The sequence below is a fragment of the Gammaproteobacteria bacterium genome, assembly GCA_015709615.1.
Taxonomy (GTDB): domain Bacteria; phylum Pseudomonadota; class Gammaproteobacteria; order Burkholderiales; family Nitrosomonadaceae; genus Nitrosomonas.
In genome coordinates this window covers 2411427-2526769 of sequence record CP054179.1, presented here as the reverse complement: position 1 = coordinate 2526769, position 115343 = coordinate 2411427, and the positions used below count along the sequence as shown (strand labels likewise).

Annotated in this window: 89 protein-coding genes and 1 pseudogene (2 of these 90 cut by a window edge); 31 read left to right on the top strand and 59 right to left on the bottom strand. The window is 51.5% G+C overall.

The genetic code is table 11. From position 1 onward, the window contains the following. On the bottom strand, positions 1 to 209 hold the 5' portion of the coding sequence (locus tag HRU77_11990; protein ID QOJ21343.1) for a Spy/CpxP family protein refolding chaperone. The gene continues 400 nt to the left of window position 1, outside the view; only the first 209 of its 609 coding nucleotides appear in the window; the start codon lies at positions 207 to 209; the stop codon falls past the left edge of the window. Positions 210 to 605: 396 nt separating this feature from the next. On the opposite strand from HRU77_11990, the gene HRU77_11985 reads away from it, so the two are divergent. Beyond that, positions 606 to 1664 (top strand): cytochrome-c peroxidase, encoded by a 1059-nt coding sequence (locus HRU77_11985; protein ID QOJ21342.1) that lies wholly within the window; start codon positions 606 to 608, stop codon positions 1662 to 1664. 55 nt (positions 1665 to 1719) lie between these two features. Here the strand turns inward: HRU77_11985 and HRU77_11980 are convergent, their stop codons facing one another. Then, complete coding sequence (locus HRU77_11980) at positions 1720 to 2271, bottom strand: cytochrome c oxidase assembly protein (GenBank protein QOJ21341.1); 552 nt, start codon at positions 2269 to 2271, stop codon at positions 1720 to 1722. Between the two features lie 856 nt (positions 2272 to 3127). Between HRU77_11980 and HRU77_11975 the strand changes: the two genes are divergently transcribed. From HRU77_11975 to HRU77_11960, 4 genes are all read left to right on the top strand, one after another. After that, the gene (locus HRU77_11975) at positions 3128 to 3559 is read left to right on the top strand and encodes a hypothetical protein (protein ID QOJ21340.1); all 432 of its coding nucleotides are present in this window, start codon (positions 3128 to 3130) and stop codon (positions 3557 to 3559) included. A gap of 413 nt (positions 3560 to 3972) precedes the next feature. Next, the gene (locus HRU77_11970; GenBank protein QOJ21339.1) at positions 3973 to 4203 is read left to right on the top strand and encodes a hypothetical protein; all 231 of its coding nucleotides are present in this window, start codon (positions 3973 to 3975) and stop codon (positions 4201 to 4203) included. A 226-nt stretch (positions 4204 to 4429) separates the two neighbouring features. Continuing rightward, the gene (locus HRU77_11965) at positions 4430 to 5026 is read left to right on the top strand and encodes an NUDIX domain-containing protein (GenBank protein ID QOJ21338.1); all 597 of its coding nucleotides are present in this window, start codon (positions 4430 to 4432) and stop codon (positions 5024 to 5026) included. A 143-nt stretch (positions 5027 to 5169) separates the two neighbouring features. Beyond that, positions 5170 to 5376 (top strand): hypothetical protein, encoded by a 207-nt coding sequence (locus HRU77_11960; GenBank protein QOJ21337.1) that lies wholly within the window; start codon positions 5170 to 5172, stop codon positions 5374 to 5376. A 79-nt stretch (positions 5377 to 5455) separates the two neighbouring features. Here HRU77_11960 and HRU77_11955 read toward each other — a convergent pair whose 3' ends face one another. Both HRU77_11955 and HRU77_11950 read right to left on the bottom strand, forming a co-directional pair. After that, on the bottom strand, positions 5456 to 7159 hold the full coding sequence (locus HRU77_11955) for a GGDEF domain-containing protein (GenBank protein ID QOJ21336.1): 1704 nt from the start codon (positions 7157 to 7159) through the stop codon (positions 5456 to 5458). A 40-nt stretch (positions 7160 to 7199) separates the two neighbouring features. Continuing rightward, positions 7200 to 7382: a hypothetical protein gene (locus tag HRU77_11950; GenBank protein QOJ21335.1), complete on the bottom strand. Its 183-nt coding sequence runs from the start codon at positions 7380 to 7382 to the stop codon at positions 7200 to 7202. Between the two features lie 46 nt (positions 7383 to 7428). On the opposite strand from HRU77_11950, the gene HRU77_11945 reads away from it, so the two are divergent. Continuing rightward, positions 7429 to 8685, top strand: coding sequence for a putative Na+/H+ antiporter (locus tag HRU77_11945; protein QOJ21334.1), 1257 nt, complete (start codon positions 7429 to 7431; stop codon positions 8683 to 8685). Between the two features lie 142 nt (positions 8686 to 8827). Here HRU77_11945 and HRU77_11940 read toward each other — a convergent pair whose 3' ends face one another. From HRU77_11940 to HRU77_11930, 3 genes are read right to left on the bottom strand one after another with little or no spacing between them, the layout of a single operon-like run. Beyond that, positions 8828 to 12010 (bottom strand): efflux RND transporter permease subunit, encoded by a 3183-nt coding sequence (locus HRU77_11940; GenBank protein QOJ21333.1) that lies wholly within the window; start codon positions 12008 to 12010, stop codon positions 8828 to 8830. Between the two features lie 2 nt (positions 12011 to 12012). Continuing rightward, positions 12013 to 13185 (bottom strand): efflux RND transporter periplasmic adaptor subunit, encoded by a 1173-nt coding sequence (locus HRU77_11935; protein QOJ21332.1) that lies wholly within the window; start codon positions 13183 to 13185, stop codon positions 12013 to 12015. Next, entirely contained in the window at positions 13182 to 14450 is a 1269-nt protein-coding gene (locus HRU77_11930) for a TolC family protein (GenBank protein ID QOJ21331.1), read from the bottom strand. The genes HRU77_11935 and HRU77_11930 overlap by 4 nt, the downstream gene beginning before the upstream one ends. Positions 14451 to 14694: 244 nt before the next feature. Between HRU77_11930 and HRU77_11925 the strand changes: the two genes are divergently transcribed. Next, positions 14695 to 16770 (top strand): ribonuclease E, encoded by a 2076-nt coding sequence (locus tag HRU77_11925; GenBank protein ID QOJ21330.1) that lies wholly within the window; start codon positions 14695 to 14697, stop codon positions 16768 to 16770. Between the two features lie 57 nt (positions 16771 to 16827). On the opposite strand, the gene HRU77_11920 is transcribed toward HRU77_11925, so the two are convergent. Continuing rightward, positions 16828 to 17178 carry a DUF3579 domain-containing protein gene (locus HRU77_11920; protein ID QOJ21329.1) on the bottom strand — a complete coding sequence of 117 codons (351 nt, stop codon included), beginning with the start codon at positions 17176 to 17178 and terminating at the stop codon, positions 16828 to 16830. Between the two features lie 315 nt (positions 17179 to 17493). On the opposite strand from HRU77_11920, the gene HRU77_11915 reads away from it, so the two are divergent. Next, entirely contained in the window at positions 17494 to 18579 is a 1086-nt protein-coding gene (locus HRU77_11915) for an aminopeptidase (GenBank protein ID QOJ21328.1), read from the top strand. A 36-nt stretch (positions 18580 to 18615) separates the two neighbouring features. Next, positions 18616 to 19968: a chromate efflux transporter gene (gene chrA / locus HRU77_11910; protein ID QOJ21327.1), complete on the top strand. Its 1353-nt coding sequence runs from the start codon at positions 18616 to 18618 to the stop codon at positions 19966 to 19968. On the opposite strand, the gene HRU77_11905 is transcribed toward chrA, so the two are convergent. Continuing rightward, on the bottom strand, positions 19961 to 20620 hold the full coding sequence (locus tag HRU77_11905; protein ID QOJ21326.1) for a hypothetical protein: 660 nt from the start codon (positions 20618 to 20620) through the stop codon (positions 19961 to 19963). The two genes, chrA and HRU77_11905, sit on opposite strands and share 8 nt — an antisense overlap. Positions 20621 to 20795: 175 nt before the next feature. Here HRU77_11905 and HRU77_11900 point away from each other — a divergent pair, with 175 nt between their 5' ends. The 3 genes from HRU77_11900 (at position 20796) to HRU77_11890 (ending at position 25724) form a co-directional block, all read left to right on the top strand. After that, entirely contained in the window at positions 20796 to 22073 is a 1278-nt protein-coding gene (locus HRU77_11900) for a DUF2130 domain-containing protein (GenBank protein QOJ21325.1), read from the top strand. A 114-nt stretch (positions 22074 to 22187) separates the two neighbouring features. Beyond that, the gene (locus HRU77_11895; GenBank protein ID QOJ21324.1) at positions 22188 to 23909 is read left to right on the top strand and encodes a flagellinolysin; all 1722 of its coding nucleotides are present in this window, start codon (positions 22188 to 22190) and stop codon (positions 23907 to 23909) included. 198 nt (positions 23910 to 24107) lie between these two features. After that, positions 24108 to 25724: a multicopper oxidase domain-containing protein gene (locus HRU77_11890; GenBank protein ID QOJ21323.1), complete on the top strand. Its 1617-nt coding sequence runs from the start codon at positions 24108 to 24110 to the stop codon at positions 25722 to 25724. Between the two features lie 100 nt (positions 25725 to 25824). On the opposite strand, the gene HRU77_11885 is transcribed toward HRU77_11890, so the two are convergent. Together HRU77_11885 and HRU77_11880 are read right to left on the bottom strand one after the other, a co-directional pair. Further along, on the bottom strand, positions 25825 to 28134 hold the full coding sequence (locus tag HRU77_11885) for a PAS domain S-box protein (protein ID QOJ21322.1): 2310 nt from the start codon (positions 28132 to 28134) through the stop codon (positions 25825 to 25827). Positions 28135 to 28533: 399 nt separating this feature from the next. Further along, positions 28534 to 28914 (bottom strand): multidrug ABC transporter permease, encoded by a 381-nt coding sequence (locus HRU77_11880; GenBank protein QOJ21321.1) that lies wholly within the window; start codon positions 28912 to 28914, stop codon positions 28534 to 28536. 93 nt (positions 28915 to 29007) lie between these two features. Here HRU77_11880 and HRU77_11875 point away from each other — a divergent pair, with 93 nt between their 5' ends. The 6 genes from HRU77_11875 (at position 29008) to HRU77_11850 (ending at position 34526) form a co-directional block, all read left to right on the top strand. Beyond that, positions 29008 to 30180, top strand: a complete 1173-nt coding sequence (locus HRU77_11875) for a DUF839 domain-containing protein (protein QOJ21320.1) — start codon at positions 29008 to 29010, stop codon at positions 30178 to 30180. A gap of 298 nt (positions 30181 to 30478) precedes the next feature. Beyond that, positions 30479 to 31423 carry a DnaJ domain-containing protein gene (locus HRU77_11870; protein QOJ21319.1) on the top strand — a complete coding sequence of 315 codons (945 nt, stop codon included), beginning with the start codon at positions 30479 to 30481 and terminating at the stop codon, positions 31421 to 31423. A 3-nt stretch (positions 31424 to 31426) separates the two neighbouring features. Further along, a complete protein-coding gene (locus HRU77_11865) occupies positions 31427 to 31744 on the top strand; it encodes a MerR family transcriptional regulator (protein QOJ21318.1) in 318 nt (105 codons plus the stop codon). A gap of 34 nt (positions 31745 to 31778) precedes the next feature. After that, the gene (gene trxC, locus HRU77_11860) at positions 31779 to 32219 is read left to right on the top strand and encodes a thioredoxin TrxC (protein QOJ22163.1); all 441 of its coding nucleotides are present in this window, start codon (positions 31779 to 31781) and stop codon (positions 32217 to 32219) included. A gap of 30 nt (positions 32220 to 32249) precedes the next feature. Next, on the top strand, positions 32250 to 33407 hold the full coding sequence (locus HRU77_11855) for a trypsin-like peptidase domain-containing protein (protein QOJ21317.1): 1158 nt from the start codon (positions 32250 to 32252) through the stop codon (positions 33405 to 33407). Positions 33408 to 33866: 459 nt separating this feature from the next. Next, positions 33867 to 34526: a PEP-CTERM sorting domain-containing protein gene (locus HRU77_11850; protein QOJ22162.1), complete on the top strand. Its 660-nt coding sequence runs from the start codon at positions 33867 to 33869 to the stop codon at positions 34524 to 34526. Between the two features lie 115 nt (positions 34527 to 34641). Here the strand turns inward: HRU77_11850 and HRU77_11845 are convergent, their stop codons facing one another. Then, positions 34642 to 36192 (bottom strand): adenylyltransferase/cytidyltransferase family protein, encoded by a 1551-nt coding sequence (locus HRU77_11845; protein ID QOJ21316.1) that lies wholly within the window; start codon positions 36190 to 36192, stop codon positions 34642 to 34644. A gap of 187 nt (positions 36193 to 36379) precedes the next feature. Between HRU77_11845 and HRU77_11840 the strand changes: the two genes are divergently transcribed. Next, positions 36380 to 36982 carry a hemolysin expression modulating protein gene (locus HRU77_11840; GenBank protein ID QOJ21315.1) on the top strand — a complete coding sequence of 201 codons (603 nt, stop codon included), beginning with the start codon at positions 36380 to 36382 and terminating at the stop codon, positions 36980 to 36982. A 203-nt stretch (positions 36983 to 37185) separates the two neighbouring features. Here HRU77_11840 and HRU77_11835 read toward each other — a convergent pair whose 3' ends face one another. From HRU77_11835 to HRU77_11815, 5 genes are all read right to left on the bottom strand, one after another. Then, a complete protein-coding gene (locus HRU77_11835; GenBank protein ID QOJ22161.1) occupies positions 37186 to 38610 on the bottom strand; it encodes a hypothetical protein in 1425 nt (474 codons plus the stop codon). Between the two features lie 196 nt (positions 38611 to 38806). Continuing rightward, on the bottom strand, positions 38807 to 39880 hold the full coding sequence (locus HRU77_11830) for a multicopper oxidase domain-containing protein (protein ID QOJ21314.1): 1074 nt from the start codon (positions 39878 to 39880) through the stop codon (positions 38807 to 38809). Positions 39881 to 40124: 244 nt separating this feature from the next. Continuing rightward, a complete protein-coding gene (locus tag HRU77_11825) occupies positions 40125 to 42377 on the bottom strand; it encodes a hypothetical protein (protein ID QOJ21313.1) in 2253 nt (750 codons plus the stop codon). 89 nt (positions 42378 to 42466) lie between these two features. Next, complete coding sequence (locus HRU77_11820; GenBank protein ID QOJ21312.1) at positions 42467 to 44863, bottom strand: TonB-dependent siderophore receptor; 2397 nt, start codon at positions 44861 to 44863, stop codon at positions 42467 to 42469. A 196-nt stretch (positions 44864 to 45059) separates the two neighbouring features. Then, positions 45060 to 45284 carry a (2Fe-2S)-binding protein gene (locus HRU77_11815; protein ID QOJ21311.1) on the bottom strand — a complete coding sequence of 75 codons (225 nt, stop codon included), beginning with the start codon at positions 45282 to 45284 and terminating at the stop codon, positions 45060 to 45062. A 304-nt stretch (positions 45285 to 45588) separates the two neighbouring features. On the opposite strand from HRU77_11815, the gene HRU77_11810 reads away from it, so the two are divergent. Then, a complete protein-coding gene (locus HRU77_11810) occupies positions 45589 to 46968 on the top strand; it encodes an L-serine ammonia-lyase (protein QOJ21310.1) in 1380 nt (459 codons plus the stop codon). 21 nt (positions 46969 to 46989) lie between these two features. Here HRU77_11810 and HRU77_11805 read toward each other — a convergent pair whose 3' ends face one another. Further along, positions 46990 to 48345: a DUF3422 domain-containing protein gene (locus tag HRU77_11805; protein QOJ21309.1), complete on the bottom strand. Its 1356-nt coding sequence runs from the start codon at positions 48343 to 48345 to the stop codon at positions 46990 to 46992. Between the two features lie 647 nt (positions 48346 to 48992). Here HRU77_11805 and HRU77_11800 point away from each other — a divergent pair. Next, positions 48993 to 49415: a hypothetical protein gene (locus tag HRU77_11800; protein ID QOJ21308.1), complete on the top strand. Its 423-nt coding sequence runs from the start codon at positions 48993 to 48995 to the stop codon at positions 49413 to 49415. 118 nt (positions 49416 to 49533) lie between these two features. Here the strand turns inward: HRU77_11800 and HRU77_11795 are convergent, their stop codons facing one another. From HRU77_11795 to HRU77_11720, 16 genes are all read right to left on the bottom strand, one after another. Beyond that, positions 49534 to 50010: a hotdog fold thioesterase gene (locus HRU77_11795; GenBank protein ID QOJ21307.1), complete on the bottom strand. Its 477-nt coding sequence runs from the start codon at positions 50008 to 50010 to the stop codon at positions 49534 to 49536. A 122-nt stretch (positions 50011 to 50132) separates the two neighbouring features. Next, positions 50133 to 51557, bottom strand: a complete 1425-nt coding sequence (locus tag HRU77_11790) for an HDOD domain-containing protein (GenBank protein ID QOJ21306.1) — start codon at positions 51555 to 51557, stop codon at positions 50133 to 50135. 329 nt (positions 51558 to 51886) lie between these two features. Next, positions 51887 to 53317: an HDOD domain-containing protein gene (locus HRU77_11785; protein ID QOJ21305.1), complete on the bottom strand. Its 1431-nt coding sequence runs from the start codon at positions 53315 to 53317 to the stop codon at positions 51887 to 51889. Next, a complete protein-coding gene (locus tag HRU77_11780; GenBank protein ID QOJ21304.1) occupies positions 53314 to 54954 on the bottom strand; it encodes a GGDEF domain-containing protein in 1641 nt (546 codons plus the stop codon). The genes HRU77_11785 and HRU77_11780 overlap by 4 nt, the downstream gene beginning before the upstream one ends. Positions 54955 to 55477: 523 nt before the next feature. After that, positions 55478 to 56677 (bottom strand): acetyl-CoA C-acyltransferase, encoded by a 1200-nt coding sequence (locus tag HRU77_11775; GenBank protein QOJ21303.1) that lies wholly within the window; start codon positions 56675 to 56677, stop codon positions 55478 to 55480. 23 nt (positions 56678 to 56700) lie between these two features. Further along, positions 56701 to 59238, bottom strand: a complete 2538-nt coding sequence (locus HRU77_11770; protein QOJ21302.1) for a 3-hydroxyacyl-CoA dehydrogenase/enoyl-CoA hydratase family protein — start codon at positions 59236 to 59238, stop codon at positions 56701 to 56703. Between the two features lie 174 nt (positions 59239 to 59412). Next, entirely contained in the window at positions 59413 to 59766 is a 354-nt protein-coding gene (locus HRU77_11765; protein QOJ21301.1) for an arsenate reductase family protein, read from the bottom strand. A 6-nt stretch (positions 59767 to 59772) separates the two neighbouring features. Further along, the gene (locus HRU77_11760) at positions 59773 to 60132 is read right to left on the bottom strand and encodes a cupin domain-containing protein (GenBank protein QOJ21300.1); all 360 of its coding nucleotides are present in this window, start codon (positions 60130 to 60132) and stop codon (positions 59773 to 59775) included. A 218-nt stretch (positions 60133 to 60350) separates the two neighbouring features. After that, positions 60351 to 60608 (bottom strand): ketohydroxyglutarate aldolase, encoded by a 258-nt coding sequence (locus HRU77_11755; GenBank protein ID QOJ21299.1) that lies wholly within the window; start codon positions 60606 to 60608, stop codon positions 60351 to 60353. Between the two features lie 77 nt (positions 60609 to 60685). Beyond that, a complete protein-coding gene (locus HRU77_11750; protein QOJ21298.1) occupies positions 60686 to 61987 on the bottom strand; it encodes a S8 family serine peptidase in 1302 nt (433 codons plus the stop codon). A gap of 255 nt (positions 61988 to 62242) precedes the next feature. After that, positions 62243 to 62533 (bottom strand): hypothetical protein, encoded by a 291-nt coding sequence (locus HRU77_11745; GenBank protein QOJ21297.1) that lies wholly within the window; start codon positions 62531 to 62533, stop codon positions 62243 to 62245. A 285-nt stretch (positions 62534 to 62818) separates the two neighbouring features. Beyond that, entirely contained in the window at positions 62819 to 63718 is a 900-nt protein-coding gene (locus HRU77_11740) for a hypothetical protein (GenBank protein QOJ21296.1), read from the bottom strand. 336 nt (positions 63719 to 64054) lie between these two features. Next, on the bottom strand, positions 64055 to 65257 hold the full coding sequence (locus HRU77_11735; GenBank protein ID QOJ21295.1) for an alpha/beta fold hydrolase: 1203 nt from the start codon (positions 65255 to 65257) through the stop codon (positions 64055 to 64057). Positions 65258 to 65301: 44 nt separating this feature from the next. Next, entirely contained in the window at positions 65302 to 65748 is a 447-nt protein-coding gene (locus HRU77_11730) for an SRPBCC family protein (GenBank protein ID QOJ21294.1), read from the bottom strand. 30 nt (positions 65749 to 65778) lie between these two features. Further along, positions 65779 to 66114 carry a type II toxin-antitoxin system PemK/MazF family toxin gene (locus HRU77_11725; GenBank protein QOJ21293.1) on the bottom strand — a complete coding sequence of 112 codons (336 nt, stop codon included), beginning with the start codon at positions 66112 to 66114 and terminating at the stop codon, positions 65779 to 65781. Continuing rightward, positions 66102 to 66356: an AbrB/MazE/SpoVT family DNA-binding domain-containing protein gene (locus tag HRU77_11720; protein ID QOJ21292.1), complete on the bottom strand. Its 255-nt coding sequence runs from the start codon at positions 66354 to 66356 to the stop codon at positions 66102 to 66104. Before HRU77_11720 ends, HRU77_11725 begins: the two co-directional genes overlap by 13 nt. Before the next feature lie 132 nt (positions 66357 to 66488). On the opposite strand from HRU77_11720, the gene HRU77_11715 reads away from it, so the two are divergent. Further along, positions 66489 to 66938, top strand: a complete 450-nt coding sequence (locus tag HRU77_11715) for a helix-turn-helix transcriptional regulator (GenBank protein ID QOJ21291.1) — start codon at positions 66489 to 66491, stop codon at positions 66936 to 66938. A gap of 122 nt (positions 66939 to 67060) precedes the next feature. Here HRU77_11715 and HRU77_11710 read toward each other — a convergent pair whose 3' ends face one another. Further along, complete coding sequence (locus tag HRU77_11710; GenBank protein QOJ21290.1) at positions 67061 to 67315, bottom strand: acyl carrier protein; 255 nt, start codon at positions 67313 to 67315, stop codon at positions 67061 to 67063. An 18-nt stretch (positions 67316 to 67333) separates the two neighbouring features. Then, a complete protein-coding gene (gene fabF / locus HRU77_11705) occupies positions 67334 to 68551 on the bottom strand; it encodes a beta-ketoacyl-ACP synthase II (protein ID QOJ21289.1) in 1218 nt (405 codons plus the stop codon). A gap of 202 nt (positions 68552 to 68753) precedes the next feature. Between fabF and HRU77_11700 the strand changes: the two genes are divergently transcribed. Further along, positions 68754 to 69656: a hypothetical protein gene (locus HRU77_11700; GenBank protein QOJ21288.1), complete on the top strand. Its 903-nt coding sequence runs from the start codon at positions 68754 to 68756 to the stop codon at positions 69654 to 69656. 42 nt (positions 69657 to 69698) lie between these two features. Here HRU77_11700 and HRU77_11695 read toward each other — a convergent pair whose 3' ends face one another. The 4 genes from HRU77_11695 to HRU77_11680 form a co-directional block, all read right to left on the bottom strand. Further along, entirely contained in the window at positions 69699 to 70490 is a 792-nt protein-coding gene (locus HRU77_11695; protein QOJ22160.1) for a hypothetical protein, read from the bottom strand. Between the two features lie 68 nt (positions 70491 to 70558). Next, positions 70559 to 72016, bottom strand: a complete 1458-nt coding sequence (locus HRU77_11690) for a hypothetical protein (protein QOJ21287.1) — start codon at positions 72014 to 72016, stop codon at positions 70559 to 70561. Positions 72017 to 72045: 29 nt separating this feature from the next. Further along, positions 72046 to 72639: an AAA family ATPase gene (locus tag HRU77_11685; GenBank protein QOJ21286.1), complete on the bottom strand. Its 594-nt coding sequence runs from the start codon at positions 72637 to 72639 to the stop codon at positions 72046 to 72048. Beyond that, positions 72636 to 73052, bottom strand: a complete 417-nt coding sequence (locus HRU77_11680) for a hypothetical protein (GenBank protein ID QOJ21285.1) — start codon at positions 73050 to 73052, stop codon at positions 72636 to 72638. Before HRU77_11680 ends, HRU77_11685 begins: the two co-directional genes overlap by 4 nt. A gap of 197 nt (positions 73053 to 73249) precedes the next feature. Between HRU77_11680 and HRU77_11675 the strand changes: the two genes are divergently transcribed. The 3 genes from HRU77_11675 to ppk1 all read left to right on the top strand — a co-directional run bounded on the left by HRU77_11675 (position 73250) and on the right by ppk1 (position 78708). Continuing rightward, on the top strand, positions 73250 to 75319 hold the full coding sequence (locus HRU77_11675) for a TonB-dependent receptor (GenBank protein ID QOJ22159.1): 2070 nt from the start codon (positions 73250 to 73252) through the stop codon (positions 75317 to 75319). 75 nt (positions 75320 to 75394) lie between these two features. Next, positions 75395 to 76507, top strand: coding sequence for a PQQ-dependent sugar dehydrogenase (locus HRU77_11670; GenBank protein ID QOJ21284.1), 1113 nt, complete (start codon positions 75395 to 75397; stop codon positions 76505 to 76507). A 116-nt stretch (positions 76508 to 76623) separates the two neighbouring features. Further along, the gene (gene ppk1 / locus HRU77_11665; GenBank protein ID QOJ21283.1) at positions 76624 to 78708 is read left to right on the top strand and encodes a polyphosphate kinase 1; all 2085 of its coding nucleotides are present in this window, start codon (positions 76624 to 76626) and stop codon (positions 78706 to 78708) included. On the opposite strand, the gene HRU77_11660 is transcribed toward ppk1, so the two are convergent. From HRU77_11660 to ppx, 3 genes are all read right to left on the bottom strand, one after another. Then, complete coding sequence (locus HRU77_11660; protein QOJ21282.1) at positions 78690 to 81536, bottom strand: EAL domain-containing protein; 2847 nt, start codon at positions 81534 to 81536, stop codon at positions 78690 to 78692. The two genes, ppk1 and HRU77_11660, sit on opposite strands and share 19 nt — an antisense overlap. Further along, positions 81533 to 83182: a FecR domain-containing protein gene (locus HRU77_11655; GenBank protein ID QOJ21281.1), complete on the bottom strand. Its 1650-nt coding sequence runs from the start codon at positions 83180 to 83182 to the stop codon at positions 81533 to 81535. The genes HRU77_11660 and HRU77_11655 overlap by 4 nt, the downstream gene beginning before the upstream one ends. 162 nt (positions 83183 to 83344) lie before the next feature. Further along, positions 83345 to 84829, bottom strand: a complete 1485-nt coding sequence (gene ppx, locus HRU77_11650) for an exopolyphosphatase (protein QOJ21280.1) — start codon at positions 84827 to 84829, stop codon at positions 83345 to 83347. A 59-nt stretch (positions 84830 to 84888) separates the two neighbouring features. On the opposite strand from ppx, the gene sixA reads away from it, so the two are divergent. Then, positions 84889 to 85401, top strand: a complete 513-nt coding sequence (gene sixA, locus HRU77_11645; protein QOJ21279.1) for a phosphohistidine phosphatase SixA — start codon at positions 84889 to 84891, stop codon at positions 85399 to 85401. On the opposite strand, the gene HRU77_11640 is transcribed toward sixA, so the two are convergent. From HRU77_11640 to HRU77_11625, 4 genes are all read right to left on the bottom strand, one after another. Next, entirely contained in the window at positions 85396 to 85821 is a 426-nt protein-coding gene (locus HRU77_11640; protein QOJ21278.1) for a helix-hairpin-helix domain-containing protein, read from the bottom strand. The genes sixA and HRU77_11640 overlap by 6 nt on opposite strands. A 99-nt stretch (positions 85822 to 85920) precedes the next feature. Next, on the bottom strand, positions 85921 to 86280 hold the full coding sequence (locus tag HRU77_11635; protein QOJ21277.1) for an HNH nuclease family protein: 360 nt from the start codon (positions 86278 to 86280) through the stop codon (positions 85921 to 85923). Positions 86281 to 86292: 12 nt separating this feature from the next. Beyond that, positions 86293 to 88125, bottom strand: coding sequence for a long-chain fatty acid--CoA ligase (locus HRU77_11630; GenBank protein ID QOJ21276.1), 1833 nt, complete (start codon positions 88123 to 88125; stop codon positions 86293 to 86295). Positions 88126 to 88180: 55 nt separating this feature from the next. Then, positions 88181 to 90673, bottom strand: a complete 2493-nt coding sequence (locus tag HRU77_11625) for an acyl-CoA dehydrogenase (GenBank protein ID QOJ21275.1) — start codon at positions 90671 to 90673, stop codon at positions 88181 to 88183. Positions 90674 to 90914: 241 nt separating this feature from the next. On the opposite strand from HRU77_11625, the gene dapE reads away from it, so the two are divergent. Next, positions 90915 to 92117, top strand: coding sequence for a succinyl-diaminopimelate desuccinylase (gene dapE / locus HRU77_11620; GenBank protein ID QOJ21274.1), 1203 nt, complete (start codon positions 90915 to 90917; stop codon positions 92115 to 92117). Positions 92118 to 92517: 400 nt separating this feature from the next. Here dapE and HRU77_11615 read toward each other — a convergent pair whose 3' ends face one another. Continuing rightward, positions 92518 to 92997, bottom strand: a complete 480-nt coding sequence (locus HRU77_11615) for a hypothetical protein (GenBank protein ID QOJ21273.1) — start codon at positions 92995 to 92997, stop codon at positions 92518 to 92520. A gap of 98 nt (positions 92998 to 93095) precedes the next feature. On the opposite strand from HRU77_11615, the gene HRU77_11610 reads away from it, so the two are divergent. After that, positions 93096 to 93908 (top strand): transposase family protein, encoded by an 813-nt coding sequence (locus tag HRU77_11610; protein ID QOJ21272.1) that lies wholly within the window; start codon positions 93096 to 93098, stop codon positions 93906 to 93908. Between the two features lie 622 nt (positions 93909 to 94530). Here HRU77_11610 and HRU77_11605 read toward each other — a convergent pair. Further along, entirely contained in the window at positions 94531 to 95133 is a 603-nt protein-coding gene (locus HRU77_11605; protein QOJ22158.1) for a DsbA family protein, read from the bottom strand. Between the two features lie 980 nt (positions 95134 to 96113). On the opposite strand from HRU77_11605, the gene HRU77_11600 reads away from it, so the two are divergent. After that, positions 96114 to 96572, top strand: a complete 459-nt coding sequence (locus tag HRU77_11600) for a hypothetical protein (protein ID QOJ21271.1) — start codon at positions 96114 to 96116, stop codon at positions 96570 to 96572. A gap of 162 nt (positions 96573 to 96734) precedes the next feature. Here HRU77_11600 and HRU77_11595 read toward each other — a convergent pair whose 3' ends face one another. Next, the gene (locus HRU77_11595; GenBank protein ID QOJ22157.1) at positions 96735 to 97358 is read right to left on the bottom strand and encodes a DsbA family protein; all 624 of its coding nucleotides are present in this window, start codon (positions 97356 to 97358) and stop codon (positions 96735 to 96737) included. Positions 97359 to 97542: 184 nt separating this feature from the next. Here HRU77_11595 and HRU77_11590 point away from each other — a divergent pair, with 184 nt between their 5' ends. Continuing rightward, a complete protein-coding gene (locus HRU77_11590; protein QOJ21270.1) occupies positions 97543 to 98439 on the top strand; it encodes a hypothetical protein in 897 nt (298 codons plus the stop codon). Positions 98440 to 98815: 376 nt separating this feature from the next. Here the strand turns inward: HRU77_11590 and HRU77_11585 are convergent. The 9 genes and pseudogenes from HRU77_11585 to HRU77_11545 form a co-directional block, all read right to left on the bottom strand. Then, a pseudogene (locus HRU77_11585) lies at positions 98816 to 99295 on the bottom strand (DUF4157 domain-containing protein). Positions 99296 to 99731: 436 nt separating this feature from the next. Next, the gene (locus tag HRU77_11580; protein QOJ22156.1) at positions 99732 to 101072 is read right to left on the bottom strand and encodes a DUF4157 domain-containing protein; all 1341 of its coding nucleotides are present in this window, start codon (positions 101070 to 101072) and stop codon (positions 99732 to 99734) included. A 241-nt stretch (positions 101073 to 101313) separates the two neighbouring features. Beyond that, positions 101314 to 101685, bottom strand: a complete 372-nt coding sequence (locus tag HRU77_11575) for a hypothetical protein (protein QOJ21269.1) — start codon at positions 101683 to 101685, stop codon at positions 101314 to 101316. Positions 101686 to 101721: 36 nt separating this feature from the next. Continuing rightward, positions 101722 to 102336, bottom strand: coding sequence for a class I SAM-dependent methyltransferase (locus tag HRU77_11570; GenBank protein ID QOJ21268.1), 615 nt, complete (start codon positions 102334 to 102336; stop codon positions 101722 to 101724). A gap of 43 nt (positions 102337 to 102379) precedes the next feature. Continuing rightward, positions 102380 to 104950: a hypothetical protein gene (locus tag HRU77_11565; protein QOJ21267.1), complete on the bottom strand. Its 2571-nt coding sequence runs from the start codon at positions 104948 to 104950 to the stop codon at positions 102380 to 102382. A gap of 58 nt (positions 104951 to 105008) precedes the next feature. After that, positions 105009 to 106355, bottom strand: a complete 1347-nt coding sequence (locus tag HRU77_11560) for an ATP-binding protein (GenBank protein QOJ21266.1) — start codon at positions 106353 to 106355, stop codon at positions 105009 to 105011. A gap of 37 nt (positions 106356 to 106392) precedes the next feature. Next, on the bottom strand, positions 106393 to 112227 hold the full coding sequence (locus HRU77_11555) for a hypothetical protein (GenBank protein ID QOJ21265.1): 5835 nt from the start codon (positions 112225 to 112227) through the stop codon (positions 106393 to 106395). Then, the gene (locus HRU77_11550) at positions 112211 to 115309 is read right to left on the bottom strand and encodes a hypothetical protein (GenBank protein ID QOJ21264.1); all 3099 of its coding nucleotides are present in this window, start codon (positions 115307 to 115309) and stop codon (positions 112211 to 112213) included. Before HRU77_11550 ends, HRU77_11555 begins: the two co-directional genes overlap by 17 nt. After that, a protein-coding gene (locus HRU77_11545) for a hypothetical protein (protein ID QOJ21263.1) crosses the window boundary here: on the bottom strand, positions 115296 to 115343 show its 3' portion. Its footprint extends 282 nt past the window's final position; the window shows 48 of its 330 coding nt (coding positions 283-330); its start codon lies off the right edge, out of view; it ends in the stop codon at positions 115296 to 115298. The genes HRU77_11550 and HRU77_11545 overlap by 14 nt, the downstream gene beginning before the upstream one ends.

The following is a 115343-nucleotide window of genomic DNA, read 5'->3' as shown; positions in this document are numbered from 1 at the left end:
TGATGCCCGTGCCCACCCGCTTTGCCTTTATCTTTGCCGTGACTGCCTTGATGATCGTCGCCGCCTTTGGCGCTATCCTTGTCATGATCATGCTGATGCGCTTGCGCAACAACCACGCCGTCGCTTGCATGGAGCGCGACAGCAGGGCCGAGCGCCAGCAAGAAAACCGTAACCGCCGCAGCCACAAACCAATGATTTTTCTTCATCATGAGATTATCTCCTTCAATAAATCCGGTTGAACACAGTTAGGAAAGTGCCTGCATAAGTTTCGTTCATTCACACCCGGATCAGGTAGAAAACAAGATGAGTCTGATACTTATCGTTTACACCGGGCTTGCTATGCACTTGCGCAGACTTCGGTTGGACAGCCATTCACAGAATAGGTGCACAATTTTTGAAATTGCGCAGCGTTCCGCCGTCACCCGCAATTCACTGGAATCCTGCCAAATGCGCAACTTCGCTATCTATAGTAAATACAATCTGGGTATACTAAAAGCCGGTCAATCATTCATTGAAAAAACCATCGATTGCGAAGCGTCCTTTTTATTCTTAATTTTCCCGTGAAATTGACCGGGGCGCGCTCACGTTAAATTCTTGGAGGAAGTATGAAAATACTGTTATTTTTAGCATTGATTGTTAGTTCTTATAGTTATGCGCAAAGCGGACACGATCATCAAGGTGAATCGCAAAAAAAGGACGATCAGCACGGCGATATGCACGGCGGCGACCATCACGGCATGGGGGGAATGCACGGCATGCATGGCGGTCACCACAAGCTGGACAAAACCACGTTGAAACAATTCTTCGAACCTTTACCTGCTTCGATCATTGATGAAAAAAAGAATGCTGCTCTAATCGCACTGGGCAAAAAACTGTATCTCGATCCGCGGCTTTCGATCAACGATACGATCTCTTGTAATTCTTGCCATCAATTGACTAATTACGGTGTCGATAGTCAGCCCACTTCACCCGGCCATGACGGCAAACGCGGCGGCAGAAATTCACCAACCACGTTCAATGCCGCACTGCATATCGCACAATTCTGGGATGGCCGCGCCAAGGATGTTGAAGAGCAGGCATTGGGACCGATTCTGAATCCGATCGAAATGGGCATGCCCAGTGAAGCCGCCGTCGTCGATAAATTGAAAAAAATAGACGAATACAAGACCATGTTCGCCGAGGCCTTCAAGGACGAGAAAGATCCGATTCAATATAAAAATGTCGGCAAAGCCATCGGTGCTTTCGAGCGCACGCTATTAACCCCTTCGCGCTTCGATGACTATCTCAAGGGCGATGAAAGTGCATTGAATGATGCCGAGAAAAGGGGTTTGCAAAAATTCGTCCATATGGGATGCGCCAATTGTCATAACGGCGTGGCACTCGGCGGTAATTCCTATAAAAAAATCGGCCTGGTCGAACCGTATAAAACCTCGGATGTGGGCAGGTTTGCTGTAACCGGCCTTGAAACCGACAAATATGTGTTCAAGGTGCCAAGTCTGCGGAATATCGCCAAAACAGGGCCGTACTTCCACGACGGCTCAGTCAAAACATTGGACGAAGCGATCGAGGAAATGGCGGAACATCAGCTCGGACGGAAAGTCGGTCCCGGATTTGTCGAGGATGTCAAAGCTTTTCTGGGTTCTTTAACCGCGAAGGGTAATTAAGCGCTTCAAAACATACCCCCGCACGCTGGTTTGCGGGGGTATGTTTCTTGATGCTTCAACTGGTTTCTTGCGAAAAGAAGGTATAGGAAATCGTTACGGTATCGATACCGGCAGGTAATCGTGGATCCACAAAAAACTTGACCGGCATTTGCTTTACTTCATTCGGTTTAAGTGTTTGCATCGTAAAACAAAAGCATTCGATTTTTTTCAGATACTGATCAAGGTTGCGCGGACTGTAACTGGGTATTGCTTTACCGGTAATTTCATGATCTGATTCATTTTTAATTTCATACATCACCTCGACAAGCTCACCGGGATGTGTTTTCACTTTTGTTTGCAGCGGTTTAAATTTCCATTGCATGCCGCGAACATTGGTATCCAGTTCAATCGCAATTATCCGCGACATATCGGCCTCGGCAGCATTTTCCGCAATGATCGGTATGCGTTGATTATTGATTCCCACCACTTCACAAAACCTCTCGTACATCGGAACAAGTGCATAACCAAAACCAAACATGAGGACCGTAAAAAACAACAGCTTTTTCCGGATTATTCCATTAGCCTGGTTGAAGGTATCTGCCGCTGTTTCACGATCGCTAGCATTCATAGTGTTATCTCTCATAAAATAAGCCACGATTCATTAAAAAACCCGCAAATACGCGGATCTCATTTTTACTTTATTTGAGGATTAACTCCTACAGGCGGCACTCCTTTCTTCAAAATCGGCGGCAAAAGAAGCATCAGACCAGCATGCACATAGGTAGAATCCGCAAACACGCCGGTTAGATGAACCGGTAGAATCAAAGTTTCTGCGTATTCCGAATATATTTAAGAAAAATATTAAGTATTGCAAGTACCAATCAAAAGGCTTAATTATCAGAGACCTGCTTTCCTTAGGGAAATGCTGATTAATTCGGCGAACGAGATGAAGCGATAGGCGTACGGAACACAGCGACCGAGATATATCGACAAGGTAAGCAAGGGTGTGAGTAGCGCGCAACGAAGCGATTCGCGCGTGCAGTCAATTATCCTTAGCGCAATAATGACTTTCCGATGAGCAAAAGCACTCGCCACAATTCAATCGATTACGATTCCGCACTCGCAAACCGAATTACGAAATCAGTTTTTTCCATAGATTTCTGGAATTTTCCAGCTATACTGAATCAACTGAGGATCAATTCTTCTAGGGAAGCTCTAAAAAAATACTTCGCTTGACCATGCAGTATTGAAATCAGGTTCAAAATGCTCATCTGACACATGTGAACACCGTTTCTTCCCCTGATTTCACCTTGCCACGCTCACCAGCATTTTCAGAGCTTCCCTAGAATGCGATGCAAGACCCAAGAAACAAAGGCGAAGAGACACTATCGCCGGGTGAATTTTCGGGCACCAGCCAACGTAGCTGACCGCAAGCGTGAATAATTGTCCGGTGTTTCCAAAAATCATAACAAAGAGGTATATGTATGAAACTGCTGAAAGTACTAATATCCGGATCGATTGTCTTTAGCTTATCCGCTTGTTCCACTACCGGCCCTATTATCTATCCCAATACGCATTTTCTATCCATGGGAAAAGCGGCTGCTGAAAAGGATATCGAAGCGTGCAGAAAACTGGCCGAATCGGCCGGTGCCAGGGAAGAGAACGGAAAGCTCGGCAATGTGGCAACCAGCACAGCGATGGGCGCCGGCGTCGGCGCCGCCAGTGGAGCCGTAGGTGGCGCCATCTACGGTGCGGCAGGTCAAGGCTCCGTAGTGGGAGCGGCCAGTGGCGCTGTGGCAGGACTGCTCAGAGGCATTCTGTATTCATCGAGATCCTCACGGCCAAGTCAGGCTTACGTAAACTTTGTATCGCGCTGCTTGCAAGAAAAAGGCTATGAAGTTACCGGCTGGCAGTAGCCGGAGAACGTTATCCGTTCACACCCCGCCCGCTATTTCAGCGATCAGCAAAGCCAATATACCAAACAATAAAACGATGACCCATTTGAGATGATGCGCAATATTGCGGAGTAATATTTTCGTTTCTTCGTCCATAAGTTATTTGCCCGTTCAAAATAGTAACCATCAATTTTACCAAATTATACGGCTTACCATTTCATCAGCAGAAATTGCCAAATACCGCAGTGGTAGCTTTACCATCAAACTTTTTCCACCAGGAAAAATCAAATGCCGTGGAGTGAATGATTATTCGGTAAATTTTTTTCAAATTTCAGAATTACCGGGAAAATTCCGGCGTGATCTTTAATTGTTTCAACTGCGTGATCTGTTATCAATAGCTTATCTTCAAACATATTTCGATGGAGGTAATGACGATGATTAAGGAACTTTCTTTTGATGACGAAGATGATTTTTACCCGATTGATGGCTTGGACGATGAGGATGATGCGCTGACGGACAGCAAAATCCCCGCCGGCAAATTCGCAAAAATAATTGACGAATTTGAAACGGCGAAAGACGATTTTGACGATGACGAATTCGAAACCGTCAAGAATGACTTGGACGATGATGACGATGTGACACTCGATACGTTAGGATTGCGTTAGAGAAGCTCTGGAAAAGGTAGCGCGCAATATCTGGTAAGGCGAAATCAGGCGGGAAAGCGCAGTTTATAAAGGAAGGTTAAGCGCATTTTAAGCCGGTTTTTTCAGCGCGGACATGACTGAGCAGTTTTTCAGAGCATCCCGGCGCGACAAGCCACCTTAAGCGCGACGGTACGGTCTATCGCATACACAGCGCAGAACGACATTTTTACGTACGAAATAAACAGTAGTGAATACAAACGTTGAAGTTTTAGAGAAAACAATTTGTTTTGAAGGCTTTTTTCGCATAGAAAAATACCGCTTGCGTCATCGGTTATTCAGCGGTGACTGGAGTCATCCACTGGTGCGCGAAGTATTCGAGCGTGGCCATGCCGCTGCCGTTTTACCGTATGACCCGATCCGCGATGAAGTCATTCTGATTGAACAATTCCGCGTCGGCGCATTGGCTGCTGCGGATGGATCATGGCTGCTCGAAATCGTCGCCGGTATGATCGAGGCCGGTGAAACGCCGCAAGACGTCGTTAAACGCGAAAGCATCGAAGAAGCCGATTGCATCATCAGCGATTTGATTCCGCTTTATGACTTCTTCGTCAGTCCGGGCGGCACCACGGAGCGCGTGGCATTGTTTTGCGGTCGGGTTGATTCGACCCATGCCGGTGGTGTGCACGGCGCGGTCGAAGAAGGCGAGGACATCAAAGTGCACGTGGTACCGTTGGATACGGCTATCGCCTTTTTAAATTCGGGCAAAATCACCTCGGCCAGCGCCATCATTGCATTGCAATGGCTGGCATTGAACCGGGCATCTGTGTGCGCCCGGTGGGTATAAACCAGCCCTTCCTTCCCGCACGGCTACGGTAGCACGCTCAAACGCCGGAATTATCACACAAAATCCTTTCTAATCGTTGCTTTACACTTCCCGGCAATGTGTTCTACTGATAGCGTACGAACCCATTTTTCCAGGAGGTTGTCATGGCGCTGAAAAGTTTTTCGTTTGACGATAAAGATGATGCCGATCCCTTGGATACGGATGATGATTGCGCGTTAGCCGACGGCATGACGCCTGATAGCCGTATCGTGGAGCTGATTGATGAATTGGAAGTAAGCTGTGACGAATTTGATAAGAGTGACGATGACGACGAAGATGAAATTATCGCAAGCTTCCGGAAACTGCACTAAGGAAGCCGTCACGTCATAAAATAAACAGCCTGATGCGGATACTTGCAACGATTCTCCGCTCTCGATCATTCGCTTACCCTTAATCAGTCAGTTCGGAACATACGCAATTACGCCCCTGTCTCTTGGCGCGATAAAGCTGTTGATCCGCCCGGGAAATCAATTCATCCAGCGACATATTCACCACATCGGTATGCGCCACGCCAAAGCTGGCGGAAAAAGAAAGCTTTTTATTTTTCACGGTTGTCATTTGGAGAGCGCTAATCCTATTGCGCATCCGTTCCGCAATGGCAACTGCATCCGTTAATTGGGTTTCCGGCAGAAAAATCAGGAACTCCTCACCGCCCCAACGCGCCAGAATGTCCCCGCTGCGCGCTTCTTTCCGCAAAGTTTCCGCGAATTGCACCAAAATACGATCTCCCTGCGCATGACCGTAAGTGTCATTGAGCAACTTGAAATTGTCGATATCCAGCATAATGACCGAGGCGCTGCTCTTGCTGCGCAGCCCCATGGCCCAGATCGGTTGAACAAACTTATAAAAAGACCACCGGTTATTCAAATTGGTCAACAAATCGATGCCGGCCATTTTCTCCGCCAGCAATTTTTCGCTTTGATTGATATTGAAACGTTCGGCTAAGGCCAACGCCAGCAAGATGGCATCCAACATCATCCCGATATCCGTTGCCCGGTACGTCATTTCGTTAAAAGGAATCAATCCCCAGATAGCATTGGCGGTAATAACGCCGCCGCATATGGTAAAAATCGACGCCAGCAAAAAATACTTGGCGAACCGGTTACCGGTTTTCAGTGAAATGACACCCAATCCGATTGAAGAAATATAAAAGAAAAAAATAAAAACCAGAGAGATCAGCAGCGACAGGACAAATTCGCCGCTCAACATCGCCAGCAGCATCAGTGCGCAAAAAACAGCCGAGCTCACTATGATGAAGCGGTAAACACGTGGCCAAGCGGGTTTGATGTTCAGAAATTGCAATGCAAAGGCGAATCCGCTCACTGTGCATGCCATAATCAGTACCGGATTGGCCCATTTCTGCCAATACGGCGATTCCGGCCACAACCACTGATAACCGTGACCGGTGTAAGCCGCGTTCAGCAGCAAAAACAACAACAGGTAAATCGAATAAAACAGATAAGGCGTGGTGTGCAATCCGATATACAGCATCACATTGTAAGCAACCAAAGCCAGGATGACGCCGTACATGAAGCCGTAGCTATACGCTTGCAATTGATTTCTATCAGCCAGCTTCTCATCGCTGATGAAATAAACCGGTAAAACCATGGCATCGTCGGATTCCACCCGCATCAGCACTGTTATCTCACCGACGCTAAAATCATAGCCGGTGGCAAAAACCCGGTGATCAAGCGGGCGCTGGGAAAATATCAAACTATCCCCGGTATGATAGCTGTCGATCAGCTCGCTTTGCCGCAGAAAATAAATATCGACTTTATCCAGCCAGGAAGTTTCCAGCAAAAGATTGCGGCGCACCGCTTTATTGCCATCATTTCTGACTTTAAATGCCAGCCATACCGGTTTTGCACCGATACCGAAATTGAGAACGGAATTACCGGAGGGTGAGAATCGACCGTTTCGATACGCTAGCAAAGCATCTTGCATGCGCAAATCCACATCGTCAGGCTGATATACCTGGATATACCGGCCAATCGTTTCCTTGTATTCCGCCGCGACATCAATATCCGCATTTGCCTGGCAGCCCCAGAAAGTTGATAGGAGCACAATGATCAGTGATATGACTATGTTCTTCATACACGCCCGTTATGAATGCCAGGTGATAGAAAAAGAGGTATCAAGCGGATCGAACACGAAATAATTTAAGCATACCGGGCAAATAAGGAAGTACGCCACTCGTTATAATAAAAGTAGATTGTACCGTTTCTCTGCGACGCACAAAAATTGTCACGATGACTTGCAGATCGCGCAGTCCGATCGTAATTTTCAGTAAAGCATCGGTATTTATCCATGCTGTCATAAAAAGATGCTATCTTCGCACCATACCCGACTATCGACAATTCATCATGATTAATCCGACATCCATTGAACTGATCGCCGCCGTGTTATTCGCACTGGCAGTCATTCACACCTTCTCGACCAAATTCTTCGAGCACTTGGCGCACAGCCAGCCTCGCCACGCCGGTATCTGGCATTTATTGGGCGAAGTGGAAGTGGTATTCGGCTTCTGGGCGATGGTTTTGATCTTGTTTATCTTTGCCGCAAGCGGCAAGCAGACTGCGATTACTTATCTCGAATCACGCGATTTCACCGAACCGATGTTTGTATTTGTCATCATGGTGATTGCCGGCACGCGCCCGATTCTGGATTTTACCGCCGCAACCGTCCGGCACACAGCGGCCGTTTTACCCGTTCATACGGGGACGGCGATGTACTTCTTATTGCTGGCTTTCGTCCCCTTGCTCGGCTCATTCATCACCGAGCCCGCCGCCATGACGCTCGCCGCTCTGATGCTGCGCGACACCTTGTTCAGCAAGGAAATATCCACTCGCCTGAAATATGCCACGATCGGCGTTTTGTTTGTCAACGTTTCGATCGGCGGTACGCTAACACCGTTTGCCGCGCCACCGGTATTGATGGTAGCCGCAAAATGGAATTGGGATATCGCATTCATGATGGCTACTTTCGGTTGGAAAGCTGCATTAGCGGTAACTGTCAATGCGTTAGCCGTCACTTGGATATTCCGGCATGAATTGGGGCATGTCGGCCAGAAAGAAGGTGCAGCAGCAAAAACACCCCTAGCGGTCGTCTTGATTCATCTGGCATTTCTAGCGCTCGTAGTATTATTCGCTCATCATCCGGTGGCGTTCATGGGGATTTTTCTCTTCTTCCTGGGATTTACCACGGCTTATCACCAATACCAAAGCCCGCTGATTCTACGCGAAGCGTTACTAGTTGCTTTCTTCCTGGCGGGATTGGTGGTACTTGGCGGGCAACAGCAGTGGTGGCTGCAGCCGCTTCTCATGGATATGGACGATACTGCGGTATACTTCGGCGCGACGGCATTGACGGCCATTACCGACAACGCCGCGCTCACTTATTTGGGATCACTGGTTGAAGGATTGAGCGAGGAATTTAAAATCGCTTTGGTCGCCGGCGCGGTAACTGGCGGCGGGCTGACCGTCATCGCCAATGCACCGAATCCTGCCGGTTTTGCGATTCTCAAAAGCAAATTCGATGAACAATCGATCCATCCGGTGGGGTTGCTCGTTGCCGCACTGCCGCCAACATTGATCGCCGTCATTTCTTTCCGCGTGCTATGAACGGTTCTCTGATACAAAAGCGGGAGAGCAGTCGATTGACGGTGAGTTTGCAAAGCCTATCGTCGCAATAGACATCAGAAAACGATTTTATTGCTAAATAGCATGGGAAGTTTCATGTTCCGGTGCTGTTTCGCTAAGAAGATTAAACATTCTTAACAGTACCTTGCGCCAGATCCGGCATTGGAAGCGGCTCAGATTCATCAGTTGCCGCTTTGTCAGGTTTATCGTCAAACCAGCAATAGAGCATCGGCATCACCACCATCGTCATCAAGGTAGCGGTTGTCAATCCGCAAATAACCACAATCGCCAGCGGTTTCTGCACTTCCGATCCTAATCCCGTGGCCACCAGAAAAGGAGCCAATCCCAGAACCGTCGTAGCCGCAGTCATCATCACGGGACGGAAGCGTTGTTCACAGGCTTTTCTGACGGATTCCTCTACGCTCAGTCCCTGGTCGCGCAATTCCCGCACAAAGGAAATCAGCACGACACCATTCAAGATCGAAGTGCCCCATACGGCAATGAACCCTACCGACGCCGGTACGGACAAGTATTGACCCGTTATATAAAGACCGACCACCCCACCCACGGATGCAAACGGCAGCGCCAGATAAATGAGTCCGGCCATCTTGACCGAATTGAACAGCATGAACAGCAAAAAGAAAATAGCTGCCAGCGTAATGGGCACAATCACAGCCAGTGTAGCCATCGCACGCTCCATATTCTCAAACTGCCCGCCCCAAACAAAGTAATATCCCGGTGGCAGTTTAATTTCTTTCGCTACACGCTGCTGAAGCTCAGCAACAAAACCGCCCATGTCGCGTTCGTGCACGTTGGCGCCCACGACGACACGGCGTTTGGCGAATTCACGCGAAATCACCGCCGGTCCGTCGACCACTTGAATATCCGCAACCGCACTCAGCGGTATCAATCGGCCGCCGGATCCCATACCGCTCGGCGCTGCGTCGGCAGGTCTTAACAAAAGCTCCTTAATCGCTTCAACATCATAGCGGTATTTTTCCGGAAACCTCAGCAACAATGTAAAACGTCGTTCACCCTCAAACACCTGCGTAACCGCTTTTCCGCCGATCGCGGTTGCAATCAGTTCATTGACGTCGGAAACATTAAGCCCGTGACGGGCAATGGCACGCCGGTCGATATGAATCGTCAACTCCTGCTGGCCGGATAAGCGCTCAATGCGGATGTCCCTGGCGCCGCGCGTCGATTTGACAATGCGCGCCACCCGTTCGGATAGTTTGCGTAATTCTTCCAGGTTATCGCCAAAAATCTTAATCGCCACTTGCGACCGCACACCGGTTACCATCTCGTCCACGCGCTGGGCAATCGGCTGCGAAATGACAATATTGACACCAGGCAATGTTATCAAGGCCTTACGAATATCCTCTTCGATTTCCTGCTGCGTGCGTCCCGACCCTGCCAAGTCCAGATCGGCAATCGGATCCGACTCATTCTGCGAAGCCGGGTCGGCTGGCGATTCACCCCTTCCGATCTTGGACACCACGGCTTTGACACCGGGGATCTCCGCAATCATGCGCATGGCCTCTGTTTCGAGTTTGATCGCTTCTTCCAGCGAAATGGAAGGCGCGCGGATAATCACCGGGGTCACCGAACCCTCCTTCATAATCGGAATAAAGGATTTTCCGAGCAGCGGAAACAGTGCAAACGCCACCATTAACGAGCCGATAGCGATAACCAAGGTTTTCTTCTGATTATGCATTGCCGCATCGAATACACGCAGATAAGCGCGTTTAAATGCCGCTACGATCCGGGTATCTTGTTCGCTGCCGCCAGTTAATAAATAATCGCTCAAAACCGGTGACAGCAGCACCGACACGAAGAGTGCAATCAATAGTGAAATGGCAATCGTAATAGCGAGCGGACTAAAGGTTTTACCTTCCATACCTTCCAATGTCATCAGCGGCAGGAACACCAGTATCGTAACGAAGACGCCGAAAATCACCGGTGTTCCGACTTCCGCCACGGCATTGACGATCACATTGAATTTAGATTGGTTGGTACCCTGAGCTTGTCCGAGACGTTGATAAATATTTTCAACCACCACTACCGTCGGATCAACCATCATTCCCAACGCGATTGTCAATCCGCCCAGCGACATTAAATTGGCGGGCATGCCGAAATAATTCATCACCATAAAGGTAACGAGCGGCGTAATGATCAGTGTAAAACACACGACAATACTGGTGCGTACGGTGCCCAAAAATACAGACAATACGACAATGACAAGAATTAAGGACTCCACCAGCGTACTTTGGACAGTGGACAGAGCGCTATCGACCAGGTCCGTCCGGTCATAAAACGGCACAATTTGCAAACCATCCGGCAGCATTCCCTGTTCATTGATCTCTGCCACTTTTTCCTTCACCCGGCCGACGATTTCCTTGGCATTCCCGCCGCGCAACATCATCACAATGCCGGTAACCGATTCCGTATAACCATTCTTGATACTGGCACCCTGGCGGACTTCACCGCCTAAAGTCACCTCTGCGACATCGCGCACATAAACCGGCACGCCTTCCATTTCCCGCAACACAATGTTGCGGATATCATCCAGTGAAGCAATCAAGCCGACGCCGCGGATCAGATATTGCTCGTAGTGCAACGCCAATATGTTTCCGCTGGCGTTGGCATTATTGCTGGCCAATGCACGATCCACCTCCGTCAGCGTTATGTCGTAATGCCGCAGTTTGTTGGGATCGACATACACTTGATATTCTTTGACATGCCCGCCGATGGAGTTGATTTCCGCCACACCTCGGATCGAACGCAGCATGGGACGCACCACCCAATCCTGAATGGTTCGTCGTTCGATGAGTTCCTCTTTGGTTAAGGCGCGTTTGCCGTCATCCGGATGTTCAATGGTGTATTGATAAACTTCGCCCAAGCCTGTGGAAACCGGCCCAAGTACCGGCGTGATGCCGGGAATCAGCCGGGGAGAAACATCAATGATGCGCTCCATCACCAGCTGGCGGGCAAAATACACATCGGTTTTGTCGGTAAAAACCAGTGTGATCAGCGATAATCCGCTCTTGTTCAGCGAGCGCATTTCCACCAATCCCGGCAAACCGGTCATAGCAATCTCCACCGGCACCGTGACCAGCCGTTCCATTTCCTCCGGACTGCGGCCAATGGCTACCGTGGCTACTTGCACTTGAATATTGGTAACATCGGGAAATGCATCGACTGACAAACTTTTTGCCGCAAATCCGCCGGCAATGCATAACATCAATCCGATGATCAGAACCAGCAGCCGCTGTTTCAACATGGCATGTACGATCGCAGCCATCATGATTATTCCAATTCAGCAAGCTTGCGCTCGCTGTCCAAATGAAACGCGCCTTCCATCACAATTCGCTGATCAATCGTCAATCCGCTGATAACAGGGCGGTATCTGGCAACCTCAGGTCCCAATTCAACCGGAACGCGCTGAAAATGCCTTTCTCCGGCGACAACAAAAACATAATCCTGATTCAACTCACGTACCACGGCCGCTTCAGGAACGACCAGCGATTTATGCTGCGGATCGGTAATATGCATAGTAGCCAGCATATCCGGCTTCAGTTTGCGATCCGGATTTGCCACCAGCACCCGGGTCATTACCGAACGGGTTAAGCGGTTGACCGTATCGGAAACAAAAATGATGACACCGTCCAGGTGAGCTTCTCCGATCGCAGGCACATTGATTTCCACATGCTGATTAAGCTCGACGTCGCGCGCAATCTGCTCAGGCACATCGCCAACCACCCATACCGACGATAGATCGGCGACTTGAAACAGCGGATCGGAAGGCTGCACGACCTGCCCCACAATCACATTGCGCGCAATAATGTATCCCTCACGGGTCGCTTTGACATCCAGCCAGGGAAAAATTTTTCCCTTTCTGGAGAGCTCTTTGATTTCCCCATCACCCATACCGTACAGCCTTAATTGGTCGGTCGCCGCGCTCAGCTCAGCCTGCGCGATTTCCAGTTCGGATTGCCGCCGCTCCACTTCGGCTAACGGAATCACATCAGCCGCCAATAAATGCTTGGCACGATCGTAGGATTTCTGCGTTACCACGACTCTTGACAAAGCACGTAAAAAGGCCAGTTGCGACTGCGTCAATTCCGGGCTGGTAATACGCGCCAGCCGGTCACCCGGCTTAACGTAATCGCCTAATATCACAAACATATTGATGATACGCCCGGTAACATAAGAACCTATTTGCGCGGTTCGCTCTTCATCCACTTGAACGCGGCTGGGAACCAATATTTTGTCCGCAAGATCAACGAGCACCGGTTGCCCGATCTTTAACCGCCCCGCCAATTCGGGCCGCACAGTGATGCTATTAATATCGCGCTCATCCGCGAATTGCTGCTTGGCAACTTCTTCCTTGGATTCACCGCTTGATTCTTCTTTTCCACACCCTGCCAGCCCTAATGCAATAATGACAATAGCGCCGATCGTTGATAATCCGATTCTCATTCGACAACTAGCTCCTTGGGATAATGGGCGCGCAAACGGTCAATTTCGGCGGCGGCCGATTGCAACTCAAAACGCGCCTGCAGGGAATCGCCCAAAATTCCCCGGAGTATGCGTTGCGTATCCAGAACTTCGATCAGACCACGCTCACCGAAACGGTAAGCCGCTTGCGCAACCTGCACGGCATTTTCCGCTTCCTTGATCAGACCGCCTTCAAACATATCGACCCGGCGTTGAGCAATCTGCAAAGCCTGCCAGGCGGATTCAAACAATTGACTGATCTCGTAACGGCGGTACTCAAGCGTTTCTCTTATGCGCGCGGAATCATAAATAGCAGTGTCGATTTCACCCCGGCGGCGGTAAAAAATCGGGATTCTGACGTTTGCCCCGGCAATATTGGAAGTAAATTGGGCATCCTGATAATTGGTATACAGTACATTGATCTGCGGCAATACCGATGCTTTCTCCTGCTTAATCCGTTCATTGGCGCGCTCCTGTTCAGCTTGCAAGCGCACCACATCGGGATTTACCGCGGGCACTTCCTGACGCAATGTTTCCAGTGGGGGCAATTGAACCGGATCTTTCAATGAAGCATTGATCTCAAAATCGACCGGCATCGCGCCAGCCGTCAATTGCATCAATGCCAGCTGGGCGCGCTTAACAGTCAATTGCGTTGCCTGTGCGCGATTCAACGCGCTTTGCACTTCAGTTTCCGCTCTGATCAATTCAAAACGCGCTACCTCTCCGCGCTCGACATTAATTGCAATACGGCGACGGACATCTTCCACAAGCTCGTATATTCCTTGCTCCATTGCAGCCTGCTCCTGGCGCAGCAGTAATTCAAAAGCACGGACGCGCAGTTGCGCCGCCAAATCGGCGCGTACCTGATCATAGCCGGCGCGGCTGGCGTCCACCGCTGCTTCCGAGGCGTTGATGCGCGCACTGCGCATGAAAGGATTTTCGATAGGCTGGCTAACCGTTACGGAGCGCTGCATGGAAGTAGGCCCAGTAACCGCTAACGAATAACGGTTGCTATCCGGACCCGCCATTACGGTTACCTCCGGATTGAGAAAAGCCGAAGCCGCTACGACCCCTGCCTTGGCCATTTCCATTTGTGACCTGGCGGCTTGAACAAGCCCATTTGCCTGCAAACCCAGTCGTTGCAATTCTTCGATCGTAAATTTGGTAGTTTGTTGAGCAGAAACGGATAGTGATGAGAATATGAAGCTTATGCCAAGCAATGAATACCAAAACGGAGAAATCTGCATAACATCCTTTCTATTGTTACTGTGAGATAGTTACCTTCACACATTTTTCACAACTTTTTCACACAAAATTGACTATTAATCATAGCTGAAATTTTTGATTCAGTACGATCAATTAATGAGTGATAATCAAGTCATTATCTCTATTTATAAAAAATATCAATTAATTAAAGACAATTTCTCAGCGGCGACTTAGAATTTAATCAAAAGAATCCTGAATAATTGCTGAACGAAGGGATTGATTCCGATGATTTCCAGACCATTTGATCGCCATTTGTCTCAAATAAAGCTTTTACTATTGGTTTTCGCCCTGTTCGCCACGACTTGGCTTATTACCGGCCTGTCTTGGCGGTTATACGAGCTTCGTGACCATGATCCCGATCGCGGCGCCCACATGAACGGCAGCGGTAAATTTGGCGAACGCTATTCCCGCACGGTTTATCTCGACCAGGGCTGGTCTGCGGCGGATAGCCTGTGGTTTTACAATACAACGCAAGGCTCCAATTTGTTACCGTACGATTTTTTCCTGGTGCTGGAGCAACCCGGCTCGTCCACTCTGTTTCGCACGGACGAGAACATTGATCGCTACGGCTATCTGCCGCAGCGGCAAACGGTCAGCAATCCCGATGGATTGCCTGCCGGGATGGTGCGCGATGAGTATCAAGGCCAAGCGTACATGGGATTCACTTGCGCCGCCTGCCACACTACTCAGATCAACTATCGAGGCAGCGGAATCCGCATCGATGGTGGCCCGGCGCATTCCGATATGGAAACGTTCATGATCGATCTGGCCGCGGCTTTGTATGCCACGCTGGAGGATACGGAAAAACGCGACCGCTTCGTAACCAATGTCTTGCAACGCGGCCATTACCATAATACTGACGATATCCTGGCCGATCTCAAGAAATATGCGCAACGCATCAAGACCTACACCATCATCAACACGCCCCGGGACACCCAGCGCCCGCTGACGCGTTACGGCTACGCACGGCTTGATGCCTTCGGGCGCATTTATAATCGTGTGCTGGAGCACATCATGAGCGCGCAGCAAATGCGCGAGCTGCTTGCCGAATTACTTTCTCCGGATGAGCTGGCGCAAGTCATGATCGGTATCGAATCGGTACTCAGCAGCAGTGACCGCGACCATCTTATCGAGCGAACCCAAACGTACCTGACCGGCAAGCAAAGCATTCAATTGCGCAATAAAATTTACAATCCAGCCGATGCGCCGGTCAGTTATCCGTTTCTCTGGGATGTGCCGCAGCACGATTACATCCAATGGAACGGCCGGGTCGACAATAGCGGATTGGGACCGATGGCGCGCAACGCCGGTCAATTGATCGGCGTCTTCGGCACACTCGACTGGCAAGAAAAAGATGGCTTTACGTTAGCCTCGGTATTGGGCGGTCAGGGATTCGGTTCCAAACATATCGACTTTCAGTCGTCCATCGATATCCGCAATCTGCGCCGGGTGGAGAATCATTTACGCAAATTAAAGTCGCCGCAATGGCCGGGACATATCCTGCCGGAAATCGATAAAACACGAATGACCAGAGGCGCAGAATTATTTTCCCGCTATTGTGCCGTTTGTCACACTCAAATTGACCGTACCGACCCTGACCGCCGCGTCGTTGCCAAAATGATCGCGGTATCGTCGGTAGGTACGGATTCCAAAATGGCCCAAAACGCGATTGCATTTACCGGTTATAGCGGTATCTTGCGCAATCAGTATGTCAGTGTCAGCACAGGCAATATTTTGCTGCAACAACAAGCTCCTGCGGTAGCGCTGCTTACGGCCGCGACCCGTAATGTAGTGACAACGCCTGATCGGGATAAATGGCTGGTACGACGGTGGCTTGAGCGGTCATTTGATTTTGCTTATACCTTTTTCGATAACGAAGTGCAGCCTTCCTTGAAAAACGGCAACTACATGCCGGACACAACAGTTCAACCTTTTGCCTCTGCGATGGCTTATAAAGCCCGTCCGCTGAACGGCATCTGGGCCACCGCGCCGTATTTGCACAACGGCTCGATACCTTCACTGTATGATTTGCTGCTGCCAAAAAGAAAACCGGATGATCCGGCGGAAGGCGAATACCGCCCGGATGAGTTTATGGTCGGATCGCGCGAATTCGATCCGGACAAAGTGGGATTCAAGTCAACGGGCTACGACGGCTTTCTGTTCCGCACCAGCATTTGGGGTAATCACAACAGCGGTCACGAATATGCTTCCGGCCGCACACAGCTACCCGATGGCACACTATTACCGGCACTGACAAAGGAACAACGTTTGGATCTACTTGAATACCTTAAATCTCTATGAGCGAAGTCGAGAGTAATCCCTAGTGCATCAAAGAAAAGCTGTTTTCGATGGATCCCATCAAACGGCAAATGTCAGTTTCCGTTCGGGTAGAGCAATTTTTTTCGCTTTAATAACTTCTTCCAGGCGAACTACTTCCCCTTCCGGTAGTATTTTTAGCTGATTATTGAAAGCAAACTGCATCATGAATTGGTACGCAGCCGGATTGATTTCATGCAGCACTTTTTCCACTCGAACACCGATTTGCCCTTGGTGTATCAAGGGCTGCGCATGATCCGAATAAACCCAGCGTCCGGTACTGTCGTAGCTGGCCAGCGCACCGCACAAACGTTCCGCCCAATCGCTGGGGCGGAACGGACGACCCGCAGGGGTGATGCCTAAAATCAAATAAACTTCCAGTGCGGTTTTCATAAAATTTGAAGTAATCAAGAGAAAACAAAGCTCGCAAACAGCGTAGACGATCGCATAGGCCGGAAAAACCGCATACCAAGACCAATTTTCACCAATCTATTCCTAGAATTTTTCATAAAAAGTGTCTTTCCTTTTGAATCAGCACTTTTATATCGACTCTAATGAATAAAAATAGAGAACTCTTGAAGCATTTGTATAAAATAAGCAGGGAATTAAGCGGCGGAAATTGAATCGGATAACTGCAAAATCGAAGTAAGCGGCGACTCCAATGAAGTGCGTAATGCTGCATGAATCAAACTTAAAATTCAGACGACTATGCAAATCCCACAACCGATAAAACTGGCCATCACCATGAGCCTGACGATCTGGCTCAGCGCTTGCGTCAATCTTCCCTATTATGCGCAAGCTGTCGATGGGCATTTCCAGGTCATCCATCGCGCGCAACCGATCAGCAAAGTGATCGCAAACCCGGATACCGATCCGAAACTGAAACACTCGCTCACCAAGGTAATCCAGCTGCGTGAGTTTGCCAGCCGCGAATTGAAATTGCCGGATAATCTGAGCTATACCAGTTATGCCGATTTGGAACGCCCTTTTGTGGTATGGAACGTTTTTGCAGCACCGGAGCTATCTGTTCAACTGAAAGAATGGTGTTTTGTGCAGGTCGGTTGCGTCAATTACCGCGGCTTCTTTTCACAAGAGAGTGCCGAGCGTTACGCGGCAGAACTAAAGCGTGAAGGTTACGATGTACATATCGGCGGAATCCGTGCCTATTCCACGTTAGGCTGGTTCAACGATCCGGTTTTGAATACGTTTATCGGCTATTCGGAAATGGATCTGGCGCGCCTGATCTTTCATGAATTGGCGCATCAGGTCCTGTACGTATCGGATGACACGGTTTTCAATGAGTCTTTTGCCACCGCAGTCGAGCATGAGGGAATTAAACGCTGGTTTAACAGGACAGACAGTGCGTCGGCGCAAATCGCATTAACCGCGCGGCAGGAAAGAGAAACGCTCTTCACCGGCTTGATATTAAAATATCGCAAGCAACTGCAGGAACTCTTCCAGTCGGATCTTAACGACACCGAAAAACGCGCCGGGAAAGCACGTATTTTCGATCGGTTGCGCAAGGAATTCGCGCTGCTGAAAGCCGAGAACAACGAACTCGGCAGCTACGACCGGTGGTTTGCGCAACCGTTGAACAATGCGCTGCTGGCAACCGTTTCGATTTATACTCAACTGGTACCGGCATTCCAGAGCATACTCAAACAGCACGATCAGGATATGGAGCGATTTTTTGATACGGTTACAAAAATAAGCAAGCTGCCCAAAGATGAACGGAATTTAATCCTGCAAAAAGCTGCCGAAGACAATCCGCAATGGAAAATCGCTGAACAATAACCCTCTTTCTATTTACGCACGCATCATTCAAGCACTATGTCATCCGCAGAACAACAAACTGTAGCCCGGCCCGAACCGGTATCTTTCCTGGAAGCATTTCGCTATTGGCTGAAACTGGGCTTTATCAGCTTCGGCGGACCGGCGGGGCAGATCAGCCTGATGCATCAGGAGTTGGTCGAAAGACGGCGCTGGATCTCCGAGCAGCGTTTTTTGCATGCACTGAATTACACCATGGTGCTGCCCGGCCCGGAAGCCCAGCAACTGGCCACCTACATCGGCTGGTTGATGCACGGCACCTGGGGCGGCATTGTGGCCGGCGCGCTGTTCGTGCTGCCGTCGCTCATTATCCTGATGGTCCTGACGTGGATCTACCTGGTTTATAGCGAAATTCCCGCCGTCGCGGGTATTTTGTACGGCATCAAGCCCGCGGTCACGGCGATTGTCCTTTTCGCGGCTTACCGCATCGGTTCCCGGGCGTTGAAAAACAATCTGCTGCGCGCAATTTCGGTCGCCGCATTCGTTGCCATCTTTGCATTCAATCTACCCTTTCCCTATATCGTATTGATCGCGGGCTTGATCGGATACATCGGATCGCACTATGCGCCGGACAAATTCAGAGCGGGCGGACATCACGGACAATCGAAAAACACCTATGGCCCGGCTTTGATCGATGACCATACCCCCGTTCTAGAACACACCCGGTTCCGCTGGAGCCGGTTCCTGCTATTGCTGGCGGCCGGACTGCTGATCTGGGGCGGCGTCATGGCGCTGCTCGCCATGCAATACGGCTGGGAAGGCACGTTGACGCAAATGGGCTGGTTCTTTACCAAAGCCGCGCTGATGACGTTTGGTGGCGCTTATGCGGTGTTACCTTATGTTTATCAGGGCGGCGTCGAGCATTACGCGTGGCTGAACCCGGCGCAAATGATCGACGGATTGGCCCTGGGCGAGACGACACCGGGTCCGCTGATCATGATCGTCGCGTTTGTCGGTTTTGTCGGCGGCTGGAGCAAGGCGCTTTTCGGATCCGATCTGCTGATGCTGGCAGGCATTTGCGGTGCATCGGTTGCAACGCTGTTTACATTTTTGCCTTCGTTTGTGTTTATTCTGCTCGGTGGCCCCGCGGTGGAAGCAACCCGCCATGACCTAAAATTTACCGCGCCGTTGACCGGCATCACCGCGGCGGTGGTCGGCGTGATCGTCAACCTGGCGGTATTCTTTGCTTATCACGTATTATGGCCTAACGGATTTGACGCAGCATTCGAATGGTTATCCGCGTTGATCGGCGTTGCGGCATTTGTCGCGTTATTCCACTACAAAACGGGAATCGTCACAGTCATCGGCGCTTGCGCTACCTTAGGATTAGGCTATTCGTTGTTGTTTAATTAACTTGATCAGAGTTTCTTATGATAATCAACCCCATGACAATACCACGGGGAATTGCAAGTTTAAAGTTAAGCGTTCTATTTTTTGCGATGCACCATAAATCCCAGTAATCCCAATCTGATCCTGCATAGATCCACTGAACACCGGGATTAGGAAAATTTGTAGAAAATTCCCAAATCCAATTACGCGGATCTTGTAAATTTCTAAATTCTAGCCAATAGTGTGTATCCGCATGCAAAAGGAAAGCGGTGGGCAAATTAATAGAATACTGAAATTCCTCAGTTAGGCCGTAGGCAGACTGAGTAAAAAAATTACCAGTTGGAATTCGATGCACATTCTCTGTTTCGTAAACATACTTTAGTGAGTTTGGGTTCAAATCATCGCTATAAAGACTGATAGTAAAAATATCGGTATCAGGCGTCGATAGATACCCATTATTAATATACCCTCCCCACCAAGTAACGCTTTGAAGAAGCGCTTCTTGAGTTAACTGAAAATCGTCAGCGACTAAATTAAAAACCGGGTCGAGCGCAAATCCGCCATCATGAGAAGGAAGCTGTTCATAAGTAGGAGCCGATGCCCAAGCCGTTGTTGATAAGCTCATGAAGCCAAAAAGTGTAAAACTTGCTATTACCTTTGTTAAACGTAAAACCATTATTATTCCTCGCCCTATTAAATCCTAATTAAGTCAAACTGATTATACTGCACAATATCTTAACTCTCTCTTATCATCTCTGCAGAGCAATAAAACAGCACTTCCAAATTATTACCGGCTGCTATGATTCCAAATTACAGATTATTTCAGCTGTTCTGATCACTAAGACCCTAACATGACCGAACCGACCATCCGCTGCCCACATTGCACTTCTGAAATCAAATTGACCGAATCGCTCGCCGCACCCCTAATTCAAGCTACGCGGCAGGAATTCGAAGCGAAATTGGCGCAAAAAGAAACGGATGTGTCCAGCCGTGAAGCTGCACTCAAAGCGCAGCAAAAATCCCTGGAAGAGGCGCAGAAAACGCTCGATGAACAAGTCGCCAGCAAACTTAAAACAGAACGCACGCTGATCGCCGCCGAAGAAGCCAAAAAAGCCAGATTGGCACTAGCCTCCGACTTGGAAGCGAAGTCCAAGGAATTGTTCGAATTGCAGGAAATCCTCAAGGAACGCAACAGCAAATTGGAAGAAGCACAGAGAACTCAGGTTGAATTGTTGCGAAAGCAGCGCGAACTGGACGATGCCAAACGCGAACTGGATCTGACCATCGAAAAACGCGTGCAGGAATCCATCGCGCTGGTGCGGCAAAAAGCCAAGCAAGAAGCCGAGGACAGCCTCAAGCTCAAAGTCAGTGAAAAAGAAGAGCAGATTGCTTCGATGCAGCGCCAGATCGACGAATTGAAACGCAAAGCCGATCAAGGCTCGCAACAGCTCCAGGGCGAAGTTCTGGAGCTTGAATTGGAAACCGCTCTGCGGCTGAAATTCCCGCTGGACAGTATCGAACCCGTTGCCAAAGGCGAATCCGGCGGCGATGTGCTGCAACGAGTCATGGGGCCGTTAGGGCAAGGGTGCGGCGCAATTTTGTGGGAATCGAAAAGAACCAAGAACTGGAGCGATGCTTGGCTGGCCAAACTGCGCAACGATCAACGCGCCGCCAAAGCGGAAATTGCGGTGCTGGTATCCAGCACGATGCCGAAGGAAATCGAAACATTCGGACAAATCGATGGCGTCTGGGTCACCGAGCCGCGCCTGGCGCTGCCGCTCGTCATCGCGTTGCGCCAATCGTTGATAGAAATCGCTAATACCCGGCAATTCCAGGAAGGCCAGGAAACAAAAATGGAACTGGTCTACCGCTATTTAACCGGGCCGAGATTCAAGCATCGTATCGAAGCGATTGTCGAGAAATTTGCCGACATGCAAGCCGATCTCGATAAAGAACGCAAGGCCATGACACGCCTTTGGGCCAAGCGGGAAATGCAGATTCAGGGCGTCATCGAATCGACAGTCGGCATGTATGGCGATTTGCAGGGCATCGCCGGACGTGCGCTACCGGCCATTGAAGGGTTGGAGTTACCGCTAATCGATGTGAGAGATTCCGGCGATGAGTTATAGTCATTTCATTCCACGATCTGCGTCATTGAGGTACGAAAATTTACTGCAATAACTAAAGAAATTTAGTCCGTACTCGTTAAAAATGCGTACGTGTAACGCCACTATGATAAAAAAATGAGTTTATCCATTAATACCAACCTGGGAGCACTGAATAGTTCGCGGTATTTATCCGCAACTACCAGCGATCTTGGCCGTTCATTGGAACGGTTGTCATCGGGTATGCGTATTAATAGTGCCAAGGATGATGCAGCGGGCCTTGCCATCTCAGGACGCATGACGTCGCAAATTCGCGGCTTAAATCAAGCAAGCCGGAATGCCAGCGACGGCATTTCGATGCTGCAAACAGCCGATGGCGCTTTGAACTCAATGACTTCCGCAATACAGCGCATCCGTGAGCTTTCCGTTCAGGCGGCAAATTCGACTAACAGTCTGAGCGATAAGAAAGCACTGCAAGAAGAAGTCAATCAACTGATTCAGGAAATCGAGAAAGTTTCCACCACGACGACCTTTAACGGCGACAAAATATTCGATTTCTCCGGCAGCAGTGTCCTCGGCAATTCCGATCAACTGGCTGTTATGTATGGATTACAAAACGGCTGGCTGGAAGATGCGGAAAGCAAGATCCAGCAATATTTCGGCATTTCCGCCGACGGTGCCGACATGAATATCGAACTGACCACCTTCACCGACGGTGCTGGCGGCACTGCCGCCCGGGTTGTGGGGTCGATCCCCGGCAGCTATACGGGGAAAGCAACCAACGTCAAATTGCAGATCGATATGAGCGACTTCACGCCGCCCAATTTGCCCGATGGCGGCAATGCGCCGTTTTATAACGACCGGATCATTGCGCATGAAATGGTGCACGCCGTGATGTACCGCAGCATGAATATCGGCTCGATGTTTGATCCCGCAGCGGATCAGAAATGGTTCATGGAAGGCGCTGCGGAACTCATCCATGGCGCCGACGAACGTTTGCAATCGTCGATCAGCAGCGTCGGCGTGGGCGGCGTCATGGCCCGGGCGGCCACGTTCGGTTCTGCGGGCGCAGCCTGGGGCGGCACTTCGGATGATTACTCCGCTGCTTACTCCGCCGTGCGCTATCTGCATCAAGTCATCAAGGATAATGGTGGCTCGGGCATCAAGGATGTCATGGTTTACTTAAACCAGCATCAAAGCGCCACGCTTAGCGATGCCATCAATGCCGCGACAGGCGGTTTATATGCGAACGCCGACGCCTTTAATGCGGACTTTGTCGCACATGGGGCTGCGTTCATTGCCGGTATGAATCTAACCGACACCGATACCGGCGCAATAGGCGGCGCAAATGCCGATGGCGGGGCGATCCAAACCGCGACCAGCGTTATCCCCGACACCAGTTCAAGAAGCGGCACCAATCCGCTCAGCGGATTTAACGAAATTTGGGAAAATATAAGCGCCGCCGCAGCCGGTAACAATAAACAGCTTCAAGTTGGTGCAAATAAAGCGGATACGCTCGATGTCACCCTTGGCGCAGTGAATACCGCCGCCATGAGCATACAAAATCTGGATCTGGTCAATAACGCGGGATTTGCCACTTATATGATGGATCTTGCCTTGAATCACATCAGCGAGGAAAGATCGAAGATCGGCGCGCAGCTTAACCGCTTGGAATCGGTCATCACCAATAACAATATTAGCGTTGAATCCACCGTAGCCAGCCGCTCACGCATCCAGGACGCCGACTACGCCCAAGAGACAACTTCGCTGACCAAAGCGCAGATTCTGCAGCAAGCCGCCACTGCGGTGCTGGCACAGGCCAACTCATCGCCGCAAATGTTGATGGCGCTGCTTAAGTAAGCGGGCCGTTTCCTAAATTTCTCACGCCGCTTTTTTATCCCTCTGTTCCTGCGTAAACACCCTCTCATTCGACCGAAATCCGATTGCTTATTACGTTTGAACTGATACACTGAATTCCAGAAAATAGTTGCAGTGGAGTCATCCGCAATTGGATACAAATCGCTCGAAATTCGTCGTTAATCACACGCAAGGTTAATCATGACAAATATCAATTTTAAACGGCGCCGGTTCCTGCAATACGCGGCGCTCGGCACACTCAGCGCCGCCATCCCCGGATTCGCAATCGCAGAAAACCGCTCCATCAACAAAATACCCAACAGCGCATTTAATGCCGACATCGAAATCGCACTAACGGCGCAAACCGCGGATGTCCCGATTTTACCGGGTGCTCACACGCATGTTTTTAAATACAGCGGAAAACTGCTGAAGGGGCCGCCAAGCGCGCTCAAAGAATTGCCCGGTTATTTAGGGCCGATCCTTAACTTCGAACGGGGTCAGAGAGTCCGGATATTCTTTTATAATCAACTAACGGAACCCTGCGTTACCCACTGGCACGGCATGCATGTGCCGCAGATCATGGATGGCCATCCGATGTATGCGATCCATCAGGGCGAACAATACGTCTATGAGTTTGAGGTGAAAAACCCCGCCGGTACAAACTGGTATCATTCGCACACGCACGAATTGACCGCCACGCAGGTATACCAAGGTCTGGCGGGACTCATTACCATCACCGACGAAGCGGAACGTAAACTGGATTTGCCCAGCGGAGAGTACGATATTCCGCTCGTGATCCAGGACCGCAGCTTTACCCACGGCAATCAATTGCGCTATATGCTGAACATGCATCAACGCATGCGCGGTTTCCTGGGCGATACCATCTTGGTAAACGGTCAAAGCGGCCACGCCATTCCGGTAAAAACCCGCGCATACCGCCTGCGCATCTTGAATGGTTCAAATTCCAGAATCTACAAGCTGGGCTGGAGCGACGGCACGCCGGTCACTGCCATCGGCACCGACGGCGCGTTGCTGGAAAAACCGGAAACCCTGCCCTACGTCATGCTTGGCCCGGCGGAACGAGTGGAGCTCTGGGCCGATTTCAGCGGACGCAAACCCGGTTCGGAGTTGACGCTGCAAAGCCTGCCATATCAAGGCTCCGCGGCGCATATGGGCGGCGGCATGGGGCGCGGAATGCACGGCGGCCGGGGCGGAATGGGTATGATGGAAGATGGTGTCGGCCAAAGCGGCAAAGACATGATCGTCAGATTTACCATCACCGAACAGGTCGGCGATTCACCCAAACTGCCGGAGACCCTGATTCCCATACACCGTCTGACTGCCCAGGATGCTTCCGATCCCAACAGAGTGGTTCCGATCACCATCGGCATGCGCCATATGGCGTTTAATCTCAACAGCAGAACTTTTGAGATGCAAAATTACATGGAGCAGGAAAAGATACCGGTGAATAGCGTGCAGCGCATCCGAATATCCCACGATAACCGGGGAATGGGCGGTGGAATGCGTGGCGGCCGAGGCGGCGGGATGGGTATGATGATGGCGTTGCCGCACCCGATCCACATTCACGGCCAGCAATTTCAGATTCTATCGCGCAAGCAAAATAATCTCGGTGGCGCTTACGATACGGTCAAGGACGGGTTCATCAACAGCGGCTGGAAAGACACGGTCTTGGTAATGCCGGGCGAGGAAGTAGAGATTATCAAACCGTTTAAGGACTACACCGGTTTATTCCTTTATCACTGCCATAATCTGGAGCACGAAGACATGGGCATGATGCGCAACTTCTTTGTCAGCTGATTCCGGTTGATGGGTTGCACATGCTTTGCAGAATGCACCTGACATTCAATGCAGTAAATCCTGTGCAATCATCGAAGCGGGGTAGCGCGTTTTTTTGTGTTTAAGGAAGCTCTTTTACCGGTAACTCAAACCAGAAAGTGCTGCCCACACCCGGTTCGCTTTCCGCGCCGACGGTGCCGCCCATTAACTCGACGATTTGCCGGGTAATCGACAATCCGATGCCGGTACCTTCAATTCCGCTTTTCGCAGCATCCAACCGGTTAAAAGGTTGGAAAAGTTCTCCCATCTTATCCTCGGCGATACCGATTCCGCTATCGGTAACCACTATCCTCAAATAACCGGGCACTTCGGATTCGCGCGCTTCGACACGGACTTTACCGCCTTGGCGATTGTACTTAACGGCATTGGATATCAGGTTGAGAATCACTTGTTTGAGCCTGACCCGGTCGGCATGCAGCACTCTCTCCGCCAACGCCGCGTGCGTCATTTGAATCTCCAACTTATCCGCTTGCGTCCGCACCAGGTTCATACATTCTTCGATCAACGGCAGAACCTCAACCGGTTCCGGCTTCAGATCAATCCGCCCCGATTCGATCCGGGCCAGGTCAAGCACCTCATTAATCAGCGCCAACAAATGAGTGCCCGCACTCTTAACTGCCTTGATGTATTTCAAATGCGGATTGTTGGGTCCTTCCAGCTCCATGAGCTGGCTAAAACCCAGAATGGCGTTCAGCGGCGTGCGTAATTCATGGCTCATGCTGGACAGGAACTTGGATTTGGCCTCGTTCGCCCGTTCGGCTTCCTGCCGGGCATTAATGAGCGCCTGCTCGGCCGCCTTACGCTCGGTGATATCTTCAACGATACCTTCAATACGCAAATCGCCGTCCGCATCTTCGGCCGGATGCGCCGAGACCAGGATCGTGCGTTCATTACCGTCGGGATGAACAAAGTTCATCTCAAATTGCACAAAATCCATTTTCCCTTGCGCGATCTGAGTAATGATGAAATAAGCATGTTCCTTCGAATCCGGATACCAATCGATGATGCGATCCCAGAATCTTCCGATGGCTTGCTCTCTTGAAATGCCGAAAACTTTATCGATACCGCTGCTGGCATAAGCGATTTCGCCGGTTAGCGCCTTGTAGCTGTAAATGACAAATTTATCGCCGATATCTTCCACCAGCCGCTGATAGCGTTCCCGGCTATCCTTCAGTGCCTGTTCCGCTTGCATCAGATCGGTAATCACTTCAATAATCGACCAAATCAATTTCCGGCCGGAAACATCCTGGATTACAACGCCGTTGAGCTGCACCGGATAGCGGCTTCCGTCCTTACGGACATATTCTTTCCGATAGGGGCCAAACCTGCCGGTCGCCTGCAAAATCTCAAGCTGCCGCGCTTCATCGACAGCATAATCCCGCGGCGTAATATCCCAATACGTCAAACCCAGAAGTTCCTCGCGCGCATAACCGGTGGGTGTTAACAGCGCATCATTGAATTCGATAAATTTACCGGTCGCATAGTCGTTCAACGCGATCCCGACCGGCGACATTAAAAACAACGCACGCAACCGCATTTCACTATTCCGGTTCTTACGGTGAATTCTTCCGATGGCGATGAGCGGGAGCAAAATCAGAATTCCGGCCAAAATCAGACCAAGCCGGAAAAGAACAGGGCTGCCGCCAGCTGCGGACCATCCTCCTTTCGGAATCGCCGCCATCTGCCATGAATCTTTGTTGGGCAAGGAAATATCCAGCAGCACCGGATGCTGATTAAACACCTGATCCGTGCCGAAAAACACCACACCCTTCCGCCGTAGAGCAATGTCAAATTCTTGTGCAAAATCCGGCAAACCGCTGGCGATGTAGAATTGCTCCACATCGATGACAGCCGAGATCATTCCCCAGAACACCTCCTCCTTGCCGGCTTTATTCTCTTCGAGAAATATCGGGATGCGCGCGATAAAGCCTTGGCCTCCTTGCACCAGATCAACCGGGCCGTCAAAAATGAGATCCCTGCTGTCGCGCGCTTGCACTACCGCTTCGTACTGCAGCGGATGATCCCGGTAATTAAAGCCGATGGCCGCTTCATTGCCTTCCAGCGGATACATATAGCGTATGACTAAGTCAGGCGCCGCACCGATATTGCGCAACTGCGAACGGCCTTTGAACAAATATTGGGCCAATTGCTTGAATTTATCGGTGGACAAATCCGGTTCGGCTGAAATCGACGCGACCAAGCCCTGCACCAACTGCGCATTGCTGGTGATATTGCCTTCCAAAGTGGTGCGTAACAGACTAAGCCGGGTCAACACCGAATCACGCAAATCGCGCTGCTGATTCCGCAGATGCAAATGGTCGACATAAAAGCCAACCGGTAGAAGACAAATTCCTACCACGAGCACCGGCAAAAAAACTAACTGCCTGTTTTGCAAAAATGAAAAAAATCGCGCCGCGCTCAGTTTCATAAACTACAGGTAAAAAACCGTATCAATCCTGAATTATCCATCGACTTAGGACCTGGAATTTGTGCATTGTGCTTGATCACAGCAGGAGGAATTCCATGAAAAAGAAAACCTGCAAGGAATTAGATGACGGATGATAATGTACCCTCAAACAACAATCCGTAGCGGCATTTTTGTAAACAACCCTAGGGAAGCGCTGATTAATTGACGGCACGAGCGAATCGCTTCGTTGCGCGGTACTCACCCTGGTCGTTCGGATCGCGGCAGCCATTACAGTCTTTTGCCGGCTATCAGTCAAAGCTATCACTCGCACGGTTTCGTGCTGAAAGAACGGCTTGCGCTGGCTCAATCGGCCACACGCTGATTATTAGCATACATATACCCGCCAATCGCTCCCGCGATCACCCCCAGCGGCGCGGCAATAAAGATTCCGATCAGCGGTCCTTGATTGGTATCTTTGCCGAATACCATGGGACCTAAAAATCCTACTGTAAAAAATAAGCCGCCCAGAATCAAGGCGCCGCCGATCGCGGCAACCAACGCCCCGGTTTTTTGCCCGGCAACCAACTGCCAAGCAAACCAAGCGGCCATTGTTGCACAGCCGAATGAAAAAGCCGTGCTGAGCCACGCCGGTAAACCGGTGGTTATCGTTAGTATGGTATTGATAAAAAACAGCACGGTTAAAAACATCAGCAGAGATACAATTATTTTAAGAGTCTGAATCATTGGAAAATGCTTTCGTTAATGAAATTAATCGGCAACGCATTGTAAACTATCTCCCCATCATCCAGCGTCCGGATTATCCATGAGGTTGCGCGTATGAATACTTTTAACTCACAGCGGCGCAAATTGCTGCAATACGGCTTCGGCAGCCTGGGAATTTTCGCCGGTAACGCTTTGTTGCCGTCCGCCCTCCAAGCTGCATCGCTGGTTTCACGGCTGACGGCCCGCGCGGAATTACTGCCGCCGGATCAGAACGGTGTGCGCTTACCGCCGGGCTTTACATCGCGCATCGCCGCCCGCTCGGGTCAGAAGCTTTTCGATTACCGCTGGCATGCCGCTTCAGATGGTGGAGCGACGTTTGCCGCCCCTGATGGCGGCTGGATTTATGTTTCCAATAGTGAGCTGGATAAACAGGCGGGCGGCGCAGGCGCGCTGCGCTTCAATTCTCAAGGTGACATTGCCGATGCGTATCCGGTTCTAAGTCACACTAACCGCAATTGCGCGGGCGGGCATACACCGTGGCAGACCTGGCTATCATGCGAGGAAATCGATACCGGCCGGGTGTGGGAATGCGATCCGTTTGGCCGCCAAGCGGCGCAAGTCAGAAGCGCGCTCGGGGTATTCCGGCATGAAGCAGTCGCGGTGGATACGCAGAACAAACAGCTTTATCTCACTGAGGATCAGCCGGATGGCTGTTTGTATCGCTACACCGCGCGAACATTCGATACCGCCGGAAATCCCAATCTCGATGACGGTGTGCTGGAAGTGGCCGAGGTCATTGATGGCCGCATTGGCGCAGTGCGTTGGCATGCCCTGCCCGATCCGCTCGCCAACACCACGCCAACGCGCAAACAGGCCGCCAGCAGCACTCGTTTTAACGGCGGCGAAGGCATCTGGTATCACCACGGCATCGTTTACTTCTCAACCAAAGGCGACAACCGCGTGTGGGCGTACGATGCGCATCGGCAGCATCTGAGCATTCTCTACAACGCGGCTTCGTACCTCTTACCGGTATTGACCGGGGTGGACAATATCACCGGCAATACCGCGGGTGAATTGCTCGTGGCTGAGGATGGCGGCGATATGCAGATCGTGGTTCTGACCGCCGGAAAGGTTTTACCGCTCTTACAGCTGGTTGGTCATGACCGTTCGGAAATCACCGGCCCGGCTTTCAGTCCCGGAGGTTCGCGGCTGTATTTCAGCTCGCAGCGCGGTCAGACCGGACGCGTTGAGGACGGCATGACGTTTGAAATCTCCGGGCCGTTCTGAAACCGTTTCACGGCACTTGATAAATTCCCGCCGCGAACCCACTTTGGGAAGCTCTGAAAAATGATAGCGAGCGATGATCAGGCAAGGCAGAATCAGACAAAAAAGCGCGGTTTACAGGTAGTAAATGAGCATTTTGAGACTGATTTCAACACAGCATGACCGAGTGCAGTAGTTTTTCAGAGCTTCCTTAGCCGGGAAAAACCGGCAGAATCACCGGTAGGGATGAAACTTCACTAATGCGCCGAAAGCGGCAATAATGCGAGTGCCGATAGCGCGATCAACGAGAGGGGAGATTCACTTGGAATTTAAGGACTACTACAAAACATTAGGTGTCTCACGCGATGCGACGGCGGAAGAAATCAAGAAATCATTCCGCCGCCTGGCGCGCAAGTACCACCCGGATGTTTCCAAGGAAACAGACGCCGAGCAGAAAATGCAAGAAGTCAACGAAGCTTATACCGTGCTCTCCGATCCGGAAAAGCGCGCCGCCTACGATCAGCTTGGGCAGCGCGGATTTCAACCGGGCAGCGATTTTCAGCCGCCGCCCGGATGGGATAGCGGTTTCGAATTCAGCGGACGCGGATTTGACGGCGCGCAGGCGGCGGATTTCAGCGACTTCTTTGCGCAATTATTCGGCGGCAAAATGGGCGCTGGCGCCCGCCACACCCACCATCGCATGCGCGGCGAGGATCACCACGCCAAAATCATGCTTGATCTGGAAGACAGCTATCATGGCGCTACCCGCAGCCTGACGTTGCGCATGCCGAAGCTCGACAATCAGGGACGCACCGTGCTCGCCGAACACACATTGAACGTGCGCATTCCCAAGGGCGTATACGCCGGACAAGTGATCCGGCTGGCTGGACAGGGCGGCCCGGGTCATGCCGGAGCAGCCGCCGGTGATTTGTTTCTGGAAGTGCACTTTAACCCGCACAGCCGTTACCGGATTGAAAACAAGGATGTGTACGCGGCACTGCCGGTCGCGCCGTGGGAAGCGGCACTTGGCGCGACCGTCAAAATACCGGTGCCGGATGGTACAGTCGAAGTGCGCGTGCCGGAAAATTCCCAATCCGGCCGTAAATTGCGCCTGAAAGGCCGCGGCATCCCGGCTGCAGCCCCCGGCGATTTGTATTTGGTGCTGGAAGTGGTGTTGCCGCCCGCCGCGACGGAAAAAGCACGTGAATTTTACCAAACGATGGCGCGCGAACTCGCGTTCAATCCGCGCCAGAATCTCGGAGTTTAGGCCATGTCGAAGGAAGTCGATGCCGTTTTACTGGAAAATGCTTTGTTCAGCTTGGATGAACTGGCATTCAGTTGCCACGTCAGCCGCGAATGGATCATTGAACGCGTGCAATGGGGTCTGTTACTACGCGACGATCTAACCGGCACCGATCCGGATGCCTGGCAATTCGATAGCCGCAGTCTCTTGCGCGTGAAAAGAATCATCAGGGTTGAACGCGATTTCGAAGGCAACCCAGAATTGGCCGGACTGGTCGCCGACCTGCTCGAGGAAATCGAATCGCTGCGCACCCGCCTGCACACATCCGGGCTGACTGAAGATTAAAAAATAACCTTTCGCGCAACCCATTAAACAGGAAATTCCCATGTCCTTACATATTGTTTGCCCGCATTGCCATGCCACCAACCGAGTACCGGCAGATCGCCTCGGCTCATCGCCCATGTGCGGTGCTTGCCACCAGCCGTTGTTTGTCGCCCAACCGGCCGAATTGACCGAAAGCCATTTCAACCGGCACATGACCAACAACGATATTCCGCTGCTGGTGGATTTTTGGGCGCCGTGGTGCGGCCCGTGCCGCATGATGGCACCGGCTTTCGCCAAGGCGGCGGCCGCTCTGGAGCCGGACATACGTCTGGCAAAAGTCAACACCGAAGAAGAGCAAGGATTGGCTGCACATTACGGCATTCGCAGTATTCCAACCTTGGTACTATTTAAAGGCGGCCGGGAAATCGCCCGGCAATCGGGCGCCATGAGCGAGCACGACTTGGTACGATGGACGCAAGCGCATAACCGGCCATAATGAAAACAACCCCTAAAGGAGCACATATTCATGCCCAATAACGGATTTTTTGCCCGTTTCATCGGATATACACTGGCCGGTATCCTGCTGGTGTTATTTTTGCACAGCTTCCTTTATCACTATTTTCCGGGCGTGCTGCAACTGGGTCTTTTTTCCGGTCAGGACAAACAGGAGAGCGCCGAACCGCGCGTGGTTCAGGCACGCGGCAATCTGGCCGAGGACGAAAAAAGCACGATTGAATTGTTCGAAAATTCGCGCGACTCCGTGGTGTTCATCACCACGCGCCAGCGCGTGATGGATGCCTGGACGCGCAATATCTTTTCCGTCCCGAGCGGTACCGGCTCCGGGTTTATCTGGGACGACCAGGGCCACATCATCACCAATCTGCATGTCGTCAAAGGCGCCAGCGAAGCCACCGTGCGCCTGGCCGACGGACGCGATTACAAGGCTGCCCTGGTCGGCGCCAGCCCGGCGCACGACATCGCCGTGCTGAAAATCGGCATCGGCTTCCAGCGCCCCGCTCCAGTTCCCATTGGTACCAGTAGCGATCTTAAAGTGGGGCAAAAAGTCTTCGCCATCGGCAATCCTTTCGGCTTGGATTGGACACTGACCACTGGCATCGTTTCCGCGCTGGATCGATCGCTGCCGGGCGGCGACGGACGCACCATCGACAATCTGATCCAAACCGACGCGGCAATCAATCCGGGCAATTCCGGCGGCCCGCTGCTCGATTCCGCGGGACGTCTGATCGGCATCAACACCGCCATTTACAGCCCGAGCGGCGCGAGCGCCGGGATCGGCTTCGCCGTTCCGGTCGACACCGTCAACCGCGTCGTTCCGCAAATCATCAGCCGCGGCAAATATATCCGCCCGGCGATGGGCGTTACTGTCGACAGCAAATTGAACAACCGCCTGACGCAATACTTGAAAGTGAACGGTGTGGTTATTTTAAGCATCAGTCCCGGCTCGGCGGCCGATGAAGCCGGACTGCGCGGCGCAACACTGACCCCGGAAGGCAACATCATCGCCAACGACATCATCATCGCCATTGACGGCAAACCCACCGATTCGGTGGAAAAATTGCTCGCCCGCATCGATAGCTACAAAGTCGGCGACACCATCAAAATCACCGTGCTGCGTAAGGGTGAAACAATCGAAGTGCCTATTACACTTCAACCCGGCGAGTAACTGCTGATCATATTGAATGACTATTCTGCGGGAATATGTGACAAAAGTCATAGAAATCCAAGGGCACATGTACCATATTTTATAATGTTGTATATTGGTAGCCTTGGGAAAGTACTGAAAAAGGTAGTGAGCGACGGTCAAGTAAGGTGAAATCAGATGAGAAAGCACAGGTCACAAAGGGTATCGAGTCTGATTTCACACAGCGTGACCGAGAGTGCGTTGGTTTTAGAAAGCTTCCAGAGAGGCGGACAAGTATCGAAGAGAACCTTGGATAATTTTTCGAGCAAAGCCAGTGGAGTGCGGAGAATTTGACCTATCCTATAGCCAAATGAATTCTCGAATACACGTAACACAGCAAATCGCCTGCCCAAATTATTCAGTACTTCGCTGATTCTGATCGAATCAGCGATGATTAAGCCAGCGTTTCTTTATGTATCAACACAAAAGGAGAAAATTAAAATGAAAAAGTTATTTCTGGGTTTGACCATCACGGCACTAGCCATTTCAAGCCAGAGCTATGCGGCTCCGATTACAAGCGCTCTTGATCCAGCACTCGCCGGCGCAACAGTAGAGGACTTCGAAGCTGGCCCAACCGGTAATTTCGTAAGCCAAAGTTTTAGTGGATTTACCGTCAGCGCAGTAAATTACACTGATACACCTTTTGCAACATTCTCAGTAGATTCCGATTTCACGGGTGGCTACAACACTCGAGGCCTCTACCATATCACTAATCATGGCACTGAGTTTCAGTCGCTTCGCTTCGATTTCAGTGCCCCGACCGCGGCATTTGGGTTTCTTTTTGGTGCCAGCGACTCATCTTGGACGCTCAGTGCTTATGACGCTGGCAACACACTCCTGGATACGACATCGATTCCAGCGGTATTCAGCAGTAACGCCGGTGATTTTTTCGGACTCAAAGGGTTAACAAACGCCAGCTACGCCACTCTCGTTCAGAACTTTGACGGAATTTACTCAGGTGGCGGCGTTGACTACGTTTTCGTGGATAACTTCGCTGTAGCCGCTGTTCCGGAACCGGAAACTTACGCAATGCTACTGGCGGGATTGGGCTTGCTAGGATTTACGATGCGTCGTAAAAGCTCTAGAGTTCTCTCCGCTTAATATATTTGGCACAAAGCTTTTATAATCGCATCTTCAGGAATTACAAAGATTCTGGGCTAATATGATTATTAGCTCAGAACCTGCAACAACACACTTCCTCAATCCCTGAACGCCTCTATGCACCACTCTTGAGATCCTGCCTTCCCGCTCCATCCCGTATGCGCATAACCAGTTCGGATGTGGAAATGCCAGGGGTGTAGGTCAGTTCCTGAATCATCTCCGGCGGCAAGGATTCGCATAGCTGGTATTTATCCCGGCGTTCCTGTTCCGATGCGAAGGCGAAGGTATAAATGTCGAAGCCGTGCTGTTGCATGAACTCCGGTGTGACCCTCGCCGGGGTTTCCGTCGTGACGGCATCGGCATATTTACAGGCAGCCACGACCGTGGCGCGTTCCGCTTGCTTCATGACGGGCAGTTTGCCCTTATTTTCCACCACCCGCTCATCGGATACGACGCAGACCGTCAAATGCGTTCCCAGCGCGCGCGCTGCGCGCAAGAAATTGACATGCCCTTCGTGAAACAGGTCGGCCACCATGCGCGTGTACACGCGTTTTTGCCGCTGATTTTTCGGCCATGCGGGAATTTCCCGGTTTAAGCGTGTCATGGCGCGCTCCATCCATTGCCGGCTGCGCAGTGCAAGCGCATCGTCGGGGTCCTTCAGCGCAATCTGGTGCGCGTAACACCAGGCTTTGGCCAGGTCACCCAATAACCAGGACTGTATCAGCCGGTGATAGGCATAGCAGCGCACCAGCAGGGTGAAGCTTTCCAGATTGCACGCGGATATCACGGTATCCCAATTGGGGTTCGGCGTGCGCCAGTCGCCGTAAAAGGCAGTCAAAATTTTCTCCGGCCGAGATGGAAACCAGGCAGCGCCGAAATCGGTATCGCGTTGCATCAGATCCAACTCGGGAAAAACCGACACTCGTTGATATTCATCGGGATAACCGGGCAATGCAAACCCCCCCACGAGTTGTTTTCCTCTGACCTGCAAGCCGCACACATCCAACGTGATTCCCAATTCCGCATGCACATAGTCGCGATAATTGGCGTATTCAATGTGCATCTGTGAGCGCACCCAGCCTGCCTGTTCCAATGCGGCACAGCAGGCATCCCAGGATTCCATACGCACAGCGATATCGAGATCCTTATCGAAATCCAGTAAGCGGCCATTGCGAACCAAGCCCAGCAAAGTACCGGCAAAAGGAAATGCCGGGATATTCAATCGGGCTAATTGCGCGCAGGTAGTCCATAACAATTTCTCCGCTTTGCCGGAAGCAAATGCGTTTGTTTCGGACTGCGATTGCTTCTTTTGCGCTTTGTGTGGCGGGATTTTTCCCGATTTGGCCAACGCCATTAAATGATTCAGTGCAGCGGCAAAATGCGCGTGCGCGGCCGGTAAATCCAGCGACAGGAAGCTCGCGGTTCCCCATACGTGGGCCCAATGCGCTTTGTGAAAATCACCCTGCATCTGCGCATAAATATCCGCTGCATACGCCGGTACCTCGGCCGCCCGGCCGGTTCGCATTGCCAGCGAACACCATAAACGCGCGACCTCGGGCGATAACGGATATTTATTTTTTAGCGGCTCCAGAATCCGATCCGCATCATTCAACTTGCCCGCGACGATTAATGCTTTTGCTTTCGATAACGCTTCTTCGAGTGTCATAGTTTTTTATGTTCAGTGACTTAATTTTCTATTCCAATGGAAATTGATAACAAACTTTGCATTTTAAACATTATGCAATATAATAGGAATCATTCTCATTACTGTTTGTGGATTCTTTAATGAGATAACGTACTCAGTATCCGCATTTCATCAATGTAAATGCAATTATCAGTTAGGAGGCAACATTATGGCAGTAACTTCTTCACCTCGCCCGAATCTGGGATCGGGATCTATCAAGTTTATCGACGGCCTTCCTTTTGAAGGACTTGGGTCAGCCGGATTCACCGACAATGATTTACTGTACATAGGCGACGACCTGGACAATGTCATCACGGGCGGCACGGGTCATGACGAGTTTGAAGGCCAAGGCGGCAACGATACGCTGAAAGGCGGAAATGGCAATGACACCATAAAAGGCGGCGACGGCAACGACATTCTCGATGGACAAACGGGAACCGATAAACTGTTCGGCGACGCCGGTAACGATATTCTGCTCGTGGGCGACGGCCACGATCGGTTAAACGGCGGTAGCGGCAACGATACGTTTGGATTCTACGGTGCCGGGTACTTTCAGATTGCCGATTTCACCCCTGGTGAAGATCGTATGTTCTTTGACTCCAGCACCCTCGGCATTCATTCATTCCCGGAATTGGTGTCCTACATCACGCATGTCACCGATAACGGTAATAGCGGATTTACCGTCGAGTTTGTCGGCGGCGCAGCAACTATCGAAGTAGTCGGCGTCAACATTAACTCGATCACCGCCGACATGATTGTTTTCAATCTGTAAGTTTTCTCAGAATATTCAGTAGCTAACCAACAAATTAAATTTTTTACTTCCAGCTTCTGCTGGAAGTAAAAAATCATATCAAACCTGAGCATACTGCCAGAGCTTTCCTTAATCAATGCCAGCTTTGCATAGCTGTGCATGTCTGTCTCAAAAAAAGCCCTCGCACCGCAAAATCAGTGCGAGGCAACTATTACAGCAGGAAGTTATAGCGAAGCCAGAAAAGCGACCAGATCAGCTCTCTCACTCTCAGTTAATCCGATCTTAAAGCGCGTGTTATAAAAATCAATCACTGCTGTCAGATCTTTCGCCGAGCCATCATGAAAATACGGCGGTCGCGATGCAACAGCTCGCAATACCGGTCCTTTGAAACGGCCGATATCTTTCCATTTTCCAGTAATCAAAGCGCGACCGGGATCTGTAGTTTTCAAAGTTGCACCGGTTACTTTGTGCCGCAGTGTATATAAAGGCATATCAGGCGTGCGGCGGGAAGCGTCGGAAATCCCGATATCCAGCGGCATGGGTGTTGAGTGATTACCCGAATTCGGCGTGTTATGGCATGTCGTACAAGTGCCTGGTAATACGCTAACGCTCAAATCATCATTAATCCCTTTGACGCCACTGATCTGAATGCGCTTGGTATTAAACAAAACCTGGCCGCGCGCAATGGCTGCACGTGCCCGTTCACGGCTATCCCGCGATCTACTGGAATAGCGGCTCCAGGTATTGTAAAGCGACATCACATTAGATGTAAAAGGCTCGCTAGTGCGATAATCGCCCACCAGCGTATCGTTAATACCGAAATAATATTCTTGAGCGATTAACTTGCTTGGGCCACCCAGGGCACCATCACTGGTAAGACTGCCAGCAACCCTGTCTTCCACCTGCGCGGTAAACAATCCCATTTCAAACGCGACGATTTCATTCCGCTCGGCCTGCGTTAAATCCGCCAAAGCTTCCGCGTGGCCCAATGTGGCATGATTCGCTTGCGTTGATAAATCGAACGATACGGGGGAAAAGCAAGTTGTGGTTCCATAAATGCAATCGCTGGAGCTTGGATCCAGTGTTGTTTCACGTCCTTCCCACATTACCGCGCTAATGAATTTTAGATTGGTGGTAGGCATAGGACGACGGAACAGCGATAACTCTGTTTCACTTGCAAAGCCATAGGGATCATCCGCCATGACCAACTCAAATTCCGCATCGGCAGGAATACCGATACCCACGCGTATGTTTGCTTTATTCAGCAACATGCTATAAGCACTGCGGCGTTTCTCAACGGTTGACACATCGGCAAGTGGAGAATTGGCACCGTCAACCAAGCGGAAAACCGGGTCCTTGCCCCCTGTTTTCTCGAAACGTTCCTTGACGCCTCTAGGGGTAATTACCCACCCTTCCGTGGGAACATGACATGTGGCACATGTCCGATCATTTGTTCCAAATTTCTTGAAAAATGCATTGTTTAAATCAATGAAACCCGCCGTACTGTATGTTTTATCCTTCCCATGGAGGTTAGTTCCACTGATACTCTTTGGCATTATTGAACTGCTTTCCCCTCCCCTATCACCGTCTGCAAAGACGGGGGACATCAGCATCATTAGTGAAGCCATTACTGGCATCAAATTACCCATACTTTTACTTAACATCTTTTTCCTTTTATTAATATATACAGAGAATAAGGCTCATCACTGCAATAAAGAACAGAGCGACAGTGTAAGCAGCCATAGCGGGAGAATGAATATCGCACTCCCCAAAACAGCAAAATTAGATTCTTTCAGTGCTTCCCCAGCTTAATCAGGATTTCTAACAAACCCTCACAACCTAATATTATTTAATGATATAAGTCGTCATCATGCCGGCGTTGATATGGTCGTTGACATGACAGTGGTACATCCACTCCCCCGCAACATCGGGACGCATATCAAGTGTTTTAGTGGCCGCCGGCAATACCTCCGTCACATCCAAACGATTACCATTGTGTAACAGTGTAGCGCCATGCCAATGCGGTGAATGTAAATCCACTTCTGTTCCCATGCCCAGGATATACCAGCGCACGCGTTCTCCTCTACGCATCTGGTAACCGCGATTATTGCCGTAAACCAACCCATTAATGCCATGCATGAGATTGCTTTCTTCGAATTCTTCATTACCAGGATCGCAGAGGCCGCTGCATGCCGGCAAATTGGTTTGCAAATGTAAGCTCGCATTTTCATCGAAAACAGCAAACAGCGATATGAATTCCCGGTCGATGTCGACCGGTGTCCGATCCGATTTTTCAAATCCTCTTTTGGTAATAATGATGGCGCCGATCAAGCCGGCATTGGTATCGGCCACTTCATCGGCATGGCTGTGATAGATCCAGGCGATCGACGATGGATCGTTCGGGCCCGGTCCGGCACGTTCGGGCACATCCCACGAATAGGTAAATTCCCCACCTGGTGCAACTACACCACCCGATTGGTGCTCGTTACCCACAGCATGTGAATGCGGCGCACCTTCATTCGCCATGGTATAACGCACCCCGTGCGGGTGAATACTGGCGGGGTAGCGGGTGTTATTTTTAAAGTGAACAACGATCCGGTCACCGACAGCGGCACGGATCACTGGCCCTAGAATACCCAGATGCTGCTCTTCGGCGCCGCGCTGTTTCAGTGTGCGGAATCCTTGGGTGTATTCGCGGTAAATCGATTTCAAATAGCGGCGGCCGATCCCTTGTTCGACAAAAACCCGCTGTTCCGCGGTAAATTCTTTGCCGCTCATGACATTGAGCGGAAAAGAAGGCGCATAATCCCATTGCACTTCATCCGCCGCAATCCAATACTCCCGGGCAGCGCACACCGGACTGGCAATCACTGCCAGCCAGACGATAACGGCAGCCATAGAACCAAATTTTTTCTGCATGACAACAACTTCCTCCTGTGATCCATCTCTTACCGGAAACAATCGTTACTTCCGGCACTAGCAACGATCGCTGATATTCCCGCGATCTCACTTGTTATAAAAATGGCTGGCTATAGACAGGGGGTGTCGTGGCTGGCTACGAATGGCTCCGCGAGCGCGGAGCCAGGCTTGAATACCGCAGCAAGTCTTCCGCTGCGGTTTCCCCTCGCAGAAGGGCTAAGACTGCGAGAGGGAGAGTCTGCTTCTACAGCAACTTACTCTCGTATTCCGCCAGGATCGCGGTTATTGTTGACCGCAAGGCAACGGCTCGCGCAGTATTTGCGGTATTGATCGCGTCTTTCAGGTCGCGGATTGCGTTTTCCAGATTTGCGCGCTTCACTGCATTCAAACGCTGACCGAGATCGGATGAGAAAACACCGCTATACAACGACAGTCTTTCCAAAGCCAACACCGCTTGGTTCTTATCGCCTACGAAATTGGACTCGATTTGCCGGATGCTTCTTCTGGCCTGCCCCAGTATGCCTCGGCTGATTTCACTGACGATTCTGTCGGCGGCGACATTGGACAAATCACCGGTGAGTTGAGCCTTGATCTGATTGCTTCCCGGCAGATTATCCTGGGCGATGAAACCTTCCACGATGCGGTAAAAATATTCACCTTCGATTTGTTTTTCCTTGGCCTCGTCGATATCGGCGGTTCTATTCTCGATAATACCTTGAACTTCCCGCAGCACGCCGATCAGGAAACTCCGCACCAACGGAATGACGATATTTTCACGCGCCAGTGCCAATGTTTGTGCGTCTCCCGCATCGGTTTTGTCGAACGCCCGTTTACCTTGAATAAAGGCGGCGGTTATCTGATAGTCGAGATCCGCATCGCTGCCCGACACAATCGATTGTTTATCGGAAGAGAGAATCTTGTCTTCTTTATTCGCCGTTTTGGCAATCGCCGAGTAAGCGGTATACGCTCTGTCCCATTCAAGCGCGAGCGCATCGGTCGACAAATTGCCGAACTGTTCCAAAGCCAGCGTGACCCGGTTGTAAACAACCAGCGCAAACATTTTCTGCAGCGACTTATCGATCACTTGTAATGCCAAGGGAATTTGAGTGCCGGATTTAACCTGCGCAATGGCTGCCGTGACATCTTGATCAATCGTCAAACCATAAATCTGATCGACCAGTTTCGTGAGTTGTTGCAAATCGCCGGTGTATTCTGCGGCGATCGCGTCTGCATCGATAGTCGTCTGGTTACGCAGACTGTCGATCGCCAGGTAATCGGCGCGCGCATTCTCGACAATGGCGGTATGTTGCACCACTTCATATTTGGCGCGATTCAGCGCGTTTTCATACTTTGTCAGGATAGCCGATATGGCATTGCGCGCTTGCTCGGATTTTGGCGCATCCACTGCATTACTCGCAGTGAGCAAATTCTCCAGCTCACTTTCTAGGCTGCCGCGGTCGGCAGCGCCCAATCGTAACTCGAGGTCGGGCAACAGAACTCTAGCGAAATATTTAGCCCCTGCCGCTTCGGCCATCGCATGGGCGCGGTCATTCTCTTTAATTGCATTGGCTTGGCCGTTCATTTCGGCAACCACCCGGCCGATAAAGCCTTTTCCTAATTCGCTGACAATCTCATCGGCAACAATTGCCGATGCATCGCCCGTCAATTGCGCTTTGATTCTCAAACTGCCGGCAGGATTTCCCCGGGCCACCAGCGATTCGATCACGCGATAAAAAACCTCCCCTTCTTTCTGTTCAATACTCGTTTCTTCCGGATCGGTATTTCTATGTTCGATGGCGCCGCTGACTTCGCGTAACACGGCAATGTAATAAGCCCGTGCGAGCGACATCCGGATCGCGTAACGTGCCACTTGCACGGTTATGAAATCTTCGTCCGGATTGCTTTTGTTCAAAGCCGTCCTGACTCTGGAAAAATGATCGTTAATTTCAACATCCAGTCCTGGATTGCTGCCTGCTTCTATCGTCTGTCTGTCGGTAGTTAGCACTTGATTTTCCCTGGCCACCGTTGCGGAAATCGCTTGAAAGGCCGCGACCGACTCATCCAGCATCGCGGTCAAAGCGGTTGTCGACTCGGTTTTAAACTGATCCCGGATAGCGGCAATGCGATTCCAAATCGCTTGATAAAAAACACGCTGCAACGTCTTGTCGAGAACTTGGGCAGCGAGCGCCGGCGCGTAGTCATTTCTGATATCGTTAATCGCAGCCAGAACATCGTTATCCAAGCTCAGTGAATTGGCGTTATCGATCTCTTGCGTCAAAGTCTGCAATGCACCACTATACGCAACCGCTATCGCACCGCCGTCAATCGGCAATTGCCGCCGCAGCGTACCGATCGTTTTATAGGCCGTGACCGCTGATTCAATGGCTGCAACGTTGGCCGCAGCCACTGCATGATTCATCCACACCACAAAAATACACACCCCCGCAATCATTGAACAAACCCGTGAATTGCTGAGTCCTCCATTCCTAAACATCATCAAAACTCCTTTATTAATTAATAAACACTAATGCTAATAATAATGATAATAATTATTATTAACCATCTCAAGCAAATTTTTATAATTACTTAAAAACCTGCGATCAACGACGCCCGGACCGCGATCGGTGAACCGGGGGTAATGTTGAAATCGTTCTGCGCCGAGGCGAAGTATTTGGTATTGAATACGTTTTCAATGTTCAGTTGTCCGCGGAATCGTTTTGAAAACTGTGCAAACAGCGCAGCGTCGACACGCGTAAAGTCGGGTAAAACAACCTGGTTGGTCAACGAAGAATACATACTGCCGCGGTGGATCACGCCCAACGCCGCGCCGATGCTCGGCGTAAAATCGTACCGGCTCCACATGGAGAACGTATGACGCGGCAGTTCCGCGACCGATGCGCCTTTCTTTGCCACGCCCAAAATATCGCTGGTGATTTCTCCGGTTTGGTAGGCGTACCCTCCCATCACATTCCAGTTTGCCGTAATCTTTCCTGCAAGACTGACTTCAACACCTTCGGTGCGCTGACCTTTGGTCAGAAAAGTCCGCCCCCCCACGATCGAATTAATCACGTTGGTACGATCCAGTTGATACACAGCAGCTGTAAAAGCCAGATCGGGCCGTATATCCCATTTAACCCCGGTCTCCAGGGTGGTGAATTTTTCCGGTCTTAGCGTTTCGACCGTGACGTTCAAAGCAGTCAACTGGTCGCCGGCGCGCGGAACATACGCCTGACTGTAGCTTGCGTAAATCGAAACCGGTGTAATCGGCTTATAGATCAAGCCAAACCGGGGAGCAATCAAATCATCGCGCGTTTTTAGATGATCCCGCGCGCCGTTCTTCTGCTGGAAATCCACCTCGAACAAATCGTAGCGCACACCGGCAATCGCTTGCAGTTGCGGGATAATCTCGATCTGATCTTGGATATAGAGCGAAGTCACATTGACGACGCTGCGATTCAGTGCGTCGATATCTCCCCCGCTATCCCTAGTTCTGAAAGTAATGGGAACATGGGTGATCGGGTTGCTCAAAGGAACAAGCCAGTTGGTCGTCGCCAAATTATTATTGAACAAACCGGTCTCGCGTCTGTTATGGGTTTCCTGGCGGCCCACTTCAATCCCGGCCATCAAGGTGTGCGCAATCGGTCCGGTATTCAAGGTATACAGCAAATTGGTTTGATTAAAAACATTCTCGCGCGTTGTCGTATTATTATAAGCCCCCAATGAGACTAGGCCGGTCACGCCGTTCAATCCGCCGTTGGCAAACACATTCTGATAAAGCTTATCGTAGGTCGCATAATTCGTGCGGTTCTGCAGCGTAATGCCGCTATCGAATTTATGCTCGATCAAGGAATTAAAAGCCAGCACATCGACATTCGCATGACTGCGCCGGGGATCGCCAAAAAATTGCGAACGGCTGACATCGACAGGTTGCCCCCGGAACGAAGTAATACCCCGGTCCGCGGTACGATGATCGTTAAAGCGCTCCATGCTGGCTACTATTTTGGTTCGTTGCGTCGGTTTGATCGTGACTGTCGGCGATATGCCCAGCCGCATCAAGTTAACATCGTCACGGAAACTGTCGGAATCCTCGAACAGTGCATTCAGACGGACTGCCGCTATGTCATTGATCACGTAACCGACGTCCGCGGTCATTCTTTTCTGGTTGAATGACCCGCCTTGAAAAGTAAACTCCTGTACCGGATTCCAATTGGCTTGCTTGCTGACACGGTTGACCACGCCGCCCGAGCCGCCACGGCCAAAAATCATGCCGTTGGCGCCCTTGAGCACTTCGATGCGTTCCATGTTATATAAATCACGATAATATTCCACGTCATCACGAATGCCGTCGGTAAAAAAATCGCCAGTGGAGCGGTTACCGCGAAACACCAATGCATCGCGGTTGCCCTCGCCTTGTGAAATACCGACGCCGGGCACATAACGTACCGCGTCGCCGATGCTTCGCACCGACTGATCCTTGATCAACTCATTGGTTATTACCGTAATGGATTGCGGCACATCGCGCAGCAAGGTATTGGTTTTGGTCGCCGTGCTGCTGCTCGCCGCCGCATAGCGATTAGTATTTTCTGCCGTGACTTGGATCGTCGGCAGCGTGGTGACCGCCGGTTCAGGTGAGGCCGAAGGTGTCGCGACGATGGCAAAACCATCTTCCCGCTGCGTAACTTGCAAACCGGAGCCGGTCAGCAACTGATCCAGTCCGGTCTTGATGTCAAAATCGCCTTCCAGGCCGTAGGTTATTTTCCCTTGTAGTAATGCGGGATCGATGGCAAGTTTTATTCCCGCCTGTTGTGAAAACTGAATAAGGGCATCGTGCAGATAACCAGCGGGAATGTTGTAGGTGCGCGCGGCCGTTGAAGCATTTACTGATTGTGCAGCCCCGGGCTTAGGTAGAAAAACCGCCGCTAGAGACAAACTGCAGAATATTGCGTAAAAACAGATGGATCTAGCAAAACCACGAATAGTCATATCATCAATGAGTGCAAAATTATTTTTGCAACGCTTACCAAATCCGAAGGTAAGTAATTATTTTTATTTTTTAAATGCGAAAAACAACCATCATTCGGCGCTCAAGATGCTTAACGCCGGTCAAACAGTTTGTTAATTCCAATCCGCGGCGAGATCTCAACGCTCTTGACGCGCTCAAACCACCAAGGCGCTTGCCTCAGATTGCCGTTTCGCACATACAAGCCGATTGAGAAACAAAATTTTGCACCTGGGATTTCTGCAGCAATGTTTGATCCAGCACCTCTTTTGCATGGCACGCGCACAGACCGCATTGCTCCGTAACGCCCAAACTGGCCTTCAAATCCCTCATCCGGCCCGCACCTTGGTGAACCGCTTCACGCAGCGCACTCTCGGTTACCCCTTTGCAGATACATACGTACATTTTGAATACCTTGCGATCTCTATTTCAAAAATTATTATCTTAAAAATAATGATCTAAGAATCATTAGTAATGAGAATGATTCTTAATTATACCAATTTCTTGATGAAATGCAAGACCCCTCACACGCTAACAATGACCGAATGCAAATTGCCCGGCAAGCAATTCCACCTTGGCTTTCAGCAAAAATTTGTTGAGTCGGTGCAAGACATATAGCATACTAATCACGCACTCATTTTCAGCGCATTTATTCCACGGAACATCACCCGGAAACTCTCTAAAATTTCGAATTTTCACAGGCAATTTAATGTTTATCAGTGTTCTTGATCTTTTCAAAATCGGTATCGGCCCATCCAGTTCACACACCATGGGTCCCATGGTTGCAGCCAAGGATTTTCGCGGCCGCATTCAGGCTTTTGTCACCAATCATGCACTCCCGCCATTCCTGCAGGTGCGCTGCACATTGCGCGGATCGCTGGCGTTTACCGGCAAGGGGCACGCCACCGACCGCGCGGTGACTCTAGGCATGAACGAATACACCCCGCAGGGTCTGGCCAAACTGAATGTCAACGAACTGTTTCAGAAGCTTTGGCAACAACAAACCTTGCAGATCAACGAATCGGTCACCGTTCATTTCAATCCCGCCGAAGACATCATTTTCGATCGTGGCGATCCATTGCCGGAGCATCCCAACGGCATGATTTTTCAGTTGCTCGACGGAACCGGCAAAACATTGCTGACGGAAACTTACTTCTCGATCGGTGGCGGATTCATTTCCACATTGCAGGAAATCGGCCAGATCGTTGCGCCGATCAAAATGGAAGCGACCAGTTCCTGCGGATTCCCATTCGATTGCGCCAACCAAATGATGAAAATGTCCGCTGACAGCGGATTATCGGTGGCTGCGATGAAACGCAGCAACGAGCTCGAACGCATGAGTGAAACCGCATTGAACGACGGCCTGGACGCTATCTGGGACGCCATGCGCACCTGTCTGGAAAAAGGTCTGGTGGCGGAGGGCCGGTTACCCGGCGGGCTCAATATTAAACGCCGCGCGCATGCGCTGTTTCTGCAATTACAGAGCAATCCGCAAAAAGCCAACTTGAACGACTGGCTGTGCGCTTACGCAATGGCGGTCAACGAGGAAAACGCCGCCGGTCACATGGTGGTCACCGCACCGACCAACGGTGCTGCGGGCGTCATTCCGGCGGTGATTTATTACGCGGTCAAGCACGAAGGGGCAACGCCGCAACAAGTACGCGATTTCCTGCTGGTGGCGGGTGCAATCGGCGGACTGATCAAGCACAACAGCTCGATTTCCGGTGCTGAAGTGGGTTGCCAGGGCGAAGTTGGATCCGCCTCCGCGATGGCGGCAGCCGGTTTGTGCGCGATCAAGGGCGGCACCACGCCGCAAATCGAAAACGCGGCGGAGATCGCGCTCGAACATCATCTGGGCATGACTTGCGACCCGGTCGGCAGTCTGGTGCAGGTGCCGTGCATCGAACGCAACGGTTTCGGCGCCATCAAGGCTTACACCGCAGCATCACTGGCAATTCGTGGCGACGGCCAGCACTTCATGTCGCTCGATAACTGTATCGCGGCGATGAAACAAACCGGATTGGAAATGTCGGTGAAATATAAGGAAACATCGCTCGGCGGATTGGCGGTCAGTATTACCGAGTGTTAGCATCAGGCAAATTCGCGCCGGTCACTTTTCCCGGTGCAATTTGCCGATCACCGAACGCACGCCGCGCACGACGAAATACACCGCGATCACGACAAAAGGAATCGCGATACCGGTCAACAGTTCGACGTTGATATCCTGCCCAGCGGCTTTCAGCGCTTTCAGCCCGTAACCGACAATGCCCAGCAGATAGTAGCTCAACACCACCACGGACAAACCTTCCACCGTTTCCTGCATGCGCAGTTGCACGTGTGCGCGGCTGTCCATGGATTTCAGCAAGTCGCGAATCTGTCCTTCCATCGACAAGTCGACGCGGGTGCGCAGCAATGCCGACGCCCGCCCCAAACGGGTCGACAGCGTTTCCAGCTTGGTGTGCACCAGTTCGCACGTGCCCATCGCCGACGATAGCCGCTGAATCATGAATTCCTGCAGCATCTGCAACCCTTCGATACGTTCCTCGCGCAATTCGGTGATGCGCAACTTGACGATATCGTAATAAGCCCTGGATGCATTGAAACGATGGCTGGTCAGCGCCGACAAGCGCTCAGTTTCCGCCGCCAGTTGCGTCAATTCATTGAGCAAGCGTTGTTCGTCTTCGATGCAGGTCAGTTGCACATGGTTTGCGGTCAGCTCGGCCAAGCGCTGATCGGCGCGCGCCAGTTGCGGAATGATCTTACGGGTGGTCGGCAGCGGCAGCATCGCCAGCATGCGGTAGGTTTCGATTTCCAGCAAACGCTGCACCAGCCGCCCGACTTGGCGGCTGCGCAAATTGTCGTCGTGGATCAGAATACGGCCGAAATTATCGGCGTGAATTTGATTATCGCTCCAAACACTGGCCGCCCCGCCCGCCACCTTGGAACCGATCACCGTGCCGGAAGCGAATAAGTTCACCAGCTCGTGCAAGCTGCGTTTGGGGCGCGCCCGGTCTTCCAGCGCGATATGCGTCGCCACCAGCAATTCGCCCGGCAAACGCGCCAGCCAATCCTGCGGCACGTAGGTGACCGGTGGATAGGCGAATGGGGTTTCAAACGGCTTGGCGCGATAAACGGTATACGTCGAATATTCGGTATGCCGCTCCCAGCGCAACCGAAACTCGCCGCAATCGGCGCTAAAATCGCTTTCGTGTGCATTCGGCGGCGTGATGCCGTAACGCGCGCATAATTCACCCACCAGCCGCCGTTCCTGATCGACATAATCACGCTCCGACAATAAAACCAGGTGCGACAACTCGAACGGCGGCGCCAGCAACTCGTATGCCACCGCGTTTAATTCCGCATGCAGGTCCTGCCGCTCCGCGTAATCCGGAATGCTTAGTAATTTTTCCTTGGCCAGCGCGCCCGGCTCAGCCGCAACGGCAGTCAATGTAGTGGGAGAATCCATAAATATAGCCCGCAAAATATCATCAGGGGGTTAGCATACCGAATTTTCAGGATCGGCAAGATGAAACTTTTCTCACAGCCGTTGAGAAGGGGGTTTAAAAAAGCAGAAACCGGGCGTTGATGAGCAAAAAAATCAACGCTCGAAAGAACGTTGATTAATTAACATTCAGGAAGATACGAAGGCAGTCTAGCACGGCAAATGTGAAGGATTTGTGAGAACGAAAGGGGTGCTAAGGAAGCGCTGATTAATTTGACAAACGTGATGAAAGGCGAGGCATACGGAACGCCACAACCGAGACATATCAATTAGATCGGCGATGGAGTGAGTACCGCGCAACAAAGCGATTCGCTCGTGCAGTCAATTAATCAGCGCCTCCTTAAACGATTGCCTGCACAAGCGATCTGCTGTATTACCCGGCGCCGGGAAATTCGCCTCCCCGAATGATAGACCTCATCTGTCTTTGTTCCATCCACCTCGAATTCAGGCATTTCATCTTGCTCGACGGATCATTCAGCGCCCCTTGAACTTAACCTCTCCGCTGTCAGTACAATTTTCGTGGCGATCTGTGTATCATAAGCCCGAATATTCCGGTCTCCTTAGGACTTCCGGTTTTTATCACCGATAAACCAAATCAATAAGGAAAAACGATGGGCGCTATTTTCTTTTATATTTTTGTGTACTTCATTGGATACTACGCGTTGAATGTCCTGAACATGCTGACGGTGCGGCCGTTGATCACCAATCGCTACATGGCGGCATTGATCCCGGTTTACGGCGTTGCATTCGGGCATGCCTACATGGTCGTTACCAGACCGCTGCCGGCGGGTGCTGACATCACGGTGGAGTACGCGCTGCTGGTTTTCATCACGTTGCCGGTTGTGGTGGTGACCATGGGCGCAGCTTATTTCATGTGGAACAGTAAAGGCAAGGATGATCATACTGATAGCGGCAGAGAACCTGCCCGTGTTGCTTCTACTGAGACGGCTGCTCCCGATAGCATTGCGCAAAAAACGGAAACTCCGGCTACTGCGGACACGAGCAAAAACAAAGACACCAGTAACCAGTCATAACATTTAAGCCTATCCTCTCGGATTCCGCAGTTATCTTCCTCATTAAAAACCCCCTCATGCTGCAAGCCTGAGGGGGTTTTTATCTAACAACACAGCCGGAATCAGGTTGAATAGTGCTCTACTCGCCTCTGCCGACGATTACATGTTCCTTCTGCGCGCTGAGCGTGCCTTGATCAATGATCGCCAATGTTAAACGCGAAATCGCCACACGTTTGCCGGTCGCTTCCTCGACAATGTCCGTCTGCCAAACTTGGGTGCGGCGGCCGGTGTGCAATGGCGTGCAAATGCCGATGACATGACCTTGGGTCACTGCACGGATATGATTGATATTCAACTCCAGCCCGACTGCGCGGTATTTTTCCGGGTCGATGGTCATCCAGCCGGATACGCTGCCGAGCGTTTCCGACAGCACACAGCTGGCGCCGCCGTGCAAGATGCCGAACGGTTGCGTGGTGCGCTTGTCGACCGGCATGCGCCCTTTGAGAAAATCCGGCCCGAGTTCGGTGAATTGAATGCCGATATGCTCGCCCATGTTGGCGTTGCGCAATCCTTCCAGATACTCGACCGTGTAGTCTTTGAACCAAATAGCACTCATGAAACGTTTCCTTCCTCTGTATTTGTTTTGGCAAGTACGGGATTATAGTGCAAGGAAGATGACTGGCGCACTTCTGTGACGAGCCACGGCGCTAATGCGGTGATTTCCGCCGGCTGACCGACTTACTTCATCAAGGCTTTCATCAAATAATCTCTGAGCATGACGAGTGAAGAAAATTCCCGCGGCTTGATCACGCGCGTCTGCCCGGCTCGCCAATCGGCATATATTATGCCGATGGTGCTGTTATTGAAGACCAGTGGCAGCAAAATGAAAGCATTGGCATCCGGCAGCGTTTTTCTGAACCAAATGGGTATCGTGGTTTCCCTGCTCAAGGTCACATCCTGGATAAACACATCGGCTTTCTGCGTCAGCGACAAGTGAAATACATCGGCCGTGTATTGTCTGGAGAAGTAAAGATCCGCCATTTTTTCCGGATTGAGATTGCCGAAGTACAGTCCGGCCTTAAATTCTTCGCCATCGCGGAAAAAAACAATCACCCGGTTAAACCGCATGCTGTCATGGATCGTTTCCAGCGCAATATTGAGCGCGCTTTTAAAATCGATTCCCCGGCCTAGCGCAATACTCAGTTCCAGCAGGCCGACTGCAATTCGCTTGCGGGGTTTGTCCCACACGTCATCCGCTTTTTCCACATCGAAATGAGCGGCGGATTTACCGGTTTTATTCTGGATCGATTCGATCGATCGCCAGATCACCTCATGCGGGATCAGGAGCGCTTCGCTATGGTGTGAAATGAAATTTTTCAGACTTTGCGGACTGATATTTTTCACTAACAGCGCCGCCATTCTTCTCGAGAAACCGGCCATCATTTTCACCCAGCCGGCGGAACCCAATCCATTGATATGACTGAGCGGCGACGGATCGGTTACGGTGCCGGATATTTTCTCCGGCAACTGCCAATTCCTGGCGATGTCGTTTGAAATTTCATCGATGGTCATACCGATAATCTCCAGTGCGGCACTATTTTCACGCCCATGATCGCCGCCGGAAAGTTGCTGGATTCTTGACCATTCCTCGGGAAAATAAAAAACCAGAATCAAACGCCCGAGATGGTGCAATTGCGTGCAAACAACCGCCTCTTCTCCATTAGCGACATTCGATTTCGATACGATACTTTTGGCAATATCGCTCGCTAAAATTGCTTTTTCCAGCTCGGCGCACACCGCGCTCGATTCTGTTTTTGCCGCCGCTGGCGTATCGATGGTGCGCACATTGAGCGCAATGCTGGTAATCGTATCCAGTCCGAGCACTGCGACAGCATGGGAAATCGTGGTAATTTCCCGGTCGGCTTCGACGTAAAGGCCAGAATTAGCCAGTTTGATGATTTTCTGGGTTAGCGTGAAATCGCTTAAGATGGCATTGGCGATACCGGCGATATTCCTTTCCTCGTCGTGTATGAATTGCCTGAGGTTCTGAATCGATTTGGATAATGCAGGGAAATCACCCTTTTCATTGATTCTTCTTTCGAGTAGTGTAAAAAAATTAGCCTTGCTGAGCTCAAATGTTGAAGTTGAGGTTAATGTTGTCATGCTTTGTGAAGTCCGTCAGAGATTCAGAATCTTCCGGTTTATCAAGCCCGTATTTTGCAGCCCCCCACGAATAATTCCTACAACCCCCACTGTAGAATTTATCGAGTGATGCTTTCTTATCAAAATACTTGAAACCAGCGTGTGTATTAAATTAATCGATGTTGTGTTAACGAAAAATAATCGATTAACTTGAGCCGGAAAGTGATGAACTTAAATTTTCATTATCAGAAAATACTGACAAAATGCGGACTTGCTTTTTGACCGGCATTGATTTCCGGTACGACTTTTTATGTGGCCAAAATAGGCGAGGGAGGAATCAAATCGATCCGTTATTTTCTTTTAATCAAGGCTCTCATCAAGTAATCCCGCAGCATACCCATCGATGAGAGTTCGCTCGGTTCGATCTGACTGGTTGCTCCCGCACACCAATCAGCGTAGATCAAACCGATAGCCTTGCCGTTAAAAACCAGCGGCAGCAGAATAAAAGCGTCGACATCCGGTAAAGCCGCCCTTAGCCATGCCGGTATACTCGCAGACGATTGTGTAGCAGCGACATCCTGAATAAATACGTCCGCTTTATTGGCGAGCGACAAATGAAACACATCGGTTGCATAAGTTTCAGGAAAAACCAGGCCGGGTAACACCTCCGGCGCTCCGCTGCCAAACCCGACTTTGGCCTTGAACATACCGGCGTCACGAAAAAAAGTAATCACGCGATTAAAGCCCATGCTGGCGTACAATGATTCAAGAATCATGCTCAATGCAATATTGAAGTCGATTCCCTGCGCCAGCGCCATTCTGAGTTCACGCACACTGACCGCCAGACGCTCGCGCGAATCATAGGGCTTGCCGATAGACTTCCCGCTTTCCGAATTACCGGAAAACTCGCGCGTCGTCTGCCGCGCCAAATCAATCGACTCAATAAGATCCTCAGCGGAAATCAACAACGATTCGCTATAACGTGAAACATACTGTTGCAAATCATCGTCGTTGCTTTGACGAGCCAATAACAAGACGACTCCGCTGGCAAAATTAGCCATCACCTTAAGCCAGTCGGACGACCCCGGTATGCTGATTTCCGCGAAGGTGGCCGAACTGGCCATGCAATGGGCTATTTTCTTGGGCAAATGCCAACTCTTGGCGATTTCCTGAGAAATTTCATCGATCGTTGCACCGATAACTTGCTGCGCTGCATCGTTTTCATTCAGCACATCGTTTTGCGCAATTTTCTGAATTTGCAACCATTCAACAGGAAAATAAAATACCAGCATGAGACGGCCCAGATGGTGCAGCAAGGCGCCAACGACCGCTTCTTCGCCGTTGATCATATTTAATTTTGTCACCACATTGCGCACGATATTTCCGGCCAATACCGCTTTTGCCAATTCCCTGCGCGCCTCCTCCGAAGCCGGCGCAGAAGCGGAAAGCGTATCGATGAAACGGATGCTGAGGGTGATATGGGCGATGGTGTCTATTCCCAGTACGACGGCAGCTTGGGTGATAGTGGTAATCTCCCCGCCGATTCCGGAATACATGACCGAGTTGGCCAAACGGATCACTTTCTGCGTCAGGGTAAAATCATTCAGAATGACACGCGTGATATCCGCGATATTTTTATTCTCATCGTGCATCAATTCATCCAGGTGCTGAACAGACGCCGAGAAAGCCGGAAAACTGCCTTTCTCGCTCATGCGTTTGGCCAGCACGGCGCAAAACTGTTCTTTACTGTTCTCATCAAGCATCGGAGCGGATACCGTCATGCCATATACTTCTCTTTAAATACTTCCGAGTGCACCGGTCGGCCCGTCAGGTATCCTTGCACCAGGTTGCATCCTTCCTGTTTCAAGAAACCTAATTGCGCGTCATTTTCCACGCCTTCGGCAACCACCAGCAAATTCAATCCTTCCGCCAAACTCAGAATCGTGCCCACGATCGCCATGTCTTCCGCACTGTTCACCACATCATCCACAAAAGACTTATCAATCTTCAGCACGGACAGCGGAAATCGTTTCAAATAAGCCAGCGATGAATAGCCGGTGCCGAAATCATCGATGGCGATTTTTACTCCCGCGGCATGCAGTTGCGTCAAAATCGCCCCGGAACGCTGCGGATTTTCCATTAGCACACCCTCGGTGATTTCCAGCATCAGGTTTCCCGGTAATAAGCCGGATTCGTCTAACGCCTTATGGATCATATCCAGAAAATCCTCTTGCACGAATTGCCGCGGGGATACATTCACGGAGATATAAAAATCCTTAAGTCCGGCGTTTTGCCATTGTTTTGCCTGATAGCACGCGCTGCGTAAAGCCCAGGTGCCGAGAATTTTTATCAAACCGCTATTTTCCGCCAAGGGGATAAACTTCATCGGCGAAACGAAACCCCGGCTTGGATTTTGCCAGCGCATCAACGCTTCGGCCCCCTTCAATTGACCGGTTTGCGTACAAAAAATCGGCTGATAGTGCAGCATGAATTCACCGTTTTCGATACCTTCGTACATGGCCGATTCCAGCGACAAATCGCTGCGCTCGGTATCGTCGACCTGATCGCTATAAATCTTGCAATGGTTCTTCCCTTGCGCTTTCGCCCGGTACATCGCCATTTCGGCATTTCGGTACAAGGACGGAGCACTCTCACCATGCTCCGGATAGATGGCAACACCCAGACTGGCACTGATATGCAAAGTATGTTCGCCAATGCGGAAAGACCGCTGCACGGCGGTTAAAATTTTCCGGGCGATCGGATCAACATTTTCCCGCCCCACACTCTGCATAATCATGGAAAACTCGTCATCACTGATGCGCGCCACCGTATCGCTGCGGCGCACACAATTTTGCAACCGCTCCGCCACCATTTTGATCAACTCATTGCCGACATCGTGCCCCAGCAAGTCGTTAATTTTCCGGTAACCGTCCAGACTCAAAACGATCAATGACAAAGAGTACTTTTCCCGCTGCGCTGTCTGAATATTCATCGCAATACGATCGTCGAGCAAGACTTTACCCGGTAACCCGGTCAAAGCATCATGCGTGGAGAGGTAAACCAAACGGTTCTCGTTATCCTTCCAGTGCGTGGCATCGAATGCCACGACCAGATATTTATCCTGCGGCAGCGAATACAGGTAGCAATCAACCCATACCGGCAATACGCGCTGGCGCAGAAGGCGGCAAATAAAAGCTTGTTTCGCGCCGCCTTGCCTCGCTTTTTCGCAGGCTTCAGCAAACAGCGCCCTATCTTCGGGTTGAATGAACAATCCAATCGGTTGCTGCGGCAACTCTCCTGGCAATTGCAAAAACACTTGCGAAGGTTTGGACGCTTGCTCAATGATGCCCTGCGCATTTATGCAGACAGCAAAATCGCTGATACAGGAAAGCAAATCGAAAGAAGCATACGAATTCACTATAAAACAACCCCCACTGGCGACCATCCGGTTAAATACAATAGTTTCTTAACAATCACATGTCAGCCGCAGACAGCATGAACTGAATGCATAACCTTACGTTTCAAGAAATGCCGCGAATACACATGCGGCGAACTGACTGTTACGGCTTACCAGTGGCTTACTTGAGGCTTCGCGATGAGCACGAAGGGATAAGGGAAGCTCTGAGAAATGAATGCGCTCCCATTATGCAGCGCTGATAAGAATCAAATTTGATAAATCACAGGGGGGCGGATAATCAGTATATTTTGTTTCTTGCACAAAATTGTTACAAAAAACAACCTGATTATCCGGCAGTGGTAACTTTTCTTAGGGAAACGTTGATTAATTCGACGAACGTGATGAAGAGCGAGGCGCACGGAGCGTAACAACCGAGACATATCAATCAGATAGGCGATGGAGTGAGTAACGCGCAACGAAGCGATTCGCTCGTGCAGTCAATTAATCAGCGCCTCCTTAGCGTTAAAGGGATATTTCAAACGGGCTAAAGCGCTTCAAATACGCCGGCCGCACCCATGCCGCTGCCGATGCACATGGTCACCATGCCGTATTTGAGTTGATGGCGGCGCAGCCCGTGCAGCAAAGTCGCCACCCGGATGGAACCGGTGGCTCCGAGCGGATGCCCCAGCGCAATCGCGCCACCGAGCGGATTCACTTTGTTGCGATCCAATCCCAGATCACGAATTACGGCCAAGCTCTGTGCGGCAAACGCTTCGTTCAACTCGATCCAATCCAAATCGTCCTGCTTGATTCCGGTTTGCTTGAGTACCTTGGGAATCGCCTGAATCGGTCCCACCCCCATGATCTCGGGCGGCACACCGGCCACAGAGAAACCGATAAAGCGTCCCAGCGGCGACAGATTGAAACGCTTCAGCGCCGCTTCACTCATCAGCACCACGGCTCCCGCGCCGTCGGACATTTGCGAACTGTTACCTGCGGTGACCGATCCCTTGGCGGCAAACACCGGTTTCAATTTCGCCAGCGCATCCGCATTGGTGTCGGCGCGCGGCCCTTCGTCGGTATCCTTGACGGCGATTTCTTCATGCACCGTGTGCGTGATCAGATCCGGGCGCTTTTCATCGACCGTATACGGTGCAATTTCATCTTTAAATTCACCCGTTGTGATCGCCTTTAACGCCCGTTGATGGCTGGTCAAAGCAAATTCATCCTGATCCTCGCGCGACACTTTCCATTGTTCCGCCACTTTCTCGGCTGTCATGCCCATGCCGTAAGCAATCGCGACATTTTCCTCATGCTGAAACATCGCCGGATTCATGGAAACTTTGTTACCCATCATCGGTACCATGCTCATGCTCTCGGTACCGCCGGCGATCATCACATCCGCTTCGCCGAGGCGGATACGATCCGCCGCCAGTGCCACCGATTGCAGACCGGATGCGCAGAACCGGTTCACCGTCATCCCCGCGACACTGTTCGGCAAACCGGCCAGTAACAGTGCCACGCGTGCGACATTGATGCCTTGCTCCGCTTCCGGCATGGCGCAACCGACGATGACATCGTCAATCGCGGCTGGATCCAGTCCTTCACACTGTTTCATCACGGCATGCAACACATGCACCAGCATGTCGTCGGGGCGCACGTTCTTGAACATGCCGCGCGGCGCTTTGCCGACTGGCGTGCGTGCGGCGGCTACGATATAGGCTTCTTGCGTTTGCTTGGTCATAGGATTCTCCGTGAATCGTGAAATCAGTTTCTCAGCGGTTTGCCGGTTTTCAATGTATATTCAATGCGCGCCTGGGTTTTTTCCGTCGCCAGTAACTCCATGAAAGCCGCGCGCTCCAGTTCCAGGAACCAGTCCTCATCGACCAGGCTGCCCGGCGTCAGATCGCCGCCGCACATGACATGTGCCACTTTGTTGGCAATCAGGTTGTCGTGTTCGGAAATGAAACCGCCTTCACGCATATTCACCAGTTGGCTTTGGATCGTCGCAATGCCAGTATTCCCTGCCACCGGAATTTCCCGCGTGCGCAGCGGCGGACGGTAACCCGCTTCGGCCAGTGCCAGCGCTTGCGCCTTCGCCACATGCAGCAATTCAAAACGATGCATCACCACCATGTCGGCGCGGCGCAGATAACCCAGTTCTTTTGCTTGCTCGGCGCTCTTGGCCAGTTCCGCCATCGCCACCGTCTGGAAATAATGTTTCAATTGCGGGAAAGGATCGCCATCCTTGGCGTTTTGCGCAGCGCGCATTGCGAATTCCTTACACCCGCCACCCGCGGGCAGCAATCCGACCCCCGTTTCCACCAAACCGATATAGCTTTCCAGCGTGGCCACCGCACGGTCGCAATGCATGACAAACTCACAACCGCCGCCCAATGCCAATCCATCCACTGCAGCCACGGTCGGAATCATCGAATAGCGCAGCATTTGCGAGGTTTGCTGAAACTGCTTGATCATGCCTTCCACTTCAGCCAGTTTCTTGGCCATCAGCACATCGGCCAGATCCAGTTCGCGTGCCACTTGCAGCACGGTCGCCTGGGTCGATTTACGCAATTTCTTCAGGAAAGACTGAAAGGCCGTCGGCGGCTTCGGTGGTTCGGGCGAAGCTGCAGGTACATTGCTATGGTGCGCATCCGCTTTGGGTTTTTCGGTGGCTTTCTGCAAATTAGCACCGGCGGAAAACGGCGGTTCGGTTTGCCAGATCACCAACGCGCGCCAATTTTGCTCAGCTTCCTTGATCGCTAGTTGCGTCCCCTCCAGCACATCGAGGCCGATGGTGTGCATTTTGCTCTTGAAGCTCAGAATGGCTATTTTGTCGCCGGTGTGCCACAACCTCACCGCATCCGTTTCAAAAATAGTTTCCCCGTACGTTGCCGATTCGCCGCTCAAGCGGTCTGGGAAAAGCTGGCGCTGGTACACCGGCAATGTTGAGCGCCCTTGCGGTTTTCCGGAAGCCGGGGCAAACGAACCTTGCGCGGAATGCACGCCGGGCGATTCACTATCCGCAATCGTCATGACCCACGGCGGCAACGGCGCCTGACTCATGCACTTACCGGCGGCGATGTCTTCCTGAATCCAATGGGCGATTTGTTTCCAGCCGGCGGCTTGCCAAATTTCAAACGGCCCCTGATTCCAGCCGAACCCCCAGCGCACCGCCAGATCGAGGTCACGCGCATTGTCGGCGATCGACTCCAGTTGCACCGCGCAGTAATGGAACAAATCGCGGAAAATCGACCACAAAAACTGCGCCTGAGGCTCATGGCTGTTGCGCAATGCAGCAAATTTCTCTGACGGGCTGCTGTATTTCAGCAAGCGTTTCAAATCGTCATCGACTTCCGCGCCCGATAACCGGTACCCCTTCGTAGCGCGATCTAGCACATGGATTTCGCCTTTTATTTTCTGGTACACCCCGCGTTTGACTTTCTCTCCCAGCGCACCGGCTTCAATCAAACCTTGCAGCCAATCCGGCACGGCGAAATGTGTATGCCACGGATCGTCCGGCAGCGTATCGCGCATGGTGTTGATGACATGCGCCAGTGTATCCAATCCCACCACATCGGCAGTGCGGAACGTGGCGCTTTTGGGGCGGCCGATCAGCGCGCCAGTCAGCGCGTCGACCAGATCGAAACCGAAATCGAACGCCCGGCCATGATGCATCGTCGCCAGCAGCGAAAACACACCGATGCGGTTGGCGATGAAATTCGGCGTATCCTTGGCACGGATCACGCCCTTGCCCAGATTGGTGACGAGAAATTCTTCGAGATGATCGAGCATGGCCGCGTCGCTGACTTGGCACGAAATCAGCTCGACCAGGTGCATGTAGCGCGGCGGATTGAAGAAATGGATGCCGCAAAAACGGTGCCGCAGTTCTTCCGGAAACGCTTCGGCCAATTGATTGATCGATAACCCGGAAGTGTTGCTGGCGAAAATCGTGTGCTCGCCCAGATAAGGCGCGACCTTAACGTACAGATCGCGCTTCCAGTCCATGCGCTCGGCGATCGCTTCGATCACCAGATCGCAATCTTGCAACAGTTCGAGATGTTGCTCGTAATTGGCGGGCTGAATACAGGTGGCTTTGGTTTTGACGGACAGAGGAGCGGGCTCTTGTTTTTTGAGTTTTTCCACCGCCTTGATCACATTGGCGTTCGGATTCTTGTCGTCGCCCGGCAGTTCGAACAGTAAGGTTTCGATATTGGCGTTCACCAAGTGCGCCGCGATCTGCGCTCCCATGACTCCAGCCCCGAGTACCGCCGCTTTACGCACAAAAAAACGTTGTTCAGCCAATTTTTGCCTCCTGCTTGATCCGGTTATTGATAAGCCCTGCTCACGCCGTCTATGGCGAAGAAGAGTACAAGCATGAGCGCCAAAGCGCAAGCATAATTGTCGGCAGCACTGCTGCTATAGCGCAAAGCGCCGCGCACTGCTAACCATCCGGAAACAAGGAAAAATGGTGAGACTTTAACGCCAGACAGCGGCAAACCGTTCCGCATCGAACCCCACGGTCGCCCGTTGGCCATCGATAATCAGCGGGCGCTTGATCAAACGGCCGTTGCCCGCGAGCAGCACCAATATTTCCTGTTCGGATAACGCCGGCAGCCGCTCCTTGATTTTCAATTCGCGGTACTGCACGCCGCTGGTGTTGAACAATTTATTCAGCGAAACACCGGCGCGCGCCACAATCGCAGCCAATTCTTCCGCGCCCGGCGGATTCAGCGTGATGTCGATAAATTCGTAAGCAATGTTCGCCTGCTGTAAAAATTGCTCCGCCTTACGGCAGGTGCCGCATTGTTTATAACCGTAGAACTTGAGCATGGCCTATCAACCCGCTGTTCTCGGATTCTTTTCCCCGCCTTTGGGTCCCCAGAACACCACCCAGGTGATGAAATCCGGCGAGAAATTCTCGAACCTGTGCTCAACATGCGCTGCCACGAAAAACACCATGCCCGGCTCAAATGTATGCCGCTCCCCGGCAATGACGATTTCTCCACGGCCGGTATGAATGAAATACAACTCATCCTGATCGTGCGGCGTTTGGATATCGGAACCTCTGGGCGCATACACTTCAACCGACATCGTGCCGTGCGCAAACGCCAGTGCAAACGGCTCACCCATCGGCCATTCCGGACTCGCCTTACCGGGTATGCGTTGCATCAGATCAGTTAATGTTGCTTTCAGCATGCTTCTTACCTCGTATTCAGTTAAAACTATTCTTATTGACTACTGGCTCAGTATAAATTAACTATGTAGCTAACACCTAGTAACTCATAGGTGCAGTAGCCCTTGATGACTCACCACAACGACTCTGAATTTGAATTTCTCAAGAATAAAAATGCTTTCCTGATAATGCATCAACACCGGGAATTGTGCGAAAAACAGCGATCATTAACAGTTCTTCTTTACTGAACGTCAGATCCGGGGGGAGCAATTTGGACAGTACCGGCTGTTTCCACAGCGGCGACGCCATTCACTTGATGCAACGCTGATAATAAATCGGGGTGTCCTTTACCAGTAATGACTCCGACGCCTGTTAGCACTTGAATATCCTTAAGTCCTTGTGAGCGTAGATTTTCTGCGATTTTGTCCAACTGAGACAGGTACTTCTCATCAACAGATATAATCATATCAATATCCGTAGCAGATTGATTTGACATCATGATCTCCTCATCTCGACACACATGACAGCCCGCAGAATCACGCGAAGCTGATTAATCTTCGCGTGATTCTGGTTGTCTCAGGGCGCCTGTATCAATCCCCGGCCAACATCTACAACTGGTGCCGGGAGCGTACGGGCATTCGTAATTATACGCTGCCACAGGGCAGCTCCGCGAGTTGCCGATGCTTGAGCCCACAACGCCGCAATACCTGCCACGTGTGGCGTTGCCATACTGGTACCGCTGATAGTTCTCGTACGCGTAGGCATGGGCCAACTGGAGTATATTGCAACGCCAGGCCCCGCGATATCTACGGCAGTACCGGGGTTACGCGCTGTGTCACGAGCAGAGAAATCGGCTACATTCAGGCTGGAATCCAATGCACCCACCGCCATAAATGTGCGGCTATTAGCGGGCCGGCCTACACAACCATACTGCCTTGCTGAACGCCGGGCATTGTTACCAGCAGCAGCGACTATAAGACTACCGGCATTGAGCGCCCGTTGACCTGCAGTTTCATATGCAGTCGATGTGTTGCATACATCCGCACCTAAAGACATTGAAATAACATGGCACTTGTTGGCAACGGCCCAATCAATACCCGCCAGGATACCAATATCACCGCCACTCCCTGCATCTGAAAGGACTTTTCCAATATAAATCTGAGAACCATAAGCAACGCCATAGCGGCGGTCTTGGGTGGGTTTTAATGGTCCGCATGCCGTTCCGGTACAATGCGTTCCATGACCATGACCATCCTGGGCTGTCGGAACTCCGCTTATGAATGACTTGGAAATAATGCTCCTTCCGGCGAAGTCAGGATGCTTAAAATCAAGACCGGTATCCAGCACTGCCACTTTTATTCCCTTACCTGAGTACTTGGATGTAGCAACCTTCGTTGCCTGAAGCCCCCAAGTAAGTGAGGCAGTATCGCCAAATGCTGCGGCTAATTCTGCCAGCCCCTCTTGCATTGCTTCCTGACTGGCCTGAGCATAAAGCGTATTGGCAGCATCACGAAAACCCCGTAAATAGTCCACTGAAAGACCTTTGAGCTCACTCAAGGCATACATGACACCTTCAGGCTCGATAGCCAGTATCGCAGAATCTTCACCTATATCCTGCGCCAATGCGCCAACGGCAGCCTCATCCATAGTAATCACGGCAATGCCTAATTGTTCGAGCAGAACTCCGCCACTTTCCGGCACTTGCGCAATATCTACACCTGATTCACCAAAATCGGCGCTACTCATGAGCTTGGCCTTAGTCAAACCCGTTCCTTTTTTCAGTAAGGTTAAAGCTTCGCTCTGCGCTCCCTCGCGAAATGTGACGATAAAACGGCCTGTTGTTTCCAGACCTGATTGAACTGATTCTTGATTCGACATATACACCTCCTCATAGGATCGGGGACATACTAAACAAGCAATCCGCGAAGATCCCCAACTTTAGCGGTTGCCAAAACACGACATGCAGCGCGCAAATACCTCATTGAATCTACATATAATTTACAAACAAAGAACTTCACCGCAAGCAGCGCAGCATTAACTGCGTGCCCTTTCACTTTAAGGTACGGGGAATTAAATCCGCGGAGATCAATCAATAAACCGGCATGATTGCCTACTTGCTACATTTCTTGCCAGTCATTTATCTGATTCAGTACCAAACTTTCCTTCCAGCACATTGTTCACAATAGTCACGTGGCCATGCTGTGATGCTTGTAATAGCAATCTATTTTCAAGACCATGCACATCTTGGTAGAGCTGTTCATCATCACCAGTCATTGCTATGATGCCGCCACATACGCGAATGCGCGGAGCCAATCCGCCCTCGCGTCTGGGGTTCAGAATAACAAAACCGCGATAACCGATTCCGGTTTCCTGGCAAGGTTTATTGGCAAGAGGAAGATCTTTAAATGCTGCCAGCAATTCCACAACTTCCTCCTCAGATAAACTCCAAGTAGGATTCGGCCTCCCGCTAAATACATCAAACTCGATTATCATGATAGTTTCTATTTACAATTTTTCATGGGGAAACTTAGGTGTAAGCTATTGGCAATCAATAACATTTAATCTCAACCCATAATTAGTCAATCCCAATTGACTCCTAATGAAGTGATACACTGAACTCCTTTTCGGCACGCGGGAGCCTAGTACGGAAATCCCGCGAATGCCTTATTCTCTTTTTTTCCACAGAAAAAGATTTTTAAAAAATAAAACTCAACGAACTTTCATGCCAGTGGGTGAGTAGCGATAACCACAGAAGATGGTATAAGGTCCTCGTGCACAATTTTGCGGTGTTAAGGTTGTACCATTAATAACCCGGCCTAAATTATCTGTGTTACGCGCCGCCGTACCACCCGGTTTATGTCCCCAAAAACCATTAGAGTGCTTCCGGTACCAGTGATAATCCTGTCCCGGCCAAATAACCAGGGCTACGTTTTTGTTCGAACCGGAACAAACTGCCTTACAACCATCCCAGTTGGCCGCAGTAGCGACATTTGCGCAAGCCATGACGTTATTCGGATGGCCTGAAATACGTCCGGGTTGGGCAAACGTATCCGAACGATAATTCATGGCGTAGTTGTAACAGTTATTTTTTCCTATAACACCGGCAGCATTCCAAAAACCAGGATTGTAGGGTGTGTTCTGAATGATACAAGCAGCCTTAGCAACCAGCTTGGCCTCTTCCTTCCAGACTTTCTCTTCAATGGCGAGCTCGGTAAGCGCTTCCGTTTCCAAGCTCTGCTTACGCATTTCCAGCGTATCTTCCAAATAAGCAAAAACATCTTCATGAATGGCATGTTGACCAGTAGAAAGTAACCAACGGACTGCGTCATCCGACTCATCGGCGGTAAGCAAACTCAATGTTGACTCCGGTGCAACATAATCGGCGGACAATAAGCCACCCACCCGGAACGTAGCAGGCATACCTTCTGGCAATTGCTCATCACTGTGAGAGGAAACCACCATGCCACGGAAACCCAATACACTATCTACTGCTTCAGCTTCTACTAGCGCCTTGCCAGAAAACCTTTCCAGGAGCCGGTTGGTGTCTTTCTCGGAGAGAATCCACGAAGGATTAGGTCTTCCAGAAAAAATATCAAGTGTGATAATCATGACAACCTCCTATCTTAATTAGCCGCTTGTTTCATCCGGATTTTGATGCTGCGGCAAATCGCATCAAAGCCAAAAGCATGAAACAAGACTACAAAATCCAGAAGATTTACGCTGTGAAGAAAATCACAACTAATACTAAACAGCAGAAATAATAGGCTCAGAGATATTGAACGGGCTTTGTGTACATTACGCAGCGCTGAATATGCATTCGAAGTGCTGCAAGCAGTGGCGGCAATCGAAAAGAATCTTCATTCAACCCTCAATGCATAAGCATCAATCGAATCAATAAGATTACATGACAATGAGAGCATTACCAGGCAAAACAGGTATGGCGATTCAGTGCAGTACACGTAGCCGGCGATCCAGCCATTGCTCAATTTTCTGCAGCAGTCCGGTGCGCGCGGGTTCTTGCAAAAACACATGCTGGTGATACGGCAAACCGGAAAGCTTCAGAACTTCACTAGCGGAATTAAGCTTCAGTGTCACACGGGCAAAATCTTCATCGCCCCAGGCGGGCGTAACCGGATCCCGCTCCGAATAAACCAGGTAATACGGTATTGAGAAATCCGCCATTTCCCTACGGAAGCGCACGACCTCGGCTTCAATGCCTTTCACGTAGCGCAGCAGACTCCGGCGAATGATCCAGCCGTCGGCGCGCAGGCGGGTTTTTTCTTCTTCGCTATCGGTCAGATAATCGGTGACCCAAGCGGGTGAAACCGGCGTGAAAATACCGCGCAACCCCGGCCAGGACAGTACTTCAAACAAACCATCCAACACCGGCACGGTCACGAGCGAAAACAATTGATTGAACACCAGCAAAGGCAGCGGCTCATCCTGCGGATGCAAAAAATGCGTTTCCGCATGAAAAGACAGTTTGATCAGCGGATTCGCCAGCCAGCCGCGCCAGCCCGGCGGTTCGCTCACGGCAAAAGCCGGGGCTAGCAAAACCACACCCTTTAGCCGCTTGCGCAAATCGGATTCGTCTTGATGCTTGAGCAGATAAGATGCGGTCACCAGTCCGCCTAGACTATGCGCCACGATGAACACCGGCCGCTGCGGATGACCTTGCGCGTCGCACTGCGCCATGAAGGCTTGCAACGCCCGGCCCAACATCCGCCGCAATGGCTCCAGATCGTACAAAGCCGCTTGCGCCAAATAAGCGTCACCGACATCGGCTCGGCCGGCTCCTTCCGCCAGCGCCTGATCGGCACGGCGCAGCGCTGGATTCGATAGCCCGTGCGCATAATGATCGAACCCGGCCACAAAAAACCGCCGCGAGAAATAACGCGCCACCTCACCGTAGCGTCCGATATGCTCGTTCATGCCATGCACCAGCAACACACAAGCGGATGCCTGACTGGGTTCCGGCGGCGATAACGAGCGCAGAATCAGCGGCTCCTCACCGCTCGAACCGATCACAATTTCTTCGCCCCAGCGCGGGTAAGGCACCGTAACAAACGGCCGATGGACGCAACCGGCCAGCAATATCAGCAGCAGAATCAGAAACGGAAAAACGGTTAGCCGATGCTGGCGCGGCATTACCACTCCTTCAGTGTCTCCACAAAAAATCAGCAGTGGCAGAGTTAGCCGGGAATCTCGGCTTCGACAAGCTGCGCGAGCAACGTCAGCGATTCCTGCCAGCCGAGGTAGCAAGCTTCGGCCGGAATCACCTCCGGTACGCCCTCTTGCACGATGTTCAACTCGGTGCCGCAGGAAACCGGTTTTAAAGATACCGTGACCTGCATTTCTCCGGGCAAATTCGGATCATCGAACCGGTCGGTATGGCGGATACGCTCAAACGGCACTAATTCCAGATATTCACCGCCGAATGAATGACTGTGCCCGGTGCTGAGGTTGGTAAAGGACATCCTATAACTGCCACCGGTTTTCGCATCGATATGATGCACCTTACCGGTAAAACCATGCGGCGGCAGCCATTTAGCCATCGCATCGGCATCCAGGAAAGCGCGGTAAATTCTCTCGGGCGGCGCGCGCAGCACGCGATGAAGGCGGATAGTGTTTGTGGACATGGTTATTTTCCTTTTGAAAGCAGGCTCCTGTTAATAGGCAAACAATTCATGCAATCGCTGGCACAAATCCATTTGCGTCGCTTCGTCAATGACGCCAAGTTTTTTGACCAAGCGCGTTTTATCGACCGCCCTGATTTGATCGAGCAAAATCAAACCCTGTTTTCCTTTGAAACTGCAAGCAACCCGGCATGGGAATTCAAAACCTTGGGTTGTCATCGGTGCCATCAGCACGGTGGATAAAGCGGAAAGCTCGTCCGGAGAAATTACAACGCAAGGTCTTGTTTTGTTGATTTCCGAGCCTTGCGTCGGGTCGAGCTGCACCAGCCAAACCTGGAATCGAGAAACTTTCGGCACTACCAGTCCCAATCGTCAGCGGTAGACAACGGTGCATTCAACCATTCCTGATCCAGCGGCTCCGCGCCACGCATCTTCAATGTGCCTTCAATGGATTCACGCCAACCTTCCCGCGCCGCCTTCTTGGGCGTAATCAACAAACCACCCTCCACGACTTGCAATTGCAAATCCTTACCCTCTAAGTCAGCCTGTTCGATGAGCGGTTTGGGAATACGTATGCCTTGGGAATTGCCGATTTTGATGAGATGGGTCATGAGAAGTGTTAATGAGTTACGATACTCGCATGACTATAGTGTAATTACATTGAGAGCACAAGCGATCATCGCTTTCGTGCAGTAGAATAAATTGATAAGCCATTCGGGCGGAATGCTTTCAGCTTCCGCCTTATGCGGGTTCTCAACAAAAAATACACCTGTCAACATTTTGACAAAATTGCTTGTATCATTCCCGATATGGATACCTATGGGGAACGCCTAAAATGGGCGATAAAAAACGCCGAAATAACACAGACCAAACTGGCTCGGATGGCAGGCATTCAGCCGCAAACAGTGCAATACTTGTGTGACAAAAAAAATGCTGCTCAGGGAAGTCGGCACAATTCAAAATTCTCGGAAATATTAAAAATCAATGCGTATTGGCTGGAAACCGGCAAAGGTGACAGGTTTGCTAACGAAAATAAGGAAGCGGATGATGATCTGCTGCAAATTCTAGGAATCCATCGAGATAGTCTCGATTTGGATCAGATAGAAATAATCAGAGCTGTAATGAGTGTAAAAAAGGAAGACAGATCTGATTTAAAAAAAATCGTAAAAAAATATATTGAGTCGGTTAAATAAAGCACCCCGCCGCAAGCAGCGGGGTATTAACTGCGCTCTTCAATCTGCTGGTTTTCAACCAACTTGAATTAAATATGATCTAACAGTCAATTGTAATTGCCAAAAATCACCCGCGCCCCCCACTACCCCTTCTCCTCCGGCGGATGCTCACTAATATAAGTAATAATATCCCCCACCGTGCGGAGATTCTTGACTTCCTCGCCGTCGAACGTGACGCCGAAAGCGTCTTCCGCGTCGAACAGCAGTTGGACGGTGTCCATCGAGTCGAGGCCGAGTTCGTCAAATTTGGAGGCGGCGGTGATGGTGGAGGCGTCGGCGTTTTCAACTTTTGATGCGATAAATTCGATGACTTTCGCTTCGAGGTCTGCTGTATCCATGTCTGTGGGCACCTTGTGTTATAGAGTTGTAAAAACGATGCTGGCGTTGTTGCCGCCGAAGCCGAAGGCGTTGCACAGCGCGGTCTGCACTTTTTTCTGCGCCGCCGTGTTGGGCGTGTAATTCAGATCGCATTCCGGATCGGCTTCGATGAGGTTGATTGTGGGGTGGATGGTGCCGGTTTGCAGCGTCATGATCGCGGCGATGCTGCCGATCGCGGCGGAAGCGCCGATGCTGTGGCCGATCATCGATTTGGTGGCGCTGACCGGAATTTCCGGCGCGCGCTCGCCGAACAGTTGCTTGATCGCTTTGGTCTCGATAACGTCGCCGATGGGCGTCGAGGTGGCATGCGCGTTGATGTAATCCACCTGCGCGGGGGTCATGCCGGCGTCGTCAAGCGCGGTTTGCATCGCCGCCGCTTGACCGTCGATATCTGGTGCGACGATGTGCGTCGCATCGCAGGCGCAACCGTATCCGGCCAGCCGGGCGTAAATTTTTGCGCCGCGTTTGAGTGCCGCGTCTTCCCGTTCCAGCACCAGGATGCCCGCGCCTTCACCCATGACGAAGCCGTCGCGGCCTTTGGCGAAGGGGCGCGAGGCTTGCGCCGGGTCGTTGTTGAATCCGGTGGACAACGCAAACAAGGCTTCAAAACCCACCATCGTCAGCGGCAGCACGCAAGCTTCCGCGCCGCCGGTCACCACTGCATCGGCTTTGCCGCTGCGCAGCAGATCGAGCGCTATGCCGATGGCATTGGCGCCGGACGAGCAGGCCGTACTGGTCGTCAGGTTGGTACCCTTCAGCCCGTATTTGGTTGCGATCCAGGCAGCGGCGGAATTGGCCATGATGCGCGGAACGGTAAACGGCGGCACGGACTTATTTTGGAATCTGCGCGCCGCAGAAGATTCGAACGTCGAAAATCCGCCCATGCCCGACCCCAAACTGACCGCCAACCGCCGCGGCTCATAACTTTCCAGACTGCCGGCATCCGCCATCGCCTGACCCGCCGCGTGCAGCGCCAGTTGCGTAAAGCGGTCGGTTTGTTCGATTTGCTTGGCGGTTAAAAAAGTGGCGGGGTCAAAACCCTGCACTTCCCCGGCGATCCGCGAACGCTGTTTGGAAGCGTCAAAGCTCTGAATACTGATAATTCCACTGGTACCGGCAACCGCATTTTTCCAGAATGGATCAATGCCCGTGCCGATCGGTGACACAATCCCCATTCCGGTGACAACGATACGCATATAAGAAAGCTCGAATAGAGAGAATTAAGGCAGGATACGATAAAAATCAACGCATATTTTCTGCGCTGAATATACTGAATGCCGGATGGGCTGTCAAACGCGCCGTTCATGGAAAAACATCGCAATCCGCATTCCTGCGGTATCATCCAAAACCGGGCGCGCACATTGTGTTTAACCCGCTGGTTCGATGGAGACAATCACTATGAATAGCACACCGCACTTGATTTTCTTGAAACAGGTAGTTTCTGTGTTAATGGCCGTTCTCATCACGGCATGCACGACAGACAGTAACCCAAAAACCAATCCGCCCGGTAAGCAGGAAAATAGCCGGACAAACGGAACTGAATCCGCAAAGCAGGAGGAAGCGATGAAATTTTCTATCAACCCGCCGGAAAGCTGGCTCTGGTCGCACGACATCGCACCGGATTATATCGACGACGTGCTGATGCCGGGCTGGCATCTGACGCGACTTTCCAGTTACGGAACCGGCACAAATCGGCGTTTTGCCGCCATCGTGTACCGCCAACCCGGGATCGAAGGGCATTATCTGCGCGACGTCACGGCAGCAGAGCTGGACGATAAAATTGCCGCCATGAACGCCCGCCCGGTATCGATAACTGCCGACGAAACGGATAATCAAGCGCACTTCACATTGGCGTTGCAACAAGGATCGGAACCGGAAACCAAGGTACTGACCGGCTTGGATGAAGCCGGACTCAATCAGTTAATCAACGGCCGGCAGCACATCGCCGATTTGACCTCCTACGTCTCCGCCGGTGTGCGTCGGTACGCAGTAATCGTCGAAGAACGCCCGGGACCCTCGTTGATCTTCAGCCGTGTCACGGCAAAAGAACTGGATGCGCAATTGCGCAAACACAATGTCACACCGGTGCGCATCCGCGGTTTTTCCGAAGGCGGCGTGCGCTATTTCACCGCGGTCGCGGAGCACCTCGATGGCGGAAAATGGGCTTGGTACGACGATATCGATGGCGATGCCGTAGCCGGCAAGCTCGAGTCGAACAAGGCATATCCTTTCGATCTGGAAGCGTATCGCACTGCACAAGGCGTGCGCTATACGGTAGTCATGTATCGCGACCGAAACTAGGGAAGTTCTAAAAACTACTGCGCCCGGTCATGCTCACACGAATCAATACTTGCAAACACGCGAACCGTCCGCCAACAAACCGCTCGGCTGCGGACGGTATATGGCACGGCCGAATAGCGTTTTAAACGCGAATTCCGGCCGCCGCTGCCACGTCAAAAAGAGTCCCCGCCCGCTCTCCAGCGGCTCCGGCTTCTTGCCGGAATCCGCAAACTGCTGCACGATATCCCGGTAATACGCCTCGCGCTGCCAGTAATCGACATGAATGCCGTCTAAACCGAACCACTCCGGCTTCTGCTCGTGCAATACGAACTTGCGGCGCGCCGCCATAGCCACCAAGCCGTCATGCACCGCCCAGGCGCGACTGACCGTTTCATTCCGCGGCAACCGGCAGGAAGGATAAAAAAGATTGCGGAACAACAGAAAACGCCGCTCGGACAAACGTTCGATTGAAGTCATCGGCAAACCGGTCACAACGATCTGCGCGGATTGCTGCTGCAACCGCTCCACACATCGCTCCACCGATTGCAACACCTGCTCAGGCAGCAAGCCATACACAATATCGTTGCCGATGTCAGTCAGCAATGCATAAGCCTGTCGCGATTCCGTCTCACGCAACTGCCGCCACAACCCGCAATCCGCAACTCCCGGCAACCCGCGCCACACCGCTTCACTGAAAATACCGTACGCCCGCCCGTGCCCGATGGCTGCCAGAATTTCGCTGGGTCCGCCGAAGCGCTGCTGCATCAGGTGAATGACCAGTCGCAGCGATAACGTCAGGTTGCTGGCGCCGAGCAGGATGAGGCGGCTTTGGAGTGGGCAGTTATCAACCACGATGATGCACAGAATAATTCATTACTTTCTTGTAAAGAGAAATGACCTAGCCATGATTATTCAACGACCTGTTAATCTAAATTGCATGCAAGTAAAACCCATTTCTCATACAGTTTCATATTGCCTTGATTATTTATAATACTTTCTAACAGCCTTACTTCGGCACTTGGATGCCTTCTTCTTTTTATAGCATTTGATATTCCATCATGGTCTGCATAAGCATACATGGAATAAAAATCTACAAAATCAAGCGCGTAATATAAGCGCTCACTTATCCTAATATTATAAAAAGAGCTGAATTTATTTTTAATCAATTCCTTTTTTTCACGATCCTGATCTTTGCCAAATGAGAAGTACTCTTTAAATAACACCGGAACTTTAGCCTCAAGCATGATCAAGAAAATCAGGTAAGCAAAATGCAATTTTTCTCCGAATGGAACAGAGGAAATAATTGCCAAGATTTTTTCGTAACACTGTTTTTGCGTTCGCAAATCAAGCCTGAAGAATGCTGAAAAAAGGGAAAATAGCAATACCATTTCAGCCAACTCATTTTTCTCGATCGTAAGTGTGTACTCATCACTTCCGCGATATTCATTTAGGTCACCGCCAATATTAACCCAATTGCGTTTTTCATCTCCCGATAAAGAGATACCAATTTGAACAAATTTATTAACTAAATCAGGATCAAATCCTTGAAATAATAACTTAGCGTATTCAACATAATCAGGTAAAGAAAGGGCATAGCTTTGGTCAAAGAATCTTCTTAAATATGTAGTTGAATCAAATCCACTGCCATAGATTGCATTAATGGAGTGCTTTAATTGCTCGGTATCCGTCGCGATAACGAAAACAATCCCTGGTACACCGAACAAATGTTTTATTCTTTCTAATAATTCGATTGCATAAAGCGGGCGGCATCGATCAAGTTCGTCAATAAAAATGAATAATGGCTTTTTCAAGTACTCCTGATTGCGAGTCAATTTTTCTATTAGTTCTTCCAAAGACTTTCCAAAACTTTCTATGGCTTTCTCAACAGCTTTATTATTCTGAATCAATTGTTCAGTGACTTTTTCTACAATTTCAGTAGCAGCCTTCTCATCCTTTTCATTGAGCTGCTGCAATTCTTCCAATCCATCTTTACCAATCGCTTTAGAAACTGCTGCTCTTGCTAAAATTGGGGCAATGCTTTTTAAATACTTACCAGCTTTTGATAACCCACTATTTATCTTCTTATCATTTTTATCGGTAACAGATAACAAAGGCGATAAATCTTTTTCAATGCAAGAAATAACTGATAATAAAGGATCATTCGAGAAGTCATTTTCCCATGCATTAAACAGTACGCATGGATGCTCCTTCTTTAAATCCTCGCACCAATGTTCAATGAAAAAGGTTTTGCCGGATCCCCAAGGTGCATTGATATTGATTACGAACGGGCCTTTTTTAGCGATCAGGTATTGCGTGAGAAAATCCGCATATTTCTTGCGTTGCAATACATCGCCACTCCATTCATTAACCTCCTCGTGCATCGTTTAGATCTCCATATTCATTACAAATCTTATTTTTCTGCCCCATAATCGGCCAACAATTCCCTACACCAATCAGGCATAACATCAAGCCGGAATATGATCTGTCCATCGCGAATAACGGCCAGTTGTTGAAACGGATTATCCGCGCGGGAATTGTCGAGGATGTATACGTGATCGCATAGCGGCAGCGTCTTTTTAATTAGCTTGAGCGTTCTGGGTATCCGGCTGATCACTTTATCGGCCGGAACGTTGTGACCGCCTTCGCTGACTCGCTGTGCGATCCGCGCTTGGTTGAGTGCTGAGTCACCCAAGTGAATAAACACCAGAATGATTTCATACTCGAGGGTTTTGGCTTGCGCGGCAAAATCAATTTTCGACGGATGCGAGAATACCGTTTCAAAACAAAAACTGCGGCCCTGCCGCAGCAATTGCAGGCGCAGGTGTTCCGCCAGTTTGGCGGCGTGATAGCTGTGCGCTTCCGGCGCTTGCGGATACAGCAGCTTGGCCAGGATATCCGCGTTGACAAACGGCAGACCTGCGGGTGCCAGCCGGGTACGGTAGAAAGTACTTTTGCCCGCACCGTTGCCCCCGGCCAGTAGCCACAGTTGTTTTTTCTTTCTCAAAGCGCCGGCTCAATCATTTCGATGAATTCGCCGCCTTGAAACTTTCCCGTTTTGATGCGGCCATCCGGTTGGATTTGTTCCAACAAACCGGGGTGTGTAGCCGATGCCTGATAGCGGATCGCGCTGCCGGTCACCGTTTGCGGCAAAACGCCTGCGGCGCGATCGGTTTCCAATGACTGAAATATGCTAGCAACATCGACCGGCTCGCTGGTGACCGGCTCGACAGTAATTTTTGCCAATCCCGCAGAGATCGCCAGCATGTCGTCCGGATTCAGCATGTGGTCGATATTGCGCCCCATTTCCGCCCAATATTCGATTTGCTCTGCTGTGCTGCGGTGGAACCGCTCCGCGGTCAATGCGGCGGCTTGCATTAATTCATCTTGCAAGCGAATCGGAGAAGCTGCTTTTGCCATGTTTTGACTCCATCAATCCAAATAATTATTGATTGTAGCAGATTGCTACATATTTTTACGTATCGCCAGTAATCAACAAAAATGATCGTAACCAATCAGTAAAAACCCAACAATTTGATGCCAGTCATTCGAGTGATACACTTGCGCGCATGTCTGTTATTTCTGCTGCGATTTTTTGTCCTGGCCGTTTTTCCTGCATGCGTACTGCAATTCATTTTTTAATGATTATGGCCGGTTGCACTGCAATTGCTTTACCTGTTTGGGCGCAGGAATCCAAAACCCCGCAATCCGTCATTCTCAACCCGATCAACATCACCGCCACGCGCAGCGAGCGTTCACCGGAACAGATTCCGAGCAGCGTCACGCAGATCACGCGCACTCCGCAACATAACTATCAACCCGGCGCAACGTTGGACGAGTTCGCGCGCGGCACGCCAGGGGTGTTTTTTCAGAATCAGTTCAACTTCACGCAGGATTTGCGCATCGCGATCCGCGGGTTTGGCGCGCGCTCCTCGTTCGGGGTGCGCGGTATTCAGATGCGCGTCGACGGCATTCCGGCGACGTTGCCGGACGGGCAGACGCAGCTGGATTCGATCGATCCGTCGCTGATCGAGCGCATGGATATTCTGCGTGGACCTTCAGCGTCGCTGTACGGCAATGCTTCCGGCGGCATGATCGACATCACCACGCGCGAAGCGCCGCCGGAGAAATTCGTCGTGATGCCGCGCCAGGTGTTCGGGCAATACGGTTATCTGAAATCCGAGTTGTTCATGGGCGGGCGCAACGGCAATTTCGGCTACAGCATCTTCGGTTCGCACTTGCAGCAGGACGGCTGGCGCGATCAAAGCGCGATGCAGAACACTCTGTTTCAAACCAAGCTGAATTTCAAAACCAGCGAAGATTCGGATCTGATGCTGGTATTCCGCGAGTTTTATTCGCCGCTGTCCAAGGATCCCGGCGCGCTGACCGGCGCGGAAGTGCGCGACAATCCCCGGCAAGCTTCCGCACGCAATGTGCAGTACAACGCCGGTGAAGAAATCCGCCAGGAGGAAATCGGCTTGCGTTTCCGCAACCGCTTTTCCGCCGGTAAGGAGCTAACCGCGACAACCTATCTGCTGCACCGCGATTTCCAAAGCCGCCAGCAGTTTTTCGATGGCGGACAGGTGCAGTTCGATCGCTGGGTGGGCGGGTTGATGATGCAGTTCGTCAACGATCATATGCTGTTCAATCGCCCCAACCGCTTTCTGGTCGGCGTCGATTACGGCATCCAGAACGATGACCGGCAGCGTTTCAATAACAATTTTGGCGCGCGCGGCGTGTTGAACTTGAGCCAGACCGAGCGCGTGCAAAGTACCGGGCCGTTTTTCCGCAACGAATGGCGCGTGGCGGACAAATTGGATGTGGTGTTCGGCGGGCGTTGGGATTGGCTGCGGTATGAAGTCAAAGATCAATTCAAAAGCGACGGCAATCAATCCGGCGCGCGCACCGTATCGCAAACCAGCGGTACCGCCGGGCTGGTGTATCACGTGACCAGCCAGCAGCAGATTTACGCGCATACCGCGTCCGTTTTTGAAGCGCCGACTACGACAGAACTGATCAACAATCCCGCCGGAAAAGGCGGCTTCAATCCGAATCTGAACGCGCAAACGTCGCTCAGCAACGAACTCGGCTTTCGCGGCAACACCGCCGGATTCCAATACGACACCGCGGTGTTTTTTATCCGCACGTGGAACGAAATCACGCCGTTCGAGCTGGCCTCGTCGCCCGGCCGGGCATTTTTCCGCAACGCCGGACAATCGCGCCGGATCGGCGTCGAAACACGCCTAGCGACACCGGAATGGAAAGGTCTGCGTGGCGAAGTCAGTTACACGTTTTCGGATTTTGAATTTGAAAAATACACCGCCAACGATACCAACCTGAAAGGCAATACTTTCCCCGGCATTCCCCGTCACCGCTGGGAAGGCTTGCTGCGCTACGCACATCCGCTCGGATTTTTCGGGCAACTACACGTGCACCGCGTCGGCGCGTTTTTTGTCAACGACACCAATAGCGCAACCAACCCGGCGTATACCCTGGGGCAATTGCTGCTGGGATGGGAAAAGAAACACAACAATATCGAAGGCTCGGTGTTTTTTGGCGTCAACAACCTGTTCGACGCGCAATATAACGCCAACACGCGTATCAATGCCGCGCTCGGGCGGTATTATGAACCCGGCCCGCCGCTCAACGTGTTCGGCGGCGTGCGGGTGCGCGTCGTGGTGTTTTAACCAGCTTGTATTGAGCCGCTCCGGCAGGAATGATACAGTTGAGCGCGTTAACTCATGCATCCAGCACAACCCATCATGAAACGACCATTTAAAAAAATTCTGATCGCAATTGCTCTCTGTCTTGCTGTTTCACTCAGCGCGCAAGCGCAGCGTCTCCAAACCGAATTCGACGTGCGCTTGGTTGCCGAAGGATTGCAATTCCCCTGGGGCATGGCGTTCATGCCGGACGGCAATGTGCTGGTTACGGAAAAAGTTGGCCGGTTGCGCATCATCACACCGGATGGCAAGGTATCGGAACCCATCAAAGGCGTTCCGGCAGTTTTCTTTCAGCAGCAAGGGGGTTTGCTCGATGTCGCGCTGGATCCGGAATTTGCCAAGAACCGGCTGATTTACCTGTCGTACGCCGAGCCGGAAGGATCGCGGGCGGGCACGGCGGTCGCCCGGGCTGAATTAAAGGACGGCAGCCTGGAAAACTTACAGGTGATTTTCCGCCAGGTACCGAAAGTACTGGGGTCGGTGCATTTCGGTTCACGTCTGGCGTTTGCGCCGGATGGCAATCTGTTCATCACCTTGGGCGATCGCGGCGATTTTATGGAGGAAGCGCAGAACCTGAGCAATCACATCGGCAAGATTATCCGCATCCGCCCTGATGGCTCGGTGCCCGGCGACAACCCATTCGTCAACAATCCGCAAGCCAAACCGGAGATCTGGTCGTACGGTCATCGCAGCGTGCAGGGCGCAACCATCCATCCGCAAACCGGCGCATTGTGGATTCACGAGCATGGCCCGAAAGGCGGCGATGAAATCAATATTCCGCAAGCGGGAAAAAATTACGGCTGGCCCAAGGCCAACTACGGCATGCACTACAACGGCACGCCGATTAAGCACGAGCACGCCGAACAAGGCTTTGAAGAACCGATTCACTATTGGGTGCCGTCGATCGCACCATCCGGCATGGTGTTTTATACCGGCAAATTGTTTCCGGCATGGCGCGGCAACTTATTCGTCGGCGCTTTGGCCGGCCGGCAATTAGTCCGCCTGACCACCGGCGATAACAAAATTCTCAGCGAAGAACGGTTATTAACCAATACGCTGCGATTCCGCGACGTTGAACAAGGCCCGGACGGCGCGTTGTATTTGTTGACCGATGAAGACAATGGCAAATTGCTGAAACTGTCACCAAAATGAAACATTCATGCGGTATAAACCGGACTCCGGCAAACCCGCGCATTTTCCGCACGGATGTATCGGAACGGCAATAAACCGATAAGAAAAAATAAAAATCACCTGAGCAACTGTCATTGATGGATACCCCTGATCTTAAAAACCCGACGCTGTATATCAATCGCGAACTGAGTCTGCTCGAATTCAACCGGCGCGTCATCGAGCAGGCCAAGGACGAAACCTTGCCGCTGCTGGAGCGATTGCGCTTCTTATGCATCGCCAGCAACAATCTGGATGAATTCTTTGAAATACGCGTCGCCGGTTTAAAGCAACAAGCCAAATACCGCTCGACGCAAACCGGTCCGGACAATCTGTCTCCGGCAGAGGTGCTGGCGCGCGTCAGCGAGACCGCGCATCAGTTTGTACAGGAACAATACAGCGTCTGGAACGATTTGATCATACCCGCGCTGACCAAGGACAAAATCCGCCTGCTGCGCCGCTCGCAGTGGAAACCGTTGCCCAGCCGCTGGATTCACCGCTACTTCAAGGACGAAGTATTACCGGTGTTGAGTCCGATCGGACTCGACCCGGCGCATCCTTTTCCCCGGGTGTTGAACAAGAACCTGTATTTCATCATTTCGCTGGAAGGCAAGGATGCCTTCGGGCGCGATTCCGGATTGGCGATCGTGCAAGCGCCGCGCTCGTTGCCGCGCGTCATTCAAGTTCCGGCGAAATACAGCGAGGGAAATCACGATTTTGTCATGCTCTCTTCGATCATTCATGCACATGTCGGCGACTTGTTCCCGGGCATGAATGTGACCGGTTGCTATCAATTCAAAGTGACGCGCGACAGCGACCTGCTGATCGACGATGAGGCCATCGACGATTTGCTGCGCGCACTCGAAGGCGAATTGCCGTCGCGCCGGTTCAGCGACGCCGTGCGCCTGGAAGTCGCGGACAACTGCCCGGATAATCTAAGCAGTTTTCTGTTACAGAAATTTGAACTGCAGCAGAACGATTTGTATCAGGTCGCCGGGCCGGTCAATCTCGGGCGTTTGCTGGCGATTTGCGATCTGGTCGACCGGCCGGAGCTGAAATTCGTCGGCTTTACCCCCGACATTCCGAAGCGTTTGCTGAAAAACAACAATATTTTCGACACGCTGCACAACGGTGACATCTTGCTGCATCACCCGTTTCAATCGTTTGCCCCGGTTATCGATTTTCTGCGCCAAGCCGCCGCCGATCCCAACGTATTGTCGATCAAGCAGACGCTGTACCGCACCGGAACCGATTCGGCCGTGGTCGAGGCGCTCAAGGTAGCGGCACGTGCCGGCAAAGAAGTCACGGTGGTGATCGAGCTGCGCGCCCGTTTTGACGAAGAAGCCAATATCGAACTGGCCAGCGAATTGCAGCAGGCCGGAGCGCATGTGGTGTACGGCGTGGTCAATTACAAGACGCACGCCAAAATGATTCTGGTGGTGCGCAGAGAAGGCCGCACGTTGCGCCGCTATGTGCATTTGGGTACCGGAAACTATCACGCCCGCACCGCGCGCTTGTATACCGACTACGGTCTGCTGAGTTGCGACAAGGCGATCGGCGAGGATGTCAACAAACTGTTTCACCAGCTCACCGGCTTGGGCCGCGCGGGCAAACTGAAGAAACTGTTGCAATCGCCTTTCACACTGCACAAAGGCATTCTGAATTACATCGACAAGGAAATCAGCGTAGCGGCGGCAGGGAAAAAAGCCTGGATCATCGCCAAAATGAACGCGCTGGTCGACCCCGAAATCATCGCCGCGCTGTACAAAGCATCGCAAGCGGGCGTCAAAATCGACCTGATCATCCGCGGCATTTGCTGCCTGCGTCCCGGTATCAAGGGCGTTTCCGACAATATCACCGTGCGTTCCATCGTCGGCCGTTTTCTCGAACACACCCGCGTGTACTATTTTCACAACGGCGGCGGCGAAGGTCAGGAACTGGTCTTCTGCTCCAGTGCCGACTGGATGACACGCAATCTGCATTACCGCGTCGAAGTGTGCTTCCCGATCGAGGAGAAACGCACCAGCGACAATGTCATCGATCTGGGGCTGCTGAGTTATTTGTCCGACAACACGCAAGCCTGGTTGCTGCAAAGCGACGGCTCGTACAAGCGCTTGAAACCCGGCACATCCAAGCCACGCTCAGCGCAGCAGCTGCTGCTGGAACATTATTGCGGCACGGCTTGATGCAGCTTGTGCTGCATCAATTCGTACAATGCGTCATAAGGAATAGGCCGGCTGAAATAAAAGCCCTGATGGTAATAACACGCATGTTGCAGTAATAGCTTCACCTGCTGTTCCGTTTCCACCCCTTCCGCGATCACGGTCAGACCGAGATTCTTCCCGAGCCCGATGATGGCCTGCACGATTTTCAGATCGTTGCGGTTCTGATCCAATGTGCGTACAAACGATTTGTCGATTTTCAGGATGTCGATCGGCAACTCGCGCAACAGCGTCAGCGACGAATAACCGGTACCGAAATCGTCCAGGGCGATTAAAATTTCCAGACACTTGATCTCTTCCAATACTTTGCTGACCCGTTCCATGTCGTTGACGATGGCGCTTTCGGTGATCTCCAGTATCAGCGATTTGGCGGGCAGACCGGTATCGCGCAGCACTTGCACGATGGTCTGCGGGAAATGCGGGTTCAATAATTGCCGCGGATTCACGTTCACCGACACGTTCACCGGATAACCCAATTGTCTGAGTTTGTATGCCGCAATGCACGACGTTCTCAATACGATCTCGCCCAATTGCTCGATCTGCCCGATGTCCTCCGCCAGTGGCAGGAATTCGCCTGGCGATAGATAACCGCGCTTCGGATGCGGCCAGCGCACCAGTGCTTCGATGCGCGCGATACGATGCGATTGCGCATTGACGATCGGCTGAAACAACACCTGCAATTCATCGTTCTTGATCGCGGCGCGCAATTCCCTTTCCAATTCAAGCTGATCGCGCGTCCAGACCACCGACGATTCGGCGGAATAAAAGCCGAAGTGATTGCCGCCATCCTTCTTGACGCGGTACATCGCAGTACCGGCCCGCTCCAGAACCGCCTCGCTGGACACCCCATCCTCGGGATAAAAGCTCACACCGATGCTGGCGGACACAAACACTTCCAAACCGTCGATCTCAAACCGTTGCCGGATGGCATCGAGCATTTTCTGCGCCATTGCGGGAGCGGAACCCTCCTTCGTCAATCCGCTCGACAGCAGCACGAACTCATCGCCACCCCAACGCGCCAGAATACCTTCGGCAGCGGCAAAATCGCACAAACGCGCGGAAACCATTTGCAGCAGTTTGTCGCCGGCGTGGTGTCCCATCGCATCGTTGATTTTCTTGAAATTATCCAGGGTGATAAAAAATACCGCGATGATCTTGCCGCTATCTTGGATTGTTTGAATCTGATCGTCGAATTGCACCAGCAGCCTTGAACGGTTCGGCAATTTGGTCAAAGCATCGTAGCTTTGCTGATGCGCCACTTGTTGCGCCAGTTCGACACGATCGGTGATATCGGTCATCGCGATCACCGATCCCATCACGGTTTCCTGATCGTCGAACAACTGGTTACGCGTAATCCGTACCGTCCGTTCGTTGCCTTGTGCCGTTTTCAGCGCGCACTCGATCATGCCAGGTTTGCCGAAACTGTCCGCCATACGATCCTTTTCGGTTTGATCCCCGGACCAATCGCCGGCTTTCGCATCGCCCCCGAGAATCTCCGCCAGCCGCTTTCCTTTGATCTGGTCGAGCCGGGTGCGCAGAATGTTTTCCGCCCCTTTATTGATGTAAATCACCTGATCCAAGGCATCGGTGATGATGACACCGTCGCCGATCGACTCCAAGGCGGCATTGGAATGCGCTTTACTCATCCAGAAAGTGCGCAAAAAATCATTGATGCGCCGCCAATTCCACAGCGGATACAGCGACAGCGTGCCGAGCAAGGCCGCACCCGGAGGAATCCAAATGCGGTAAAACTCCAGCATCAACCCCGCAAGAAATACAGCAGCGGCGATCAATGCAAGCAGCGGCGGAACGGTGAAACTCTTCCCGCTCCAGGCGATGACTGCCAGAACGAGGCTCACCCATACCACCGAAATGACGGTTGTGACCCCCGCGCGAACCGGATAAATGACGCGCCCGGTGGTCAGCATAGAAAACACGTTGGCATGCCATTCCACCCCCGTCATGGGTTGATGATTGAGCGGCGACAGCGGTGTGGCAAAGCGTGCGCCCATGCCCGTAGCCGTCATGCCAATGATTACCGTCTTGTCCCTTAAACTACCCAAGGTTTCATCGTCGAATAAAACCTGCGCATACGATAGCTTGCGGAAACTGCCGGATTCTCCGGCATACGGAATCAGTGCTTCCTGCGCCCGCACCCAATCCCCTGCCTGCGCCGCTTCCACCTGAGCGAGTGCTTGATTCATCGCGCGCGCCGCGGCCGGATTGGTCAGCGCCAGCCCCAGCGCCGGCCATACCGGCGCATTGATGCCGGCGTATAAAAAAACGCGCCGTGCCACGCCATCGCTATCCAGTTCCACATCGGTATGCCCCAGCGCCGCCTGTTGCGTGAACAACGGCAGCGGCTGCACCAGCGTCAGCGCCTCCGTGCCGGCTTCCAAGGCCGGTGCCGCGGGAAAGATGACGCCGCCGTGCGCCGCAATGGCGTAAGCCAATAAACGGTCGGCGTAGGGATCGCTGTCTTGCGGTTCGGACAGCAGTAAGTCGATAGCCGCCGCGCTGTTGCCGACCGAGCTCAGCCGGTTGATGAGTTCTGCGTGCACCCCTCTCGACCACGGCCAGCGGCCTAACGCTTTGAAACTTTCGTCATCGATGGCGATGATGACGATATCGGGATCCTGCGGATATTGTTGCAGGACGGCTATTTTGTCGTACAGGATGTAGTCAAGACGTTCCAGCACTTCCGCGTAAGCCAGGTAAGCAACGCCGGTCAGCAAGATCGCGATGCGCGCAGCAAATGAATAACGTTGCCACAACCTACCCGCTTGGGTCATATCAGCACGAGCAGCGGCAATAGCATTAGCAGCATGAACCAATAGGAGATACCGAATGGAACTTCAACCGCCTGCGGCTTTCCCCACGGCCCTTGAAAACCGTCCGATTCGATGGTTTTGATGCGGAGATAATAGGTGCCGCTGTCCGGTTTTGCGATCGTCAACTGCGAAGCCGCGGTCGATTCCTCATGAATAATGTCGGTGAATTCCCGGTCGCGCGCAAACTGGAACTGAAAACGCTGACCTTCCTCGGCGGCGCGCCAGGCGAACGTCATTTTGCCGTCGTCGAGCTGCGCTTCTCCCACCGCCGGTGCGGGATAGGGCACGCGAAACGCCATCGTGTCGCTGAACGGCCCGGCGCCTTCACGCGCCGAAACCGAGAAAATGCGCCAGAAATAATGACCGGGGGTAAGCGATTCGGATAACGTCACGCTGTTTTCTTTGACCTCGGGGTTAAAATACAGCACAGTCGAAAAATCGGCGTCTTTGCTGATCATAATCGCATAATGCGACACGTCGGTCTGCGCCGCCCATTTGAATTGCTGCTTCTCCGGCTCCGCCATGCCGCCGGGTAACGGCGCGAGAATAAAAGGCGCTTCCGGATAGGCATTGAGCGCGAAAGGAATGACCGCGTCCTTACCTTCGATCGATAAACCATCGATCCCGCGCACTCTCAGCCAGTAGTCTCCATCGGGAATTTCGCCATCGCGGAAAGGCAAACTGGCGGTGGTAAATTCCGATCGTAAATTTTTGAAATCCCGGTCTGCGGCAATTTGCGCCCGGTACATGTGCGCGCCCGCCAGCGGGTTGAATTTAATCACCAGCGGCAAACTCTGGTAGTAACGCGCCGTCCCGGACAAATCCGGCGGCGGTAACAGCTTGACCGGCGCTACCGGCGGCTTGCCCTGCGCGGTCATCGTGCCGTAACCGGCCGGCACTTTGACATTCTTTTTCTCACCTGCAACCTCGACACCACCGGCCAGCACCTCACTGCTGGTGCCCGATTGCGCCTCGATGACCCCGACCCGGAAATCCGTGCCGCGCACCGAACTGACCGCGGACGGCGTTTTGATCCTGAAGCGCGTGGCTTTCCCGGATTTTTCCGGCACCGTGCTTTCCGTGCGTCCTTGCTGCAAATCGATCAGCGTCTCGGTCAAACCGTAATCACCGAAGATGCGCATATTGTCGAAACGCAACCGGGTATTCTCCTGCACCCGCATATGCGAATTATCGGCGAACTCCACCGTCACGAAAGCGTCGTTACCGCTGTGTATTTCATCGCCGATCAGCAGTTGCATGCCCTGTTCGACCGGCATACGCTCTTGATTTCCGCGCTGCACTGCCGCCGCACCGTACACACTCGTCACCTGCGCCGATGTGCTGTGCACCTTGCTCCAGGCCACAGGGATGCGCAACTGGGTGCCGGGTGGTATCACATAGGGATTCTTCACGCCGTTGAGCTGCTGCAATTGCGGCACGTAGTCCATGCTTTTGAGATGGCGCTCGGTCAGATTCCATAAATTGTCGCCGGGACGGACGGTATACATCCACTCTTCGGCAACCGCAGAACCCGATAGAATCATGAGCAAAAACAATATTACGCTGCAAATTCCGTCAAACCGGTGCGCAAGTTTTCCTAATTGCATACCATCCCCTTTCTCATTGGAACATCATTGGGTAAAACTTTGAACACAAAAAAATCCGCCTTTCCGACATTGGAAAATGCAGCAGTCTAGCGTCCATAACCCATAAGTTCAATAGCTTGCAATGAATTCCGTATGTAATTTCATGCAAGCCGCCGCAACTGTCTAATGAAAGGATAACTTGATGTCCGCAGTTTGCAAAAAACCCTGCTCTGTCATGAGATCGACCAGTGTTAACGGGTGTTGATCCAGCCAGCCGGCCGGAAAATCCAAATTCACCCGGTTTTTATTCACATACAGCAATATTTCCGGCAGATTGGCATTGGAGCGGCTTCTATGCAATACCACCGCCAGCCTCAACAGGATGCACAATCGCATCACGGAAGTTCTCAATGCGGCAGCGGCCGGCTCAAATTCTTCCACGGGAAACTTACGCCGGTGGCTGCGCACCAGCAGCGCCAGCTTCATTTGCTCCTGACGCGAGAATCCGGCCAGGTCCGAATTGGCGGTAAGATAAGCGCCATGCCGGTGATATTGGTTGTGCGCGACCGATAAACCGATTTCATGCAGGTACGCGCCCCAGCGCAACAATTTCAGGTCGTTTTTTTCATCCAATTCCCAAGCGGTTTTTACCTGATGAAAAAAGTTTTCAGTCGTTGCTTTTACCCGGCCCGCCTGCTCTAAATCGGCATTGTACCGTTGCGCCAGCGCCATGATCGTCTGATCCCGGATATCTTCATCGTGCACCCGGCCGATCAGGTCGTACAGCAAGCCTTCGCGCAGCGCGCCCTCGGATACGTCGATTTGCTTCAGGTTGAGCGCTTCGAAAGCACCGTACAATATCGCGACACCGCTGGCAAACACCGGTTTTCTGCGTTCCGACAAACCGGCAAAATCGAGCTGCGCGCTATCGCCGATTGCAATCAACGCATCCAGCAATTGCGTCAGTGCCGGTGCGGTAATCCCCGAATCGCACCAGCCTTGCGCGTGCACCACGTCACGGATGGCTATGATCGTGCCGGAAGAACCCAAGGCATAATCCCAGCCCATTTTCTTGTACGCCGTTTCCAGCGATTCCAGTTCCTGCATCGCAAAAAGGATGGCTTTGCGCATTTTCTTGGCTTTGATCTTGCCGTCGTCAAAAAAGCGCTGACTCATATTGACGCACCCCATGTACAAGCTTTCCGTTTGGTAGGTGTCGAACCCCTTGCCGATGATCAATTCCGTGCTGCCGCCGCCGATGTCGATCACCAGGCGTTTATTCACTTCGTCGTACAGCGTATGCGCCACACCGGAATAAATGAGCCGCGCTTCTTCACGGCCGGCAATGATTTCGATCGGATGCCCCAATGCCTGATGCGCCTGCAGCAAAAAATCCGCGCCGTTGCGGGCCTGACGCAGCGTATTCGTGCCGACCGCGCGCACATTCACATGGGGAATCTCACGGATGCGCTGACCAAAACGTTGCAAACACTCCAGCGCCTGCTGCATGGATTCTTTCGTCAATTCCTGTTTGTCGTTCAGTCCCGAAGCCAAGCGTACCATCTCTTTCATGCGATCGATAATCTGCAGACGGCCATCCGTCCAATTGGCCACAATCATGTGGAAGCTGTTGGAACCTAAATCCACCGCTGCGTAGGATTCATCCATGTTCGGCACCTTAAGGGTGATAATATGTAAGTTGATGAACGGTTTTTATAGGTCAATCCATGCAAAAACATCGGCTGATCATCATGCGGCATGCCAAGTCGGATTGGCGCGAGGAAGGCAGGCCGGATTTCGACCGGCCGCTGACGGCACGCGGCAGGAAAGCTGCAAAGCAAATGGGGCAATGGCTGAAACAACGGCCATTCCATATCGACCAAATACTATGCTCACCGGCGCTGCGGACCAAACAAACCGGTCAATTGGTGCTGGAGCAACTGAACTTGCCGCAAAAAAGCATGCTTTGGGAAAGTAAGCTTTACGAAGCATCATTATCAGACCTGACGGCATTGATTCATCAATACGGCGAAGGCATCCACACCCTTCTCCTCATCGGCCACAATCCCGGTTTGGATCAATTGCTCTGTCATCTATCCGAAGAATCCCCGCCGCTCAACAAGTCCGGCAAGTTACTCACCACTGCCGCAGCCGCTGTACTGGATTTTGGCACCGCAGCCATCTCGGCAACCCCCCATCTGGCACATCTGCAACACTTGATCAGGCCGAAGGAGCTATGATTTCTTTTTGTCTTTTTTCTTGCCGGCTTTCTTTTTCTCTTTGTTCTTCTTTTTCTTTTCCTTGTCTTTTACTTTTTTCTTATCGTCCTTCCGGTCTTTCCTTTTGCTTTTATCCTTGACCTTGCCGGTTTCAGACTGATTCACAGCCGCGCTGGCGGCAACCTTCGGCTTAACGGTCTTTTGCACCGCAGTTTGTGTATCGCCGCTGGCTGCGCTTGTTTGCTTGGCCGCTTTTACTTGCAAGCAATCCGCTGCGGATTGCTTCACTGCGCGGGCGCGTAAATCGCCGCTGAATCCCGGTATCTTTTGCAACTCCGCCAGACTGATCGCAGCCAGCGCTTCAACCGTTTTGATTTTGTGCTCCGCTAGCACCTTGACCGTCGCCGCACCGATACCTTTGACATCAGTCAACTTCACCATGACTAAACTCCTATTGGCTGGAAAAACACATTATAGCTACCCGTCAAACTGATACCAATCAAACTCAATACTGCCGCAACCACGCATTAAAATCCGGAACTACGATTTATTCTTCAACCTATCCTTCAGATTGGCAAAAGGGTTGAACGTCGCCACTGTTTCGGTTCGCCCGCTATCCGTGCGGCCCATAGCATCCTTTAGCTTAGAATGTTCATGCTCATGGCAATAGGTGCACAGGAGTTCCCAGTTGCTGCCGTCGGGCGGATTATCGTCGTGATTGCTGTTCTTGTGATGCACTTCCAGTAATTGCAAATTCTTGTGATCGAACGTGCGAGCGCAACCACCGCAAACCCAGGGAAACAGTTTCAACGCTTGTTCGCGGTAGCCTTGCGCGCGCTTTTCCGCATTGCGGCGCGCTTCCAGAACGACTTTATCCAGCTTGCTCATGTCTTTTGCCATCGCTTTGCTCCCTTAATGCCCGGCATACAGCCTATCCACTTCAGCCTGATATTTTTCCATGACTTTCCCTCGTTTCAATTTGAGCGTCGGCGTCAACAGCCCATTTTCGACATTCCACGGCTCGTGAATAACCGCCACACGGCGTATTTTGGCGTACCCCGGAAATCCGCTCGTCTGGTGCGTGATTTTCTCCAATAAAATCTTCTCCAGCTGATGCTTATGCTGTTCGCTGCCCAGCGCCTCATCCAGACCATAATGCGCGGCAAGATCCTGCCATCGGGCCGGATTCAATACGGCAAGGACACTTAAATAAGAGCGCGCTTCCCCGATCAGCATCACTTGCTCAAAGAGCGGATCACGCAGAATCGCCGCTTCCATATCGGCGGGCGGTACTTTCTCGCCGGTGGATAGCACAATGATTTCTTTCAACCGTCCGGTGATGGTGACATGCCCCTGTTCGTCGATCGATGCGATATCGCCGGTATTCAACCATCCGTCCGGTGAGATAGCCGCTTTCGTTGCGTCAGGATTACCCCAGTACCCCAGCATCACGTTCGGTCCACGAACCAGCAATGCATTGTTTTCACCCAGTTTGACCATCACACCGGGAATCGGCAAGCCGACGCTGGCGGGTACATTATCGTCGACGCGGTTGGCGCACACGACCGGGCTGCTTTCCGTCATACCGTAGCCTTGCAGCACCGGTAATCCAAGGCCGATAAAAATGCGCGACACCTCCGCCGACAAAGCGGCGCCGCCACTCATCACCATGCGCAAGTGCCCGCCCAGCTTGGCCATGACTTTATCCGCAACCAATTTCTGTAATATTGGCCACAACAGATGCGACAAGCGCCGGTACCCCCGGCCTTGCTCGAGTTCGAAGCGGCTGTATCCTACCTCAACCACAAAATTGAACAGCCAGCGCGCGAAACCGGAGCCTTCGGCAAGTTTTGCCCGGATACCCGCATAAACCCGTTCGTAGATGCGCGGCACCGAAATCAGCAAGGTCGGACGAACGGTCAACAAGTCTTCCTGTAATTGCGGAATCGACCGTGCGTACGCAATCGTCGCGCCAGCCATCATCGGCACGTAATAACCCGACGTGCGTTCGAAGGTATGCGACAGCGGCAGAAAGGACAGCAGCAAATCGTCCGGCAGCACCGGAATCACTTGCAAGCAACTGGCCGCGTTACTCAAAATATTGTGATGACTGAGCATTACCCCCTTGGGGCGGCCGGATGTTCCGGAGGTATAAATGATCGTAGCCAACGCATGCGGATCGCTGGGAATATGCCGTGCCTCGCCGGCATGAGCCGATGACAGCCAATCCATTGCCGCCACGACACGCACATTGTCGCAGGCATCGATACTGTCCGGCTCAAACGGCCGGAGAATGACGACTCGCTGCAATCTTGCCACATCATCGTGTATGGTCAGAAACTGCTGCCATTGATGTGAGTTATCCAGCAGTAACAATTTAACGTCGGCATCGTTGATGACGTACGCGGCGTTCTCCACCCGGTCGTCGGTGTATAAAGGAATCACCACCAATCCGAGTCCCAAAGCCGCTTGCTCGAACATCACCCATTCCGGGCAATTTTTCATCATCACCGCGACCCGGTCGCCCGCCGCAAGCGATTCTTTCATCAACGCGGCTTGCCAGCGCGCCACCCATTGATTCATCTGTTCCCAGGTATAACCGGCCCATTCCTCGCTGATCGGATTGAAATAACGATAGGCTTCCTTTTGCGGTGAACGTTGCACACGTGCCCTGAAAAGACCATCCAGTGTTTTTGCTTCTTCTACCGGAATAATGCTTGTCATTCCGTCTTGCTCGATTTGCATAGCGCTCCTTTTTATGCCGGGATTTCTGTCAGTGTCCTTATGTTTTCAGCACACGTTAATCCTTGTCTTGCTCATCCTCACCGTCACTGCTGCCTTCCTCGTCCGAAGAAATGCTTTCCACCATTTCGGCAGCCGCGGCGGCCGCGGCACTTACCGCGGCGACAAAACCGGCAGCACCGGCGCCGGCAGCGCTCGCCGCATGACTGATAGCACCGGAGATTCCCGCACCCACCGTTGTTTCATGACCGAAATCCGGCGGGAAATCGTCCACTTTAACCACCCGGCCGCGCAGATCTTTGAGCTTATTGAGAAGATCCGCTTCTTCCTGCGTGATGATGTTCAGTTGCAAGGCTTGTGCAATCTGCCCGTCGCCGTGATCGGTGATTCTGTGCTGCTTGACGGCTTCACGCAGTTTGGCTTCGATGGCGCTGCATTGAATGACGCATTGCAAAGCTTGTTCCAGATCCGCCATCGGTTCATGGTCGGCCGTAGGCACAAAAATACCGGAGGTCAAACGGTCGCGCACCGCGCCCGGTTCCATCATCAAGCGCGCGACTTCGTGCGATAGCGCATCGGACGGCGGTCTGCACCGTTTGCCGAGCGGGAACACCAGCGCACGCAGCAACCAGATAAAGGCGATATGCGCCGGGAAGTTGGTCAGAAATTCATCGAATGCCTGTTGCAAGCGATGCAAAGCATCCTGCATGGACCAATGCAGCAACGGCAAATCCGCAGCCGGGCGGCCATCGTCTTCAAAACGCTTCAGCGTAGCCGAGCACAAATACAACATACTGAGGATATCGCCCAGCCTGGCGGATAATCTTTCCCTGCGTTTGAGCGATCCGCCCAGGCGCATCAGACCGATATCGGCGATACACGCAAAGCTGGCGGAGTAGCGCGCCAGCTGTCTGTAATAGGCGGCCGTTTCCGGCGCGCAATTTTCCGGCGCGTTGTCTTTGATATGGCTACCGAATAGCGCATAAATCACAGCGCTTGCCGTATTGCGCAGGGTGAATTTAGCGTGCCCGATCAACGCTTCATCAAACGCCTGCGATGCGCTGTCCGGATTGTTATCATGCGTGGCGTTGACTTCTTTCAGCAAATACGGATGGCAGCGGATCGCGCCCTGACCGAAAATGATCATGTTGCGCGTCAGTATGTTGGCACCTTCCACGGTAATGCTGACCGGGATCTGCTGATAGGTGCGCCCCAGGTAGTTTTTCGGCCCGATACAGATGCCCTTGCCGCCGTGAATATCCATCGCGTCGTTGACCGCCTGGCGACCGCGTTCGGTCAAATGATATTTGACGATGGCCGACGCGACGGAAGGTTTTTCACCCAGATCGACCGCGCTCGCGGTCATGACGCGCGCGGCATCCATCATGTAGGTATTGCCGCCGATGCGCGCCAAGGCTTCCTCGATGCCTTCAAAATAACCGATCGGCGTTTTGAACTGCACCCGCACCCGGCCATACGCGCCCGCGGTGCGCGCCGCCAATTTCGCCGCGCCCACGCTGGTGGCCGGTAATGAAATGGCGCGCCCAACCGACAGGCAGTTCATCAGCATGCGCCAGCCTTGTCCGACGCCTTCCTGCCCGCCGATGATCCAATCCATCGGAATGAACACTTCCTTGCCCCAGTTCGGGCCGTTCTGGAATGCGCCGTTGAGCGGATAATGGCGCCGCCCGATATGAACACCCGGGGTGTTGGTCGGAATCAGCGCGAGCGTAATGCCGAGATCTTCGCCTTTACCCAGCAGCCGGTCCGGATCGTACAGCTTGAACGCCAAGCCGAGAATAGTCGCCACCGGCCCCAACGTGATATAGCGTTTCTCCCAGGTTACCTTCATCCCCAGCACATCGCTTTGCCCGTCGTACTCGCCGCGGCATACGATACCAAAGTCCGGCATCGCACCGGCATCCGAACCCGCTTCCGGCGAAGTCAGCGCAAAGCAAGGAACCTCCTGGCCTTTAGCCAAACGCGGCAAATAATATTCTTTTTGTTTCTCGGTACCGTAATGCAGCAGCAATTCGGCCGGCCCGAGGGAATTCGGCACCATCACCGTGACTGCGCCCGTGCCGCTGCGCGAGCCGATTTTCATCACCACTTCGGAATGCGCCAGCGCCGAGAAACCGTAACCGCCATATTGCTTGGGAATGATCAGCCCGAAGAACCCCTTGTCCTTGATGAATTGCCACACTTCCGGCGGCAGATCCTTCAGTTCGTGTGTGATTTTCCATTCGTCGAGCATGGCGCACAATTGCTCCACCGGGCCATCGAGAAATGCTTGCTCCTCCGCGCTCAATTGCGGCTTGGGATAAGCCAGCAGCTTTTTCCAATCCGGCTTGCCGCTGAATAATTCACCCTCCCACCAAACCGTACCGGCGTCCAGCGCCTCCTGCTCCGTTTGCGAGATGGGCGGCAGCATTTTGCGGAAAATTTTCAGGACCGGATTGCTGACTAGATGGCGGCGCAGAAAAGGAACCGCCAGAATCAGACTGGCAACGGCAACGACAAACAAGACGACATAGAAGAGAAACTGGAGCATGGTGATCTTCCTCGTAGTGAGTTAAACCCGGTCAACTTTGCTGCATGATGACACGGTGTTGTACAAGACTTCAAACAGGCGTGTAAAATCCGGCAATCTTCTCAAAGCGCTACAGCCGCAAATTTACATGATAATCGCTCAAATCCCTACTGTAACGCCGAAGTATTATGCCGCGTTTGTTGTGGTTTTCATACACTCGAGCCGCCGCTCATTTTTAACTTGTTAAATTCAGGAAAAAATCATGTCCGATGACACACTGTCGCTTGCGCAAACACTGATCGCCCGCCGCTCACTCACCCCCGCCGATGACGGCTGCCAGGAAATCCTGATCGAGCGCCTGGAAAAACTCGGTTTCCGTATCGAAAGAATGCGTTTCGGCGAGGTCGACAATCTCTGGGCGCGGCGCGGCGATGCGGCCCCGGTGCTATGCCTCGCCGGGCATACCGACGTCGTGCCCACCGGCCCGCTGGAGCAATGGGACAGTGACCCGTTCACGCCCACGATCCGCGACGGCAAACTGTACGGCCGCGGCGCCGCCGACATGAAATCATCGCTCGCCGCCTTTATCACCGCGATTGAAGCGTTCTTGGCGCAACATGCCAATCATCAAGGCTCCATCGCATTGCTGATCACTTCCGACGAGGAAGGCATCGCCGTCGACGGCACGGTCAAAGTGGTCGAGACGCTGAAGGCACGCGGCGAGCTGCTGGATTACTGCATCGTCGGCGAACCGACCTGCACCGACACGCTGGGCGATACCATCAAAAACGGCCGGCGCGGCTCCCTATCCTGCAATCTGACGATCAAAGGCATCCAAGGCCATATCGCCTACCCGCATCTAGCGAAAAACCCGATTCATCTGGCTGCGCCTGCGATTGCGGAACTGGCGCAGACCGAGTGGGATCAAGGCAACGAATATTTCCCGCCGACCACTTGGCATATCTCCAACATCCACGGCGGCACCGGCGCGACCAACGTCATCCCCGGCACGCTGAACCTGTTATTCAACTTCCGTTTCTCGACCGCCAGCACCGTTGAATCGCTCCAAAACCGCGTGTATGAAATTCTTGGTAAACATGGTTTGGACTATGACTTGCAGTGGGAATTGTCGGGCAAACCGTTTCTCACACCGAAAGCGGAACTAGCCGATGCCATGCACGCCGCCATCGTCGAAACCACCGGCATCGAACCGCAACTTTCCACCTCCGGCGGCACATCGGACGGCCGCTTTATCGCCGATATCTGCACACAAGTCATCGAATTCGGCCCGCGTAATGCCACCATCCACAAATTGAACGAACACGTAGCGGTGGATGATCTCGAGAAACTATCGAGAATTTATCAATTAATTATGGAAAACTTGCTGATCGATAAAACTGCGGTGGCCGATTCAGACACCGATGGTTTTTGGGATAAATTGAAGAAGTACTTTTCTTTTGGGTGAGATAAAAATTGGCGTGATTGAAACACCCGCCTCCAGTCAAAAACAGCCACTCAACTGTGGCAGCTAGACCCGAGACGAAAAACCAAATTATTTTTTGACAACATCTTTCAAGAATAAATGTATTTGTAAGCCCCTCGTGTCACTGCACGAGGTAACTCAATATGGGGTCGCACATGCAATCTCCATATCTGTAGCGAGAAATCCATATGCCTAACATTTAGCTGATCGATCCAGCTCTGCTTGGAGTCCGACTGAAACCAGAAAAACGGACTCCAGTGAGTGTAATGTAGTCTGATTAACTACGTGGCTGAAATAAATTACCCTAACTAAAAGCAAGGTATTAATTTTCTAATTTTCAAACAACTTGCGTTACAAGGGAAAGGGGATTAACCCACAGAGATTAAAAGTTCAATTGCCATCCATTTTCCGTGTTGATCATTCGTAAATCGTACGAAAACGAAGTTAAACCACCATTTCCAAGAATTTCTACTTTCTTACTAGCGCTATCAAACAATGGAACTGCCTTGTGCATTAAAGTTTTCCCTAGAGTATTTCTGATTGGGCACTCACGATCAAAGATTTGTCCCTGCTTGCGAAAGGTATAATTCCCTGATGAGTCAAATGAAGTAAGGTCAGCTTCTTTCAAACTGGCGGAACGTCGCGTTACTAGTGTTTGGTAGTCTGAATCAATACGTGCTCTCTCGGCATCTTGCCATTCGATTATTGAATCTCTTTCTTCTCCCGACGTTGATGCATTCATTTTATTTTCAAACTCAAGCTTTATTAGTGTTCGCGCTTCAGTTAATTTTTCTGATTCATTTTTAAATTTTTGTTCAAGTAAATTGTATCTCGTAAGATTCTCAGAATATTCTTTCCACAATTTGGCGTTTTCACCTATTGGTTTGATATTTAGATCGAAGGTTGCCTTAATTGTAAGAATTTCTAGCGTTGTTTACAGTATTCAGGAGAATACTGTAGATGAACATACACAAACGCACTCGTTTAACATTATTGGATCGTCAGGAAATCTGGCGGCTGTATCAAACCCGGCTGTGGAAGGTAGTTCAGCTGGCAGAATACTTTCACGTCAGCCGGCCAACGATTTATGACGTACTGAAACGAGCCAGACTCCAGGAATTTACTCCGCGTAGCAGTACCAATCAGCGCTTCAAGACACTGCAGTATGGCCTCAAACGTTTGGCTAAAGTAGAGCAAACCATCCAGGAACGTCTCAAGCGTGAAGCGAAGCGCTATAACAAATCTTATCCGGGCGAGCTCGTTCACCTCGATACCAAGCGGCTTCCATTATTGAAAGGACAGTCTGCCAATGAACCTCGCGAGTACCTGTTTGTGGCCATCGATGATTTCTCCAGGGAATTATATGCCGATATCTTCCCCGATAAAACTCAATACAGCGCCGCTTGCTTTCTCATCGCTACTGTTGCCCAATGTCCTTATCAAATCGATTGCACTTATTCCGATAACGGCACGGAATTTAAAGGAACTGACGATCATGCTTTTGTCAAAGCTTGCAGGCAACACGGTATCGGTCAGAAGTTTACTCGTGTCAATCGTCCTCAAACCAACGGGAAAGCTGAGCGCGTGATCCGCACGCTCATGGACATGTGGCACAACAAATTCTGTTTTAAAGACACTGCTGACCGACGTATTCAACTTGTCCGTTTCATTAACTTCTACAACACCGTCAAACCCCATAAGAGTTTGTATAACGCAACCCCTTATGAAATACTCAACGCTTATTTCAATCAACCTCTCTGTAAACAACCCTGAGATTTCTTACACCTTAATCAAATATGTACCATCGATTGATGGCATTCCATTTAATTTTTTTACGTTCGAAACTTTAACGTATTTGCACTCTATAAATAAATTAGAAAGATTCTTCTCAATATCCTTCGCAGAAGGGGTGCTTGCATTTGAGTACGAACACAAGGACATTAATCCAATAAAATAGAGAAATGATGTTTTTGTCGTGATTTTTTTAGAAGTCGAAGTGTTCGGTTGATTCATGTCTTATTCTCCGTATACATGTCTTTGAGTAGATGAAAGGTGAGGTTGATACCTAACGAATAACGTTCATCCGTTGCCTTTCCGAGTTTTTAATCGCCACTACCTAGTGGCGATGAGTAAACCTTGTTGTATTGAACTCATCGGAAAATGGCGCTTATGGAAATTGTAAGTTTTCGAGAGGGAAAGTCAACTGAGCAAGGTGTGTTGAATTTCATGGAACCCAAAGTTTCATAAAATATTTACATAGGCTGCTGAACCATATGAACCCATATTTGATAGCACACCTCGATAATCCAGTTACCAAGTTTATCAGACTTGGTGAACCGTTCTAGACTCGAATAAATGCTCGCAATGGATAGAATTCAATCCATCAATATTATGATCAAGTGTGAGCCACCACAGATTCGATTGTTTTGATCTCATCCAGCATAGTTCGATAATCCAAATAATCAATCGCAACTGGAAAGACGGTATCGTTATGCACCAGCCGCAAAGACGGATAGGAATAAACTTTCATACTTCTCGCCTGTTGCATTTGATGCTGTAGTTCATTTTCTATCGCCGGACTTTTCAGGTCTTCGTTAAAGGTTTCCACATCCAAACCAATCTCACGGGCGCATGCTTGCAAGGTTTCCGGCAGCGATGGATTCTTCGCTTGTTGATAATAGGCGGTTTGAATGGCGCGGATCATTTCTGGCTCAGCTTCAGTGCGTTGCTTTTTAGCCGCCAGAACGGCCCGGCAGGCTGGATACGTTGAGCGGATCGGCGTGTTGCGCGACCAGAAGTCCCAATTGAAGTGCACACCGGGAACGGTTTGCTCGATGCGCTGCCACGCTTGCTGCACCATTTTCTGCGTCGCAAGCGGCATCGGTTCGGTGGTATCCGGCGCCAGGCCGCCAACCAGGTAAACAATGTCCATATCGCGCGGCAAATCCCGTTGCAATGCAGCCCAGCTTTGGCTGAAGGCGTAGCACCAGCTGCACATGGAGTCATGAATGTAGAAAATTCGCGGAGTGCTCATTGCGAGCGTTTAAAGTAAAAAGTTCTGCAATCTTAGCGTCAAAGGCACGGGAATCATAGGGAAATGCTGATTAATTCGATGAACGTGATGAAGCGCGAGGCGCGCGGAACGCAGCGACCGAGACATATCGATCAGATAGACGAGGAAGCGAGTACTGCGCAACGAAGCGATTCGCTCGTGCAATCAATTACTCGGCATTTCCCCTAGGGTCTGTTGACGTTTTAAGATAAGTATCTCATAGGAAGAAGCAAATCCTTCTTCTACCACTTCATAAAGCCGATCTGTGACGCTCTTTATTTCATCCAGCTCTTGGTCAGTTTGTTCAATCCTTCGTCCTGGCTTTCCTATGCGACTCTGATCTACTTTTTCATGTCGGACAGCATGATCTTGACCCCACTAGGGATCGAATACCTTATCCGCCAAGGCATTAAGAATCAGAGTATCAAGTTTTTCCATATGGAAGCTTCGACCATCACACAGCTTGTTATCTTTGCTAATACTAAAGATGCACGATCATTCTTCTGTCCGTCTTTCATTCACTTGTTAGCAAAACTCAGCGAGGTTGACCACTTTGTAATTTGCATAAAATTTTATCAATGAACTATTCTTGAGTAAAAAAGTCGGATATTTTGTTGGAATTAATTTTTGTTTGTGGTAAAGTTTAATCGGGTTGGAAAAATTATTATTTTTCTTGACCTTAAGTGCATAATGGTCAATGATCTTATTCAAGTGTAAGCGATGAGTTTTATTGACGAATAGCAATGTTTATTCTTATACATGCTTAATTTTCGATAAGGAAAAATTGATATGAATGTAATAGCGAAGTCTTTCTTGCTCAATATGCGAGCGGAGTTAACGTGCAAAAAGAATTTGGCCAGAATGAATTTCTGCATCTACACGAAAGCTTTCCCAACCTATACTGAACGCATCTTGGAGGAATAAAAATGACTACATTTATTTATGACTGGAGAGTACCCGTTAATAAAGTACTCAAATTATCTTCCCTGTTATTAGCACTCACTGTGTTAACTGCTTGTGCACAAATGAACCCATCAGTGGCTAAATCCACTGGAATTTCGAGTAACAATCATGATGCTTTAGTTAAGTATTACGAAGGTATCGCCAAAGATGCGCAAATAAAGCTACAAGCGAACAAAAAAGTACTTCAGGAATATGAAGCACGTCCTTATTACTTTGGCAGACAAGGTTTAGATGCTCAATCGCATGCTACAGCAAATGTTCAAGCATACGAGAAAGTAATACAGGAAAGTCTGGCATCTGCTGATCTCCATAGAAAAATGGCGATGGAGCAAAATAACCATCAAACAAAGATGGTAAAATTAAATCGAGATCGTGACTTTACTTCGAAGATCTTGGAATACCCAGAGTATCCGGGTAATTAAAGTCTTTGATGAAGTGACGAACAACCACCGATAATATTCGGTGGTTGGTCTTTAATCTTTAATACTCCAGTTACCAGTTTCATCCGCATCGGGAATCATTTTGGCCCGAACAAATACCCGTGATGAGTCGAATTCAGTCAATTAATATCAGATAAATAACAATTAATTTCTGAAATCTTCAGACCAAGTACGGGCCGCTACCGATCCGATTGCTTTTATCTCATCCAGCATGGTGCGATGATCCAAATAATCGACTGCGATCGGAAACACGGTATTGTTATGCACCAGCCGCAACGATGGATAGGAATAGACACCCATGCTCCTTGCTTGTTGAATTTGCTGCTGTAGTTCATTTTCTCTCGCCGGACTTTTCAGGTCTTCGCTAAAGATTTCCGCGTCCAAACCAATCTCACAGGCGCAGGCTTGCAAGGTTTCCGGCAGCGATGGATTCTTCGCTTGTTGATAATAGGCGATCTGTATCGCGTGTATCATTTCCGGCTCGGCTTCGGCACGTTGTTTTTTGGCTGCCAGAACAGCCCGGCAAGCCGGATACGTTGAGCGGATCGGTGTATTGCGTGACCAGAAATCCCAATTGAAGCGCACACCGGGAACGGTTTGCTCGATGCGTTGCCAGGCCTGTTGCACCATTTTTTGCGTCGCGGGTGGCATCGGTTCCGTGGTATCCGGCGCCAGGCCGCCTACGAGGTAAACAATCTCCATATCGCGCGGCAATGCCTGCTGCAACGCAGCCCAGCTTTGGCTGAAGGCGTAGCACCAGCTGCACATAGGGTCATGAATGTAGAAAATTCGCGGAGCGCTCATTTGCAAGCTCCCAAAAATAGAAGTCCCGCAATGTTATCGCCAAAGGCGCGGAAATCCTAGCGATTCTGAATAACTCATCACATCAAAAAAGACAGGTGCGATTGCGGTAAAATTCCCTTTTGCTTCGTTTGAATGGACGCCTGTCATCATGCCGCACACCTTACGCAAATCACTCGCACGAATCGCGCTGATCGCTTTGCTATTGCTGTTCAGCGGTTGCAGCATGCTGAGACTTGGCTATGATAATGGGCCGCAAATGGTTTGGTGGTGGCTCGACGGTTATGTCGATTTCAGCCGGGAGCAAGCGCCGCACGCCAAACACGCCATTCACCAATGGTTTGGCTGGCACCGCGTCAACCAGTTGCCGGAGTACGCGGATTGGCTAGCCGCGATACGCAGCCGGGTCGACGGCCCGCTGACACCGGAGCAAGTCTGTAGCTGGTCTGAGGAACTGCAAGCTATCGTCGCACCCGCTTTCGATCACGCCGTGCATTTCGGCACACCAGTGGTACTGCGTTTGGGTGAAGCACAGTGGCGCCATCTCGAGAAACGCTACGCAAAAAGTAACGAGGAACTGCGCGAGGATTTCCTGCAACCCGATCCCGAAGACCGGCTGCGCGCAGCCATCAAGCGGACGGTCAAACGCGTCGAGAATCTGTACGGTGATATTGACAAAACCCAGCGGCGCTTGATCATCGCCAGCCTTGAAGCTTCCCCGTTCAATCCCGAGGTATGGCTCGCGGAACGCCAGCGGCGGCAACAAGAAACCCTGCGAACCCTGCGCCAGCTCGCCGCCGAATCTGCCTCCCCCGAACTGGCCACGGCTTCACTGCGGAAACTGATTGCATACACACACCGCTCCGACGCCCCGGATTACCGGGCTTACCAAATAAAATTGGCCGAACACACCTGCGACTTCATCGCACGCATGCACAACAGCACCACGCCAGCGCAACGGCAGCATGCACACGATAAATTAAAGGGCTGGGAAACTGATTTTCGTGCATTGATGATGGATAACCGCGTTCAGACTGCTTTGGAGTAGTGAACTGCGGCACGGTGGATGAATCCGGAATCCGGCCAGGAAGGATTATCGTGTTAACCAGGCAATACTGCTAACAAGCGCAATGTCCTCTGCCATCGTTCTCTACGCAGTCGTCCCCTCCGCGTTCTCCGGAGCAATTGTACGTAGCGTAGTCTCTAAAATTATGCTTACTTGTGGCATACACTCTTTTACCTTGGCAATCCGAATTTTTGAAAAAATAACAGGCGCGCTGAACTATTCCCGTTCCTGCGGCCGCCGGAAGCGGTCGATACGAGTAATCCGCTTTTCTTTGAGTAACTGCTCCGTCGATATCTTTTTCGCCTTCGGAACATGCTAGGCATTTCATTTGCATTGGCGCCTGATTATCAATCTTCGTTTGCAGCGCTTTAGCGCCCATCACATCCGCTTCATGCTCCAAACCTTGATCGTCATTGACCGGCACGCCATCTTTCATTTGCATCGTCGGCTGCACCCGTCCTTGCGCTTGTTGCACCACATGCCAGGCTTCGTGCGGCAAATGTTGCTCCTGCCCCGGCGCGACATGAATATCGGTGCCCTGCGCGTAGGCAAGCGCGTTGAGTTGCGCCGGTTGCGATGAATTGTAATGAACCCGGACGGAATCCATCGACAGTCCGGACAGCGATTCGATACCGGACTTGAGATTATCCGGCAGGCCGGTGTTGTTGGGTTTGGTAGAGGATTGTTCTTTCAATTGCGCAGGAGAATCCGTTGCTGCCTTTTTCTGCAATTCCTCCTCTTCGACCCGCTGAATCGGCTCGGATTTCTTTTGCAAGGATTCGTCTTCTTCGATACGTTGCACGGCTTCACCGGAAAGCATTTTACGTTGCGCCAGCATGCGCGAACTATTTTGTATCAGCTGACTGATTTTTCTTTGCGCGATGGCTTGGGGTGAATTGGCGATAGCAGTCATCAATTGCCGCTGATTTGCAGTCGATTCACGATTGTCCACAAAAGCTTGATGAACGGACGACATAGTTGGCACGGCAGCAGGATTACGTGTTTGTTGCCGCTCTGATTCAACCGGGAATGATCGTTTCATGTTACCCCTCCTATCCGCTATATTTTAGCGACATTAACTAATAGTCTATTTTGATAAAAAGTACATCAAACTTCTAGCTTAACCTAACTTAGGGAAGCTCTGAAACAGGTAGCGAGCGATAGTCAGGCAAAGCGGAATCAGACGAAAAAGCGCAGTTTACAGATAGTAAATGAGCATTTTGAGACTGATTTCAACACAGCATGACCGAGTGCAGCAGTTTTTCAGCGTTTCCTTAGACACGTATAAACATGTTGGGCACAGCATGCCCCGCTCCATCCAGCACGGTATGTACATTAGGGGCTGCGACAGGTCCCAATGTATAAGTAGGTGCGTTATCCGGCGCCCAATTTAATGTCGAAAGCCTTTCATTTAGGGTCACATCTGGTGGTGCTGGCACTTGGATGTCTATCTGCCCATGATTTAAAGTGTGATCTGCTCCTGTCCCACCAAGCGGCGTTACATTGTTATTGGTGTACTCTTTTAAACAACGGAATGTCGTGGCGCCAATATGCGCAGGACGGAATGGACCACCAAGATGTGGATTCATTACTTCTACTCGATAATGAAGTCTTCTATTGGCATACGCTGCAGCTGTAAAGGGATTTGCTCGCTTTGCGTTGAGATCCAACAATTCTGCCTTCACATTATCTTCAATGATAGACGAGTGTTGAGAATTAAATGATGGCGTTACTGGAAATAAATTTGAAGAAATTGCTTGACCACCCAAATTTGCATTTAACAGATGCCCTTGGTATAAAGTTGGCCAGTTCCCATTTGTATAAACTGATGGATGGGGTGCCGCTCCCGTTCTTGAACCGGTTTTGGGATCAGCCGGATCCAGAAAAGCATCAGCGATTCTACCGACTGTCATTGGCCCATAGTTAGCTCCGCCTCGCCAATAATTAATTTGCGCCTGTGTATAGCTGATTTCCGTGGCTAGTTGCGTTGTCTTGCTCCCAGAACGTGCTTGAGTAACAGAATTTGCTTTGCTTATGCTTTTCTTTTGAGTTAGCAAAATTAGACCCGATGCGAACGCTCTCCCCCCCATCACATCCGCCTCATGCTCCAACCCTTCATCGTCATTAATCGGTATCCCGTCTTTCATCTGCATCGTCGGCTGCACCCGGCCCTGCGCTTGTTGCACCACATGCCAGGCTTCATGCGGCAAATGCTGCTCTTGTCCTGGTGCGACATGAATGTCGGTGCCTTGCGCATAGGCAAGCGCGTTGAGTTGCGCCGGTTGCGATGAATTGTAATGAACTCGGACGGAATCCATCGATAGTCCGGATAACGATTCGATACCGGATTTGAGATTATCCGGCAAGCCGGTGTTGTTGGGTTTAGCAGAGGATTGCTCTTTCAATTGGGCGGGAGAATCCACAGCCGCTTTTTTCTGCAATTCTTCCTCTTCGACCCGCTGGATCGGCTCGGATTTCTTTTGCAGCGATTCGTCTTCCTCGATGCGCTGCACCGGTTCTCCCGATAACATTTCTCGTTGCGCCAGCAGCCGCGGATTGTTATTCATCAGTTGATTAGTTTTACTTAGCGTGGCGGATTGCGGGGAATTGACCATAGCAGCCTTGAACTGACGCAGGGCGGCTGTTGATTCACGATTATCGGCAAAAGCTTGGATGCCAACTGCGCTGTTTGCTGATACTGCAGAATGGCGAGCTTGCTGTGATTCTGATTCAATCGATAATGACTGTTTCATATTACCCTCCGTTTATTTAGCGCAGCTTGCCGTTATATGCCGAGATTGAGCATTAACGCTTGCTTAGTCTATATCCTCAATCAAGATGCATAGCTTATGATGGCTATACAATTTTGCACGGAATATCGGCATCCTCGTCGTAACTGTATATTGCGCATAACCGATGATAGCCATCCGCCACAATTACCTTGCCGTTCGCCGGATCCCTGACCAGCAAAATAGGTGACAATTGAATGCCTGCTTGTATTTTCTGCTGATTCTTCTGCACGTGGGTATTGCTGATCCCGAGCAACGATAAGCCAGACGATCTAAAAATATCCTTGGCTTTAAATTGCGACATCGCCGCTTGCTTCAAATTATCCACATGATGGGCAGCCGTTTGTTCATCGTAAATCAAACATAAGTACGACAAAGCCGCCGGATAATTATGCGCCTCCGGCTCGCTTAGCCATTTAATGTCGGTTTTCTTCATCATAAACAGCAGAAATCCTCTGTGTCGCAACAAACAGCGTTATCCAGCATCCCGATACATCATTACCGTAAAGTCATCTTCCAAATAATCATTGAAGCATTCTACGCGCGGCGACAACACCCGGCAAAGCGCCAGAACCTCTTCCCGGTCATGTCCCACTAGCAGATCATGCTGCGGAAAACGGCTTTTATCCAGCATGTTAAAAGCCAAAGCCACTCGCGCGCTGCTATAAAGTTTGCCGATCATGGCGGTATAAAAACCTTCATCTTTGCAACGATAACCCAGTACGCCGCTGGCAAACACATAATCGACGTGCGGTAACGCCGCGGTACTGAAGTCGGTTTGATAAAAGGTTGTCCGCTCGATGCCTTCGTAGCGCTTCCGGGCTTCGGCGATAAACTCCGGCATTTGATCGATGCCGATATAATCGAAGCCGGAAAAATGCTGATCGAGAAATGCTTTTAAATCGCCGTAACCGCAACCGACATCCAGCACCGTCGCACCATTCAAATCGCCCGCTTTGATCAGTGTCCGGTACCGCGCTTGCTGGCTGTGCGCATTGCGCCAGCCCAACGATTCCACCGTTCCGTGCTGGAATTCGGCAATACGGTGACGGTGATAGTGCATGACGGTTGCTTTTTCAATCAGGTCCATTTAAATCATTCCCTATAAAACCCGATCCTTCGGTGCCGAAAAATCAACGCTCAGCCTGATCGCTGATTCTGGGTCGCGACGGTTTTCGTTTTTGTTTTTTACGCCACTGATAAACAATAATACTGACTACGACACCACCAGAAAGAACCAGAATTAGCGGTAAATTTCCTGTCGAAATCGGTTCCAAAACGGGATCATAGGTTAATAGCAGCAGTGCGACAATCAATGCCGGAGCTAGAATGAGCAGCAGATACCACACATAAAAATTCTGAAATTTGTAATGAATACGACATGAATAGAAATAAAGGCTGGCAAATAATGAACAGAGAATTGTCAGTATACCCAGCGCGATCCGGAAATAAGCACGATTTTCGCAAACGAATTTTTCCAGAAATGTTTCCGGTTCGCCATATAGGTTTGTATTATTAAAATATCGCACCAGGCAGCCGCTGACAGATTCGATCGCATCGCAGCGGAACGGCATTTCTTCAGCCATTTCCGGTTCGTTGACCTGTAAAGGCCAGAATCCGATTCCACCAAAATTATCTTCAAAGTAGACAATATCATCTTCCAGCTGTTGCCAATTCCTGCCGTCAAACTCAATGACCGGTACGATATGCCATAGCAACATGGCGCGTTCTATGCCGTGCAGATCTCCATTTTCGATATCCAACCGCAATTTCTTTTTGGAATCCGTGGTCGGTTCTTCGATCAGAACCAGAATATCGGTTCTCATATCCGCTGCGCGCCAGCTCCTTGCGGGTAATGCATTACCGCTGCCGGAAGATTTGGTATGACCGACCCATCGCAACAAATTGGAATACTGATATATGCCAGTGTCTAACGCGGATTGCGGCACCAGGATATTGACAAAATAATCTTTTTCTTCAGCAAATAATTTTTTCTGTAAGTTTGTAAAAAACTGATTGAACAACTCGATGGATTCACGATCATCTGGAAACCCATCAAAATAGAGCGTAACGCCATCGCCAAGTGTTGGCGTGGTCACGATGCCAAAAGTTATATTTTGTTTAATTTCTGAAAAACGATCGGTTATTTGTCTGCTTAATAGATTAACAATATTTTCAGTCAACGTTTCGAGAACGGATGCTCTAGAGGAGTATGAAAGCCTCTTCCAGCGATCCCAGTAAGACTTATCGTTGCGGATAACCCAATCGACTTTGCTGTTGTGCTTGCGGGCAGTTTGGATAAATGCAGCCTGCGCATTCCAATCCGCGTTATCCCGGGATAGCAGTGTGCTTTCGTTATGGACATTATTCGCTTGTTTAATGACGCCATCATCGTCAAAAGAAAGCCCGTAATAGGCAACCCTCGACAGGACACTGAAATTTACGGTTTGCTTTTCCCCAGCCAACCAAAACGGATAAAAACCGTATACGGTCCCTGACAAATCATCGATTACGCAACCGCAACCGGTACCGTCCCACTGCACCGTCGCTGCGGCGCGATAAACCGGATTTTTTTGATACAGCAACGCAATGGCGGGTTGGACGACATGTTCGTACAAACCGGCTGCAAATTCGTCGATCAATGCCAGACCCTGTGGTTCGCAAACGTCTTTGCGGTGCTGGCGTAACAAATCGATCTCCTTCAATTGCTCAGATAAATCGCGCATTCCTTCATAAGGGCCGGTCAACAAGTCCGCGCTCAATTTTTTGAAATCATCGTCACTGATTCTCAAACCGGTTAAATAGGCATTCTGCTTATTCATATCCCGGCAAGCACCAATGCCTGCAAGGATCTTGGATTTTGCCGCTTGATCGAATAGATTCTTGCTGGGATAAGCCACGCCTTTCAGCGTTTTTTCCAATAATGTAACAAGCACACTATTCAAGGAACTGAAAAACGGATCGCCCGCCAGGATTTCCAAAAAACTTTGACTGATGACCGGATCCGCGTAGCGGTAATATTGTTCGATGACCGGCAGCAATTTATCAATCAGTTCCGGATGATCCTTGAGCGCAGCGGCCACCGCTTCTTTCAGCGCCGCCACGTTGTCGAATTTCTTATTGACCAATTTGGATAATTGCACATAGAGCTGGCTTTTGCCTTGCAGTATCTTGAAATCTTCCGCCGTGAGTTCATAGTAATCAATCACCGGCTGATTCTTACCGGCAAGCAATCCGGGCGGCGCATAAGCCACTTGTAAATAAAGATAGACGAGATCCAGCAACGCCTGATCCGTGCCTTTGCGCCGCACACTGTAGTAGCCGGTTCTCTCCATTTCCGGCCGATCGTCATTCCACACTGCAAAATCAGCGCTGATCAGCACTTTTGTTTCTTCCGGAAACATGTTGGCGAAGGACGCGATTCGTTCCAGACGGTTCTTGGTTTCATTGACATAAGGACCGATGGGTTCAATCCTGAAATCGTGAATAAAACGCTGCAACCAATACAACGTCACCGGCCCCATGACGCCGTCCGCCAACGGGTTCCGGCTCAGTGAGGCATCCCGGATCCATTCACGATCACTTTGATAAATCTGCGCTAAATTGCGCTGCATCCGGCTGACCGTGGATTTATCCAAGCGCTTGAATTTTTCCTGATCGATCAGACGATCGTAGTAAACATCCGCTGCGAAGGCGGCAGTCATCACGCAACTGAATAAAATGCATACGATCCAGCAAAAGAAATTTTTTTTCATCGCACACTCACAATGTCCGGCCTTCTTTCAGTAGTTCTTTTATCACACCCTTAATCAGATCGTCCTGAATAATCACATCGCGCTGCATGCGGATGGCCTGAATCGCGGCATAGCGCACTGCATTGGTAATCGCGCCGCCGGACAATTCGTAATTTTCCGCCAGCTTTACCAAATCCGTATCCGCCGCAAGCAGCCGGTTGCCGGCAAACATCCCCTGCCACAATCGCAAGCGCTGATCGGCATCCGGCATGGCAAAATGCACCGAAGCCTGAAAACGCCGTGCGAACGCTTCATCGATATTGGCCTTTAAATTGGTCGCCAGGATCACCACGCCGGGATAATCCTCAACGCGTTGCAGCAAATACGAAACTTCCTGGTTGGCATAGCGATCGTTCGAACTGCTGGTCTGCGTCCGCTTACCGAACAACGCATCCGCTTCGTCAAAGAAAAGAATCCAGTGCTTGTTGGCTGCCTGATCGAATACATTGGCGAGATTCTTCTCGGTTTCACCGATATATTTGGAGACGACCATCGACAAATCGATACGGTACACATCGACGCCCGCGCTTGCGCCGATCAAGGTCGCCGTCAAGGTCTTCCCTGTTCCGGGCGGACCGTAAAACAAAGTGCGGTAACCCGGCTTGATGTTTTTGCCCAGATTCCACTGCCGCAAGATCGTTTGCGCATGGCGCAGCCAGGTGTTGATATTATCGATTTCATCCATCACCTCCGGATCCAACACCAAATCATCCCACGTCAGCGAGGTGGTAATCAACTTGGCGGGAAAATTGACGCCGTAATCCGGTTTGTCATGACGTCCCAGCGTCAGCCGGTTCAAGTACTCGACCGTCATCAGCAGCATTGCGCTCAAAAACGGTTCATCGCTCGCGCTGTGCTCCACTTTGATAATCTGTTGCTTGCACAAATAGTGATCGGGCTGAAACAAGCGCATCACGTCAAAACGTTTCGCCAGATTATCGCCCGCCAAAATAAAAACGGCCGTCTCGCAGGTCGGCAAGAATCCGCTATGCCCCTTTCCCTTCCAGCCGCCGAATTCCGTGAATCCGCGTGCGGTTTCCTGGTTACTGAGCAAAAAGGTATCCAGCGCGTGCGGCTGAATATGCGGCAGCAGCGCCAGAATGACGATCAGCCGCTCGTCAAAACCCATCGCGTACTCCCGCACCAGGCATGCATACTCCGATTGTTCCGCGGCAATATCCGGCGGCGGCAACGTGTGAATATCCTGGATTGCGCTTTCCCGGCAAAAATAAATATCGCAGCGTGCCGTCAGCACCGCCTTGAACCAGGCGATCTCTTTTTCCAGTGTCGCTGCATTGGCATCACTTACCATCATGTTTGTTTTCTCTTCAGCAATAGACACATCCGGTCGATCAGCGCCAGGTGACATGAACCGCACGCTCCATCCAGCTATGTTTAATGACAGAAAAACTCCACGGCAAACTGTCCAGCAGCATATCAAACACCCCGGGCTCCACCGTCAAATACCACATGCCGTCTTCTTTCAGCTGCAATCTGCCTTTGCGCTGCAAAAATGTTTCCCGTAAACCGCTGATCGAGGTATTGCCGATGATTTTCCAGTTCTGAATCATGCCGCGGATCAATCCTTCGATCGTTTCCTGCTCATGCGTGCTGATGTCGATTTCTCTGCAAATCGGGATCCCCGTGGTCACACCGCATAAAATCTTGTTCAGCGTTAACTGAAACTCCGGCGACCGGGTTTGCTCATTCACCATAAATTGCAACAAATGCACCGCGCGCTCGGCGGCATGACGATCAATGAATGCACCATCCTCAACGAGTTTCAGCATGCTGAATAGGCGCGGCAAATACGGCGCGGCCAATACTTGTCCGGCATTTTCGATATAAATCTCTTCGCGCACGTCATCCGCCGACTGCGCCCTGTGCAGCAAAGCATCCCAATCCAGCAAAGGCGGCTTTTGCGCCGCTGCGGCTTTTCCTTCCGCCTCGGCCATTGACCGGCTTGAATCCGGATTTTCCTTGTTCTCCTGATTCATGCGCAACGGCGCAGTCAATGTTTCTGCAATTGTCCGTAATAAGGTGCGAATCGCTGCGGAAGTTTTGCGTTGCTCCAACGCTTCATACCAAGCACGCAGGGTCGCCTGCGGGTCAGCTTCGTCCGCTACGCCGCGCGCCAGCGCTGGCAAATAAGCCGCCGGGGTAATATCGCTGCTTGTTTCCGTCAGCAAATAGTTCAGGCTGACTACCCATAAGCGTTGCTCCCACTGTCTCCGGCTGTCTCCTGTGCGCATAGCGGTTGACCGTTGCAACTTGTCCGCGTGCGCCAGTAAATGCTCGTTCAGTAAGGCTGCCTGCGGCGACAGCAGGTAAGCGATCTCCATGCGGACGGACTGCGGCAGTTTTTCCATCCAGCCGTTCATGTCGATTCCATGCAGCACCGCGCGCAAGCGTTGCCTGAGCTCTTCAGGTTTTACTTTCGTTGCGATGGCTTCGGGGTGCTCATCAATGAGTTCCGCCTTATGCAACGCCGCTGTTATGCGTAAGTACAGCGCCGTATGGACGGTGTGAATTTCTGTTGATTGTTCCGTTGCATAAGGAGCCGATCCGGCGATTACTTCCGGACTTGCTTTCTCCGCTGCTTCCGTTCCTTCCGCTTCCCCCGTTCGTTTGACCTCTTCGGTTCCGGCTCGCTTGCTCCGGTCTTCTTCGTCATCTTGGATTTTGCCGAGAGGCTGCCGCGCCAGTGCCGCGATCGCTTCCAGGTCGATTTCCCGTTCCTGCAACAAGTCTTCCAAGACCAGCCGGTAGTAGGCTGCTTGATCGTTTACTTGATCCGCTTGTGCCTTTATCGCTTGCAGGAAAACAGATTGATCGGCACCGGCGCCGCCGGATTGGATGTGCAGCAGTTTTTCAATCAGGCTGTGCAGTTCGCTTGCGTTCAGTCGCGCGGCCGTCAAATCGTAGCGGCCGTTACGCAGATCTTGATACAGTTGCCGCAGTTGCTCCGGGTGTCCGCTTGCCAGCACTTGCAGCAGCGTTTTCAGGTCTTGCTGTCCGGGAACCGCTTTACCGGTTGTGAGCCGTTTGTGCAATGGCTGTTGCAGGGTGTTTTCTTCGGGCGACTTCCCGCTCTGCGCTGCGTTTTTCTCTGCCTGTTTGTTCTGCTCCGGCGCTTCACCGATGAGTGTGAATAGCAGCATAGCAATCACGTTGCAGGGTTCGCGGTGCACCAACGCTTCGTGCCAGGCGTGCAGCGTTATGTGCGCTTCGGTTGATTTGGCTGCTTCGCCGTGCACACCGTGCACCAGCGCGCGCAAAAAACCGGCAGGGTCGATCGCATCCGAAAAATCCGCTTCTCGCAGCAGATAATCCAGGGCGGTGCTCCAGCGTAGTTGTTTCCAGTGCTTTTGCGTCGTGTGTCCGGTTGCTCCGGGTAGTTGGCACAGGTGACCGGCGTGCGCCAGCAAGCGTTCCATCAGCAGCGCCGCTGGCGGCGACAGCCAGTAGCTGATATCCAGCAGAACCGCTTGCGGCAGTCGCGGCAAACGAGGTTTTACCGCCGGCGATTGCAGCAAACTGCGTAGCCGCTGGCGCTGCTCGACCGGTGACAATCCCATCAACATGGAAGCAAAGCCCACGTCGATCAATCCGGCTTTTTGCAGCGCTTGCGTTATCCTCGTATACAACTCTTCAGATACCGCTCCGGCTTGTTTCATCCGCTCGGACGAGGTGGTCGTTTCCGGCAATCCGGCATCGTCCAGCTCTCCGGTCTTTGTTACCGCTCCCGGTTGCACCGGCGTACGTAGCGCCGCACTCGCGCGATCCTTTTCCTGTGTACCGGAAAAGAAATTCTGCAACACCGTATGCACTGTTCCAAAAGCTTTGCTTTGTTCCAACGCATCATACCAAGCGCGTAAGGCCGTCCGCGGCTCGGCTTGATCCGTTACACCGCGCGCCAGCACTTGCACATAATCTGCTGGGGCAATATCACTTTTTGTTTCAACCAGTAAATAGTTCAGGCTGGCTTCCCATAAGCGTTGTTCCCACTGCTTCCGGCTGTCTCCTGTGCGCATAGCGGCTGACCGTTGCAGCTTGTCCGCGTGTGCCAGCAAATGCTCGTTCAGCAAAGCTGCCTGCGGCGACAGCAGGTAGCTGATGTCCAGCAGAACCGCTTGCGGCAGTTGCGGCAAGCAGGGTTTTACCGCCGGTAATTGCAGCAAACTGCACATCTGCTGACGCCGCTCGGCCGGCGCCAATCCCAGCAGGAACGAAGCAAAATCCGCATCGATCAATCCGGCCTTTTGCAGCGCTTGCGCTATCCTCGTATACGACTCTTCATGTACCACACCGGCTTGCTTCTCCCGCTCGGGTGAGGTAGTCGTTTCCGGCAATCCGGCATCGTCCAATTCTCCGGTCTTTGTTACCGCTCCCGGTTGCACCGGTGTGCGTAGCGCCACTCTCGCCCGATCCTTTTCCTGTGTGCCGGAAAAGAAATTCTGCAACACCGTATGCACTATTCCAAAAGCTTTACTTTGTTCCAACGTCTCATACCAAGCACGCAAGATCGCCTGCGGGTCAGCTCCGTCCGCTACACCGCGCGCCAGCGCTGGCAAATAAGCCGCCGGGGTAATATCGCTGCTTGTTTCCGTCAGCAAATAGTTCAGGCTGGCTACCCATAAGCGTTGCTCCCACTGTCTCCGGCTGTCTCCTGTGCGCATAGCGGTTGACCGTTGCAACTTGTCCGCGTGCGCCAGTAAATGCTCGTTCAGTAAGGCTGCCTGCGGCGACAGCAGGTAAGCGATCTCCATGCGGACGGACTGCGGCAGTTTTTCCATCCAGCCGTTCATGTCGATTCCATGCAGCACCGCGCGCAAGCGTTGCCTGAGCTCTTCAGGTTTTACTTTCGTTGCGATGGCTTCGGGGTGCTCATCAATGAGTTCCGCCTTATGCAACGCCGCTGTTATGCGTAAGTACAGCGCCGTATGGACGGTGTGAATTTCTGTTGATTGTTCCGTTGCATAAGGAGCCGATCCGGCGATTACTTCCGGACTTGCTTTCTCCGCTGCTTCCGTTCCTTCCGCTTCCCCCGTTCGTTTGACCTCTTCGGTTCCGGCTCGCTTGCTCCGGTCTTCTTCGTCATCTTGGATTTTGCCGAGAGGCTGCCGCGCCAGTGCCGCGATCGCTTCCAGGTCGATTTCCCGTTCCTGCAACAAGTCTTCCAAGACCAGCCGGTAGTAGGCTGCTTGATCGTTTACTTGATCCGCTTGTGCCTTTATCGCTTGCAGGAAAACAGATTGATCGGCACCGGCGCCGCCGGATTGGATGTGCAGCAGTTTTTCAATCAGGCTGTGCAGTTCGCTTGCGTTCAGTCGCGCGGCCGTCAAATCGTAGCGGCCGTTACGCAGATCTTGATACAGTTGCCGCAGTTGCTCCGGGTGTCCGCTTGCCAGCACTTGCAGCAGCGTTTTCAGGTCTTGCTGTCCGGGAACCGCTTTACCGGTTGTGAGCCGTTTGTGCAATGGCTGTTGCAGGGTGTTTTCTTCGGGCGACTTCCCGCTCTGCGCTGCGTTTTTCTCTGCCTGTTTGTTCTGCTCCGGCGCTTCACCGATGAGTGTGAATAGCAGCATAGCAATCACGTTGCAGGGTTCGCGGTGCACCAACGCTTCGTGCCAGGCGTGCAGCGTTATGTGCGCTTCGGTTGATTTGGCTGCTTCGCCGTGCACACCGTGCACCAGCGCGCGCAAAAAACCGGCAGGGTCGATCGCATCCGAAAAATCCGCTTCTCGCAGCAGATAATCCAGGGCGGTGCTCCAGCGTAGTTGTTTCCAGTGCTTTTGCGTCGTGTGTCCGGTTGCTCCGGGTAGTTGGCACAGGTGACCGGCGTGCGCCAGCAAGCGTTCCATCAGCAGCGCCGCTGGCGGCGACAGCCAGTAGCTGATATCCAGCAGAACCGCTTGCGGCAGTCGCGGCAAACGAGGTTTTACCGCCGGCGATTGCAGCAAACTGCGTAGCCGCTGGCGCTGCTCGACCGGTGACAATCCCATCAACATGGAAGCAAAGCCCACGTCGATCAATCCGGCTTTTTGCAGCGCTTGCGTTATCCTCGTATACAACTCTTCAGATACCGCTCCGGCTTGTTTCATCCGCTCGGACGAGGTGGTCGTTTCCGGTGGCGCCTTCCTCGTGTCGCTAACGCTGCTCGTTATTCCTTTTGCCCTGCTCTGCGCTGCATCGTGACCGCCGTTCCGATGTGTTAACGAAGTGGTGCGCTCCATTGATCCATGCTGCGGATGATGTAAATACAGGCTATTCACCGTTTGCCATGCAGCATGAAACGCGCCGCTGATTTTTCCTTCTTCATGGTATTGCGTGGCTATTCGACTGATGCTTTGCAGCACCGATGATGATTCCTGCGCATGCCGCAGCACAATCGTCTTGACCAGTTGATCCAGCAAAATCGTCCAGTTACCGGGTAACGGCCTCGATTCCAGCAGCATCTTGAAGAGCAGCTCCCATGCCGAACGGATCCGTTCCGTTTGTATCGCCGCTTTAGCATCCACCTCAGACATGGCCTGTTGATATATACGCAAGAAATCCAACAGCGGATGCGCATCAGCCGGTGCAATCCCGGTCAAAACACTTTCCAGGGAACGGTGCGAAAACTGTGCAACCAGACGGCCGATCGCTACCGTCCGTTGCGCCGCGGTCAAGCGCCTGAGCAACGTAATCCACGCTTCTCGCGCATCTTGCTGTTGCAAGATCTGCCGCAGCAAGTTCTCGTGCGCATGCCGGTCAGCCGCATCGGCAGGCCACGGCATGCGGCCGGTCAGCAAAAAATCCTGCAACATCTCCAGATCCGTTTGCATTTTGCTCAATCGCCGGGTGGGAATTATTCCGGGAGATACGGAATCCGATGGTTGATGATGTTCTTGCAGCCGCCGCAATCGTTCGCGCAGCTTTTCCTGCACACGCCGCACCAACTCGGCATAAAAATCGCCGCTGGCTATGTCGCCGAGATCGATTTCCACTTGATCCAACCGCCACACGGTGTCTGCTTGATCGAATTCATCCAGGATCGCGTCAATGACGGGCAACAGTTTTGCCGTCAGCAAGGCGCTCATCTCCGGCTCGAGCGCATTGGCTTGCGCCAGCGAATCAAAGGAGCAATCAAAAACGAATTCATCTATGCGATGCGCTATCGACAGGGTATTAAAGCCAGCGCTCACATTCCGCTCCGCTTCTGTTGCGTAACAAGAAAGACACGATTCTTTCCGATGCGTTGTTTAGGCGTTCGAAATCGTTTGGGTGATGCGCTTGATGCGCCTGTTGCAAACATGACAACCAGCGCTGGTAACGTTGCTCAAAATCCTGCAGGTACACAAAATCAAGCCAGTAAAATTCGGCGACGATATGGGCCGGAAGATTTTTAATCACCGTCTCCTCGGCAAATTTTCTGAATGCCGTATTGGAAAATCTCGCTGTCCAGGACGGAAAAATCACGCTGGCACGAAAATCAAAAAACGCCTCACCCTCGGGAATTACTGCAAACGAATCCGTCCCCCTGGGCCGCAGCAGCACATGTTCGATGAGATGAAAACGCTCGCATGCCAAATTCAGCTGCGTCAGCGCGCTGTAAAACGCGTGCGCATAGCGCATCGCCGCGTCTTGGCCAGGCTTCCGGCTCAACGGCCACAAACGGGTGTTCGAGGCGGATTTCAGACACACCACCGTATCCTTGCCGGAACTTACCAGCCGGTAATTCCTTAATTCGATACCGTCCTTGAAAACGCCATAACAAAAGGGCGGGAGCTTGGCAGGAACGGCGATTCCGGCAAACTTTTCTTCATCGATTACCAGCGGTATCGCGCGCTCTTCCATTTCCTGCGGCAAGAACCGCGTACTTTCCGCTACGATGCGATCAGGTATAAGGCGGCTGTTCCTCTGCGTGAGCACATCGGTGATCAGTGCAATCCGGTCGAACGACGTCAATCCCAGCAAAATACTGATGCGCTTATGCGCACCGGCCAAATTTTCCTCGTTATCTTTACCATGCGCATGCAACGCGGGTTTCAGGTAGTTGAAGCCTTTCCCCCGGTCGCGCGTGATTTCTCTGATGCATTTCAGATAATTGATTTTGTTTTCGATTATCCATTGATCCTGATCGGCGCGCCGGTAACAATCGAATTGCTGTAACGCCGCTTGTGGATATTGCTCGCCGTACATGGCCAATAAGGTATCCAGCGCCCGGCTTCTTCGATCGCTGAAACGATCGTAACGCCGCAGGATTTCAGCCAGCCCCGTTTGGCTGCAATGAACGTCTTTCACATACAGCGGCTCGATGTCCGGAATATTGCCGTTATCGAGAAACTGACAAAAATAGGATTGTTTTAGCCCGGCATCCAGTGAAAACAAGCGCGGCATTTCCCGCACATGTTGCAAATAATCCGCCATCAATTGTTCGAAAGGAAACAAGTATGCTTTGAGCTGCTTCGCCTTTGCTTTAACCTCAGGCGGCCTGGAGTTTGGAACACCGTAGCGGTTAATCCCATATACCGCCGGAAAGTGATGCTGAATCGAGTAATAATCCGCCGCAACCCGCCGTTCTCCCCTGGGGAGTGGAATCAAATGCGCAAACGACGGGCGGTTATTTCTGAAGGCATGATATTCAAAAACCAATTTCTTCAGTTCCAGGTGCGTTTCCTCCAGCAGCGCTTCATCTTGCGTACTTTCATACGGCATGAAACCAAACACTTTGCCGTCGCGATCCTTACGGCTCACGTCCTGGGGCAGCACCAGCCGCAATAATTGTTTTGGCTTGCCTGGCTTGGGAAAACTCAAATCGGGAAAAGCATACCGTGACGAGTCGTAGGAAATGCTGGTGTGTTTCTTGTTATCCTGATCAATCAGATACAGGTCGTGCACTTTCGCAACACCATCGATCCGGCTCACCAGTGTGATCAAATCGACAACGCTGAGCACGTCGTCCGGACCCTCAAAACACCGGTCATTGATAAAACCATGCCGGGTCAACGGCCCGGAAAAAATCTGCTCGTAATTGCCCGTCCGGCTCAAAATGGATTCATAGCGGTCAATTTGAATGCCGGAAGAAATAGCGTGCGCGCATTTGAGGAAGATCTCAGCATAAATTTTCGCCCGATTATGGGAAGGCTGGATTTCAACTTCCCCCGCCAAAAAATAAGGTACCGTATGAATAATTTCGACATGATCGATATCCTCGCCAAGATTGCGATGCGCCATGAAGACCGACAAAACCTTTTGTATGATGGCGGATTCGTCCCATTGTCCGTCAGCCTGACCCGATGCGCCGATTTTGGAAACCAAACCGCTTCCGGTTTCCTGTAATTCCGCACCCAGTTCGCATAATACGCTTTCAAACCGGGATAACGGCGGAACCAATTTATCCGGTAACTCCGTATCACGTGCGGCTTCGTTATCCGCCCCGGATTCAAACACGGGCAGAACACTGGCCAGCGCGCTATTAAGCGCAGCTTCCAGTTTGAGCAAAACTTCATTCAGCCTTGCGCTCATACCGGAACTGGATGGCGTATCCATGATGACTGACCAGATCTCGTTGATTTGACGCCAGATGTTATCCATGCCGGCCAGAATTGCATCCAGCTGACGCAGGATGCCGCCGATTTGCTCAACCGGCTGCCCGTCCTGCGCTGACAGATCAGCGTCAGCGCTAACGCTGCGCCCGCTTTTCAGGTTTTCGTATTGTTCGTCAAGCTCAGCGCCGAGCCGGTCAAGGCTTGTGCGTATGCGCTCGGAAACCGTATGGACCTGTTCCAGCTTGTCCGATAACTCACTGAGATTCTCATTTTTTGCCGGCCTCCCGGCATGATTTTGTATCAACTCGTCGTCGAGCTTCACAAATACGGTATACAGTCCGCCGGTTACCGCACCGTCTTGCGCCGCACTCGGTTCCAGCCAAACATAATCGATTTCAGGAATCGCATCGTAGAGAATTTTCTGGTAATCAGCTCCGGTAACCGCCGAGCTGGGCAGAATGTCTTCCGGGGAGAAAAGCGCTTGCCGCTGATAATCTATGCTGTTTGTTTCATCGGTCAGATAATCCTGAACGGCAAATCCAGAGCGGTAAGATAGATCGGTCAGGCCGTAACAGAGCTGTTCCAGAATGGTGACGCCGGGGTCGTGCAGGTTATAGTCGGTCCATACCTCACCGCACAAATCCTGAACTCTGCCGATACCTTCTTTTCTTAATGTTGCAAAATCCAATCCATCGGGATCGGTTCCGACTCGCGGAATTTGCTCAGATACCGGCATATTCTTGCGAAGCCGCCGATGAATGCGAGTTGTT

Bases quoted from the DNA above. Each gene is read 5' to 3' on its own strand.
- HRU77_11985 (QOJ21342.1), top strand. From the start codon at position 606: ATGAAAATACTGTTATTTTTAGCATTGATTGTTAGTTCTTATAGTTAT.
- HRU77_11980 (QOJ21341.1), bottom strand. From the start codon at position 2,271: ATGAATGCTAGCGATCGTGAAACAGCGGCAGATACCTTCAACCAGGCT.
- HRU77_11975 (QOJ21340.1), top strand. From the start codon at position 3,128: ATGAAACTGCTGAAAGTACTAATATCCGGATCGATTGTCTTTAGCTTA.
- HRU77_11970 (QOJ21339.1), top strand. From the start codon at position 3,973: ATGATTAAGGAACTTTCTTTTGATGACGAAGATGATTTTTACCCGATT.
- HRU77_11960 (QOJ21337.1), top strand. From the start codon at position 5,170: ATGGCGCTGAAAAGTTTTTCGTTTGACGATAAAGATGATGCCGATCCC.
- HRU77_11955 (QOJ21336.1), bottom strand. From the start codon at position 7,159: ATGAAGAACATAGTCATATCACTGATCATTGTGCTCCTATCAACTTTC.
- HRU77_11950 (QOJ21335.1), bottom strand. From the start codon at position 7,382: ATGACAGCATGGATAAATACCGATGCTTTACTGAAAATTACGATCGGA.
- HRU77_11945 (QOJ21334.1), top strand. From the start codon at position 7,429: ATGATTAATCCGACATCCATTGAACTGATCGCCGCCGTGTTATTCGCA.
- HRU77_11940 (QOJ21333.1), bottom strand. From the start codon at position 12,010: ATGATGGCTGCGATCGTACATGCCATGTTGAAACAGCGGCTGCTGGTT.
- HRU77_11935 (QOJ21332.1), bottom strand. From the start codon at position 13,185: ATGAGAATCGGATTATCAACGATCGGCGCTATTGTCATTATTGCATTA.
- HRU77_11930 (QOJ21331.1), bottom strand. From the start codon at position 14,450: ATGCAGATTTCTCCGTTTTGGTATTCATTGCTTGGCATAAGCTTCATA.
- HRU77_11925 (QOJ21330.1), top strand. From the start codon at position 14,695: ATGATTTCCAGACCATTTGATCGCCATTTGTCTCAAATAAAGCTTTTA.
- HRU77_11920 (QOJ21329.1), bottom strand. From the start codon at position 17,178: ATGAAAACCGCACTGGAAGTTTATTTGATTTTAGGCATCACCCCTGCG.
- HRU77_11915 (QOJ21328.1), top strand. From the start codon at position 17,494: ATGCAAATCCCACAACCGATAAAACTGGCCATCACCATGAGCCTGACG.
- chrA (QOJ21327.1), top strand. From the start codon at position 18,616: ATGTCATCCGCAGAACAACAAACTGTAGCCCGGCCCGAACCGGTATCT.
- HRU77_11905 (QOJ21326.1), bottom strand. From the start codon at position 20,620: ATGGTTTTACGTTTAACAAAGGTAATAGCAAGTTTTACACTTTTTGGC.
- HRU77_11900 (QOJ21325.1), top strand. From the start codon at position 20,796: ATGACCGAACCGACCATCCGCTGCCCACATTGCACTTCTGAAATCAAA.
- HRU77_11895 (QOJ21324.1), top strand. From the start codon at position 22,188: ATGAGTTTATCCATTAATACCAACCTGGGAGCACTGAATAGTTCGCGG.
- HRU77_11890 (QOJ21323.1), top strand. From the start codon at position 24,108: ATGACAAATATCAATTTTAAACGGCGCCGGTTCCTGCAATACGCGGCG.
- HRU77_11880 (QOJ21321.1), bottom strand. From the start codon at position 28,914: ATGATTCAGACTCTTAAAATAATTGTATCTCTGCTGATGTTTTTAACC.
- HRU77_11875 (QOJ21320.1), top strand. From the start codon at position 29,008: ATGAATACTTTTAACTCACAGCGGCGCAAATTGCTGCAATACGGCTTC.
- HRU77_11865 (QOJ21318.1), top strand. From the start codon at position 31,427: ATGTCGAAGGAAGTCGATGCCGTTTTACTGGAAAATGCTTTGTTCAGC.
- HRU77_11855 (QOJ21317.1), top strand. From the start codon at position 32,250: ATGCCCAATAACGGATTTTTTGCCCGTTTCATCGGATATACACTGGCC.
- HRU77_11850 (QOJ22162.1), top strand. From the start codon at position 33,867: ATGAAAAAGTTATTTCTGGGTTTGACCATCACGGCACTAGCCATTTCA.
- HRU77_11845 (QOJ21316.1), bottom strand. From the start codon at position 36,192: ATGACACTCGAAGAAGCGTTATCGAAAGCAAAAGCATTAATCGTCGCG.
- HRU77_11840 (QOJ21315.1), top strand. From the start codon at position 36,380: ATGGCAGTAACTTCTTCACCTCGCCCGAATCTGGGATCGGGATCTATC.
- HRU77_11835 (QOJ22161.1), bottom strand. From the start codon at position 38,610: ATGGGTAATTTGATGCCAGTAATGGCTTCACTAATGATGCTGATGTCC.
- HRU77_11830 (QOJ21314.1), bottom strand. From the start codon at position 39,880: ATGCAGAAAAAATTTGGTTCTATGGCTGCCGTTATCGTCTGGCTGGCA.
- HRU77_11825 (QOJ21313.1), bottom strand. From the start codon at position 42,377: ATGATGTTTAGGAATGGAGGACTCAGCAATTCACGGGTTTGTTCAATG.
- HRU77_11820 (QOJ21312.1), bottom strand. From the start codon at position 44,863: ATGACTATTCGTGGTTTTGCTAGATCCATCTGTTTTTACGCAATATTC.
- HRU77_11815 (QOJ21311.1), bottom strand. From the start codon at position 45,284: ATGTACGTATGTATCTGCAAAGGGGTAACCGAGAGTGCGCTGCGTGAA.
- HRU77_11810 (QOJ21310.1), top strand. From the start codon at position 45,589: ATGTTTATCAGTGTTCTTGATCTTTTCAAAATCGGTATCGGCCCATCC.
- HRU77_11805 (QOJ21309.1), bottom strand. From the start codon at position 48,345: ATGGATTCTCCCACTACATTGACTGCCGTTGCGGCTGAGCCGGGCGCG.
- HRU77_11800 (QOJ21308.1), top strand. From the start codon at position 48,993: ATGGGCGCTATTTTCTTTTATATTTTTGTGTACTTCATTGGATACTAC.
- HRU77_11795 (QOJ21307.1), bottom strand. From the start codon at position 50,010: ATGAGTGCTATTTGGTTCAAAGACTACACGGTCGAGTATCTGGAAGGA.
- HRU77_11790 (QOJ21306.1), bottom strand. From the start codon at position 51,557: ATGACAACATTAACCTCAACTTCAACATTTGAGCTCAGCAAGGCTAAT.
- HRU77_11785 (QOJ21305.1), bottom strand. From the start codon at position 53,317: ATGACGGTATCCGCTCCGATGCTTGATGAGAACAGTAAAGAACAGTTT.
- HRU77_11775 (QOJ21303.1), bottom strand. From the start codon at position 56,677: ATGACCAAGCAAACGCAAGAAGCCTATATCGTAGCCGCCGCACGCACG.
- HRU77_11765 (QOJ21301.1), bottom strand. From the start codon at position 59,766: ATGCTCAAGTTCTACGGTTATAAACAATGCGGCACCTGCCGTAAGGCG.
- HRU77_11760 (QOJ21300.1), bottom strand. From the start codon at position 60,132: ATGCTGAAAGCAACATTAACTGATCTGATGCAACGCATACCCGGTAAG.
- HRU77_11755 (QOJ21299.1), bottom strand. From the start codon at position 60,608: ATGATGTCAAATCAATCTGCTACGGATATTGATATGATTATATCTGTT.
- HRU77_11750 (QOJ21298.1), bottom strand. From the start codon at position 61,987: ATGTCGAATCAAGAATCAGTTCAATCAGGTCTGGAAACAACAGGCCGT.
- HRU77_11740 (QOJ21296.1), bottom strand. From the start codon at position 63,718: ATGATTATCACACTTGATATTTTTTCTGGAAGACCTAATCCTTCGTGG.
- HRU77_11735 (QOJ21295.1), bottom strand. From the start codon at position 65,257: ATGCCGCGCCAGCATCGGCTAACCGTTTTTCCGTTTCTGATTCTGCTG.
- HRU77_11730 (QOJ21294.1), bottom strand. From the start codon at position 65,748: ATGTCCACAAACACTATCCGCCTTCATCGCGTGCTGCGCGCGCCGCCC.
- HRU77_11720 (QOJ21292.1), bottom strand. From the start codon at position 66,356: ATGACCCATCTCATCAAAATCGGCAATTCCCAAGGCATACGTATTCCC.
- HRU77_11715 (QOJ21291.1), top strand. From the start codon at position 66,489: ATGCGGGTTCTCAACAAAAAATACACCTGTCAACATTTTGACAAAATT.
- HRU77_11710 (QOJ21290.1), bottom strand. From the start codon at position 67,315: ATGGATACAGCAGACCTCGAAGCGAAAGTCATCGAATTTATCGCATCA.
- fabF (QOJ21289.1), bottom strand. From the start codon at position 68,551: ATGCGTATCGTTGTCACCGGAATGGGGATTGTGTCACCGATCGGCACG.
- HRU77_11700 (QOJ21288.1), top strand. From the start codon at position 68,754: ATGAATAGCACACCGCACTTGATTTTCTTGAAACAGGTAGTTTCTGTG.
- HRU77_11690 (QOJ21287.1), bottom strand. From the start codon at position 72,016: ATGCACGAGGAGGTTAATGAATGGAGTGGCGATGTATTGCAACGCAAG.
- HRU77_11680 (QOJ21285.1), bottom strand. From the start codon at position 73,052: ATGGCAAAAGCAGCTTCTCCGATTCGCTTGCAAGATGAATTAATGCAA.
- HRU77_11675 (QOJ22159.1), top strand. From the start codon at position 73,250: ATGCGTACTGCAATTCATTTTTTAATGATTATGGCCGGTTGCACTGCA.
- HRU77_11670 (QOJ21284.1), top strand. From the start codon at position 75,395: ATGAAACGACCATTTAAAAAAATTCTGATCGCAATTGCTCTCTGTCTT.
- ppk1 (QOJ21283.1), top strand. From the start codon at position 76,624: ATGGATACCCCTGATCTTAAAAACCCGACGCTGTATATCAATCGCGAA.
- HRU77_11660 (QOJ21282.1), bottom strand. From the start codon at position 81,536: ATGACCCAAGCGGGTAGGTTGTGGCAACGTTATTCATTTGCTGCGCGC.
- HRU77_11655 (QOJ21281.1), bottom strand. From the start codon at position 83,182: ATGCAATTAGGAAAACTTGCGCACCGGTTTGACGGAATTTGCAGCGTA.
- ppx (QOJ21280.1), bottom strand. From the start codon at position 84,829: ATGGATGAATCCTACGCAGCGGTGGATTTAGGTTCCAACAGCTTCCAC.
- sixA (QOJ21279.1), top strand. From the start codon at position 84,889: ATGCAAAAACATCGGCTGATCATCATGCGGCATGCCAAGTCGGATTGG.
- HRU77_11640 (QOJ21278.1), bottom strand. From the start codon at position 85,821: ATGGTGAAGTTGACTGATGTCAAAGGTATCGGTGCGGCGACGGTCAAG.
- HRU77_11635 (QOJ21277.1), bottom strand. From the start codon at position 86,280: ATGGCAAAAGACATGAGCAAGCTGGATAAAGTCGTTCTGGAAGCGCGC.
- HRU77_11630 (QOJ21276.1), bottom strand. From the start codon at position 88,125: ATGCAAATCGAGCAAGACGGAATGACAAGCATTATTCCGGTAGAAGAA.
- HRU77_11625 (QOJ21275.1), bottom strand. From the start codon at position 90,673: ATGCTCCAGTTTCTCTTCTATGTCGTCTTGTTTGTCGTTGCCGTTGCC.
- dapE (QOJ21274.1), top strand. From the start codon at position 90,915: ATGTCCGATGACACACTGTCGCTTGCGCAAACACTGATCGCCCGCCGC.
- HRU77_11610 (QOJ21272.1), top strand. From the start codon at position 93,096: ATGAACATACACAAACGCACTCGTTTAACATTATTGGATCGTCAGGAA.
- HRU77_11605 (QOJ22158.1), bottom strand. From the start codon at position 95,133: ATGTGCAGCTGGTGCTACGCCTTCAGCCAAAGCTGGGCTGCATTGCAA.
- HRU77_11600 (QOJ21271.1), top strand. From the start codon at position 96,114: ATGACTACATTTATTTATGACTGGAGAGTACCCGTTAATAAAGTACTC.
- HRU77_11595 (QOJ22157.1), bottom strand. From the start codon at position 97,358: ATGTGCAGCTGGTGCTACGCCTTCAGCCAAAGCTGGGCTGCGTTGCAG.
- HRU77_11590 (QOJ21270.1), top strand. From the start codon at position 97,543: ATGCCGCACACCTTACGCAAATCACTCGCACGAATCGCGCTGATCGCT.
- HRU77_11580 (QOJ22156.1), bottom strand. From the start codon at position 101,072: ATGGTCAATTCCCCGCAATCCGCCACGCTAAGTAAAACTAATCAACTG.
- HRU77_11575 (QOJ21269.1), bottom strand. From the start codon at position 101,685: ATGATGAAGAAAACCGACATTAAATGGCTAAGCGAGCCGGAGGCGCAT.
- HRU77_11570 (QOJ21268.1), bottom strand. From the start codon at position 102,336: ATGGACCTGATTGAAAAAGCAACCGTCATGCACTATCACCGTCACCGT.
- HRU77_11565 (QOJ21267.1), bottom strand. From the start codon at position 104,950: ATGACTGCCGCCTTCGCAGCGGATGTTTACTACGATCGTCTGATCGAT.
- HRU77_11560 (QOJ21266.1), bottom strand. From the start codon at position 106,355: ATGATGGTAAGTGATGCCAATGCAGCGACACTGGAAAAAGAGATCGCC.
- HRU77_11550 (QOJ21264.1), bottom strand. From the start codon at position 115,309: ATGCCGGTATCTGAGCAAATTCCGCGAGTCGGAACCGATCCCGATGGA.